The sequence below is a fragment of the Geomesophilobacter sediminis genome (assembly GCF_016458275.1).
GTDB classification, from domain to species: domain Bacteria; phylum Desulfobacterota; class Desulfuromonadia; order Geobacterales; family Geobacteraceae; genus Geomesophilobacter; species Geomesophilobacter sediminis.
On sequence record NZ_JAEMHM010000006.1, the window covers coordinates 114,368 to 229,710 of the forward strand.

Below are 115,343 nucleotides of genomic sequence, written 5' to 3' on the forward strand. Positions count from 1 at the left end.
CGGGGTGGGGCTGGGGAGCCTGATCTCGGTCCGGCGCGAAAAGGCGTCGCTCGGGGTGGGCCCGGCCCTTTTGGGGCGCGTGGTGGACGGGCTGGGGCAGCCGATCGACGACAAGGGGCCGATCCAGGTCACCGAGGAATGCCCGATCTACGCGACCCCGGTGAACCCGATGCAGCGCCGTCCGATACGAAAGCCGCTCAACCTGGGGATCCGGGCCATCAACGGCCTTTTGACCTGCGGCGAGGGGCAACGGGTCGGCATCATGGCCGGCTCCGGGGTCGGCAAGTCCACCCTCTTGGGGATGATCGCCCGCTACACCGAGGCCGACGTCAACGTCATCGCCCTGATCGGGGAGCGCGGCCGCGAGCTCAGGGAGTTCATCGAGAAGGACCTGCAGGTGGACGGGCTCAGGAAATCGGTGGTCGTCGTCGCCACCTCGGATCAGCCCCCGCTGGTCCGGATGCGCGGCGCCTACATCGCCACCACCATCGCGGAGTACTTCCAGGCCCGCGGCAAGAAGGTCCTCCTGATGATGGACTCGGCGACCCGTTTCGCGATGGCGATGCGGGAAGTGGGGCTCGCCATCGGCGAGCCGCCCACCACCAAGGGATACACCCCGTCGGTCTTCGCGGCGCTGCCCAGGCTTTTGGAGCGGACCGGGAACTTCCAGGAGGGGTCGATCACCGGGCTGTACACGGTGCTCGTGGAAGGGGACGACTTCAACGAGCCGATCTCCGACGCGATGCGCTCCATCCTGGACGGGCACATCATCTTGAACCGCGACCTGGCGGCCCGCAACATCTACCCGCCGATCGACATCCTGAACAGCGCCAGCCGCGTCATGAGCGACGTCACCACCCGCGACCACCAGCGGGCCGCCGGCTACTTCAAGGAGATCCTCGCCGCCTACCGGCAGGCCGAGGACATGATCAACATCGGCGCGTACAAGGTGGGGAGCAACCACAAGATCGACCTGGCCATCGCCAAGATGGACCAGATGATCGCCTATTTGAAGCAGCACGTGACGGACGGGGTCGGGGTCGAGGATTCGATCGCGGCCTTGAGCCGTATGTTCGAAGACGGCCAGGGACTGTAGCCTAAGGAGGCGATAGGAAATGGCAAAGCAACCTGAGTTCAGACTGGAGCAGATCCTCAAGTACCGCAAGGAGGTCGAGCGCCTGCACCAGCTGGAGCTGGCGGCCGCGAAGGTGCAGCAGGAAAACACCCGGGCGCAGCTCAAAAGCGAGAAAAACGCCCTGGACGAGCTGGCCAAGGTCTACAACCAGCGCCAGATGGAAGGGATCGACGCGGCGGAGCTGCAGCTGTACGGCAACTTCAGCATGCGGAAGAAGAAGGAGATACGGAACCTCGGCGAGACCCTGGTCGGCCTGGAGAAGGTCGTGAAGGAGAAGCACGAGGCCCTGATCACCGCGGCCAAGGAGAAAAAGGCGCTCGAGGTGTTCAAGGAGAAGAAGATGCGGGACCTCAAACATGACCAGCTCATCAAGGAGCGGGACTTCATGGACGAGATAGCGGTGCAGAGCAGGGGAGGCAAGAAGTGAACAAGCTGGTGTTGGTCCTATTTCTCATCACGGCGGGGTTCGGGATCTACGAATGGCGCAGTCCGGCCCGCGACGCCGGCGCCGCCGAGCCGGCAAAGCTTGCGGCCCGGGCGCGTACCCTGGCCGACGACGCCGCGGCGCTCGACCTCAAGCGCCAGCAGCTTTCCGAGAAGGAAGCGGCGCTTGCCGCCAAGGAGGCCGAGCTGCAGCGGCTTTCCGCCTCGCTCGACGCGCGGATCAAGGAGCTCGACCAGGCCAAGAAGAACCTGGACACCTCGCTCGCCGGCAAGAAGAAGCTCGACGAGGAGAAGTTCAAGAAGACCATGACCATCTACAAGAAGCTGAAGCCCGCCGACGCGGCGGCGCTGATGAACAAGCTCGACGAGCCTTTGGTCATCGAGATGCTGGACAAGATGGACCAGAAGACCGCGGTCAAGCTGATCCCGTTTTTGACCCAGCCGAACGTGATCCGCTGGACCAAGGAGAACCTGGCTTCCAAGTAGCCAATCTCCGAAGCGGCGCCCCTGCGCCCCCTCCCTTTCAAGGGGAGGAACAGGGTGAGGATGGGGTTTGGTGATCGCGACAGGAATGGCGCTCCTACGGGGGGGCCGCCTTACCGTTAGAACAATTCGCTTCCCTTCGGGACCGCGAATCGAAACGCTTTGCAGCACACGGGCAGCCCCCGTGCATTCTGGAACGAAAGGAGGTGAAAAACCATGATTCCAAACGTTTTACTGTTTCAACCTGAAGCCGCACCAGCAGTCCTGCCCTCGACCGGCAGGGGGGCGGCTCCTCTTTCCTCGTCCGATTCGGGAAGCTTCGCCGGTATCCTCCAGGTGAAACTCCCCGGCCAGGGGGATTCCCCCGCGCCGACAGCAAACGGGACCGACGGAGGCTCGGCAGCACCGACGCTTTCCGCTTCGCCCCAGGCCGCGCCGGACCAGAAAGAGAACTCCGCGACAAAAGCCGATCCCGCCACCGCCAACGCGGGTGGGGCGTCTGCCGCGGCAGCGGATTCCGCCACCCCTGCCACAACTCCGGCGGCTCCGCAGCCCATCCCGCAGTTTGCGACGGTGGGGATGGGGAACGTCATCCGTTTCCCGTCGCAACAGGTCGTCGTAACGAACCGGCAGGAAGCAATCAGGCAGGCCGCAACTCCCGACGCCGAGACCGCTTCCGCAGCTCAGCCGGTGGTCGATGCCGAGATCGCTGTCCCGGCGAAACCGGCGGCCAACGACGACCCGACCCCGGCAACCAAGCAAAAAAACGGGGACAAGGAGACCGCAGCCGATGCGGCTTCCAACCAGGCGGCACCGGTAATTCCGCCTGTAGCGGCGATTCCCGTCGCGCCGGCACCCCAGATGGCAGCGCTTGCTGCCGCTTTGGCGGTACCGGTTTCCGCCACCACGACGGCGCCCCAGCAGGACGGTAACGCAGCCACTGCGGCTACCGAAACCGTTGCGGCGGCATCTCCGTCGGCAATGACCCTTCCGGCATCGAAAAACGATGTCCCGGCGTCCGGCGCGGCGCTTCCGCAAGATACGTCCGCAGCCACCGCAACCGCTCCCACCGTCCCGGTGGCCGGCGCCGCGCAGCCCGTTGCCGCATCCGCTTCCGCCCCGGGCTTCATCCCGGCAAACGAGGCGCGTCCGGTCGGGCAACCGTCGCTTCAGGAAGACCGTCCGGTCCCCTTCTTCCCAAAAGCGGCGCAGTTCCAAGGCGAGCGCACCGTCAGTTCGGCAGCGACGTCCGGGAACGGCACGGGAAAGGTCCAGTCAGTACAAAACCCGGATGCCACTTCCCTTTCCCAGATGATCCGGGAGCCGCGCGCGGAGCAGGCAGCCGCACCGGCACAACCCGCAGTCCAAACCGCTACCCCCCTTGCCAACCAGGCGGTTTCCGACACCAATGCCGGCGTCGGGATGGCGGCGGGAGGTCAGGTAGCAACGGGTGAGGAGGTTTCTCACCAAAATCGGCAGGTTGCGGCCCCGGTACCGGAGAACTCCGGCACCAAGATTGCAGCCTCCGGGGCAGCGCGGGTGGAAGTAACCGCGGCATCGGCCCCGGTTGCCGATAGCAAGCCGATCGTGGCGGCACCGGTGACGGTTTCGGTGCAGCAGACGGCAGCGCCGGCGGCTTCGCAAGAAGCGGCGGCGACCACTGCGGCGGCGCAGCAGCAGGCGGCAGTGACCACAGCGGCGGTGCCCCAACCGGCGGCGCAGCAGGCCGGACCGGCACCGGATGCGGTTCGGGAAACGGCGGTGACGGCACGCGAACAGCGGTCGGCCCGCATGGTGCGGGATATCTACGGCTCCGGGTTCCGCGCCAGCAAAGCGCAGCAGGATGACAGCGCGCAGCACCAGGCGACCCAGGAACTCAGGGACACCGGGGTGCCGGCTCAAAAGGCCGACGCCACGGCCGCCGAGGTGTCAAAAAATCCTGCACCGACCGGCAACGCAGAGGCGACCGCCCCGGCGCCGGCCCAGATCCAGACCGTGAAAGCGCAACCGGTGGTTGCGGGTTCCGCGGCGCTGCCTCAGGCCGACACCGAGGTTCGGGAAAGTGCCGAAGCGGCGGCCAGCCAACCGGTGGAAACCGGGAAAGCGGCCGAGGCAACCGGCGGCGTAACCCAGGCGAAGGGAACGGTTCGCGACACCGCCACCGCGGCAGCGGTTGGGGGGGGGCGGGGCGAGCTCAAGCAGGAGGAGCGCAGCCAGGAGCAGCCGGAGGTGAAAGTCGCTCAGGCGGGGACCGCCAACACGACCGCAAAGCCGGAAAACGGCTCCAACGGCGGTTTTTCCAACCCCGAGCAGAAGGAGCAGCACGATCAGAAGCACCAGGTAAAGGAGCAGACCCAGGCCCAGCAGCCCCTGGGGATCGCGACGCCGCAGCAGCAGGTCGAGGCGCCGGCTCCCGCACCGAAGTCCGCAGCAGCCACGACCACGCTGCACGAAAGCATCCTTTCCCAGATCAAAGACGGCGTGGCGGTTCACGATGGCAAGGGGAACGGCCAGATCAGTATCCGGCTCAACCCGGGTGAACTGGGGGAACTGAAAATCCAGGTCCGGATGGACGACGGCAACAAAGTCCGGGTGGAGGTTCAGGCGGACAACAAGACGGTGAAGGATCTTCTGCTCAGCAACGTGCAGAGCCTGAAGGAGACCCTTGCCGCGAAGAATTTCACCATGGAGGGATTCGACGTATCCACCGGCTCGCGGGACAGCTTCAACAACCCCAACAACAACCCGCTGGCGGACGACCGGCAGCAACAACAGCAGCGCTCCACCACCCGAAGCGCCAGTCTGAGCTACTCCGACGGCGTGGAGCCGGTCCGTGTCAACTATCTGACAGGGGACGTCAACAACCTGCTTGACGTGAGATTTTAACCAGGAGGCAACATGATCACCAACGTAAACAGTGCAACAACAACCAATACGTCCGCCGCTGATGCTTCCATGAAGCAGACGGCGGGGCTCAACAAGGACGACTTCCTGAAACTGTTCATCACGCAGTTGCAGAACCAGGATCCGTTGAACCCGCAGGACAGCACCCAGTTCCTCTCCCAGCTCGCGCAGCTGACCCAGGTGGAGCAGGCCTACAACACCAACAGCAACCTGTCCAACCTCCTCTCCCAGGGGAACAACAGCACCACCCTCGCCGCCGTTTCCCTGGTCGGGAAATCGGTCGAGGCAAACGGCACCCAGGTGAACCTCACCGCGGGGAGCCCGACGGCGGTCAACTACTACCTCGCCTCGTCCGCTGCCAACGTCAGTGTTTCCATCACCGACAGCACCGGCGCGGTCGTCAAGACCCTCACCGGCGGGTCGACTGCGGCGGGCAAAGGGTCGGTATCCTGGGACGGTACCACCAACGGCGGCGCGACCGCTGCCGCCGGGGTCTACAACGTCGCGGTCACCGCCACGGATGCCGCCGGCAACAACATCACCGCCACCCCGTTCGTCAAGGGGTCGGTCAACAGCGTGGACATGACCGGGACCGTCCCGACCGTCTACGTGGGCCCCATCGCCGTCAGCCTCACGGACGTGACGTCGGTAGGAGGGTAAGGTGAACATCGACAACACCATCCTGTTTCCGCAGCCGATAACCCCGACCAAGAGGCCGGAGCCGGCAGCGCCCCAGGGAAGCAAGCAGGTCGGCGGGAACACCCCGTTTGCCCGTACCCTGGACCAGAAGCTCACCGGCCAGCCGGTCAAGCTTTCGCAGCACGCACAGGACCGGTTGAAGTCGCGAGGGATCACGCTCACCGATGCGGACATGCAGCAGTTGGCCGGAGCGGTGGACAGCGTGGCACAAAAAGGTGGCAAGGAATCCCTGGTCATGATGGGAGATGCCGCCCTGGTAGTAAGCGTCAAGAACCGGACCGTGGTAACCGCGATGGACCGGCAGGGAATGAAAGGCAACGTCTTCACCAACATCGACTCGGCGATCGTCCTCTAAACCGGACCGAGGCTTTTAACCTAGAACTTGGAACCTGGAACTTAGAACTGACTTTTTAGGGCTGGCCCTCCAGAAGGAAAGCCCGCGGGACACCGACCGACTGACGTGTCCCACAACCAAACACGGACTTAGGAGGCAAAATCATGTCTGTTACTTCTGCTCTTTACACTGGCGTATCCGGTCTTCTGGCTAACGGCGATGCGATGAACGTCATCGGCAACAACATTTCCAACGTCAACACCGTCGGCTACAAAGAGGCGCGGACCAACTTCTCCGACCTGCTTTCCGCCAACATCGGCAATAACTCCCAGATCGGCAAAGGCGTCCAGATCCAGAGCGTCCAGAACATCTTCACCCAGGGCTCCTCGAATACTTCGGAAAACGTCACCGACCTCTCCATTCAGGGTGACAGCTTCTTCATCGTGAAGAATCCTTCCGCTCCCGACCCGACCACCCCGGCCGAAGGCCTTCTTACCAGGGCCGGCTCCTTCCACGTCGACAAGAACCTCTTCTTGGTCAACCCGGATGGTTACCAGGTGATGGGGACCGACGGGAAGCCGATCCAGTTCCTGAACAGCAACTCCGACACGACCACCGACTTCGGTCGGGTCACCAAGATCGACAGCCAGGGGATCATCACTTACCTCGCCCAGGACGGCATCACCCAGTGCTACTACAACGGCAGCGCCGCGACCGGTCAGAAGGTGACTGCCGGCGTTCCGTCTCCTCCGATCACCATCGCGACCGCATCGGCCCTCGATCCGACTGCCCTCAAAAAGGCCGGGAACTCTCTTTGGACCCCGACCGGCGATTCCGGCGTTTCCACGGCCCTGTTCTCTGCTCAGTCCTTCACGCCCAACGGCACCAGCGAGCAGATCCTGTCCAACACGCTGGAGGCGAGCAACGTCGACATGGCGACCGAGTTCGTCAAGATGATCGTCACCCAGCGGGCCTATTCCGCCAACTCCAAGACCATTACCACCACTGACCAGATGACCCAGGAAGTTCTCGGCCTGATCAGGTAATAACTGCTGCCCTCGGATTCGGCGGGCGCGCCACAAACGCGCCCGCCGACAGGCACCGCACTCAAGGTGCATCCTGCGTCCAGAGGTTGAACGGAGATGAGTATGAGGGGAGTCCTTCGAAAATGCCTGGGAATGCGGACGGTCCTTTTCTGCATTGCCCTTCTGGTTACGTGCATCGTGTCGGCGCAAGCGGCCACCGTTCACGACCCCTTGGCGCAGTGGATCTGGAAAAATCCGCTCCCCCAGGGGAACTCGCTGAACTCGGTCGCCTACGGCGTCAACCAGTTCGTGGCGGTCGGCGCCACCGGCACCATCGTCACTTCCTCGGACGGGAGCACCTGGCTCACCCACAAGCCGACCGGGAACACCAACGACCTCTCCGCGGTGATCTACGGGAAGAAGCTCTTCGTGGCGGTCGGCGCGTCGGGTACCATCCTCACCTCGCCGGACGGGATCATCTGGACCGACGTTTCCGCCAAGATCACCTGGAAGACGACCGCCCGTCCCGACCTGACCTCCGTCGCCTTCGGTAACAACACCTTCTACGCGGTCGGGGAAGCGGGAACCATCCTCTCCTCCGCCGACGGCGCCACCTGGAAAGAGGTCACCGACACCACGGTCACCTCCCAGAACCTGAGCGGCGTCGTCTACAGCAACTACACTTTCGTCGCGGTGGGGGCCAACGGGACCATCGTCACCCTGTTGAACAACGGGTCGTGGCAGGTGGTCGCCTCCGGGACTACCAACGCATTGAACGGCATCGTCAGCAACCGCAGCGTCTTCGTCGCCGTCGGCGTCGCCGGCACGGCCCTCGTCTCCCAGGACGGGGTAACGTGGACCAAGGCGAACACCGGAACCACCGCCACCCTCTCCGCCGTCGGCTTCGGCTCGACGAGCTTCGTCGCGGTAGGTCTCACCGGCGTGACCCTCACCTCCACCGATGGGATGAACTGGATCCCGGGGGTCTCCGGCACCGCCCAGAACCTTACCGGGGTCGCCTTCGGCAACAGCACCTTCGTCGTGGTCGGCGCGGACGGGGTCATCATGACCGCGACCAACCCGACGCAGGCCTGGACCCAGATCATCACGGCACCGACGCCGGCGCTGAAAGGACTCGCCTTCGGGAACAGCGCCATGGTCGGGGTCGGCTCCGCCGGACAAATCATCTTTTCCGGCGACCTCGGGACCACCTGGACCACCAAGGTCTCCAGCACCGCGGTGGACCTCAACGCCATCGCCTACGGCAACGGCACCTTCGTCGTGGCCGGCGACAGCGGCACCGTGCTTTACTCCTTCGACGGCGCCAACTGGTTCACCCGCACCGCAGGGACCGCCAACCTCAACGGCGTGGTCTTCGACAGCAGGGGCTCCGGCCAGTTCGTCGTGGTAGGCGATGCCGGCGCCGTCTTCACCTCCACCGACGGGATCAACTGGAACCCGGTCACCCCGCCGACCGCCAAGAACCTCACCTCGATAACCCTCGGGGTCAACCTCCTGGTTGCCGTCGGGCAGGGGGGAACCGCACTGTCCTCCGTCGACGGGGTCACCTGGACCGCCAAGGCCGCCGGGAGCAAGGATCTGAACAGCGTCACCGTCGCGTATGCGCCGAGCGGCACCCCGACCTACGTGGCGGTGGGCGCCGCCGGAAGCATCTACTCCTCGGCCGACGGGGCGAAGTGGACCGCGGGCAAGGTCCCGACCACCGACAAGAACACCACCTTCTACGCGGTCAACTGCGACTTCGACTCCACCTACTCCACCTACGTTGCGGTCGGCTCGGGCGGCGTGATCGTCAGCTCCTCGGATGGGGTCACCTGGACCGATCGGACCCACCTGACCTCCAACGACCTGACCGGCGTCGCCTACATCAACAAGTCCTACTGGATCGTCAGCCGCAACGGGATCATCCTCAACTCGAGCCGGCTGGACAACTACATCGTGGTCACCGCGGTTCGGAAGGACACCGGCGCCTCGGTCTCCACCGAGCCGGTCGATTTCTCCTACGTCGACCTCGGGAAGAGCTCGTTTTCGTACCAGATCACGGTCACCAACACCGGCCAGACCTCGAATCTCGTCGTCAGCAACATCAGCGCCCTGGACAGCCTGGCGGCCCCGAGCACCGAGTTCGTGCTCTCCAACTCGTCCTGCGGCACCATTCCGACCGGCGGGGTGCCGGCTCCGCTCACCATCCGCCCGGGCGGCTTCTGCACCTTCGACGTGACCTTCCTGCCGGTCGCGCCGGCCGGCGCGAAGAGCGCCGTGCTGCACATCGACTCCAACGACTCGGCGACCCCAAACCTGACCCGGCAGATGATCGGTACCGGCGGCCTTTACGTACTGGCCCAGCCGGGGGCGAACGGCACGATCAACTTGGTGAACGGCGGCGGTTCCAATCCGGTGGTCGCGCCGCTATTGGTAAATGTCGGTGACACTCCGGCCTTCTCAATGGTCCCCGCGGGCGGCTACTACGTCCAGGAGGTGATCGTGGACGGGGTCTCCCTCGGTGCGCTCCCCAGCTACACCTTCGCGCCGATCTCGGCGACCGGGATCCCGCACCTGATCGAGGCTTCCTTCAGCAACGCGCCGCACATCATCACCCCGAGCGTCACCGTCGGTGGTACCGTCGATCCGCCGGCAGCGGTCCAGGTTGCCGACAAGGGGACCCAGTCGTTCGCGATCCGTCCCAACATCGGTTACCACCTCGACACGCTCCAGATCGACGGAAAGACGGTCCCCTCGACCATGCTGTACACCTTCCCGACGGTCACTTCGAACCACACCCTGGACGCCTCCTTCGCCATCGACACCTTCACCCTGACCACGGCGGTGGAGACCAACGGGGTCGCCGACACCACCGGGACCGGGGGGACCATCACCGCCGGTGCGGCCACCACCGGGATCTGCGTTTTCCCCTCCGGGAGTTCGGGGACCTGCCAGTACGGGAGCTCCTTCACCTACAGCATCACCAACAAGCCCGGGTACATCCTGAGGAACGTCTTCGTCGACGGCGCCTCGGTCGGGGCCAAGACCAGCTGGACCTTCACCGGGATCGCAGGCAACCACAGCATCAAGGCGGTGTTCACCAATCAGCGCCATGTGACCATCACCTTCGGCGGCGCCAACCCGCCCAACGGGACCATCTCCCCCGCTCCGGATCCGCTCACCGGCATGGTGGCGACGACTACCGGCAAGGACGTGACCTTCAAGATCACCCCGAGCGTCGGCTACCTGGTCCAGGACGTGAAACTGGATAGCGCCTCCCAGGGGGCGGTCACCAGCATCACCATCGCCAACGTGCAGGCCGACCACACCCTCGACGTCACCTTCACGCCGATCCAGTACGCGATCAACGTATCCGCCGACTCCAACGGGACCATCCAGGACGACCTCGGCAACACCATCTCCGCCCAGACCATGGTCCCCTACGGCAACACCAAGGTTTTCAACATCGTGCCGAGCGGCAACTACGAGGTGGCCGACGTCAAGGTGGACGGGACTTCGGTGGGGGCCGTCAAGCAGTACATATTCACCAACGTTGTTCAGGGACACACCATCGAGGCCCTTTTCCGCGGCAAGCCGTACACCGTCGACCTCTCGGTCGCCTTCACCAGCACCCCGGTGGCGCCGGCGATAGCGAAAATCGGCTCCCTGGAGTTCGAACTCGCCCTTCCCCCTGGCGGGGGGCTCCCCGGCGACCCGAATACCGCCCAGGCCCTTTTGGGCAAGATCGATCCCGCCGCCTTCGTGGCTCTCAACGCCGCCAAAGGAACCACCTTTACCGGAAGCCAGCTCCCGGCGTCGGCGACCCCGGCGATCGCGGTGGGAGCGGTGCGGATCGTCATGGCCAACGGGACCGGCTTCACCCCGGACCCGATCACCGCGCAATTCCTGAAGATCGCCTTCACCGATTCGCTCGTTCCGGTCTTCGGCGGCGCTCCGCTCACCCTGCTCAAGGCGACCGATACCGGCGGCAACGACATCAAGGCCAACCTGAGCGTCACGGTGGGGAGCCCGACCGCCGTCCCGGCGACCATCGCCACGCCGGGGGCGGGACTCTACACCGCGGCCCAGACGGTGGCGCTCACCTCGGTCCCGAGCGGCGCGATCATCCACTACAGTACCAACGGCACCGACCCGGCGATTTCCGACATCTCCACCATCTACAAGTCGGACAACTCCGCGCCGATCCAGATCAAGACCAACACCACGCTCAAGTACTACTCCGTCGACGCCAACGGCAACAAGGAGCCGACCCGCACCGCCGTGTACCTGATCGACAGCAGTGCGCCGACGGCAACCCTGGCCGGGGTGCCGCCGGCACTGACCAACTCCACCGCCGCGACGTTGAACGTCGTCGGCAAGGATGTCGTTGCCTACAAGTACCTTCTGGACAGCGGCTCCTACCCGGATGCCGAGACCGCGGTCGGCACCCCGATCGTCCTCACCAATCTCCCCAGCGGCTCCCACACGCTGCAGGTCATCGGCAGGGACACCGCGGGCAACTGGCAAAAGACCGCCACCAAGGCGACCTGGACCGTGGACACCACGCTCCCGGCAACCACCTTTGCGCCGCCGGCCGGGCTGTACCACGCCCCGATCTCCATGACCCTGACCAACAAGAAGTCCGGGGTCAACATCTACTACACCCTGGACGGCTCCGTCCCGACCGACGCGGCGCTCCTCTACACCGCGCCGATCCCGATCGCGCAGGGGACGACGGTCCGCTTCTTCGCCAAGGATTCGGCGGGGAACGTGGAGCCGCCGACCACGGTCCGCTACGACCTCTTGGGGATCTTCGTCTATCCGCCGCTCACCCCGACCGACGGGACCATCCCGGCGAACCTTTCCCCGACCATCACCGGGACGGTCCTCCCCGCCAACGCCACGGTCAACATCTCGGTGAAGCGCGGTGTTTCCACCAACCTGGGCAACTGGACCCCGGCGCCGCCGGCCTCCTACACCTTCGCCGCGCAGGGCGGCCCCTACAACCTCCACGGTTGGGTCCGCGACCGGGAAGGGAACGTCTCGTCCCAAAGCGTGGCGGTTAATGTCCAAAGCGACGTGAATCCTCCCAGCGTCGACACCTTCAACGTCCCGGACCCGTATGCCGCCCTGACGGTGCCGATCACGAGCTTTACCGCCTCGGATGCGGGCGGGGTGACCGGGTACCTGGTTACCGAGAGCCCGGGAACGCCGAGTGCGTATCTTTCGAGCTGGAGCGCGACCGCGCCCACCAGTTACACCTTCGCCACGGCTGGGCCGAAGACGCTGTACGCCTGGGCCAAGGATGCGACCGGCAACGTTTCGGCGGCGGGGCCTTTTGCCAATGTCACCGTCAGCGCCGACACCACGCCGCCGGTGGTTACCGCCTTCACCCTGGCGGCGCCCAACCCGTACCCCTCCTGGACGGTACCGATCACCGCGTTCACCGCGACCGACCTGAACGGCAGCGGCGTTGCCGCCTACCTGGTGACCGAAACCGCCACCCCGCCTGCGGTCGGGGATGCGCGCTGGACCAGCACGGCCTGGACCAGCTACACCTTCAGCTCCGACGGTGCCAAGAACCTTTACGCCTGGGCCAAGGACCGCGAGGGTAACATCTCGGCCGCCATAGCGCCGGTGGCGGTGACCGTGGCCGCCGACGTGACTGCGCCGGCGATCGCTCCGGGTGCCTTTACGGCGCCGGCTTCCTATTCGGCGCTGACCGTGCCGATCACCCTGGCGGCGACCGATGCCGGCGGGGTTACCGGTTACCTTTTGACCGAAAACTCGATCCAGCCGCTGATCAACGACCCGCGTTGGACCTTCCCTGCGCCGACCAGCTACACCTTCAGCTCGGGCGGAGTAGGCAAGCATCTCTACGCCTGGGCCAAGGACGCGAGCGGCAACGTTTCTGCCGCCGTTTCCATGGTGACCGACCTCACCATCGACGTAAGCTCGGACACCACGGCGCCGGTTATCACCGGGTTCACCGTCGCTGGGCCCGATCCGTATCCCTCCCTCACCGTGCCGGTCACCAGCCTGACCACCGACGGCGACCCGGGAGGCAGCGGCGTCACCGGGTACATGGTTACCGAGTCGGGTGATACCCCGGCCGCGGCGATCGTGAACGGCAACGACTGGAGCTACAACTTCGCCAAGGGGAGCCAGCTCGCCCAGGGGCTCAACACCATCACCGCCACCGTGGTTTCCGGCGGCAACAGCTTCTCCCAGACCGTCTACATCCGGGTGGGCGGTGCCACCTGTGTGGTTCCCGACGGCGACATCGACCGCGACGGCCAGATCACCATGGCCGATGTCGACCTGGCGATGCGTATCGCCACCGGTCTTATCCCGGCTTCACCGGCCGCCATCTCTTGCGGCGATGTCTATCCCTCCCCGGCGCTCCACGACGGCGCCATCGACGTCCGGGACGCGCTGTTCATCCTGCAGAAAGTCATGGGGATGAATCCCTACCTTCCCTAGCGGTTCGGGAAGGCAACCCAGCGCCGGGTTTGCCGGCGCACGAGGTTTTGCACCATGAAGAAACACCTTCGGAGCCGCCGTCCAGGTCCCCTCGGGGTCCTGGCGGCGCTTCCCCTCATACTGAATACCTGCTTAGGCAGTGCATTCGCAGCTGTCCCGGCACCTCCTTTTGAGACCGGCCAGCAAACCTGCTACGACACCTCCGGAAACCTGCTCTCCTCCTGCGTCGGGAGCGGGCAGGACGGCGAAGCCCTGGCTGGGACCGCCTGGCCTCTCCCTCGCTTTCAAAACAACAACGACGGCACCATCACCGACCTTTTGACCGGGCTGCAGTGGACGCAAGACGGCAACGCTCCGGGGCCGGTGGCGTGCCGGCCGAGCGGCTACCAGATGAACTGGCAGGCCTCGCTCAACTACGTGAAGTGCCTGAATACCAACAGCTTCCTGGGAAGGTCCGACTGGCGTCTGCCCAACGTGAAAGAACTCCGCTCCCTGTTCAACGCCAGCGGTGACGTCACCAACCAGGCGACCTGGCTGATCAACAACAACTTCGCCAACGTGCAGGCAGGCTACTACAAGACCTCTACCGCCGGAGTTGACAACAATGCCACTACACCTTGGGTGGTGAACATGCTGGATGGCAGCGTCTTGACCTACAGTCTTGACGCTGCCAGTTCCGTGTGGCCGGTGCGGACCGATGCATCGGTGGGGGGAGACCTGCTGCCCGCGACCGGTCAGACCCTGTGCTACAACTTCTCCAACGGAGTGACCAGCGCGGCTAGCTGCCCGAATTCCGGACAGGATGGCGAGAAAAAAGCGGGGATCGCCTGGCCCAGCCCCCGGTTCACCGTGCCGACCGGCGCTACCGGCACCGTCGTCGACAACCTGACCGGGCTGCAGTGGGTACGGGACGGCGTGACCGCGCCGCTTGCAACCTGCCAACGCGGCATCGATGGTTCGATGACCTGGCAGGTCGGGATCGACTTCGTGACCTGCCTGAACAGCAAGAACTACCAGGGGCACAATGACTGGCGGATGCCGAACGTCAACGAGCTCCTGACACTTTCCAACAACTCGCAGGTCGACCCGTACACCTGGCTGACCACCCTGACCCAGGGGAACTTCACCCTGGCAGCCGGGACCTCCCCGTACTGGTCCTCGACGACCCGCATCTTTACCGACAACTCTCAGGCATGGACCGTCCTTTTGAAGCAGTTCGGCTCGACCGCCTTCGGGTCCAAACTGACCAACACGAACTACGTCCTTCCGGTCCGCACCGCGCAGACCGGCAGCACCACGACCTACAAACCCGGTGACGTCAACCAGGACGGCTCCGTCGACATCGCCGACGCGCTGCTGATTTACAAGTACCTCCTGGGACAGCAAACCCTGACCGACGCGCAGAAGGCGCTCGCCGACGTGGCCCCGCTCGACAGCACGTACAAGCCGGCCGGAGACAGCGTGATCGATTACACCGACGTGATGACCATCCTGCGCAAATGCGTCGGCGTTTTGAGCTGGTGAGGAACGATATGAAAAAAAGCTTTTTCGGGTGGGTCGTGATGCTGTTCGCCCTGCTGGCCTTGGCCGGCTGCGGCGGCGGATCGAACTCGCTGTCCAACAATCAGAACAGTGGCGGCAACGGGGGCAATGGCGGTAACGGTGGGAACGGCGGCAGCGGGGGAACCGGCACGTCGGTGACCCTGAAGATCTCCTCGACCGGGACCACCCAGCCGATGTCCGGGATCATCGTGAACCTGACCCTGCCGGCCGGGGTGACGGTATCTACCAACACCGACGGGACCGTGAAAAGCGGCGTGATCACCCCGTCGGGGGTGAATACCACCAGCAACGCTACCGTCTACACCCAGATGACCAACTACAACAGCACGACCCGGACCCTCCAGTTTTTCGTGGTAAGTTCGCTGACCAATACCACCACCGGTAACCCTTCCGGTTTCAGTGCCGGCGAGTTCGTCAGCGTGGTCTGCCAGTATTCCGGCAGCACCGCTCCGGTCGCCACCGATTTCAGCGCCACCTTTACCGCGCTCGATGTTTTCAGTAACCCCATTACCGGAGTCACGCCGATCTTCCAGATCGGGACCTGATCTGGGGCGAGTCAGGATACCGACAGCGGGATACCCTGCGCTGCTGCCGGTAGCATAGGCAATAGTCCGCGCGGCATGTCAAGCTTTTGACGTGCCGCGTTTCGTTTTGGGCCGCGCAGAGCGAAGATCCGTCGCTGTGGTGGCCCCGGCAGAAAAAAAAGACCGCCGATCTGCAGGCAAACGGCCGGTATCATAGGTGATTGCTCTTGTGGATTGCGGGGTTCGGTGCGGGCTGGCGCCACTGACCCGTTTTTCCCGGTCCCGTACTGTTCTTTCTGGCATTTACGTTGCAGAAGTAGTATGTTCATACGAATCCAGTCGGCAAAAGGAGATTTGTACATGGCCGAACAGGCAAAAGAAGAGGCTCCCGCCAAGAACAACAAGAAGCTCTTCATCATCATCGGCGCCGCGCTCGCGGTGGTCGCCGTAGCCGGCATCGCCGCCATGCTCCTCATGGGCGGCGACAAATCGAAGAAAGCGGCAGGCGGCCATGGCGAAGAAGCCAAGGTCGAGAAGAAGGCCGAAGGTGGCGAAGGCGGCAAGGAGGGTGGCAAAGAGGGTGGCAAACCGGCCAGCTCGGTCTACGCCCTGGAGCCTTTCATCGTCAATATCTACGACGGGCAGGAGATCCGCTACCTGAAGCTCAAGGTGGAATTCGAGCAGGCGGACCCCGCAGTCAAAGCGGAACTCGACGCGAAGGTCGCCCCGCTGCGCGATGCGATCCTGGTTCTTCTCACCACCAAGACCATGCAGGAAATCTCGGATCTGCAGGGCAAGAACCAGCTGCGCGATCAGATCCTTTCCGCAGTCAACAAGATCATTCCCCCGGGCCGGGTGCTCAAGGTCTACTTCACGGATTTCGTCGTCCAGTAGGAGTAGGGGCTTTCCATGGAGAAATTCCTTACTAAGGAAGAAATCGACGCGCTCGTTGCGGCGGTCTTCGACGGGACCATTGTCCCCGAGAAGGAGCTCCAGCGTTCGGCGGAGCAGTTCGACCTCCTGGACATGGAGGCGCACCGCGTCGTCCCGAACCTGGACATCGTCTACGACAGCTTCATCCGGTACAACCGGGTGACCATGTCCAACCGGCTCGGGCGCATGGTGGAGATCAAGAAGGAGGAGGCGCGTCCCTACGCGTTCGGGGATTTCCTCGATACCCTCCCGTCCCCGATCTGCCTCGCCATCTACAAGATGGACCCCCTGAAGGGGGCGGCCCTGATCACCCTGGACAGCAACCTGGTCTTCACCATCGTCGATTCCATCCTCGGCGGCAGCGGCGGCTCCGGCTCCGCAGTGGGGGGAAACCGGCTCTTCACCTCGATCGAGCTCAGGCTGACCGAGAAGATCGTCCGGGACGCACTGGCCGACCTGGAAAGGGCTTGGGCGCCGTTGAGCCCGATCGTAACGAGCCTGCTCCGGATGGAGGTCAACCCGCGCCTGGTCAACATCGTTCCGCCGGAGTACCAGGTCCTCTCGATGTCGCTTCGGATCCAGATCGAAGAGACGGTCGGCAACATGTCCATCGCGATCCCGCTGATGACCATCGAGCCGATCCGCGACAAGCTCAAGCGCGGCATCCAGTCGGACATGATGGTCGTCGACCCGCTCTGGTCCTACCGCCTTTCCGAGGAACTCATCCAGGCTCCGCTGGAAATCGCGGTGGAGATGGGGAGCGCGACCATATCGATGGCGGAGCTCCTGAACCTTGCTTCCGGAGATACCATCATGCTAGAATCCTACGGGAAAAATGAATTAGCCGTCAAAGTCGGGGGGGTCACCAAGCTGATGGGGGTCGCCGGGGTCAGCGGCGGTAACAAGGCAGTCCAAATCAGCCGCGTGCTGGGTGGGGGTGGCGATTGAAAGAGATGGTTCTTGAGGATTTCAAAGATGATGCTCCCCAGATGAAGAATCTGGATTTCATCATGGATATTCCGCTGCAGCTGACCGTCGAGCTGGGGCGGACCAAGCTCCTGGTGAAAGACGTCCTTCAGCTGAACCAGGGGTCCGTCGTGGAGCTTACCAAGCTCGCCGGGGAGCCTTTGGACGTATTCGTGAACTCCAAGCTGGTGGCGCGCGGCGAGGCGGTCGTGGTGAACGAGAAATTCGGCATCCGTCTGCTCGACATCGTGAGCCCCAACGAACGGGTTGACAAGGTGTTATGAGAAAAACCCTTCTTGCCGGCGTCCTTTGCGGTCTCCCGGCAACCGCCCGCGCGGCGGGCAACGCCGGTCCCGACGTCGGGGCGAGCGTAGTGCAGGTCTTCGGTTCGCTCGTCCTGGTAGTCGGGATCATCCTCGTCCTCTACTACCTGGCGCAGCGTTACCTGAAGCTCCCCCAGAGCGGGAGCTCCCGTTACATCCGGGTGGTGGAAACCCGCTACCTGGCTCCCAAGAAATCCCTGGTGCTCGTTGAAGTTGGGGGAGAATACCTGCTTTTGAGCAATTCCGGCGAGGGGGTGAACCTGATCGCCAAGGTAGACATGCTGGAGGAGATCGAGGTCGTCGAGGAGCCGCCGCAGATCGCGGTGCAGCTCTCGCAGCGGCTCAAGTCGCTGGCCGGGGCCCGGCGCCGGTTCCTCCGCAGAAATTCCGGTGGTATATGACTAAATCCCTTAAGATGCTCGCCCCGGCGTTGCTGCTCCTCCTGGTCTTCGGAGCGGTCGCCCACGCCGAGCCCCTTGCCTTGCCCACGGTCAGCGTCGGCGTCGGCAAGGTCTCCAAGCCCGCCGACGTCACGGTAATCCTCCAGATCTTCTTCATGATGACGGTCCTGTCACTGGCTCCCAGCCTGCTGATGATGACCACATCCTTCACCCGCATCGTCGTCGTCCTCTCCTTCTTGCGCAGCGCCATCGGGACCCAGCAGGCCCCGTCGAACCAGATCGTGATCGGGCTCTCCCTGTTCCTGACCTTTTTCATCATGGCGCCGACCTGGCAGCAGATCAACACCCAGGCCCTGCAGCCGTACAAGGCGCAGACCATCAGCCAGGAAGAGGCGGTCAAGCGGGGGATGGCGCCGTTACGCAAGTTCATGCTCGCCCAGGTGCGCGAGAAGGACCTGGCGCTTTTCCTCTCCCTATCCAAGCTCCCCCGGCCGCGCAACGCCGACGACATCCCGACCATGACCCTGATTCCGGCCTACGTGGTGAGCGAGCTGAAGACCGCCTTCCAGATCGGCTTCCTCATCTACATACCGTTTCTGGTTCTCGACATGGTGGTGGCATCGGTCCTGATGTCGATGGGTATGATGATGCTCCCGCCGGTCATGATCTCGCTGCCGTTCAAGATCCTGCTGTTCGTCCTGGTCGACGGCTGGGGCCTGGTGATCGGCTCCCTGGTCAAAAGCTTCGGATAAAAGCTGGAAGCACACCGCAGAGGACGCAGAGGGGCGCAGAGGAAAACCTCCTCTCTTCCGGGTCATGTCCGACAAGTCCCCCTTTGAAAAAGGGGGATTAGGGGGATTTGCCTCTAAGGTTCCCTTCCCCCCCCTCGGTCAAAGGGGGGATCAAGGTTGACAGCGTCGGCATCTTCGCGGTGGTGCTCCAGGGGATGATTCCCCCAGATAAACAGGTTTTTCCTCGGCGCCCCTCAGCGTCCTCTGCGGTGCGCTTTTAAGTAAGGAGTTAAATTTATGACCCCCGAACTGGTCGTTCAGCTTGGCAGAAGGAGTTTCGAGGCGGTGCTCATGCTCTCGGCACCGCTGCTCATCTGCGCCCTCATCGTCGGTTTGTTGATCAGTATTTTCCAGGCGGTAACCTCCATCAACGAGGCGACCTTAGCCTTCGCACCGAAGATCGCCGCGGTCATGATCGCGATGGTCGTCTTCTTCCCCTGGATGATGAGCTACATGAGCGACTTCACCCGGGAAATCTACGGGATGATCGCCAACATGAGGCACTAGCCGGTGCAGCTTTTCGATTCCTTCCCGATCGGTGCGCTGGACCAGGTGGTACCTTTCCTCCTGGTGCTCACCCGGGTCGCCGGGCTTTTCTCCGCGATCCCGATGTTCGGAGGGCGCATCGTCCCCAACCGGGTCAAGACCCCGCTTTTCCTCACCCTGGCGATCCTCATCTACCCCATCGTCAAGCCGCTGGTCCACGTTCCGCCCGCCAACGACGTCATCTCGCTCGGGCTTTTGGTCATCAGCGAGATGCTCATCGGGATCACCTTGGGCTTTCTCGCCCAGATCATCTTCGCCGCCGTCGAGTTCTGCGGCAACCAGGTCGGCATGCAGATCGGCCTCTCCATGGCATCGCTCTTCGATCCCAACACCCAGGCTTCCGTTCCCACCATGGCCGTATTTCAGGGCGCCCTGGCGACCTTGGTCTTCCTGGCGCTCGACGTGCACCACGTCTTCATCCGCGGCATCGTGGAGAGCTACCGCCTGGTTCCGATCGGCAGCTGGCATACCAGCCCCAACCTCTACAAGATGATCGTCGAGGCGAGTTCGGGCGTGCTGGTCATCGCGGTCAAACTCGCGGCGCCGGTCGCGGTGGCGCTTTTGGCGACCAGCGTGGTGCTGGGGATCGTGGCGCGCGCCTTCCCGCAGATGAACGTCTTCATGGTCAGCATGCCGCTCAACATCGGGGTCGGCTTGCTGATTCTCGGGCTGTCCCTCCCGGTCTTCTTCCGCGTCTTGCAGGGCGCCTTCGGCACCCTTTCCCAGCAGATGATCGCGCTCTTCCGCCTGCTCGCCTGAGGTCTTCATGTCCGACGAAGATAAACATTCCAAGACAGAGAAACCTACAAGCAAGAAGATCGAGGATGCCAAGAAAGAGGGGAAGATTCCGCGCAGCCGGGAGATGACCTCGGCACTGACCCTGATCGCCGGCATGATCGCCCTGTACGCCTCCTCCACGGTCATGCTTTCCACCCTCAAGCATAACGCCCGCGACATCCTCTCCTCTCTTGCCATGCACGACCTGACTGCCGCCGACGTGCAGACCCTTTTCGTTAAAGAGGTCGGCTACCTGGGCGTGATGCTCCTTCCGTTCGTCGTGGCGGTTGCCGTGGTGGGGGTCGGGGTGGAGGTCGCCCAGGGGGGAATCCGTTTCACCACCGAAAAGCTCGGCTTCGACCTGGGCAAGCTGAACCCGATCCAGGGGATGGGCCGGCTCTTCAACAAGGATTCCATCTTTGAGGTGGCGAAGTCCTTCGTGAAGATGGGGATCGTAGGGTACATGGCGTACCGGATCCTCTCCGAGGAGATGGATTCCCTCATTTATCTCGTGGACCAGGACCTCCCCGGGATCATGGCGTTTATCGGCCATCTATCGTTCAAGATCGTGCTTCATACCTGCGGGGTGCTCATCATCCTGGCGACCATCGACCTGGCCTTCGTCAAGTGGCGCTTCCTGGACAGTTTGAAGATGACCAAGCAAGAGGTGCGCGACGAGCACAAGGACCAGGAAGGGGACCCGGCGATCAAGGGGAAGATCCGCCAGAAGCAGTTCCAGATGGCCCGGCGCCGGATGCGCCAGATCGTACCCACCGCCGACGTCGTGGTCACCAACCCGACCCACTATGCCGTGGCTCTGAAATACGACCGGTTCAAGATGGGGGCCCCGCTGGTCATCTTCAAGGCCGTGGACCAGATGGCGCAGCAGATGAAGATCATCGCCCGCGAGAACAACGTGACCCTGGTGGAGAACCGTTTCCTTGCCCGCGAACTCTACAACCAGGTCGAGGAAGGCCACGAGATCCCGGAAACTTTGTACGCCGCCGTCGCCGAGATCTTAGCCTACGTCTACGGCCTCAAGGGGAAGACCTGAGCCTGGTAATGAAATAACGAAACCAAAAGCGGCCCCGGAGCATTGTTCCGGGGCCGCTTTTGTATGATTCTTCCGGGAATACCGGGGTGCTAGGGCGGTCTCCCCGCAAAAGAGTAGGTGATACGATTACGATCCCCTCTTTGTGAAGGGCCAGGGGAATGTGCTTTTGCGTGGAAATTTATCGTTTAAGGGAACAGACATCTCATTCCCTAGCTCCCGCTTGGGAACGTCCGTGGTTCGGGAAGCTCCAGCTTCGCAAAAAGCGTACAAAGCGGGAGCTTTGAAGATAATTTGCGTTCCCAAGGTGGACCTTGGGAACGAGGTAATCAGATACCCCCTGTAGGAGCGACATTCTTGTCGCGATCACGTCCGTTCCAATAAAAAGAGCGCACCTAACTCCGGAGTACCTCTCCAGGGGCGATCATACGTACCATTGAGATGCGTGTTGAGTCTCGACATGGGTATGGTTGGTCCTAAGCTTCCCATGGTTAGTATTGTGATGGCCGTATCAGAACCAAGACGTCCCTTACTCCATACGCCGGTAACGTCATTTCTCAGCGTGCGGTTCCCAGGCAAACTCTTTTGATGCCGACCGTTGATGCCGCTGGCCCGCATCATCGGCAGAAAATACCGACGTATTTTGTCTCGAGACAAAACTATTTAGTCGCAGGCATGTGCATGGGGGGGCGAAAGATGCCCTGCCGGTGAAACAGTGCAATTCGTCTCCGGTCGCGTAATCCGCGTCTTTGGTCTCAACGGGTCGATTGATCCGTCTGAAACCAAGCATCACGAGACTGGGCATAGGCATCTCAAGACTGACCACGGCCATCCGTAGACTGACCATGGGCATCGCAGGACTGACCATGGACATCCCGAGAGTGAGGACGGGCAGCACCAGACCAAAGGACGCGCATCACAAGACAGGATGTCCCCTTGGTCGGACTGGTGATGCCGACCTGCGCCTTCAAGTACCGGTGTCGCAAGACCCCGCTCACGTTATGCATCGGCTGCGGATGAGCGTCTCAGCTCCAACCGGGCGCACCGAAGAAGTGAAGATGTCGATATTTTCGCCAGGCATCGCCACCGCAAGTTCAAACAAAACCATCCCAGCCAAAAGCAGTCGTTGGGTTCGGAATAGACAGACGGAAGGGAAGACCTGAAGGAGTTTTGCTGCGGAGAAAAACACCCTGAGCGGGTGGCCCATAGAGGGACCCCGCTCAAGGGAAAGAAGTGATGAGGAAACATTTTAGGCCGGTAAAGGTTGGGAGGAGTTCTGGCAACTGTCTGGAAGGCTCGTCACGCTGGCGCTGGAACCACTTTTTTCCGGTGACCGAACTGTCGCACGCCGAACCCCGCCTGAATGAGGGCCGGGATATCATCCTCCGTTGCCACACACTGAAGGTAGTGGAGGATTTTCTTGAACATCTCCGTGACCTGTTTGCGGAGCGTCTTGCGCAGACGTATCTGCGCGTGGTTACCGGTCTTACCCCCTTCGAATGCCAACTGCAGCCCGTCAATCGCCACCTTCAACGGGCCCGTTCCCAGCTCCGCCGGAGCATCGTGGTAGATGGCCAGGGTGGACAACCCGCTGTGGTAGCGGTAGGAATTGCTGATGAAGACGGCATCTTTTCCCGTGAGATCAAGCGTTAAGTATACAGGCATCGATACCTCCTTTCCGGGCGTTCCCGGTTCTTAATCCCTTTGCCGGCTCAGAATTGGGAAATTCTAATCGTTATTTGTACCAAGTCAACAATGGTCACCACTCCTCTCCGACCTCGTCCGGCAACACAGGGACGAGAAAGGCCACTGCAAGCGGTGTCAATTTAAGATGAACTCGATAGTTAATCAAACTCGGGAAATAATCTAATAAGCTTAAAATAATCTGGCAAAAATGTGCAAATATGGCTTTGATATTACAAGAACGTAAGACTCCTCCGTTGGTGTCAGTCATTGTTGCTACCGCTGCTGTAAAAAAATGGACATGTCCATTTTTTTACACTTTTGACTCCAACTGATTGAAGTGTAAACGAATGCTATTCAGTCAAGAGAGGTGCTGTAACAAAATGGACACCCCCTTTAACCTTATTATGTCACACCTCTTTCAGTGATATGGCTAAGTTATGAGTCCCCGTAGTAGGGCACGAATATTGATAGCCTGACGCGAAGCATTTATAGCACGAATATTCTTTTTAATGAGCTTGCAGGGCTTGATGAGAAGTATTTGTTCTTCAGAAAAACTATCTGGAATGACTAAGTCAATCAGCCAGACACAATGTTATTTTTTATGACAATAGGGGTGGGGAAGAATGGTTGTAAACAGAGTTCTGAGCTGTCGGGTCTTCTGTGTCACCGTGATGTTCTTGTTGACGTTGGTGTCCTCGGTAAGCGCTGCTGTTGGTGAGTGGAGCAGTAACGGTCCTTACGGGGGAGGGATCAGAGGTATCGCTATTGACGCGGCGACGCCCTCGACGGTTTATGCCGTGGGGGGGGCAGGAGTCTACAAGTCGACAGATGCTGGGGCAAGTTGGACCGGAATAAATACCGGTCTCACTGGTCACAACATCAATGTCGTGGTGATAGATCCAACCACTCCGTCTACTCTCTATGCTGGTTCTGGTGTAGGGGACGGGACGGTCTTCAAAAGCACCAACGGAGGGGCGAGCTGGGCTCCGGCCGGAACAACTCTTCATTATTCAAGTATCCACTCGATTTCAGTCAATCCGACGGATTCCAACTCGGTATACGCCGGCACCGACGAAGGCGTCTTTAAAAGTGAAGATGCCGGACAGCACTGGACTCACCTGACACTACAATTTTCAGTTTCATCAGTGGCAATAGATCCTGCGACACCGACCACCCTTTATGCCGGGTCCATGGGGCAAGGGATCTATAAAAGTCTTGACGGAGGCACGAGTTGGACTCTTACCGATTTCCCGGTTCTCTGGGTAAACCGGGTTGTCCTGGATCGTAGCACTCCGTCTACTCTCTACGTCGGCACGAGTGGATACGGGATTTATAAAAGCGCCGACGGCGGCGCCAGTTGGACCAAATTGTTCGACGATGGTGGCATCAATCTATCGGTAACCGACATCGCCGTCGACCCTGTTTCTCCTGCAATGTTGTATATCTCCACCCTGGCAGGACCATATCGCAGTGCAAACGGAGGTCAGACTTGGACGCACCTCAGCGCAGGAGCGACCTTTCCCTCTGCCGTGGCGACCGACGGCACCGGATCCGGCACCGTCTATTTGGGCGATTCTTACGAGGGGATGCGTAAAACGGTAAATGGCGGGGATAGCTGGGTTCCGATCAACACCGGCCTCAACAGCACCAACATTCATGTCATTGCCCTCGACCCAGCCTCTAACGGCACCGTCTATGCGGGGGGCGAAAACGGTGCTGCGTATCAAGGGAGCGTCGTGAATGGATGGAGTCGGATTGACATCGGGTCCGGGGGGGCATTTTCGGGGAACGTCACTTCAATGGTTGCCGCACCGACCACCCCGACGTCCCTTTATGCCGGGACTGCTGGGGGCGGACTTTACAAGAGGACCACGGATGGCAGCGCCTGGAGTTACGTCAGCAGTGGTTTCGCCGATCAGCATGTCTACGGGCTCGCGCTTGACCCAACCGATCCTACCAAGATATACGCCGGTTCACTTGCGGGAGTTTACAAAAGCACCAACGCAGGAGCAGGATGGACCCAGAAAACTAACGGCCTGACTAATACCTTGGTTTACTCCTTGGCCGTTAATCCGAGTAATCCGGCGGACCTGTATGCCGGAACTGGTGACGGGGTCTTCCGAAGTAGTGATGGCGGCGAAAATTGGAACCAGCTTCCCTTTCCTTCCAACGTAACTGTCCTGGCCCTTGCGCTCGACCCGGCCAATTCGACCATTTATGCAGGCACCACTGGGCTTTATAAAAGCACCGATAGCGGCGGCACGTGGACTCTGCTTCAGAGCGGCACCAGGTTCAACGCGATTTTGATAGACCCGCGCAACCGTTCGTTTCTGTACGCTGGGACTGACACGGGTGTGTTGGTCAGTACCGACGCCGGAGCCACCTGGAGTCCTTTGGGAACGGCCCTGACTGGCGTGTGGGTAAACGCACTAGCTCAGGATCCCTCTTCGCCGAATACCATTTATGCCGGAACCACGGCCGGAGTGCAGAGCATCACCCTGGTAGCCCCGACCACCACTGCGAGTCTGGTCGGCGGTACCTATGCGGCCGCTCAGAATATCACCCTTGCCGCCAGCGCACCGGCGACCATCTACTACACTACCGACGGCACCGATCCGACCACCAGCCTGACCAAACAAACCTACACGGGGCCGATCGCGATCTCGGCTTCAACTGCACTCAAATTCTATGCCTTTGATGGCCTGCGCAGCGAGGCGGTAAAAACGGTGATTTACACCATCGACATGGTGCCGCCGTCCCTTACGGCATCTCCGGCACCCGGTGCGTACTCCTCGGCACAACAGGTCATTCTTTCCTCCAACGAACCCGCAACCATCTACTACACCCTCGATGGCACTGACCCGACCACCAGTGCTACCAAGACCACCTTCGCCTCCGCCATCTCCCTCACCCGAAATAGTACCCTCAGATACTATGGCATCGACACGGTCGGGAATGCATCTGCGGTACAGTCGGCAACCTACCTGATCGATGCTTCGCTTCCTTCCGCGCTCTGGCACCCGACACAGGGGCCCGAAGGGGGCGACGTCAGCGCCATCGCCATAGATCCGCAGCATAGCCAGAACGTTTATGCCGCCACAGGTAACGGGGGACTCTTTAAATCCACCGATGGCGGCGCCACGTGGAACGTAGCGAAGAGCGGGCTTTCCGGAGCGAATATCGATTCCATCGCCATTGATCCGGCCGATAGCCAGACCATCTACCTGGGATCATGGGCTGGGGTGTTCAAGTCCACCAACGGCGGCGCCACCTGGAACTTGGTGAACCGAGGGACTCCCACGTCGACCATAATCTATACCGTTGCCATTGATCCGCAAAATAATCATACGATCTACGCCGGGACCGGTAATGGCGTGTTGAAGTCGATCGACGGAGGTGACAACTGGACCCTTGCTAACACAGGATTGACCCGACCGGTCAATGCCCTGGCTTTCGGTCCGACCAACAGTCAGACCATTTTTGCCGGGAGCTCGGGCGGTGGGGTATTCCAGTCAGTGGATGGCGGAGCCAGTTGGAACGCGGTGAAAAGCGGCCTGACCGAAAATCAGGTCAAGTCGATTGCCGTGGACCCGGTGGACGGTCAGACCATTTTTGTCGCAACCTCGGATGGTGGGGTGTTCAAATCGGTAAACGGTGGAGGGACCTGGACAGCGGCTAACAGCGGCCTCGCCGGGTCGGCGAATGCGGTGGTGATCGATCCGACGAGCCGCCAGACCGTATATGTCGGCAATCTACATGGAGCGTACAAGTCTACCAATGGTGGGGGGACTTGGAGTCGGTCCAGCACCGGATTGCCGAGCATGGCGGTCAGCTGCCTGGCCATTGATCCGCTCAACAGCCAGACTTTTTATGCGGGAATTTCGCGTGGCAGAGGCGTTTATAAATCCAGCAATGGTGCTAACACCTGGAGCCCTGCCCAGAGCGGGCTGGTTAGTTCGATCATCTACTCCGTTGCCATCGATTCCACAAACCCTTCGACCGTCTATACGGGAACCAGCAACGGCGTCTTGTTCAAGTCGACTAACAAAGGCGGATCCTGGCAGGCGATTTCTTCTATACCTACCACCACTGCCATAACCGCCGTCCTATTTGATGCACGTAACAGCCAAATTATCTACGCAGCGACAGAGAACGAAGGGGTATTGAAGTCGACTAACGGCGGCGGTTCCTGGACTCGGTTGATCAATGGGTTGACCGCTTCTAACCTCATTTCCCTTGCGTTGGACCCAAATAACAGCCAAGTCTTGTACGCTGGGACCAATGATGGAGTCTTCAAATCCAGCGACGGCGGAGGAAGTTGGGCACAGGTCGGGTTGGCCGGCTTGTTCCTCTACTCCATCGTCGTCGATCCGAACAACAGTCAGACCGTCTACTCTGTCGAACCCGGGACTGGCGTATTCAGATCGACCGACGGAGGAGGTAGTTGGAGTTTAGTGAACAATGGCTTGACCACGGTCTATGTTCAGGATTTGGCCATCGATCCGAACAGTCAGAGCCTCTACGTCGGATCGACGGTAGCGGGGGTATTCAAGTCCACCGATGGCGGTGACTCGTGGACTCAAGTCAACAGCGGGATAACGAGCCCGAAAGTCTGCTCCCTGGCAGTCGCGCCGAGCAGCAGTCAGACCATCTTCGCCGGTACTCAGGACGGTATGCTGTTCCGTTCCACCAATGGCGGAAGCACTTGGAGCAGAATGGACACAGGCGCAAACAGTGCAGCGTTGACGCTCGCCATCGACCCGACCAACAGCGACACGATCTATGCAGGGACCTATAATGGCGTCCAGAAAGGGTTATATCCCGGCATAAATGGCACGCCTGCTACCAATGTCACTACCGGCCTTCCCTACAGTTTCACCCCGACGACAGCGACTACCGCCAGCTTCAGTATCAGCAACAAACCATCCTGGGCGAGCTTCGACACCAACACTGGTGCGCTTACCGGCACTCCTATGGATGCCCAGGCCGGTGTTTACAGCAACATCGTTATCAGCGCAACCAACGGAACCGGTACCGTTTCTCTTCCAGCTTTTTCCATCACGGCCGTGCTTCCCATGCCGACCATCGGCGGCACACCGGCGACCAGCGTTAGCACCGGAAACCTCTATAGCTTCACTCCGACGGCCACCACCGCCACCAGTTTCGGCATCAGCAACAAACCGTCCTGGGCAAACTTCGACACCAGTACCGGCGCACTCACCGGCACGCCGAACAATGCCCAGGTCGGTGTCTACAGCAACATCGTCATCAGCGTAACCAACAGCACCGGCACCGTTTCGCTGCCGGCTTTCTCCATCACGGCCGCTTTGCCGATGCCGACCATCGGCGGCGCACCGGCCACCAGCATAACCACGGGAACCTCGTACAGCTTCACCCCGACGGCCACCACCGCCACCAGTTTTTCCGTCAGCAACAAACCGTCTTGGGCGAGCTTCGACACGGCTACCGGCGCACTCACCGGCACGCCGACCAATGCCCAGGTCGGTGTCTACAGCAACATCGTCATCAGCGTGACCAACAGCACCGGCACCGTTTCCCTGCCGGCATTCTCCATCACCGCCGCACTGCCGATGCCGACCATCGGCGGCACACCGGCGACCAGCGTTACCACGGGAAACCTCTATAGCTTCACCCCGACGGCCACCACCGCCACCAGTTTTTCCGTCAGCAACAAACCGTCCTGGGCGAGCTTCGACACCGCTACCGGCGCGCTCACCGGCACGCCGACCAATACCCAGGTCGGTGTCTACAGCAACATCGTCATCAGCGTGACCAACAGCACCGGTACCGTTTCGCTGCCGGCGTTCTCCATCGCGGCCGCTTTGCCGATGCCGACCATCGGCGGCGCACCGGCCACCACGGTCACCACCGGAACTCTCTACAGCTTCACCCCGACGTCAACTACCGCCACCAGTTTCGGCATCAGCAACAAACCGTCCTGGGCGAGCTTCGACACCGCTACCGGCGCGCTCGCCGGCACGCCGACCAATACCCAGGTCGGTGTCTACAGCAACATCGTCATCAGCGTGACCAACAGCACCGGCACCGTTTCCCTGCCGGCATTCTCCATCTCCGCCGCACTGCCGATGCCGACCATCGGCGGCGTACCGGCCACCAGCATAACCACGGGGAACCCGTACAGCTTCTCCCCGACGGCCACCACCGCCACCAGTTTTTCCGTCAGCAACAAACCGTCCTGGGCGAGCTTCGACACGGCTACCGGCGCACTCACCGGCACGCCGAACAATGCCCAGGTCGGTGTCTACAGCAACATCGTCATCAGCGTGACCAACAGCACCGGAACCGTTTCTCTTCCGGCATTTTCCATTACCGCCGCGTTGCCCATGCCGACCATCGGCGGCGTACCGGCCACCAGCATAACCACGGGAACCCCATACAGCTTCACCCCGACGGCCACCACCGCAACCAGTTTTTCCGTCAGCAACAAACCGTCCTGGGCGAGCTTCGATACGGCTACCGGCGCACTCACCGGCACGCCGACGAATGCCCAGGTCGGTGTCTACAGCAACATCGTCATCAGCGTAACCAACAGCACCGGCACCGTTTCTCTTCCGGCATTTTCCATTACCGCCGCGTTGCCCATGCCGACCATCGGCGGCACACCGGCGACAAGCGTTACCACCGGAACCCCGTACAGCTTCACCCCGACGGCCACCACCGCCACCAGTTTTTCCATCAGCAACAAACCTTCCTGGGCAAGCTTCGACGCCACTACCGGCGCGCTTACCGGCACGCCGAATGCCGCCAACATCGGAACCTATAGCAACATCGTCATCACCGTCTCGAACAGTACCGGCAGCCTTTTCCTGCCAGCGTTCTCAATCACGGTCCTCCCGCCGCTGCCGACGATTGTCGGAACTCCGGCAACGACTGTATTAATGGGCTCGATCTACACGTTCACTCCAACTGCCACCGATGCCATCGGTTTTACCATCAGCAACAGACCCACTTGGGCCAGTTTCAACCCCACCACGGGAGCCCTTACCGGAACTCCGGCCGCCAGCGATGCCGGCACAACGAGCAATATCGTCATCAGCGCCACCAACGCCAGCGGGTCTGCTTCTTTGGCGCCATTCTCAATTGCCGTAACTTTTCCCGCACCGTCGCTGACCGTTTCAACCCTGTCGGACAACTCGGTAACGAAAAACGCCACCCTAAATATCAGTGGCGTCGTTACCAGCGCTAACGTCATAAAAGGGCTCACGATCAATGGCTCGAACGTACCGATTGGAAGCGATGGCAGCTTTAACTATGCCCTCATCCTGGCAGAGGGGGCAAACACGGTACGTATCATCGCGACTGACGCGGACAATTCCACCACCGACAGCAGAACCATCATCCTGGATAGCTCCGCGCCTGCAATAAGCCTGGCTGCGCCGCCGGATCACGTTGTGGTGGGAATGGATTCGATTTCGATAAGCGGATCGCTGAGCGAGACAGGTACGGTCCAGGTAGTGGTGGGCGATAGTTCAGCCCAATTTGCTGCCATGGACGGCAACCAATTCAGCTTCGTCGCAAACCTCAAGCCCGGAAGCAATACCATCGTCATTTCAGCCAGCGATCTGGCCGGCAATATCAGCACCGTCAAGCGCACCGTCGTTTACGACAGGTCCAAACCGAACCTTGCCATCACCGACCCTGCCCAGGACCTCGTCGTCACCCAAGGCCAGTACCTGATCAAGGGGAGTGCCGGCGATGCCGACTCTCCGATATCGGTGAGCATCGCCGTAGATGGCCAGACTCTCACTCCCACCGTGAAGGATGGAACATTTGAACAGCAGATCGCGTTGCCGACCGAAAAACAATACGCCGTGGTGGTCACTGCGACCGATCAGGCAGGTAACAGCACCACCACTCAGCGCAATATCATCTTCTCACGGGCTCTGACCGGCGACATAAATGGCGACAGCACCGTGGATATTTCCGATGCCTTGCTCGCCATGCAGATAGCGGTGGGTGCCAAAATCCCGACCGCCGACGAGTTGGCACGTGGAGATGTCGGACCTCTTGTCAACGGTAAACCGGTGGCAGACGGCAACATAGACATATCCGACGTCGTCCTGATTCTGGAAAAATCGGTTGGCTTGCTGAACTGGTAAAAAAGACAGGTAAAACAGAGTAACTACGATGGGAGAGGTTGGCATGAAGATACTGAAGTTCATTGCTGTTTCGTTGTTGGTCGCAGGTGCCCTATCTGGCTGCGGAGGGGGGGGGGGAGGTGAAACGGCCGCGACAACGAATCCGACGGTGGTAAGCGGGATTGCCTCGAAAGGTCCCTTTGCTGAAAACAGCGTCGTGAACATTTACGCCGTCACGAACGGTGCGAAGGGCAGGCTCATTACCCAAACCCATACCACCGACAACAACGGCAGCTACCGTGCCGATCTTGGGAGCTACAGCGGCCCCATTCTCGTCGAAGTCAGCGGGGCGTATAGCGACGAAGCGACCGGCCACACCGTTTCCGTATCGGCCGCTGCTCCGATTCGCGCCGTTTTGCCCCAGGCTCAGGGGAGTGTCTCCCTGCCGGTTACGCCACTAACGGAACTTGCGGTGCAAAATGTCGGCGGAGCCCTGACGTCCGGCAATATTTCCGCCGCAAATGCCTTGGTTTCCTCAATCTTCAAAGTGGACATCATTGGCACTTTGCCGGTTGTGCCAACGGCCTCGGCAGTTGCCGATGCTACCCAGGCTCAAAAGGATTACACGCTTGCTCTGGCGGCCGTTTCGCAGATGGCCAGCACCGCCGGCGGTGCCAGCGATTCAGACAAACTGAAGAGTGTGTTGAGCACACTGAATGGGGCGATATCCTCATCCGGATTGGCTGAAAGTGCCGCAACCGCTTTTAAGACCGCTCTCACTGACTTTGTGACGACCAATGCGAACAACCAGACAGGGATCAACGACACCTCGTCAACAAGTCTTGTGAATGCGGGCACTTTGTCCAAGGGTTACACCTTGGCGTTGCACAGTAATCTTTCCACTGGCTCGATCAAAGGGATTCAACTCGAACTTGTGCTGCCGGTAGGATTAACGGTGAACCTCAATAGCTCCAATGCTACCGTGCTCGCAAGCAGCTTGGCTGCCTCGGGAAACGTACCATCCGGTGCAATTCTTTATTCGAGATACGCCTCCGGGGTGATCACCCTCACCGTTACGGCTGCCCAAGGTTTGACGGCCGGACCGTTTGCGGTCCTCAACTGCAACGTACTTCCGGGCGCAAGCGCCCCGGCGGGTTCATCGTTTGCAATCAACAATGTGAAGGTCGTCGATCTGAACGGCTCCCCATTGGCAGCTCAGGTGACCATAGAATAGCGGTCGTCTCATCCAGCTCATCTCAAAGGAAAGTAAACGGGCAGGCTCCTCTGGAGGAACCTGCCCGTTTACTTTCGCTTTCCGAGGGTACTTCCCCGGGCGCAATGTCAATAATTGCACCACACATCAGCGTTGTAATGCCGGAGCAAAAGGCGGGAGCCGTGACATTGGTGTCTATAGGTACAACGCTTCAGGAAAGGTCGCAGGTTGGTGCACCTGTACAAGTCCCGATTTTATAGGGATTTGTTTTATGGGACAAACGCGGCAGGCAAATGAAAGCAGAGAGGTAGGTCTGGTTGGGGGATCAAGCAACGGCTTGGCTTCATATGGAACGCAGTCGCGTTTCGTGCATCAACGCGACCTACGGACTCTGTTGCCGCGATCAGCGGGCTTAATCGCGACAGGAATGTCGCTCCTACACGTCAAGATGACAGCGCACTCTAGCGAACCCGCCCTCACCCCTCCATTCTGGATGCTTCGACGAGAGCACAAGCCGGCAACGCGGAGTGAGGATGGGGTTGGCAATGCGCAATAATAAAGGCAAATCCCCCCATCCCCCCTTTGTCAAAGCGGGGTATCAAGGACTGATCTTTTTTTTCTTGCCTGGGGGACTCTGTTGCCGCGATCAGCGGGCTTAATCGCGACAGGAATGTCGCTCCTACACGTCAAGATGACAGCGCACTCTAGCGAACCCGCCCTCACCCCTCCATTCTGGATGCTTCGGCGAGAGCGCAAGCCGGCAACGCAGGGTGAGGATGGGGGTGGCAGGGGGCTTGCCCGTAGGGCGGGTGTCGGTAGGTGCTCCGTGGTAAATCCCCTCACCTCGCCCCTCTTCCTCTGGGAGAGGGAGGTTTCGGCTTCTCGATATTAGATTGACGCTCATCAGATTCAGTAATGAAAAAGGCACCCGCGGTCTATACCGGGTGCCTTTTCCTGTTCCAGTGCTCTGGTCGGTTTTCTTATGGTGCTCCGTCAGATGGCCCGTCTGCCCGCTTCGCCTACCCCCACAGCACGAGTCCTGGATCGTAGACCGTCCCTAACGTCGGATGCCGCGGCATGACGCGGAGCATGAAGCCGTGGCGGCCGCAGAAGCGGCATTCCAGCTCGCCGCCGAACTGCCGGACCGGCTCTTCTTCCTTGCCGGCCGGCAAAAGCGAAAGCGGCACGATCTCGCCTCCCATGATGCTTCCGCGCGAGTCGAGCACGCCGAAGTAGACCTCCACCGCGATCTCGGTAATGGGGATTTCCCCGGTCACCAGCTTCACGTTGATCGGGACCCGGTCCCCTGCCGCCACCTCGCGGTGCACGGCGGTCTCGATGGATTCGATGCGCAGATCCCCCCACTTGCCGTGCAGCCGCTCCTTCCAGCGCGCGAGTTCGACGGCGAGCTTCTTGCCGTCCCGGTTCAACTGCTCCCAATGCTGGAAGGCGGGGGTGTAGCAGCGTTCGGTATATTCCCGCACCATCCGGCTGGTGGAGAACTCGGGGCAAAGGGTCTGCATCGACGCCTTCATCCGGGCGGTCCAGCCGCGCGGCACCCCGTCCACGGCGCGCTCATAGAATAAGGGGACGATCTCCTTCTCCAACAGGTCGTAGATGGCCCGGCTCTCCACTTCGTTCTGGTATTCCAGGTCGTCGTACACTTCCCCGTGTCCGATGGACCAGCCGTTGTTCCCCCGGTACCCCTCGCACCACCAGCCGTCCAGGATGCTCGCGTTCAGCCCGCCGTTGAAGGCGACCTTCATCCCGCTGGTGCCGCTTGCCTCCTGGGGGCGCAGCGGTGTGTTGAGCCACAGGTCGACCCCCTGGACCAGGTGGCGTGCCACCGACATGTCGTAGTCCTCAAGAAACACGATGCGGCGCCGGAAACGCTCCTCGCGGGAGAGCTGGACGATCTGCCGGATCAGCTCCTTCCCCTGGTGGTCGGCCGGGTGCGCCTTGCCGGCAAAGACGATCTGCACCGGGCGCTGGGGATGGTTGAGGATCGCGGTGAGGCGCTCCTTGTCGTGCAATAGCAGCGTCCCGCGCTTGTAGGTGGCGAAGCGGCGAGCGAAGCCGATGGTGAGGATCTCGGGATCCAGGACTTCGCCGGCCTCGATCAGTTCGCGGGCCGAGGATTCCTCGCGGCGCAGCTGTTCGCGCAGCCGGTCCCGGGCGTATTCGACGAGCTCCACCCGGCCGCGGCGGTGGGTCCGCCAGAGTTCCTCGTCCGGTATGCGGGAGATGCGGCGCCAAAGCGCGGGAGAGGTGGGGTCCTCGATCCAGCGGGTCCCCAGGTAACGGATCAAAAGGTCGGCCATCTCGTCGGAAAGCCAGCTCCGGTCGTGCACCCCGTTGGTGATCGAGGAGAGCGGCAGCTGTTCCTCGGGAAGGTCGGGCCAGACGTCCGCCCACATCTTCCGGGAAACTTCGCCGTGCAGTTGGCTCACGCCGTTGGTATGGCCGGCAAGTTTCATGGCGAGGATCGCCATGCAAAAGCTCCCACCGGCGCGCCCCTGGTGCGGAATCCCCAGCGCCATGAACGATTCCCGGGTCAGCCCCAGGCCGCGGTAGTAGCTCCCCAGGTATCTTTCCAAAAGCTCCTGCGGGAAATGGTCGATTCCGGCCTGGACCGGGGTGTGGGTGGTGAAGATGTTGCCGCCGCGCACCGCCTCCACCGCTTCGTGGAATCGGAGCTGGTCCTTTTCCATGAGCTGGCGGATCCGTTCCAGGGTGAGAAAGGCGGCATGTCCCTCGTTCATGTGGCAGATGTTCGGTTCCAGGTCGAGCGCCTGGAGGGCCCGGATGCCGCCGATGGCTAGGACGATTTCCTGGCGGATCCGCATGTCCTGGTCGCCGCCGTAGAGCCTAAGGGTGATGTCGCGGTCTTCGGGAAGGTTGTCTTCGAGGTTGGTGTCGAGAAGGTAGAGCGGTACGCGACCGACCTGCACCCGCCAGACCCGGGCCTTGACCGGCCTTCCGGCGATCTCGACGCTCACCGAGACCGGCTGGCCGGCCTGGTCGCGCTCCTGGTGCAGGGGGAGGTTGTAGAAGTCGTTTTCCGGATAGAACTCCTGCTGCCACCCCTCCCGGTTCAGGTACTGCCGGAAGTAACCCTGCCGGTAAAGAAGGCCGACCCCGCAAAGGGGCAGCCCCAGGTCCGAAGCGGATTTGAGGTGGTCGCCGGCGAGGATCCCCAGGCCGCCCGAATAGAGCGGGAGCGACTCGTGGATGCCGAATTCCATGGAGAAGTAGGCGATCCGCATCCCGGGAGCCCCCGCCTTTTCGAACCAGGTGGGGCCGCTCAGGTATTCCTTGAGCTTTATCTCGACCTGGGAGAGGTGGGAGAGCAGCCCCTCGTCCGCTTTGAGGGAGTCGAGGGAGGCCTGCTGCAGGGTGCCGAGCAGCTCCACGGGGTTGTGGCGGCTTTGTCTCCAGAGTTCGGAGTCCAGCCGCTGGAAGAGCCGGATCGCGTCCGGCTCCCAGCACCACCAGAGGTTGTAGGCGATCCGCTTGAGCGCGGAAAGCTCGGCGGGGAGAGAAGGTACCACGGTGAATTGGTGCGGCGTCTTGGTGGGATACATTGCCGGCCCCCGTGTACCGAGAACCCGTTCGACGTTCGGCGTTCGACGTTCGACGTTATAAGCCGGCGGCTGATGGCCTGTCACGTACCACGCAAAAACGTAAAACGAGAACGGCCCTTCGGTTTGTAATCGTGAACCCGTTATGCGCTGGACGTGTTACGTTCGACGTAAAAATCCGGTGGTTGATGGGCTCTCACGTCGAACGTCGCACGCCGAACGTCGAACGGTTTTACTCCGGTTTGGTGATGCCGAATTTCTCCAATCGGTACTGCAGGGTCTTGTAACTGATGCCGAGCAGCGGCGCGGCTTTGCTGATCACCCAGTCGGCGCGCTGCATTGCTTTCACGATCAGGTCTTTTTCGAGCTCCTCGATGCAGATCCCCTCGGCGGGGAACTCGAAGGGAAGCTTCCCGGCCAGGGCACCCTCCTGGTGCACCTCGGAGGGAAGGTCCTCGGGCTGGATCATGTCGCTTTCCGCCATGAGGACGCCGCGCTCGATCACCGATTCGAGCTGCCGGACGTTCCCGGGCCAGCTGTAGTCGAGGAGGATCTTCAGCGCCGCCTTGGAAATCCCTTTCACCGGGAGCCCAGTGGCCCCGCTGTACTTCTTGAGGAAGAAGCTCGCCAGCGCGGAGATGTCGTTACCCCGCTCCCTGAGCGGCGGGAGGGTGATCCGGATCACGTTGAGCCGGTAGAAGAGGTCCTCGCGGAAGTGCCCCTTCCGGGTCTCCTGCTCCAGGTCCTTGTTGGTGGCGGAGATGATCCGGACGTCGACCGGGATGTTGACCTTCCCCCCGACGCGCCGGATTTCCTTTTCCTGGATCGCACGCAGGAGCTTGGCCTGCATCGAGACGTTCATCTCCCCGATCTCGTCGAGGAACACCGTTCCCCCCTGGGCGGCCTCGAAAAGGCCGATCTCGCGGGTGCCGGCGCCGGTGAAGGATCCTTTCTCGTGCCCGAAGAGTTCGCTCTCCATGAGCGAATCGGGGATCGCGGCGCAGTTGATGGCGAAAAAGGGCTTGTCCAGCCGCGGGCTCCCGTCGTGGATCGCCCGGGCCACCAGCTCCTTGCCGGTCCCGGACTCGCCGTAGATGAGCACCGTGGTCCCGGTCGGGGCGATCTTGTTGATCATCTTGACCACCTCCATCATCTTGGGGTGGTCGCCGATCATGTTGGGAAGCGCCTTGGTTTCGGCGAGCTTGCGGTGCAGCGCGCGGTTTTCCTTGAGAAGGCTGATGTGCTCGAAGGCGCGCTGCACGGTGAGGATCAGGTCGTCGCGCTCCAGCGGCTTCTCCAGGTAGTCGAACGCGCCCATCTTGATCGCGGTCTTGACCGTGTCCAGCGTCCCGTGGGCGGTCATCATGATCATGCACTGGCCCGGCTCCTCGGCCAGGACCCGCTCCATCAGCTCCATCCCGGACATCCCCTGCATCTTAAGGTCGGTGAGGACGAGGTCGAAGCTCCCCTTGTCCAGCTCTTCCAATGCCTCGCGGGCACCGGGGACCGAGGTGACCCGGTACCCTTCCTTCTCCAGGATGGCGCAGAGGATGTCCCGCTGCCCTTTTTCGTCGTCGACTATCAGGATGCTGCCACTCATCGATTGCTCCATGTAAAAAAACGTCGGGGGAACCGTGTCCCCCCGCAAACGTTGTTAATTTACCTCCCTCTGCTTCCCGGAGAGGGGCAGGGGGAGGATGGTGAAGAGGGGGACTGGCACCTGCGGAGCCAGTCCCCGGCGACCGCCAGTCCGAAGCACTCCATCTCTTACCGCCAGCGAAGGAGGGGGACAGGCACCTGCGGAGCCAGTCCCCGGCGTCAGATCGTGGCCGCGCCGGGAAGGACGACGGTGAAGGTGGTCCCGGCACCGGGGGTGCTCGCCACCGTCAGGGTCCCGCCGTGCTCCTTGATGATCCGCTCGGTGATGGCGAGCCCGAGGCCGATCCCCGCTTCCTTGGTGGTGAAGTAGGGCTGGAATACCTTCCCCAGGTCCTCCTCGGCGATCCCTACCCCCTGGTCGCTGAAGGTGAGGGAGATGTTGCCGTTTTCCTGGTCCACGCTCGCCCCGAGGACGATCTTCCCGCCGTCCGGCATCGCCTGGGCACCGTTGGTGATGAAGTTGCACAGGCAGTTGCGCATCAGCTCCGGGTCGACGTGCAGCTCCGGGAGCTTTTCCGGCAGCTCGCGCGCCACTTCGATCCGCTGCTCGGCCAGGCGGTCCTGCATGAGCTGCATCGCCTTGTCCACCAGCTCCGGATAGCTCACCCGCTGGCGCCGAAGCTTGAGCGGCCGGCCGTAGTTCATGAAGTTGAGGACCATGTAATTCGCCTTGCGGACCTCTTCCTTGATGTTGTCGGCGATGGAGCAGAGCTCCGCCCCCTTGTCCTGGCAGGCCGGCAGGACCTCGCTTTTCAGGTGGTCGATGGCGAGGCTGATGTAGTTGAGCGGGTTGCGGATCTCGTGCGCGATGCCGGAGGCGAGTTGCCCTACCTTGGAGAGGTGCTCCGCCTCGTAGAGCCGTTTTTCCAGCGTCTCCCGCTCCTTGAGCTTTTCCACCATCTCGTTCAGGTTCTGCGCGAGCTCTCCGATCTCGTCGTCGGTCGCCGCGTGGAAGGTGACGGAGAGGTCCCCTTCGGAGACGTCCTTCACCCCGGTGGCCAGACGGTGGATCGGGCTCGTGTAGCGCCGGGCCAGGAAGATGGTGAGGAGCATCCCGATCAAAAATACGAGGCTCGTGGCGACCAGGCGGCGCACGAAGTTCGCGTGCTGGATGTCGCGGATGTTGTCAAGGAGCAGGTTCACCTGGACGTAGCCCAGCTGCTCGTCCCCGACGATGACCGGCACCACCAGGTCGTAGGGGCGCAGCGATCCGGCACCGGGGCGACGCGATGCCTTGAGCTTCTTCTCCAGCTTCTTGATCTCGCGCTTCTTCCCGACCAGCGCGGGATCGGAGGAGTTGATGATCTCCCCTTCGTTGTTGATGATGTTGATCTGGTTGATGCCCTTGTTCTTGGCCCGCTGCAGGTATTCCTTCAACCTCGACGAGGACTCCACGTCCGTTTCCGAGGTCAGGTCCTCGACGCTCAGCTGGATCGCCTTCGACAGTTCGGTGGAGCTTTCCTGGATCTCCTGGACCAGATCGTTCTGACTCAACTGGTTCAGCAGGAACAAGATGAACATGGCGATGACCAGCAGGGAGAGCATGATCATCACCAGCTTTGTATTAAGTCTCATGTTGCAAAGCCTTTATTAAAACGTTAGTGCGAATTAATTCGCGAAGTATACAACAGTGCCGGTCACGAGACAAGGGAAGGTTCCGGTCCTGCGCCAGGGAGAGAAACGGGGCGTGCGGGCTGCGGTGGAAGGGCGCGCTGCGGCGGGAAATGAAGCAGCGGCGGAAGCGGCGGTCCAACGGACCACGCTTCCGGCACGACTCAACCGACGAAGAGGGCTCGGTCTGCCTCGAACGCGGTGCTGAACTCCTCCATGAGCCGGTCGATCCGCGGCTGGTTGAGGTTCAGCAGCTGCGCCGGCGTCGAACCGGCGAGGTCGACCTCTTCCGGAGCCCGGAAACCGATGCCGAGCCGGTGGCAGAAAAGGTCGGCCAGCGCGGTCACCGCGGCGAGTTTCACCACCATGGGATCGGTGGTCTCCTCGAATTCGAGGGTGTGGTGCAAAAGCGTCGAGGCGATCAGGACCTCGGGAAAGTTCCATTTCTTGATGACGTAGGAACCGACCTCCTCGTGGCTGAACGGGTAAATGCTCCGCTCGGCCTCTTCGAAGGAGATCCCCTCGTTGTAGCAGTGTTCCATCACCTCCTGGAATTTCTTCCGGTCCAGGGTGTTCATGATGATCTTGCCGATGTCGTGGAAAAGCCCGGCGAGGAAGGCCTCCTCCTCGTTGGTGGAGCGGGTTTCGACGGCGATCATCTTCGCGGCGAGGCCGGCGGCGAAGGAGTGCTCCCAGAGCATCTTCTCGGTGAGCCCGTAGGGGCGGTACACCTGTTTCACCGAGGCCGCGACGACGAGGCTGCGCAGGGTGCTGAAGCCCAAGATGACGATGGCGCTGGAGAGGGTCTGGATCTGCCGTTGGCAGCCGTAGAATGAGGAGTTGGATATCTTCAGGACCCGCGCGGCAACGGCGGGGTCGGAAGCTACGATCTTGGCGAGCTCCTCCGCCGTGGCAGTCTCGCTTTCGATGAGCTGCATCACCTTGATCGCCACCACCGGGATGGTGGGGAGATCGGCGGCCGTCATGATCGCGGTTTCCAGTTCTTTATTCATTCACGAAAGCCCTTAATCAGAGGGGGAAATTCCAAGACAAAGATAGCTTTAAATTATATCAGAACGTTAGCTTTTATCAAGGAAGATTTAGCGATTGTACCGGGGCGGTCCGGCGGGTTATACTGGCCGAAATTTTTCCGGAAAAGAGCTCCAGTGATCGTAAAAACGACCGAATTCATCAAAAGCGCCACCCGTCCCGCCCACTACCCGGAGGGGGATCTCCCCGAGATCGCCTTCGCCGGACGTTCCAACGTCGGAAAATCCTCGCTGGTCAACGTTTTGGTTAACCGAAAGAACCTGGTACGCACCTCGTCGACCCCGGGGCGGACCCAGCTGATCAACTTCTTCCAGGTGAACGACGACTTCATGCTGGTCGACCTTCCCGGCTACGGCTACGCCAAGGTGCCGCTCGACGTCAAGCGCCAGTGGCGGCCGATGATGGAGACCTACCTCTCCAAGCGGGAGAACCTCCGCGGCGTGGTGCTGATCCTGGACATCCGGCGGGTACCTTCCGAAGAGGACCGGCAGATGCTTTCCTGGCTGCGCAGCTTCGGCATCCCCCCCATCGTGGTGCTCACCAAGTGCGACAAGCTCTCCAAGAACGAGCGGGCCCGGCAGGGGGCGCTCATCTGCAAGAACCTGGAGCTGGACAAGGGGGAGGTATGCTTTTTCTCCGCCCTCTCCAGGGAAGGGAAAGACGGGATCTGGGCCCGGATCGACGCGCTGCTCGGGGTCGGCGCCGAGCCGGAGGCCGGGGCAGTAATTGATTGACTTTGCCCGGCGCCTCTGTTAGAAAAACAGCTCCAAATCACATATTTTCGTTCGGGTGCCCCTGACGGGGTTAAAAGGGAAGAGGGTGGAAATCCCTCGCTGTCCCGCAACTGTAAACGGTTATGAAAGCCGCAACTAAGCCACTGATGCGACCATCGGGAAGGCGCGGTGAGTAAGCTTTACCCGTGAGCCAGGAAACCTGCCGGAACGAACGCTGAACAGAACCTCCGTGGCAGAGGGCTCAAGCACGTCGCCGTTCATCCGACTTCTCGAACCCGCCTTCCGCCCGGAAGGCGGGTTTTTTCATGGGAAAAATCGTGTTGGTGACCGGTGGCGCGCGCAGCGGCAAGAGCCGTTTCGCAGAGCGCCTGGCCGAGGGATATTCCGGGACGTGCGGCTACCTGGCGACCGCGGAGGCGGGCGACGCAGAGATGGCGGTGCGGATCGCGCGGCACCAGGCCCGGCGCGGCGCCGGATGGGCGACCATCGAGGAGCCGCTGGAGGTGGGGCGGGCGCTCTCCGAGCACGACGGCCGCTATTCGGTGATCCTCATGGATTGCCTCACCCTCTGGATCTCCAACCTCCTCTTCCGCCACCCCGCCGGCGCGGCTGGCGTCATCCCCGAGGTGGAGCGGCTGATTGCCGGCTTCCCCCGCCTGACCACCCCCCTGATCATGGTCACCAACGAGGTCGGGATGGGGATCGTCCCGGAGCACCCGCTGGCGCGCAGTTTCCGGGACCTGGCCGGGGAGGCGAACCAGCTGGTTGCCGCCGCAGCCGACCAGGTCTACGTCACCATCTCCGGTATGCCGCTGAAGCTGAAGGACAGCACCACTTCAGAAGATATCTTGGGCCCCTTCAGTCCTTAAGCATCCTTTAGAGCCCTTCCTTACTATTTATATTAGGAGCAGTCATGACCCTCCTGCAATCCGCCCTCGACCGCATCACCCCGGTTTCCTCCGACCTCATCGCCCAAACCCAGGCGCGGCTGGACAACAAGACCAAGCCCCTGGGCGCTCTGGGCCGCCTGGAAGAGATTGCCGCCCGCTACGCCGCCATCGCCGGGAACTTCGCCCCCGAGACCGGCCCCAAGGTGATCTACACCTTCGCCGGCGACCACGGCATCGTCGAGGAAGGGGTTTCCGCCTGCCCGAAGGAGGTGACCACCCAGATGGTCTTCAACTTCCTGCGCGGCGGCGCCGGGGTGAACGTCCTGGCGCGCCATGCCGGCGCCGAGGTGCGGGTGGTGGACATCGGGGTGGACCACGAGTTCGAGCCGGCGCCGGGGCTCCACCTGTGCAAGGTGGCGCGCGGCACCCGCAATTTCACCAAGGAGAGCGCGATGACCCGTGAGGAGGCGATCGCCGCGCTGGAAGTCGGGATCGCCCTGGCCGACCGCGCCAAGGCGGAGGGGATCGCCATGCTCGGCACCGGCGACATGGGGATCGGCAACACCACCCCCTCTTCCGCGATCATCGCCGCGCTCACCGGCTGCCCGGTTGCCGAGGTCACCCATCGCGGCACCGGCATCGACGACGCCGCCCTGCAAAAGAAGATCGGGCTGATCGAGGCCGGGCTCGCGCTGCACCGTCCGGACCCCGCCGATCCGGTCGACCTTTTGGCCAAGGTCGGCGGACTGGAGATCGGGGGCATCGCCGGGCTGGTGCTGGGCGCCGCCGCGAACCGGATCCCGGTCGTCGTGGACGGCTTCATCTCCACCGCCGGGGCGCTCATCGCCTGCGAACTCCATCCCAACGTAAAGGATTACGTCTTTGCCGCCCATGCCTCGGTGGAGATCGGCCACCGCCGGATGCTGCAGCGCATCGACGCCGAGCCGATCCTCGACCTGCAGCTGCGGCTGGGCGAGGGGACCGGAGCGGCGCTGGCCATGGGGATCATCGAGGCTGCGGTCAAGATCCTCAAAGAAATGGCGACCTTCGCCGAGGCCGGGGTTACCCCCTAAAGCATGCGGCTGATCCCCCTCGCCTGGCAGTTTCTCACCATCGTCCCGTTCCCATTCCCGTTCCCCTTCCGGGACGGCGACCTGGGACGGTCGATGCGCTGGTTTCCGCTGATCGGGCTCCTTTTGGGGGGGCTCCTCGCCGGGGTGGACTACCTCCTTGCCCTGGCGCTGCCGCGCCCGGTCACCGACCTTATCCTGATCGCCCTTTTGGCCGCGGTGACCGGGGGGATGCACCTGGACGGGCTGGCCGACGTCTGTGACGGGATCGCCGCCCGCGGCTCGCGGGAGCGGTTTCTCGACGTGATGAAGGATTCCCGGGTCGGCGCGGTCGGCGCGGTCGCCTTGGTCCTGGGGATCGCGCTCAAATACCAGGCCCTTGCCGCCATCCCCCTGGCCGGCAAACGGGAGGCGCTCCTCTTCTTCCCGGTGGCCGGACGCGCCGCGCAGGTCCTCTTTGCGGTAGGCTCCCGGCGGGCCCGGGTCGACGGACTCGGTGCGGCCATGGTCGACGGGGCCGGCAAGACGGAACTCGCCTTAGCCGGCCTCTCGGCGCTCGCCGTCGCCTGGTTCCTTTTTGGCTGGCGCGGGGTCGGCTGCCTGGCGGTCCTCGCCTGCGTCACCCTGGCGATCAAGGCATGGTCCCACGGCCGTCTGGGGGGGATCACCGGCGACGTGATCGGGTGCGTCAACGAACTGAACGAAATTCTGGCCCTTTTGCTCATCCTGGCGTTGCCCGGAAAGGGCTGAGGCGAAACGGGGGACCCATGACCAGCAAGACCCGCATCCACCTGATCCGCCACGGCGAAGTGGAGGGATCGAACCGCTACAACGGGCACCGCGACGTGAACCTCACCGAAAAGGGGGTGGAACAGTACCACCTTCTCAAGCACAAGCTCGATCCGGACTGCATCACCGCATGCTATACCAGCGACCTCATCCGGACCGTGCGCGGCGGAAAAATTCTCGGGCCGTACCTCGGGGTGGAGCCGGTCCCCTTGAAGGCGCTGCGCGAGCTCAATATCGGTGCCTGGGAAGGGATGTCGGCGGCCGAGATCCAGGCAAGCCGTCCGGAAGAGTGGCAGGCGCGTTGCGCCGATCCGGTCGGCTTCCGGGTTCCCGGCGGCGAGAGCGTCGGCGATCTCGCCGCCCGCGTGCTGCCGGCGTTTCGCGAGATCGTCGAGCGGCATCGGGGTGAAGAGGTCCTCGTGGTGGCGCACGGCGGGGTGAACCGGGTGATCCTGTCCGATGCCCTGGGGGCGCCGCTGGCCAAGCTCTTCAACATCGAGCAGAACTACTGCTGCCTCAACGTGGTCGACTGCTACGCGGACGGCAACCACGTGGTGAAGCTGGTTAACGGGTAGGGGCGCGACCGCGGTATGAAGCGTATCCTCATCGCAGCGCCGGCAAGCGGCTCCGGAAAGACCACCCTGACCCTGGGGATCATGCACGCCCTGAAGCGGCGGGGGCTCCAGGTCGCGCCGTTCAAGGTGGGGCCGGATTTCATCGATCCCGGCTACCATCGCCTGGCAACCGGAGCTGCGTCGATCAACCTCGATGCCTGGATGTGTCCGGCCCCGTTCGTGGTGGACACCTTCGCACGTCACGCCGCAGGAAGCGACGTGGCGGTCATCGAAGGGGTGATGGGGCTTTTCGACGGGATGGATGGGGCCAGCGACGCGGGGAGCAGCGCCGAGATCGCAAAGCTGGTCGGGGCGACCGTGGTCCTGGTGGTCGATGCGGCGCGGGCCGCGCGCAGCGCCGCGGCGCTGGTGCACGGCTTTGCCACCTTCGATCCGGAGTTGTCGGTGGGCGGGGTGATCTTCAACAACGTGGCGAGCGAGAACCACGAGCGGATCCTGCGCGAGGCCGCCGCCCAGTTGCCGGGGATCCGGGTCATCGGCTGTTTTCCGCGCGCTGCCGCGCTGGTGCTGCCGTCGCGCCACCTGGGGTTGGTGACCGCCGAGGACAACCCGCTGGAGCCCGCGTTCTGGGACGGGCTGGCGACTGCGGTGGAGCGGCACCTGGACCTGGAGGGGTTATTGGCCCTTGCTGCGCCGGCCGATCGGACCGATCGGACGGCGCAGACGGATCGGTCCGATCGGACGGGCGCTAAGGATGTGCGCCTCGCCGTAGCCCGCGACGCCGCCTTCTGCTTTGCCTACGACGATAACCTGCGGCTCTTGCAAGAGGCCGGGGCGGAACTGGTCCCGTTTTCGCCGCTCGCCGATGCAGCGCTGCCGCCGGGGATTTCCGGCATCTACCTCCCCGGCGGGTATCCCGAGTTGTACCGGGAACAGCTCGCGGCGAACGAGGCGCTGAAGGAAGAGATCCGGCAGGCGATCGAATCGGGGCTCCCGGTGTACGCCGAATGCGGCGGGTTCATCTACCTGACCCGCGGGGTGCGCGACGGGAAGGATCTCGCCCCCTTCGCCGGCGTCTTCCCGGTGGCGACCACCATGCTCCCGCGCCGCAAGGCCCTTGGCTACCGCGAGGTCGAGCTGACCGTCGACGGCCTGCTCGGCCCGGCCGGGCTTCGTGCCCGCGGCCATGAGTTTCATTACTCCGAGATGGAGCCGATGCCTCCGGAAGTCGCCCGCATCTACCGGGTGACCCGGAAAGGGGTCGCGCTCGATCCGGAAGGATTTTGTTATCAAAACTGCCTCGCTTCCTACGTTCACCTCCACTTCGGGAGCTCTCCCGCGGTGGCGGAGAATTTCGTCGGAAAATGCCGGGCATATCAGAAAAGGAGTGGTGCATGAAAACGCAGATCGAACACGCCCGTGAGGGAATCGTAACTCCGCAGATGGCCCAGGTGGCCGCTGATGAAGGGCTTACCCCGGAATACGTGAGGGAAAAGGTCGCCCAGGGGCGCATCGTCATCCCCTGGAACCATGTCAGAAAACCGCGGGTGGCCGGGATCGGTGAGGGGCTCAAGACCAAGGTCAACGCCTCGATCGGGACCTCGTCGGACATCATCGATTACGCCGCCGAGGTGCGCAAAGCCAAGGCTGCCATGGAGTCGGGGGCGGACACCCTGATGGAGCTTTCCGTCGGCGGCGACCTGGACCGGGTGCGTCGCGAGGTGATCGCCGCCGTCGACCTGCCGGTGGGTAACGTGCCGCTCTACCAGGCGTTTTGCGAGGCGGCCCGCAAGTACGGCGACCCGAACAAGCTCGACGAAGAGATGCTCTTCGACATCATCGAGCGCCAGTGCGCCGACGGCATGGCCTTCATGGCGGTGCACTGCGGCATAAACCTCTACACCGTGGAGCGCCTCAGGAAACAGGGGTACCGCTACGGCGGCCTGGTTTCCAAAGGGGGGGTGAGCATGGTCGCCTGGATGCTCGCCAACAACCGGGAGAACCCGCTTTACGAGAAGTTCGACCGGGTCATCGACATCCTGAAGCGCTACGACACCGTCTTGTCGCTGGGCAACGGCCTGCGCGCCGGAGCCATCCACGACTCCAGCGACCGCGCCCAGATCCAGGAACTCCTGATCAACTGCGAGCTTGCCGAGCTCGGCCGCGACATGGGGTGCCAGATGCTCGTCGAAGGTCCCGGCCACGTGCCGCTGGACGAGGTGGAAGGGAACATCAAGCTGCAGAAGCGGATGAGCGGCGGGGCGCCGTACTATATGCTCGGGCCGATCTCCACCGACGTCGCCCCCGGCTTCGACCACATCACCGCGGCGATCGGGGCCGCCCAGTCCTCGCGCTACGGGGCCGATCTCATCTGTTACATCACTCCCGCCGAGCACCTCGCCCTCCCCAATGAGGAAGACGTCCGGATGGGGGTCAAGGCGGCGAAGATCGCGGCCTACATCGGCGACATGAACAAGTACCCGGAGCGGGGCCGCGAGCGGGACAAGGAGATGAGCAAGGCCCGCCGCGACCTGAACTGGGAGCGCCAGTTCGAGCTCGCCCTCTACCCCGAGGACGCCGCGGCCATCCGCAAGAGCCGGGTTCCCGAAGACGAGAACACCTGCACCATGTGCGGGGATTTCTGCGCCTCCCGTGGCGCCGGCAAGCTCTTCGCCGCCGACCTGCGCGGGGACAAGATCTAGTGCTCCGACTTCTTGCCGTAACAGCGCTCCTGGTCATGGGCGCCACCCCGGCCTACGCCATGCACATCTCGGAGGGGATCCTTCCCTTCCCGTGGGCTCTCTTCTGGTATGTGGCGGTCGTGCCGTTTGTTGCCCTCGGGGTGAAGCGGGTGAATGCCCTCTCCCGCGACGACCTGTCGTTGAAGCCTTTGGTCGGCCTGATGGCGGCGGTGGTCTTCATCATCAGCTGCCTCCCGATCCCGGTGCCGACCGCCGGCACCTGCTCGCACCCCTGCGGCACCGGGATCGCCGCCATCCTGCTGGGGCCGCTGGTGAGCGTTCTCATCGCCGCGGTGGCGCTCTTGATCCAGGCGCTCTTTCTCGCCCACGGCGGGCTCTCCACCCTCGGTGCCAACACCTTTTCCATGGGGGTGGTCGGTTCCTTGGCCGGCTGGTTCGTGTTCCGCGCCCTGCGCCGGATCGGCGGCGGCCTGGTGGTCTCCGCGTTCGTCGCCGGCATCGCTGCCGACTGGGCCACCTATGCCGTCACCGCGCTCATCCTTGCCCTGGGAATCCGGGGCAACGCGCCGTTTCTGCCGCTCTTTGTCAAGGTGGTGGTCGCCTTCATCCCGACCCAACTCCCGCTCGGCATCCTGGAGGGGGGCATCACCGCCGGGATGGTCTCGCTGCTCTACCGGCGCCGCCCGGACCTGTTGGTGAAGATGAAGGTGATCGAGGAGATCTCCGGACATGCATAGACGCTGGGTTTATCAATTGCGGCCTGCCGTAGCGGCCGCGGCGCTGCTTCTTTCGACCGGCTCCTGCCTTGCCGAAAACGGCAAGTGGAGCGGGGTCGACGAAGCGGTGGTGGAGAAAATCGCCAAGGAGCACGGCCGGGAAGCGCACGCGCCGCTGCTCGATCCCGGTAACGGCGACCTCCTGCTGTTTGCGTTTCTCCTCGCCGGGGCGGCGGGCGGTTTTGCCGCCGGCTACTACTGGCGCACGCTTTTCAAGGGGAAAGGGGAGTAGCATGGCGGCCCATCGCCTCGCCATCGAAATGCCGCACTCCAGCCACCGGCTCACCCGGGTGGATGCCCGCCTCAAGGTCGTCTGCGGCGCCGTGCTCCTGGGGCTCGTGACCAGCTCCTCCGAGATGATGTTCCCGCTCTTGGTCGCGCTCCTTTCCCTCACGCTCTGCCTGGCCCTCGGCGTCTCCCCGAAGACCCTCCTGTTCCGCTTCTCCGAGCCGCTGCTCATTGCCACGGTGGTATTGCTGCTCAAGCTTTTTTCCGCCGCAGGCGCGCCGCTCTTTACCCTGAATCTCCTCGGGCACCAACTTGTCGCCCACCGCGACGGGCTCCTTGAGGGAGGCCGGATCGCCAGCCGCATCGCCGGCGCGGTGACCGTCATGGCCGCGGTCGGCTTCGCCACCCCCTTCACCGAACTGATGGCGGCGCTTTCCTGGTTCAAGGTCCCCCAGGTGCTGGTCGATATCTCCCTTTTCGCCTGGCGCTACCTGTTCCTGTTGTTCGAGGATGCCCAGGTGGTCTACCATGCCCAGAAGAACCGTCTCGGCTACGTCGGCTATGCCCGGGGGCTCCGCTCCATGGGAACTCTGGCCGGGGTCCTGGTGATCAAGGCGTTCGACAACAGCCAGCAGATCACCACCGCCATGGTGCAACGCGGCTACGACGGCGACCTGCCGCTGCTGCGCCACCGTCCCTTCGTTCCCCTGGAGGTATTTTTCTGTCTGCTGTTCCTCGTGGCGATGGCGGCGGTGAGGAGTCTTTGATGCCGAGGATTTCGGTAGAGCTGGAACAGTTTTCTTATCCGGACGGGACGGTGGCGCTCGCGGACATCCACCTCCAGGTGGCGCGGGGGGATTTCGTCGGCATCCTCGGCTCCAACGGCTCGGGAAAGACCACGCTGCTGCGCATCATGGATGGCCTGATCAAGGGTTACCGCGGCAAGGTGCTGCTGGACGGGGAGGACGTGACCCGGCTGCATCCGCGCGACATCTACCGGAAGGTGGGGCTCGTCTTCCAAAACCCGGACGACCAGCTCTTCGCCTCTTCGGTCTTCGAGGACACCGCCTTTGGCCCGCGCAACATGGGGTGTGCCGAGCCGGAAGTGCGGGGCCGGGTCGAAGAGGCGCTGGCCAGCGTGGATATGGCGGAGTATGCGGGGAAGGGAATCCAGCAGCTGAGCTACGGCCAGAAGAAGCGGGTCTGCATCGCGGGGCTCCTTGCCATGGGACACGAAATCCTGCTTCTGGACGAGCCGACCGCGGGACTGGACCCGATGGGGGAGTACCGGATGATGGAGCTTTTGACCCGGCTGAACCGGGACCAGGGGGTGACCGTGGTGATGGCGACCCACAGCGTCGACCTGGTGCCGATCTTCCTGCACCGGCTCCATATCTTGAGCCGCGGCCGGCTGGTGCGCGGCGGGACTCCGGAGGAGGTCTTCACCGCCCCGGAAGAGCTCGAAAACGTGAAGCTGCGCCTGCCCCACATCGCCGAGCTGATTTACCGCCTCAAGCATGAGGAGGGGGTGCCGTTTTCCCGGATCCCCCTTACCATCGGCGCAGCCCGCCGCGAAATTGTCGAGGCGATGGGACGGTGAGATTCCCTCTCCCGTCGGGAGAGGGTGCCCGAAGGGCGGCTGAAGCGTCTGCGCTGGGACGTCCCCTCACCCCGACCCTCTCCCAGAGGGAGAGGGGGATAGAGCGGCATTCCTGGCGCGAAAAAAAAGGAAAAGGTCCCCAATCGGGACCTTTTCCTTTTTCTATATGTTTGCGGTAGGTGCCCCGGCAGCATGCAACCCGGGCCTATTTCATCAATATGCCTGCTCCACGACCTTCCCCTTCAGTTTGCCGATCACCCCGGCCAGCCGCACCAGGTCGTCCTGGGTCTCTCCCTCCACCAGCTTGATGTGGGTAAGATCCGCCGGATCCTGTCCCAGCGCCGGGTCGACCGGTACCCAGCTGCCGCCGAGGTAGCTTTCCGCCCAGCTATGGAAGAGAAAGCCCTGCTTGGGGAAATAGACGATGCCGGAGACGAACCGGGTCGGAATCCCGGCGCTGCGGGCGAGCGCGGTGTAGAGACGCGCCTGGGCCGGTGCACTCCCCTTCTTGTCCTTCAACGCTTCCAGGGCGGCCAGTCCGTCGCCGTTGCTTCCCTTGATCTCCTTCGCCACCCAATCGACCAGCATGCGCGCCGCCTCGACGGGCTCTTTGGTGTCGGCGACGATCGCCTTTTGCTGCGTTACGACCTGCGGCGCATCGCTCGGGATGCCGGCGGTGGCCGCGGTGTCAGCGGGGCGGGGCGCCGGAGGTGCCGCTGCACCGGTGGGGCGCGCCATGGTGAAACGGACGGCGTCGCCGGAGCGCTCGGCGGCCTGCTGGGCCCCCTCCGGGAGGGTGAAGCCCGCCGGTATGCCGGTGAGCTCCAGCACGAGCTTCTTCAGCGTCTCGGGATGGGCGATCGGCTCGGTGCGGACCGCGCTGTAGTTGATGATCAGATCGCTCTTGGCCAGCGCGGTATTGGCAATATAGGTCTGCGCGGTCTTTTCGTCCTCGGCTACCGTCAGTACGAGGTCGTCGCGCACCGACTCCTTGATCGTATTCCCCTTAAGGTCCACCCAGATGTCGTTATCTACCACCGGGAAGAGGTTGTTCTGCAGGTGGATGGCAGGGATATCGGGGGGGAGCGTTTCGGCCCCGATCACCTCGATCTTGATCGTTTTCACCTTCAGCTCTTCGGTGTCGAGCATCTGCACGCGGTACTTCTTCCCCTTGGCGGGATCGTGTAATAACGGGAAGATGTTCAGCGCCTGGGGCGGATAGACCGCTCCCTTGGCCCTGATGGTCCGGTCCTTCTTTTTGCCCCCGCTTTCGGAGCTCGTCTTGATCCCCTTGGGGGTCCACTCCCCGGTCACCTGCATCGGGGCGCCTTCCAGGTACTGTTCCACGGCAAAGGATTTGAGTGAGAGGTCCGGACCGACCAGGTAGGACTCCTTGGAGGCCGAATCGCGGGAAACCCCCATCACCTTCATCTTCACGCTACCGTCGCTGAGGATGCGGTAGCCGTCTTTTTCGCGGGCGATGGACTGGTGGGCGAAACCGGCCCGCTCGCTGCCGACCACGATGCTGAACCACCGCTCGCCGAGGGGCGGAGCGGTGAGTTTGGGGATGGTGACGGCGCCGGCAGTCGGAATGCCGACCGCCAGCAGGGCAGCCAACGCAATAACGAGGCGCAGTGCGCGCATGGGGAGACTCCTCCCTCGGTGAAAATCGGCCACTACCTGTTCCGGTTTCCTCGAGGCTTCAAAAAAAATTTCGATGACGGTTCGCTCTACGATGGAGAGTCTCACGTCCTTCACCTTAGTAGATTCCAAGCCATATATAGCACAGCCCGAACGGGCGAGGCAATCGCCGAAGGGGCTCCGGACGCCGCCCCGAACTTTCCCGAAAAATTTAGATAGTTGCATGGAAATTTCGAGAGCGATATAATGAATGGAGAAAAGAGTTGCGGAGGATCATAGGATCCTCCTTCCCCTAGTTGACTTGCCCTCCTAGTCGCTAGGGTTTTTTTCTGCCCAAAATCCGGTGTGCCAAATGTTGCACAACTCCCCTTCTTTGGTTTATACTGCATCCTCCTGTTGAACTCGCCCCGGTCCCCGTCGCATTTTTCCCAAGCCCAGAGGTCCCATGTATCCCATCGTCACGCGGACGGAACGTTGCCGCAAATGTTACTCCTGTGTCAGAAGCTGTCCGGTCAAGGCGATCAAGGTCGAAAAGAGCTACACCGAGATCATCTTCGAGCGCTGCATCGGTTGCGGCAACTGCCTGGGGACCTGTCCGCAGCAGGCGAAAGTCATTGCCGACAACGTCGCCAACACCGAAGCGGTGCTGGCCGGGGAGGCGCCGGCGGTCGCGGTACTCGGCTGTTCCTTTCCGTCGTTTTTCCACTACGCAGCGCCGGGGCAACTGGTGGCGGGGCTGAAAAAGCTCGGCTTCACCCAGGTGCATGAGGCGGCGACCGGCGTCGAGTTGATCGCGGGGGAATATGCCCAGGCAATCCGGGAGAACAAGTCCACCTTGATTACCTCGCACTGCCCGGCGGTGGTCGACCTGATCGAACGCCATTACCCGCAGCTGGTGGACAACCTGATCGGCGTGGTGACCCACATGGTGGCGATGGGGCGGTACCTGAAACAGGTCCTGGGGGCGGAGACCAAGGTCGTCTACATCAGCTCCTGTATCGCGGGAAAGTTCGAGATGCAGGCCGAGGAAACCCGCGGCGCGGTGGACGCAGTACTCACCTACAAAGAGCTGGAGGGGATCTTCAAGTCGCGCGGGATCGATCTGACCGAATGCGAGCCGCTGCCGTTCGAGGGGAGGGAACCGCACCTGGGGCGGGTCTTTTCGCTCCCGCAGGGGCCGTTTCGCGCCTTCGGGGTGGAAGTGGACCCGCTGGACACCGAGGTCGTCACCGCCGAGGGGGAAGTCAACGTCATGGGGATCGTCAAGGATCTCGCCGCCGGCAGCATCTCCCCCAAGCTCGTCGATCTCCGCTTCTGCTACGACGGCTGCCTGGGGGGGCCGGGGAAAAAGACCGACCTCACCGTCATTTCCCGACGCAACCTCCTGATCCAGCACTTCAAGAACAAGCCGCCGTACCACACCGACCCGGTATACCGCTCCGCGCCGGTCGTCTCCTACGGACGTTCCTTTTCCAACCGCTTTTCCAAGCTCCCCAGCCCGAAGGGGGGCGAGGTGAAGAAGATCCTGCAGGCGACCAACAAGTTCACCCACAAGGACGAGCTCAACTGCCGCGCCTGCGGCTACCGGACCTGCCGGGAATACGCGGTCGCCGTCTACCAGGGGCTGGCCGACCTGGAGATGTGCCTGCCGCACAACCTGCAGCAGCTCGAAGAAGACCGCGGCCGGCTGATCCAGAAGTACGAACTCGCCAAGCGCGAGCTGGAACGCGAATACGCCGACGAGTTTATCGTCGGCAGCGACACCAAGACGCTCGAGGTCCTGGACCAGATCAAGCAGGTGGGGCCGACGCCGACGACGGTCCTGGTCCGCGGAGAGTCCGGGACCGGCAAGGAGCTCGCGGCGCGCGCCATCCACCGGTACAGCAAGCGCAACGATAAGCCGCTGGTGACGGTCAACTGCACCACCATCACCGATTCGCTTTTGGAAAGCGAGCTCTTCGGGCACAAGAAGGGGGCGTTTACCGGCGCGATCGCCGACAAGAAAGGGCTTTTCGAGGCCGCCGACGGCGGCACCATTTTCCTCGACGAGATCGGCGACATCACCCCGAAGCTGCAGGCGGAACTCTTGCGCGTCCTCGACCAGGGCGAGGTGCGGCCGGTCGGCGGGACCGCCGCCAAAAGGGTCGACGTCCGCCTGATCGCCGCGACCAACAAGTCGCTCGAAGACGGAGTGCGGGAGGGTTGGTTCCGCGAGGATCTCTACTACCGGCTCAACGTCTTTTCCATCACGATGCCGCCGCTGCGGGCGCGGGTCGAGTCGGTCCCGGAGCTCGCCCACCACTTCCTGGGCAAGGCCCGCAACAAGCTGAACAAGCACATCATCGGCATCGAAGAACGCGCGGTGAACGCGATGCTGCGCTACCCCTGGCCGGGGAACATCCGCGAGATGCAGAACGTCATCGAGCGGGCGGCCGTCCTCACCCACGACGACATCATCAAGCTCGGCAATCTGCCGCTCGCCTTCGCCGAGAGCTACGCCGAAGAAGGGGAGAACGTATTCGACCTCCGGTCCTTCAAAAAGGAGCGGGAGCCGCACGTGATGCGGGTTGAGAAAAAACTCATCCAGCGTTATCTTTCCGATGCCGGCGGCAATGTGTCAAAAGCGGCACAACTCGCCAACATCCCGAGGCGCACCTTTTACCGTCTTTTGGACAAGCATGGTCTCAAAGGAAGGGCAATTCGGGGGCAAGAGTAAAAAAATGACCCATCGGGCCACTTTTTTCATGAGGGAAATGGGCGTAATGGTACAAAATTGTAGCAAGGTGGGTCGTTTTGTGCCAAATGTGGCCCACTTGTATACAGTACAATATAACAGGCCCTAATGCTGAGGGGGGTAAACTCAGGAAAAACGGGCATTTGACCGTCCGGTTGCTCTAAAAGCATGGTTGGCACGCTAATAGCAATAGGTATGAGCAAAACGCTTATTGCCAGTAATGTCACGCATTAGCTGCAGGTACAACCAAAAAAGGAGTGAATCAGATGGGCAGAATGAGAGAGAACCCCAGGTACAATGTCATTTCCATGAGGATCAGCGACGAGGAGCGCGAGGCGCTCGAAATGATCATGGACACCACCAAGAAAAGCATCTCCGACATCATGAGGGAAGCGATGGAGCTGGTAAAAGCCCGCGCTACCGTCTCCGGAAGCATCCAGAAGGCGGCCTGATCCCCGCTCAAAACCAGAACCAAAAAAAATGGCCGCTTTGTTGAGCGGCCTTTTTTTTATCTTCGCTCCACCGGTGGGTGGATTTCCTCTTTTTTTCCTACCTTGGCTTTTCCCGCCTTATTTGATCTTCCAGCTGGTCCCCTGGGCGCTGTCGAGCAGGATGATGTTGCGCTCGGCAAGGTAGTCGCGGATTTCGTCGCCCCGCTTATAGTTCTTGGCCTTGCGCGCTTCGGCCCGCTCCTCGATGAGCTTTTCGATCTCTTCCGGAGCGATCTCCACCCCCTCGCTCTTGCGCTGCATCAGGCGGCCCAGGAACTCGGCAGGAACGGAGTCCATCACCCCGAGGATGCCGGCGATCGCGGCGACTTCCTGCTTGGTCTTTAAGAGCAGTTCCGCCGGGGCCGACGGGAGCGCCTTGTTGATGCTGCGCACCAGCTCGAAGATGTGCCCGAGCGCGAGGGCGGTGTTGAAGTCGTCGTCCATCGCCTCGCGGAAGCGGCCGGGGAGCGCCGCGACCTTTTCTTCCAGTTCGGCCGCCTCTTCCCCGGCGGCCGCCGTGGCTGACCCCAGGAGCCGTTCGTCGATCCCGGCGAGCGAGTTGTAGATCCGCTCCAGGCCGGCCTGGGACTCCTTCAGGTTCTGGTCCGAGAAGTCCAGCGGCGAGCGGTAGTGCGAGGAGAGGAGGAAGAAGCGGAGCACCTCCGCGTCGCAGTGTTCCAGCACCTGCTTGATGGTAAAGAAGTTCCCCAGCGACTTGGACATCTTCTCGGCGTTGATGTTGACGAAGCCGTTGTGGATCCAGTATTTGACGAACGGCTTGCCGGTCGCCGCCTCGGCCTGCGCGATCTCGTTCTCATGGTGGGGGAAGATGAGGTCCTTCCCGCCGCCGTGGATGTCGAAACTCTCCCCGAAGTACTTCATGCTCATCGCCGAGCACTCGATGTGCCACCCCGGCCGCCCCTGGCCCCACGGCGACTCCCAGTACGGCTCGCCCGGTTTGGCGCCCTTCCACAGGGCGAAGTCCATCGGGTTGCGTTTGCGGTCGTCGACCTCGACGCGCGCCCCCGCCTGCATGTCCTCCAGGTTCCTTTTGGAAAGCTTCAGGTAGGTGCTGAACTTCTCGACGCTGAAGTTCACGTCGGAGCCGGCCTGGTAGGCGTATCCCTTCTCGATGAGCCGCTCGATGAGCGCGATGATCTCGGGGATGTGCTCGGTTGCCTTGGGCTGGACCGTGGGGAGCTGGATGGAAAGGGACTCCATGTCGCGGTCGAACTCGGCGATGAACTTCTCGGAGATCTCCTGGTAGGGGACCCCCTCGCGGTTGGCGCGGTTGATGATCTTGTCGTCGATGTCGGTGTAGTTCCGGACGTACTCGACCTCGAGACCGGTGGCCTGGAGGTAGCGGTAGATCATGTCGAAGACGACGTAGGCGCGGGCGTGGCCGATGTGGCAGAAGTCGTAGACGGTCACCCCGCAGACGTACATCCGGGCCTTGCCCGGGGTAAGGGGCACGAACGGTTCTTTGGAGCCGGAAAGAGTGTTGTAGACGCGTAATGCCATGGAGCCCTCGTTGTAAGGTGTTCTCTGCAACGGTGCCCGCCTTCAGCGGGAACCCCATCCTCACCCCGGCCCTCCCTGTGAAGGGAAGGGAGGGGCTGGGGGTGAAGGGGAATAAAAAGAAGGTGCCCTAGCGTTTGCCTTCGGTCCAAGAGTCGCGCAGGGTGGCGGTCCGGTTGAAGACCGGGGCGCCCGGGGCGGAGTTTTTGGAGTCGAGGCAGAAGTAGCCGAGCCGCTCGAACTGGAACCGGCTCTCCAAGGAAGCTTTGGCAAGCGACGGTTCCAGCTTGCAGTCGCTCAGGATCTCCACCGATTTCGGATTCAGCGCGCTGCGGTAGTCCGCCTCGTTCTTGCCGCCCGGATTCGGGTTCACGAAGAGCCGGTCGTAAAGCCTGACCTCGGCGCTCTCGGCATGCTCGGCGCTCACCCAGTGGATGGTTCCCTTGATCTTGCGGCCGTCCGGAGCGTTCCCGCCGCGGGAGCCGGGATCGTAGCTGCAGTGCACCTCCACCACTTCGCCCGCCTCGTTTTTCACGAAGCTCTCGCACTTGACGATGTAGGCGTAGCGCAGCCGCACCTCGGCCCCCGGGGCCAGGCGGAAGAAGCCCTTGGTCGGGACTTCCATGAAGTCGTCCCGCTCGATGTAGACGGTGTTGGAGAACGGGACCTTGCGGGTCCCCAGGGACGGGTCGTTGGGGTGGTTCGCCGCGTCGAATTCCTCGGTCTGCCCGTCAGGATAGCCGTCGATCACGAGCTTCAGGGGGCGCAGCACCGCCATCGCGCGCGGGGCGCGGCGGTTCAGGTCCTCGCGGACCGCCTCCTCCAGGATGCTCATGTCGATGATGCTGTCGCTTTTGCCGACCCCGATGGTCTCGCAGAAGTTGCGGATCGACTCCGGTGTGTAGCCGCGCCGCTTCAGGCCGACCAGGGTCGGCATGCGCGGGTCGTCCCAGCCGTCCACGAGCTTTTCCTGCACCAGTTCCAGGAGCTTGCGCTTGCTCATCACGGTGTAGCTCAGGTTCAGGCGGGCGAACTCGATCTGCTGCGGGTGGCAGGGGACGGCGAGCACGTCGAGCACCCAGTCGTAGAGGGGACGGTGGTCCTCGAATTCAAGGGTGCAGATCGAGTGGGTGATCCCCTCGATGGAGTCGGAGAGGCAGTGCGCGTAGTCGTACATCGGGTAGATGCACCAGGTGGCGCCGGTGCGGTGGTGCTCCACCTTCTTGATCCGGTAGATGACCGGGTCGCGCAGGTTCAGGTTGGGCGAGGCCATGTCGATCTTGGCGCGCAGCACCAGGCTCCCGTCGGCGAACTCGCCGTCGCGCATCCTCCGGAAGAGGTCGAGGCTCTCGGCGACGGGGCGGTTGCGCGACGGGCTCTCCTGCCCCGGCTCGGTCAGGGTGCCGCGCATGGCGCGGATCTGTTCCGGAGGGAGGTCGTCGACATAGGCCTTGCCCATCTCGATCAGGCGCACCGCGTAGCCGTAGAGCTTTTCGAAGTAGTCCGAGGCGTAGTACATGTGCTCGCCCCACTCAAAGCCGAGCCAGTGCACGCTTTCCCGGATCGACTCCTCGTACTCCACCTCTTCCTTGGCCGGGTTGGTGTCGTCGAAGCGGAGGTGGCAGCGCCCCTTGAACTCGCCGGCCAGCCCGAAGTTCAGGCAGATCGACTTGGCGTGCCCGATATGGAGGTAGCCATTGGGCTCGGGCGGGAAACGGGTGACGATGCTCTCATGCTTGCCGCTGTTGAGGTCGTCGATGACGATGTTCCGAATGAAGTTGGTAGCTTTTTCCGACTGATTGTTCTCGGTACCGTTCATTGATGCCGTCCTGACGCCGCAGCACGTAGAGACTGCGGACTAAAGGGAAATAATGGTATGCGCCCCTTCCTCATAAAGAGGAGGGACAAGGTCATTTTAATGTAAAACGGTCTCGCTCGGCGAGCTAATTCGAACCAGCAGCGCCACGGCGTAGGCGGCAATCCCCTCGCCGCGGCCGGCGAAGCCGAGCTCTTCGGTAGTGGTCGCCTTCACGTTGACCTCACCTTCGTAGCACCCCAGCGCGGTAGCAATGTTGGCGCACATATGGCCGATGTGCGGGGCGAGTTTGGGCCGCTGGGCGACGATGGTCGCGTCCAGGTTGCCGATCCGGTACCCCTTCTGGCGGGCGAGGCTCATGACATGCTCCAGGAGCTTGATGCTGTCGGCCCCTTGGTACTTGGGATCGGTGTCCGGGAAGTGCTTGCCGATGTCCCCTTCGCCGATGGCGCCGAGGATGGCGTCGCTGATCGCATGCAGCAGGACGTCGGCGTCGGAGTGCCCGAGGAGCCCGAGGGTGTGGGGGATGTCGACCCCGCCGAGAATGAGTTTTCTGCCTTCGACCAGACGATGAACGTCGTAGCCGTGTCCGATACGCATGGGCATGACAATTTCCTTTCTGAACCTACCCCTTCAGGAAGGCCTGGGCGAGGACCAGGTCCTCGGGGGTGGTGATTTTGATGTTTTTGTAGTCCCCGGGCACGATGGTGAGTTTCGCCCCCTGACGCTCCAAAAGCGAGGCGTCGTCGGTGCCGAGGAATCCCTCGTTGACGGCGGCCTCGTGGGCGGCGCGGATGATGGCGTAACGGAAGGCCTGGGGGGTCTGGGCGAGCCAGAGCGTTTCCCGGGGCGGGGTCTGGGTGATGAGGCCGTCCACGGCAACCTTGACGGTGTCCTTGACCGGCACCGCGACGACGGCGCCGCTCCCTTCCCGGGCGGCTGCCGCGGCCTGCTCCAGCACGGCCTCGGAGATGAAGGGGCGTACCCCGTCATGGATGAGGACCACGTCCTCGGGGTCGAGGTCGTCCATGGCATACAGGCCGTTCCGGACGGAATGCTGCCGCTCGGCGCCCCCCTTGACGATCGCCCGGACCTTGGAGATGCCGTAACGTTCCACGACTTCGCTGCGACAGAAGGGGATTTCCGCTTCCGGGGAGACGACGTAGATCCCGGAGATGAAAGGCGCATCCTGGAAGACCTTCAGGGTGTGGGCCAGGATGGGGATCCCGTCCAGGAGCAGATACTGTTTGTTAGTGTCTGCGCCCATTCGTTTTCCCATGCCGGCGGCAGGAATCAGGGCAAACGTTCGGCTCAAGGGGGACCTCGCAGGAAGCTCAAGGCAGGTTGAAAAGCAACAAATAATACAGAGGTGCGGGCCAGAAGACCAGAAAAAACTGCCGGCCCCGGTCTACCCGGCCAGCGTGGCGAGTGCCGCGGCCAGGTCGTCCAGGTCGCGATCGAGCAGGGTGCGCGGATCGAGGAGGTAGCCACCTTTGGAAATCCGCCCCAGGACCGGTACCGCCGCGTTGCGCAGCCGGCGCTCGATCTCCTGCTCGGAAAGCCCGTCCACGGTCACCCGGATCAGGCGGGTGGGAAGCTCCAGCAGCGGCAGACTTCCGCCGCCGGCCTGGGAGACGCCGTCTTCCATCTTGAGCGTGACGGCGGGCGGCAGCCGGCGCCGCAACCGGCGTACCAGCCCCGTCCCCCGCTCGGCGATCGCCGCTACCGGTTCGGTCAGCATGCGCAGGGTCGGGATCTCCTGCAGGGCGTTTCTCTGGTCGCGGTAAAGGGCAAGGGTCGCCTCCAGCGTGGCGAGGGTGAGCTTGTCCATCCGGACCGCGCGCAAGAGTGGATGCATCTTCATCGGCTCGACGAGTGCCTTCTTCCCGACGATGATCCCCGCCTGGGGCCCGCCCAAAAGCTTGTCCCCGCTGAAGGTCACCACGTCGACGCCGGCCTCGATGTACTGCTGTACCGAAGGCTCGCGGTAGGGAAGGAAACGCCCGAGGTCGATCAGCGAGCCGCTGCCGAGATCCACCAGCACCGGGAGGTTGCATTCCGCGCCGAGCGCAACCATCTCCTCAGGTTCCACCTCCGCCGTGAAGCCGAGCACCGAGAAGTTACTCCGGTGCACCTTCATCAAAAGCGCCGTTTCCGGGGTAACCGCCTGGCGGTAATCCTTGGCATGGGTCCGGTTGGTGGTCCCGACCTCGGTGAGGGTGACCCCGGAAAGACGCATGACGTCCGGGATGCGGAAGGAGCCGCCGATTTCGACGAGTTCCCCGCGGGAGACGATCGCCTCCCGGCCCGAAGCGAGGGCCCCCAGGGCAAGGAGCACGGCCGCGGCGTTGTTGTTTACCACGAGGGCGGCTTCCGCGCCGGTCAGTTCGCACAAAAGCGGCTCCACGTGGGTGTAGCGGCTCCCCCGCCCCGAAGTTTCCAGGTCGAACTCCAGGTTGGAATAGGAAAAGGCGACTTCGAGGGCGGCGCGCGCCGCTTCGGGAAGTACGGAGCGGCCGAGGTTGGTATGGATGACGATGCCGGTGCCGTTGATGACCCGTTTCAGGCTCGGGGCCGCCAGGAGGGACAGTTCGGAAACGATCTCGGCGGCGACCGCGGCCTCGGCCAGCGCCGCCGCAGGCAATCCGCCCTGGCGGGCACGGCTACGCAATCGGTCCAGGACCGAGCGTACCGCAGCCAGTACCAGCTCCCGCGGGTGCCCGGCCAGGAGATGCTGGACCTGGGGCCAGTTGAGCACCTTGTCGACTTTGGGGATCAGTTTGAGCGTCTCCACGTCCGGCTTCCCTCCTGTTAAATCTCGTTCCCCAGGTCCCCCCTGGGGAACGCCTGTCTTCAAAGCCCCGACTTGGGAACATGCGTAGCATCGGCGAGTGGCCGCTTACCCTGTGGGAGCGCCTTTCCAGGCGCGAATATCCGATTGCCGCCTTCGGCGGATCGCGCCTGGAAAGGCAATCCCCCAGTGAAATCCGGGTCAGATACCAAAGACGGCCATCGCCAGGGTCAGGTTAAAAGGTTTTCGCGAATGTAGCTTAAAACTGAGGCCGGAGGCAAAGAAAAAACGGTCGTAGGTGCGGTAAGGGTGGCAAAGGCCGGGGGAAGAAGGGCGATTCGGCGGGCGCGCCGGCAGGATGCCGCACTGGAGCGGCCCCTGCCGGCCGCGAGCGACGTCGGGAGGACTGGGGGAAAAGCGATGATTACCAGAAAACGATGGGCGCTAGAGGTCCATCTCCGGATAGGATGCGTTGGAGGCGCTGATGCGGTCCTCCTCGATGAGCACCTTGCCGCCGTATTCGGCGTTTTTCTGCACCAGCATCTCGGCCAGGACCGCATCGCGCTTGCGGAACGCCTCGATGATCTTTTCGTGTTCCTCGACGGAAATCTGCATCCGCCCCGGTTTGCTCAGGGAGGCAAGCCGCAGCCGCTGGAACTTCTGCAGCAGGGCGGCGATCATGTCGTGGAGTTTGTCGTTGCCGGCGCCGCGGATGAAGAGGTCGTGGAAGTTGTTGTGCACCTTGAAGAAGTGGCGCACGTCCCCTTCGATGGCAATCTCGCGGAGCTTCTCGTTGATCCCCTCGAGGCGGTCGATTTCCTTGGTGCTCAGCCGGCTGCACGCCTTGCGGGCCGCGTAACCTTCGAGGATGCTCTTGATCGCGTAGAACTCCTCGACGTCCTTGGCCGAGAATGCCGCAACCAGCGCCCCTTTGCGCGGTATTACCGTCAGGTACCCTTCCGACTCGAGCTGCCGGAACGCTTCCCGGATCGGGGTACGGCTGATCCCGAACCGCGCCGCAAGTTCCGGTTCCGCCACCTTCTCGCCGGGCCTGAGGGCCCCAGACATTATGGCATCCCGGATCGTCTCAAGTATCCGTTCCCTAAGGGTAAGGTGTTTCTCGACGGCTCTTTTCATACGGTGCCCCCCGGTGATGGGGAAAGTGTATACAGTATCCAGAAGGGTTTTGTCAAGGACTTCCAATGTTTTCGACGTTTGCACCGGCAAAAGCTTGTATTTTTCTGCGCATAACGGTATGTTGTCGCGCGAAAGGGGCTCATCGACCACATGGATCCGGTTCGGCACTTCAAGATTTCAATAGGCGTTTTGCTCCTGCTCCTCTCCCTGGGGACCGTGGGGTACATGACCATCGAAGGATGGCGCGCCCTCGACGCCCTCTACATGACCGTCATCACCCTCGGCACCGTCGGTTTCAAGGAGGTGCACGAGTTAAACGATGCCGGCAAGGTCTTCACCATGATCCTGATCTTCTTCGGGGTCGGGGTGATCGGTTACATCGTGGGCAGTTTGGCCCAGATCATGTTCGAGGGGCAATTTCAACGGATCATCGGGAGGAAGAAGGTGGAAAAGGCGATCGCAGCGCTCGAGGATCACTACATCATCTGCGGCTTCGGACGGATCGGCGCCCTGATCTGCCGTGAGTTCGCCGCCAAGCCGCTCCCGTTTGTCGTCGTCGAGAAGGAGGCCTCGACCATCCAGCGGATGGAGCAGGACGGCCACACCTACCTCTTCCTGCACGGCGACGCCACCCAGGACGACACGCTGCTCAAGGCAGGCATCAAGAAGGCGAAAGGGCTCATCTCCGTGGTCACCTCCGACACCGAGAACGTCTACATCACCCTCACCGCCCGTGGGCTCAATCCCGGCCTCTTCATCCTGGCGCGCAGCGGCGAGGAGGGATCCGAAATCAAGCTCAAGCGCGCCGGGGCGAGCAAGGTCGTCTCCCCGTACCTCATCGGGGGAAGCCGTATGGCGCAGGCGATCCTCCGTCCGACGGTGGTCGACTTCATCGAGATCGCGACCGGCCGGGAGCACATGGAACTGCAGATGGAGGAGATCCTGATCCCGGACCACTCCTTCTTCATCGGCGAGACCCTCGCCAACTCCGGGTTTCGCAAGGAGACCGGGGTCATCATCGTGGGGATCAAGAAAGAAGACGGCAAGATGGGGTTCAACCCCGGATCGCATACCAAGATCGCGGCTGGCGACACCCTGATCGTCCTCGGAGAGCCGGCGGCCATCAACAAGCTCGACATCCTGATCAGTTGCAGCGACGAGGCGGAACTCGCCACCAAGGATTACCAACCGAAATGAGTAAGCGCTACTTTGTTCACGTCCCCTATCCCCAGCTCAACCAGCGTCTTCCGTACCTCCTGGAGCGGCACCTCAACCCCGAAATCTTCTTCTCCGCGCCGGCGCTGGAGGCCCTGGTGCCTGCGGAGCTTGCCGCACAGGCGGAAACCCTGCGCGAGGCCGGGCTTTCCTGTACCATCCACTCCCCGTTCATGGATCTGAATCCCGGCTCGTTCGAGGCGAAGCTCAGGGAGGCGACCCGGCTCCGGTTCGACCAGGTGCTCGACGCGGCGGATCTGCTGGATCCCGAGGTGATGGTCTTTCACCCCGGTTTCGACCGCTGGCGCTACGGCGAGACGCGCGATCTCTGGCTCAAGGAGAGTCTGCCCATCTGGGAGGGGGTGCTGGCCCGGGTGCAGGGGAGGCGGACCATCATCGCGGTGGAAAACATCTTCGAGGAGGAGCCCTCGACGCTGAAGGCGCTGCTCGGCGCGATCGACCACCCGCAGTTCCGTCACTGCTTCGATGTCGGGCACTGGAATCTCTTCAACACGGTGGGGATGGAGCAGTGGTTCGCGGAGCTTGGGGACCAGATTGCCGAGGTGCATATCCACGACAACCACGGCGACAAGGATCAGCATGCGCCGCCGGGGGAGGGGGGGATCGATTTCGAGCTCTTCTTCCGGCTCATGGAGCGCTACGCGCCGAACGCGGCGTACACCATCGAGGCGCACAGCCCGGAGAACCTGGAGCGCTCGCTCGTCGCGCTGCAGCCGTACCTGTTCTAGTCCTGCAGCCGGCGCCGGTGTCTTCCGGTCCGGGCCAGGGTGAAGGCGAGATAGCCGACGATGACGAGGTTGACGGCCAGGACGGTCACCCGGGGCCAGGTCACCTGCCGCGCCACCTCGAAGAGCTCCATCGGGATGTAGATCGCCCCGCTGAGAAAGCCGAACCACTCCGCCCACTGGTACCCTTTCCACAGACCGTACGCCTCCACCAGGCGGATCGCCGAGTAGACCACCGCGGAGAAGGCGAGCACCCACAGCTGCAGGTCGGTCACCTTGTCCGCCGCGTCGATGAGGATGCTCGGGTAGTGGTGGGCGGGGTTCATGTGCAGCACGCGGACCAGCTGCTCGGCGGCGTGGTGCAGGTCCTTGTGGATGAAGGCGAGGAGGCCGCATCCGACCAGGAGTACCAGCACTCCCTTGGCCGCTTCGAAGCAGGCGACGAGATGCAGGCCTCTCCGGCTCGCCTTGCGTCGGTCGATCTCCGGTTGGGGCATGGGCTTCTCCGATTCAGGCACGGAAGATGAAGAAAACGGCGCCGGCGAGACAGCATCCGGCCCAGAGGTAGTCGAGCTTGAGCGGCTGTCCCATGTAGAAGATGGCAAACGGGACGAAGACGGAGAGGGTGATGACCTCCTGCAGGATCTTCAGCTGGCCCAGGGTGAAGGTTCCGTAACCGGCGCGGTTCGCCGGCACCTGGAGCATGTACTCGAAGAAAGCCAGTCCCCAGCTCGCCAGGATGGCGACGTAAAGCGGCGCGGCGCGCAGGTTCTTAAGGTGCGCATACCAAGCGAAGGTCATGAAGACGTTGGACATTACCAGCAGTACGATCGTTCTCATTGCGGTTCCTGATCCCAGCGCCCGGGCGGCGTCGGAGGTTGTTAGCTCATCCGGTTCAACATAGCATGTTTGGCTGTGAGTGTGCAAAACGGATGTTGTATTCATAAAAATGCGGAAAAATTTCACGGTATTCCGAGTATTTGCCGGTTGAATGTGCGCGGCGGCGTGTTTTGTATTGATCTTGACGGTCCAAATCCGGTATATAAACACCGATTTATCCGCTCGAAGGTAGCCCCGAAACGCCCCCTCTCGCACCATCCTCAAGCGTCAAAGAGCCCCCGGCGATATCACCCCCTCTTTATTCCGGCTATTTCGCCGCTTCTCGAAGCGACGTCCTCAGCGATATCCAACTTGGAAGGGAAGCAACATGAAAACGAAACAGGAAGTCCACTTGAAGGAATGGCAGAACTACGAGGAGCTTGCCGAACAGATGCTCCCCATCATCGGCCACCTGTACCGCGACAACAACGTCGTGACTACCGTGTACGGCCGCACCCTGGTCAACAGCACGACCATTGACCTCCTCAAGGCGCATCGTTTCGCCCGCCTCCTCCTCGACGGCGAGCTCACGGTGCGGGAAACCTACCCCGTTCTCTGCGCCATCGGCAAGCTCGACCTCGCTCCGGGCCGTATCGACATCGGCAAGCTGACGGTCCGTTACCAGGCACAGGCGGGCAAGCTCTCGGTCGATGACTTCGTGGCCCAGGAGCTCGCTTCCATCAATACCGGCCGGGCTCCCCTTCTGAGTGAGCCGCAGGACGTCGTTCTCTACGGGTTCGGCCGTATCGGCCGTCTCCTGGCCCGCCTGCTCATCGAAAAGCAGGGGAGCGGCGGCAAGCTCCGCCTCCGCGCCGCCGTGGTACGCAAGGCCGGTCCGGACGACCTCGTGAAGCGCGCGAGCCTGCTGCGCCGCGACTCGGTCCACGGTCCCTTCAACGGCATCATCACCGTGGATGAGGAAGAAAACGCCATCATCGCCAACGGCACCATGATCCGGATCATCTACGCCGACAGCCCGGAGAACGTGGACTACAGCCAGTTCGGCATCACCAACGCCATCCTGATCGACAACACCGGCAAGTGGCGCGACCGCGAAGGGCTCAGCCGTCACCTGAAGCCGGGGATCGCCCAGGTTCTCCTCACCGCCCCGGGCAAAGGTGACATCCCCAACGTCGTCGCCGGCATCAACAACGAGCTGATCGTCCCCAACGAGACCGTCTTCTCCGCCGCGAGCTGCACCACCAACGCCATCGTTCCGGTGCTGAAAGCGGTCCACGACAAGTTCGGCATCGTGAGCGGCCACGTCGAGACCTGCCACTCCTACACCAACGACCAGAACCTCATCGACAACTACCACAAGGCGGACCGTCGCGGGCGGAGCGCCCCCCTGAACATGGTCATCACCGAGACCGGCGCCGCCAAGGCGGTTGCCAAGGTCCTGCCGGAGCTGACCGGGAAACTTACCGGCAACGCCATCCGCGTCCCGACCCCGAACGTCTCGATGGCGATCCTCAACCTGCAGCTGGGCCAGGATACCAGCAAGGACGAGCTGAACGGCTACCTGCGCGACATCTCCCTGGAGTCGCCGCTGCAGAACCAGATCGACTACACCAACTCCCCGGACGTCGTCTCCAGCGACTTCGTCGGTTCCCGTCACGCCGGGGTGGTCGATTCCCTCGCGACCATCGTCCAGGGCAACCGTTGCGTCCTCTACGTCTGGTACGACAACGAGTTCGGCTACAGCTGCCAAGTCATCAGGATGGTGCAGAAGATGGCCGGCGTCGAGCTCCCGAGCCTCCCGGCGTAACCTGAATAGTGCTATCTCGTTCCCAAGCTTCAGCTTGGGAACGAGTAGGTCTGCCTTATCTGAAAGGGGCATCGAAGTCTCGGCACCTGCCGCAACTTCGGTGCCCCTTTTGCTTTCCCGTAAAAACCGGGAGGCGCATAATATTGACATTGGTTTGCCAAGTGAAGGATCTTTGGGCGGTTCTTTCTCTAGAAGAAGACGCGGTCATCACATTGAGAGTCAGTTGATATCGGTTAAAGTTTCCCACCTGAGGAGCGGGGAATGAGCGAACGGGAATACAAGAAAGGGTGGAGAGCACGGAAACCTCTGCTGATAGCGGCAGGGGCCTTTCTGTTGTTGATCCTTTTCTTCGTCGCCGGCATTTCCCTATTCCTCTCCACCTCTCTGGCACGCGACCAGGTAGCGCGGCGCCTCTCCGATTACCTGCAGGAAAAGGTTTCCATCTCCGATCTTTCCGCGTCGCCTTCCGGCATACGTGCGCGAGGCGTTTCGATTGCCAACCCGGCCGGTTTCCCTGGCGAACTCGCTACGGTCCGTTTCCTGGAGATTGCCCCCAACTGGGGAGACCTCATCCGTGGGAAACGGACCTTCCGAGTGATCGCGGTTGACGGGGTGACTCTCGACTTGGCGAAAAACCGGGAAGGGACCTGGAACTACGCCCACCTCCAACGCGTGCTGGCCGCGAAGAAGCCCTCACCGAAGGAGACCTATATCGACCGCCTGTCCGTGGATAACGGCGCGATTCGCTTGCAGGGGAAGGAGTGGCACGGCATTTCGGTAAAGATTCGGAATTTCGCCGCGAAAGGGAGCCTGGAATCGCAGTTGGCAGTGGTGGGGGAGGATGCCGGCGGCAACCGCTACTCGATCGCAGGAAAGCTGAGACCGGGGAAGGAGCCGGTGGTGGACGTGCGGGTCACCGCAGCGGACCTGGCACTGAAGGCCTTTGTAGCACAAGGGGCCAAGAAAGAAGACCGGCTCCTGCATGATGCCCGGGGCAACCTCGATGTCCGCTGCACCTTTCAGGAGGGGGCCGCCGGGGTGGACGGCACCCTGTATTTCAGCGGGATAAGAGGGGCGCGCCGCGAGATCGCCGGGAAACTGACCGCCAACCTTTCCTATGCCACCAAGGGGGACGAGGTCCGTATCGTCCGGTCCGCGCTCACCATCAACAAGGTCGGTGACATTAAAGCCGCCGGGGCGCTTAACGGCCTGAGAAAAGAGCGCAGCTACGACCTTGTCCTGACCACCGGCAACATTGCGCTCGCCCCGCTTTTGGAACTGATCCCCCAGTGGGAGCGGATGAAATTGACGGTAGCGGGTTCGGGACAGCTCTCCTCCCTGCACCTCAAAGGGCGGTTCGGGCAAGGGATGCCGGCGATCGCGGGCCGCCTCAACCTTGCCGAGGTATCGCTGCAGCGGGAAGGAAAACTGTTTTTCGCCGAGGCCGATGCGGCGATCGATCTCACCGGCTCCGCCCATGGCTTCGAGGGAAAAGGTTTGCTGACCCAGAAGGAGAGCCGATCGGCCGGGATGGTGCAAAACGCCCGGCTCCCGGTCCGCTTCGTGCTCTCGGAGAAATTCAAGCCGGTGCGTGCCGAGGCATCCGAGCTCCGGGCGACCGTGCTGGGAATTCCGCTCACCGGGAACATCAGCTTCGATACCCGCCGCTCCGGACCGCTCGCGGCAAAGCTGCAGTCGGCGTCGGTGCCGGGTCCGGCCCTCAACCCCTGGCTCGCCAGGGTGGGCACCCGCCTTGAAGCCGGTACGGTGGCCGCGGCCGCCGACCTTTCCGGTCCTTCCCTCAAGGAGTTGCATCTGAGCGGTTCGGCGCGCCTCTCGGCGATCACCGGAGCCCGGCAGGGAACGCGGTTCGAGCTTCGGCAGGGGAGCCTGACCGCACACCTGGACCGGATCACCCGGACGACGGTGGTCCGCGGTACGGCTGAGCTGCACGATGCCGGTTATGCCGGGAAGAAAGGATCTGCCGCTTTTGCCTTCAATTACCGTGACCGTCGGCTTACCATGGATAAGTTGCGCGGAGACTGGGCGGGGACCTCGGTTGCGGCGGCCCGCCTGGAGATGGACCTGGCCCCGCGCAGTGGCACTCGGCTTCCGCTGCAACTGCGGGTCAGCCAGTGCGACGTGAGCCGGGGCAACCTGGCGGTGAGCGGACTTTCCGGGACCTTGCGGGGGGGCTACAACTCGGCACCGCGCCGGAAATGGCTCGACGGGAACCTCGCCTTGACCGCCGGGGCGGTGTCGTGGCAGGGAACGCGGATCGACAACGTCCACGCCGACGTCGCCTTTTCCCAGGACGGTGCCCGGGGCAACATCAATGCGGTCGGATACGGGGGGGCTGCTACGGCGACAGTCTCCTATGATCCCTTCCGTCCCGACTCCGATTGCGGCTTCGATCTTGCGCTCCGGGGGGGCTCGCTACCCCAGCTCTATGCATTGGCCGGCAAGGGGAAAGGGAAGGGGGCAGTCCCCACGGCCGGCAGCGTCGATGCGGCGCTCACCGGAACCTATCGGCGCGGCACCGGACTATCCTGCATGTTCCGAGGCGCCGGCAAGGACGTCGCCCTGGCCGCCAAGGGAAAGACCATCGTGAGCCACACAGCGCTGACGATACAAGGGGGACTGGACCCGAAACGCCTGACCCTGGAACAGGCGACGGCGCAGTTGGAAAGCGGTGCGCGACTCGAAGTGAAGGGTACGCTTGAGGACCCGCTGACGCCGGGGCGAAAAGGGGTGATCTCGCTGCAGATCCCCCAAACCGCGGTGAACGCCATCTTCGACCCCCTGGCAAACGCGCTGCCCCGTTTTCTGCAGGAAGGAACCGTCACCGGTTCCGTGGGGGGCTCCGGTACGGTTACCATAGCTGACGGGCGACAGATGCTTGCCGCAAGGCTTTCGCTCAAGAACGTGGGCCTTGAGTTTCCCTCCCAGAAGTTGGTCGTGACGGGGGTGGATGGCGAGGTGCCGATCTCTCTCGACCTTTCCGGGAAAACCGCTATCCAGCTGAGCGGGGGACTGAGTTACTCACGCGCCAATTTCAAGAAGCTCCTTGCCGATCTCAAGGCTAAGGCGGGAGGGGGGGCCCCGTCCCTGGTCGTGGAAAAAATCGCGCTGGGTTCCCTGGAAACCGGAAAGATCGCGCTGCGCCTCGTGGCGCGGGAAGGGACAACCGAAATTTCCTCCCTCGCCACGACGTTTTACGGCGGCCCGCTGGTAGGCACCGGATCGTTCTCCATTCAAAACGGCATCAAGTTCCGCAACGACCTTTTGGTCGACGACCTGAGCCTCAAGCAGCTGTGCGGCGCTTTGCCGGCGATCCAGGGATACATCTCCGGAAGGGTGAACGGCATCCTGAGCGTGGCGGAGACCGGGCGGGGCGCCGAAGGGATGATGGGCTTCATCGATCTGTGGGCTCACAAAGGGGGCGGGGAAAAGATGCTGGTGAGCCGGGAGTTTCTGCAGCGCCTGTCGAAAAGGAAAATAAGCGGCCTGTTCCTCACTCGCGACCGTCCCTATGATCAGGCCGAGATCAAGGCGACCCTGGAGGAAGGCTTCCTGACCTTCGATGCGCTGACGATCAAGCACACGAATCTGCTGGGGGTGCGCGACATCCAGGTTTCCATCGCGCCCACCCAGAACCGGATCGAGCTCCAGCATCTGTTCAGCACCATCAAGGAGGCCGCCTCGCGCAGCAAGGCCAAGGCGGGCAAGACGCAGCAAACGCCGAGCGAGACGCCATCAGAGGCGCCGGCGACGGAGTTCAAGTGGGCCGAATAGATCGCCCGTCACGGCACAGGGATGAGGAAAGCCACGAAGAAACGTAGCAGGTTAAGACGGGCCAAAGGGCAAAAGCAAAAGGCAAATCCCCCCCGGCCCCCCTTCGCAAAGGGGGGAGATCAAGGAGCGAGGGATAAACTGGCTCGAAACCGTAGACCGTAGGATGGGCAGCCTCTGCCCACCGCTTAACTTTGAATGTTTTCGCGTGGGCACGGGGTGCCCTACAACGTTCAAGGAGCGGGACAGGGCGAGGATGGGGTTGTACTATTGGCAACTGAATCCAGATCAGACACCAGGGAGGAAAAGATGAAAAGGATAATGACGCAGTGGGCTGCGGTGGTGGGATGTCTCCTGCTGACCGCCTGTGCGGTGATCACGGTGAACGTGTATTTCCCGGAAAAGGCGGCGAAAGAGGCCTACAAGTCGCTGGACGAGATGCTCCTCAAACGCGGTGACGGCAAGAGCACGCCGGCCGGCCCGCCCGCCCCTCCACCAGAGCAGACTCCCCCGCCGGTAGGGCCGCAGAGCAGCCTGATCCGGAACCTCCAGGCCAGCCTTTCCTTCGTCGGGACCGCGTACGCCGAGGAGAACGAGGCGGATACCCTTGCCGTCGAGCTCTCGTCGATGCCCGAGGTGATCAAGGCGTACGACGAGATGAACAGCCGCCTGCCGCAGATAACCGCCCTTTACAACAGCGGTGCCGTCGGCCTTACCAACCAGGGGCTGGTGGCGGTGCGGGACAAGTCGAAGGTCAGTCCCCAGGATGAGGAGACCCTCGCCGCGGAAAACAAGAGCCGGAAGGTCGTCGTTACCAGCATGGCGAAGGCGATTCTCAAGTTGAACAAGCAGAAGGTGACCGATGCGGCGATGAAACAGGTAATGGGCAAAGCCGCGGCGACTTTTGCCGAGGCGCGGCGTGAAGACGCCAAGCCGGGGTGGTGGGTGCAACTGGAAAACGGGCGCTGGACGCAGAAATAAAAAGATCTCAAGTCGGAAGCGCCCCGGGACGAAGAGTTAAATACAAAACAGTTGCGCCGTGAAGGAGTTCTCCTCTCCTCACGGCGCTTTTTTTATTTCGGAGCCGGCGGCGACGATACGGTGGGAGCACCCTTCCTGGTGCGAATTATCCTGAAACCCGCTGTCACCGCCTTCGGCGGATCGCGCCTGGAAAGGCGCTCCCACAGGGTAGGCGGCTATCTTGCTATTGAACGAGACCCGATCGCAACAGGAAGGTCGTTCCTGCAGGGTAAGCGGATTACGCTAGTCTCAGCTGTTCCAGCGAGGCTAGGTGCCGGCGTTGCTGGTCCGGGATGATGATCAGTTCCACGCAGGAGACGTCGCGCATTTCCACCCGATACTCTTCGATCTCTTCCGTCGTCGCGGGAGGGCTGAAATTGAACTGCTGCCGCAGCGCTTCGCGAAACACCACCCCGTCCGAGGACCAGCGGATTACGAACTCCTGGGTGCGGTCGACTTCGGTTTCCCGAAAGAACACCCGGATGTTCCGGATGGTGCGGGGGTGATCGAACAGCACGGAAATGTACTGCTCCCCCGGCTCGGTGGCCCGCCACCCGCCTTCCCCTCCCTCCACCAGCGCCTGCTCGATCGGGTGTTCGGGGTCCTCGGTGCTGACCTCCACCTTGGCGAGATCCTCCAGGTCGAGCCATTCCCCCTGATGGACATGGCTGCGTCGCACCTTGTTCCCCACGATCCGTTTCCGCATGTTTTCCTCCCCGATGGTTTTGATGTGACGACGTCGCCCCGTCAGCGCCCAGCGCCGGGACCGCTCAAGGGTGCCAAAGATCCAGGGATAGTCAATGCAAGGACGCCGTGCGGAGTCGGCAAAGAAAAAGCGCCTTCCGGTAACGGTCCGGAAGGCGCTTTTGTATCCATGTGGAACCAATGCGAGGGGGACAGGCACCTGCGGAGCCCGTCCCCTGCTGTTACAGGCTGAATCCGGCCATCTTCTGCTGCAGCAGTTTGACCTGCTTGCTGAGGCCGGCGACGGCGCCGTCCATGACCCGGGTCGCCTCGACGTTGCTGTGGGCGGAATGCTGGATGTTCTCCATCGCCTGGACGATGAGCTTGCTGCTTTCGGCTTCCTCTTCGCAGGCTTTGCGGACGTTGCCGATCATGGTGGTGATGTCGGAGGTCGCCTGGACGATGTGGTTGCTGACCTCGCTCTGCGCCATGGTGGTGATCCGGACCTGGACGGTGAATTCCTTCATCCGTTCCACCGCCGAGATGATCTGTTCGCTGCCCCGGCCCTGCTCGCGGGTCGCCTTGCCGATCTGGCGCACCATCTCGGCCACCTGCTCCATCGCCTGGCGCATGTTCTCGGAGGCCTTGGACTGCGCCTCGGTGGTGCCGGCGATGTCCTTGACCCGGGTGGTCGCCTGCTGGACACCGGCAACGATCTTCTGCAGGGCCTCGCCGGAGCGCTGGGAGAGGAGCTCTCCTTCCGCGATCCGCTGCTCGGAAAGCTTGATCGCCGAGACCACCCGCGCGGTCTCTTCCTGGACCCCTTTGGTGATGCCGGCGATCTCGCGGGTGGAGCTGCTGGTCCGGCGGGCGAGTTCCTTGATTTCGTTGGCGACGACGGCAAACCCCTTGCCGTGTTCCCCGGCCTGGGCCGCGATAATGGAGGCGTTCAGCGCGAGGAGATTGGTCTGCTCGGCAACTTCGTCGATGACCGAGAGGATCTTGCCGATGTCGACGGCGCGCAGGGAGAGGTTTTCGATCGCCTCAACGGTCGAGCGCGAGGAGCGGCGGATTTCGCTGATACCGGAGATGGTCGCGTCGACCGCCTGGCGGCCCTGTTCGGCGTCCTGGCGGACCGTCTCCGAAATGGAAGCCGTTTGCAGTGCGTTTTCGCCGACCTGCTTGATGGATACGTCCAGCTCCGCCACCAGCGCCGAGGCGGTGGTCGAGTTTTCCATCAGGCTCTGCACGCTTTCCCCGATCGCTTTCTCGGCGGCGGTCATCTCGAAGATCGAGGCACTGACCTCCTCGACGGCACGGGAAAGCGCCTCGACGTGCTGGTTGATCTCCTCGATCCCCGCGGAGAGTTCCAGGATGGACGAGGCGTTTTCGGTAGCGGAACCGGAAAGGATGTCCACCCATTCCGAGACCTGGGTCACGGAGCGGTTGATTTCCACGACGGCCTGCGACGCCCCGGAAACTCCGTCCGATTGCAATTCCGCGGCGTGTACCCCCTGCTTGGCAACTTCGTCGATGTCGCTGGCGATCTGGCGCAGTTCGGCGATTGCCTCCACCACGCGCCCGGTTACTCCCGCCAAGCGCTCCATCATCACGTTGAAGTTCTTGTTGAGCATGCCGAATTCGTCTTCGGTCGCATCGTCCAGGCGCGTCGCGAGGTCCCCCTCGGCGCCCCGGTTCAACGCGGTGGCGAGGACATTGACCCTTTTGGTGAGGTTTCGGGCGGCGATCATGGTGAGGACCGAGAGCAGGGCCAGCCCGTCCAGAAACAGCGCCAGGACGGTGCCGTAGGCATAGACACGCTGCGCTTCCGACAATCCCCCGGAGAGGAGATGGAAGGCGCAGTAGACGCCGATGACGGTGATGACGATGCCGCTTACCAGGGAGATACGGATAAAGTTGTAGCCGTGACGCAGGTTCTTGGACATGACTCTTCCTTCACCGGGGGGTATAGGCAAAAACGGCGTCAGGATAACACGAATTATCGCGAGAATATAGAGTAATCTGGGGGGATTAGGGCGAAGACGGCGGCCTGGTCAGATGACGCCGTGCTCGGTGAAGCTGTAGTAACTGCCGTCGCCGAGAACGATGTGGTCCAGGACCCGGATCCCCATCAGCTCTCCGGCGTCGCAAAGTCGCCTGGTTACGTCGAAATCTTCGGGGCTTGGGGTGGGATCGCCGCTTGGGTGGTTGTGCAGCAGGATGATGGCCGCGGCCGAGTCGCGGACCGCGAGATTGAAGACCTCGCGGGGGTGGACGATGCTTTGGTTGAGCGAACCTTCCGAGATCTGCACCGGCTTGATGATCCGGTTCTTCCCGTCCAGAAGCAGCGCCATGAAGTATTCCTTGCGGCGGTCCCTAAACTCGTAGTGGAAATGCTCGAAGACCTGCTGCGCCGAGGTGAAACGGGTCTCGTCGGCCAGGCCCCGGCCCAGTCCCAGGGACTTGGTGGACAGATAGAGCGCAGCCTTGATGCAGGCCGCTTTGGCGGGGCCGATCCCTTTCACCCGCTGCAGCTCCGCACAGGAGGCGTCGGACAGGGTCCTGAGGCTTTTGAATTCCGCCAGGAGTTGTCGCCCCAGGTCGATCGCGCTCCGGCTGCTCGCGGCGTCGCCGCTGCCGATGATCAGCGCCAGAAGTTCCGCCTCGGTAAGTGCTCCCGGACCGTGCAAAAGGAGCTTCTCCCGCGGACGTTCTCCTTCCGGCCAACTCTTGATCCCGCTCATGGCGCACCTCCTTCCCTTGCTTGAAAGAACACGGCGGTAGGGCATCATACCCTCTCCCCTTGCGAGAGGGTGCCCGGAGGGGGGGTGAGGGAACGTGTGGCGAGCCAGGCGGTTGCTCTTCCGGCACGGCCCTCACCCCGACCCGCTCCCGGAGGGAGAGGGAGGATCACGGTACAACCTGGAAAATTGGAAGCTGAGATGATACCGCAGGGCGAGGAGGTTGCCAGGATGGGGGAGACGGTTCCTGGGGTAAGACGCAGCATGCTGCGCCCTTGGCGCTGGATGGGGAAATGGCCGGTTTTCGTGAGGGATGAGCCAAAAGGGGGGCAGGCACCGTTGGTGCCTCTCTCCTCCTAATACCCCATGAAGATGAAGGCGAAGGCGCCGATGCCGGCGAAGAGCCGGTACCAGACGAACGGATAGAGCGATTCGCGCTGCACCAGCTTGAGCAGGAAGGCCACGCTGAGGAAGCCGAAAATCGCCGAGGTCGCGATTCCGATCACCAGAGGGACCGTTTCTCCGGGAGGTATGCCGACTTTAACCAGGTGGCCGACCTTGAGCAGAGCGGCTCCCGCGACGATGGGGAGGGAGAGGAGAAACGAGAAGCGGGCCGCCGCTTCACGGCGAAAGCCGAGCAGCAGCGCGGCGGTGATCGTTATTCCGGAACGGGATACCCCGGGGACGAGGGCGAGACACTGGGCAATGCCGATGATCATGGCCGCCTTCAGGTCGATCCGGTCAATCTTGAAGCGCTTGGCGCCGGTCGTGTCGGCAAAAGCGAGCAACAGGCCGAACGCGATCAGCAGTGCCGCGATGGTCAGCGGGCTCTTCCGGAAGATCTCTTCCACCGGACCTTCGAGGGTCTTGCCGACGATCGCAGCCGGTATGGTCGCCGCAACGATATAGAAGGGGAGCCTAATTTCGGGAGTGTGCAGGCCGCCGCGCAATCCCATGAGGAAGTTGGCGAAAAGGGAGAGGATATCGCGGCAGAAGTAGATGGACAGGGCGAGGAAGGTGCCGATATGCAGCGCGACGTCGAAGGTGATGCCGGACTCGGGCCACTTGAGGAACCTCGGGATCAGGATCAGATGGGCGGAGCTGCTGATGGGGAGTACTTCGGTGAGCCCCTGGACGATCCCCAGGACCACGGCATGGAGCGGATTCATGTAACGGGTACCTCTGCCTGAAAAAGTGGCGCTAGAGTATGCGAATTGCAGACATAAAGCAAGGCTTTAAGGAGACTTTTTTCACATAGCGGCGAGCGCAGGGCTCATTTCTCCCTATGAAGTTGGTTACGGTTGTGTTATATCTTCACAGTTTTGTAACGGGCCCGTCGGGGCTCTCTCAACGTGGAGGACGTAATGTTCGGTCTTATTCCCAAGGATGAAAAATTTTTCGCGCTTTTCCGGGAGATGTCCCACAACATCATCGAGGGAGCGGAACTCCTGAAACAGATGCTGGACGATTTCTCCGATCCCATGGCAAGCCAGCGCCGGATCAAGGAGATCGAGCACAAAGGTGACACCATCACCCACGACATCGTGAAGAAGCTGAACAAGAGTTTCATCACCCCCTTCGACCGTGAAGACATTTACGCCCTCGCCTCCGCCCTCGACGACATCCTGGACCTGATCGACGCCTCGGCCAGCCGCATCGTCATGTACAACGTGGACAAGCCGACCCCCGAATCGAAGGAGCTTGCCTTCCTGATCCTCAAGGCCTGCCAGACCATCGACAAGACCGTCGCGGTCCTGGGCGGCAAGCTGGAGCCGATCAGCGCCTACTGCATCGAGGTCAACGCGCTGGAGAACGAGGCGGATCGGGTGTGCCGCGAAGCGATCAGCCGGCTCTTCGACGAGGAGAAAGACCCGATCCAGCTCATCAAGTGGAAGGAAATCTACGAGACGCTGGAGACGGCCACCGACAAGTGCGAGGACGCCGCGAACATCCTGGAAAGCGTGGTGGTAAAAAATGCCTGAGGCGACTCTCGTTCTCCTGGTCCTGGTCGTCGGAGCCGCACTGATCTTCGACTACATCAACGGTTTCCACGACACGGCCAATGCGATAGCGACCTGCGTCTCCACTCGAGCCATCTCCGTACGCGGGGCGATTTTCATGGCCGCCGGCCTCAACTTCCTCGGGGCGATGATCTCCACCAAGGTCGCCGCCACCATCGGCAAGGGGATCGTCGACGCCAGCAGCATCACCCAGATGGTGGTCCTGGCCGGCATTCTCGGTGCGATCATCTGGAATCTCATCACCTGGTACTACGGACTTCCGTCGTCCTCTTCCCATGCCATCATCGGCGGTCTGGTCGGATCGGTAATCGCCCATGCCGGGGTGGGAGCGCTGCACTGGGCCGGCCTGAAAAAGATCATCACCGTGCTCATCGTGTCGCCGATCGTCGGGGCCTTTTTCGGGTTCGTGTTCATGGTCGCCATGTTCTGGATCTTCCGGAATACCGCACCCTATGGGTTGAACAAGAATTTCCGCAAGCTCCAGATCGTTTCCGCTGCGGTCATGGCCTTTTCCCACGGAACCGCCGACGCACAGAAATCGATGGGGGTCATCACCATGGCCCTGGTCAGTTACGGAACCCTCGCCACCTTCGAGGTCCCCACCTGGGTCAAGATCGGCTGTGCCGTCGCGATGGCGCTGGGTACCGCCGCCGGCGGGTGGCGCATCATCAAGACCGTCGGCCACGACTTCGTGAAGCTGCAGCCGATCCACGGTTTCTGCGTCGAAACCGCCTCCGCCGGCGTCATTCTGGGCGCTTCCGCGATGGGGCTTCCAACCAGTACCACCCACGTCATCACCTCCGCGATCCTGGGGGTCGGGCTTTCCAAGCGCATCTCCGCGGTCAACTGGATGGTCGCCTACCGCATCGTCACCGCCTGGATCATCACCATCCCTGCGGCGGCCACCGTCGGCTACCTCGGCTACATCATCCTCAACCCGTTCCTCGGGAGATAAAGCGGGGGCAGACCCCGCGCAGGAAACGGCGGGTCCGAGCCGCCGGGGCAGCCAACCCGTGATGGGAGCCCCCTTCCGGGCGCGATCCGCGCAAGCGGTAAGGGCATGAGACAAAGGGAAAATGAAAAGCGCCGGAGCGGTCAACCGCATCCGGCGCTTTTTCGTTTATTCAGATGACAACCCATCCTCACCCCGATCGTTGCGAGCTTGCGCTACCGCGCGCGACCCTTGAAGGAGAGGGGGGGGATGGTCCTGCTGCTGATTGTGCTAACGGGCTGGTTCAGTGCTCATTGCTCCAAGTCTTCTCCCGTTTCCTCCATCTCCTCGGCCAGCGATGCCTGGGTGGCGTCCTTGGCCCGGAAACGCAGGACCAGGTAGTAGCAGACGAAATAGGCAACGATGGCGGCGAGGAACCCGAGAATGGAGGAGCCGAGAATCAAGGACTTGGCGTATTTTTCCAGGTTGTGCCATTCCAGCCCCGTGGGGAGCGGCAACTCGCTCACGGTCTTGCCCCGCAGAAACCGTCCCAGCTTGAAACTCAGGCCAAGGATGGGAACCACGGTGAGGGGGGTGTTCACCCAGGCGCCGGTGACGCAAGTCAGTTTGTTGAGGCGGAAGATGAAGGCGGCCGCGATGGCCAGGGGGGTGTGCAGTCCGAAGAAGGGGGTGAAGCTGATGAAGACGCCGACGGCAAAGCCAGCAGAAATGTGGCCGGGATGGCTGTCCAGGGAGAGGATGCGATAGAGTCTTTTTTTCCACAGTTCCTTGTTGAGCAAATATCACCTCGAAGTCGGCACAGTCTAAAGACACCCCCCGTTTTTGTCAATCCATTTAAAGCGGCTTAAGAATCAATAGTTTGCTATGCATTTGGAAACGTGCTAGTATTCCTTCTTTTAAAAAACTATCATAATGAGTACAATGAGCTCATGCGGAAGGGTCTTCTTAAAAAAGTACGGCGTATCGTCGTCAAAATAGGGTCCGGCGTCCTCACCAGTGAGGACAACGGCATCGATCCACTGTTTCTGTCCCGGCTCGCCGGGGAACTGGCACAGTTGCGTGCCGATGGAATAGAAACCGTAGTAGTATCCTCCGGGGCGGTTGCCGCGGGAAGACCAGCACTGGGCCTGACTGATCGGCCCAAGACACTGCCCCAGAAACAGGCAGCCGCTGCGGTTGGCCAGTCCCGACTGATGCGGGCCTACGAGGAAGCATTTTCTCAGCAGGATCTGACGGTAGCCCAGGTGCTTTTGACCCGCGACGACCTGGTCAACCGGCGCCGCTTCCAGAACGCCCGGAGCACCCTGGACACCCTGCTCGCCTACGGGATCGTGCCGGTCATCAACGAGAACGACACGGTCGTGGTCGACGAGCTGAAGTTTGGCGACAACGACAACCTCTCCGCGCTGGTGACCAACCTCGTCGAAGCGCAGCTCCTGATCATCCTTACCGACATCGACGGGCTCTATACCGCAGATCCGCGCACCGATGCCACCGCGACCATCATCCCGATGGTGCGGGGGATCACCAAGGATCTGGAGCGGGCGGCCGGCGGAAGCGGGACCTCGGTCGGCACCGGCGGCATGGCGACCAAGCTCGCCGCGGCGAAGAAGGTGATGCGTTACGGGGTGGCGGCGATCATCTGCGCCGGCAAGACACCCGGGACCCTTACCCGCGCCATGGCCGGAGAAGAGGTCGGCACCATGTTCGCACCGGCGGAGCGGAGCCTGAACCGGCGCAAGCACTGGATCGCGTTTACCCTGCGGCCCGCCGGGTCGATACGGGTCGATGCCGGAGCACGGGAAGTCCTGGCACGGCACGGCAGAAGCCTGCTGCCGTCGGGAATCGAAAAAGTGGAAGGTCGTTTCGAGCGGGGAGCTTGCGTCCGGGTCCTCGCTCCGGACGGTGCGGAGTTCGCTCGCGGGATCGTGGATTACTCCAGCCAGGAAATCGAGCGTATCTGCCGGCACAAGAGCAGTGAAATCGAGGAGATCCTCGGTTTCCGTTACGGGGACGACGTCATTCACCGGGACAATCTGGTCCTCTTATAGCCATGTACTACCTACTGGTAAGCCTGAGTGACGACATAATCAGCCTGATCCGGGACCTGATCAACGTCTTCAAGTAGGAAGGTTGTTGAAGACACCCAAATGGCGGCTGACTCGACCCCCTCGCTGGGGGCACACTCCAACTGCGGCCTGTTGTCGCCTGGCTGTGGAGCGAAGCTGGTGGGAGCGCCTTTCCGGACGCGAATAATCCCAGCCCTTGTCACCGCCTTCGGCGGATCGCGCCTGGAAAGGCGCTCCCACAGGGTAAGCATTGCCCTGTGGGCACACCCTCCTCACCGCGACCCTCCCCCTGAAGGGGAAAGAGACTGACGCAACTGCACCGACTCCTGGTGCTTTTTGTTTTTATCGGAGGAATGCACATGACGACCGTAGCAGAAAAGATCCGCGCCATCGCCGCCAAGGCCAGGGAAGCCTCCTTCGCCATGGCAAAGCTTTCGACCGCTGCCAAAAACGAGCTCCTGATCGACATGGCCCTGGCGCTCGTCAACAACGCCGAGCACATCATCGCCGAGAACCGCAAGGATCTCGAAGCCGGCGAGAAACGCGGACTCTCCTCCGCGATGCTGGACCGCCTCATGCTGGACCACTCCCGGATCAACGGAATGGCGGAGGCCATCCGCGAGGTGGCGGCGCTCCCGGACCCGGTCGGCGAGGTGACCGGCATGTGGAAGCGCCCCAACGACCTCATGGTCGGCCGGATGCGGATCCCGCTCGGCGTCATCGGGATCATCTACGAGTCGCGCCCCAACGTCACCTCCGACGCGGCCGCCCTTTGCCTTAAAAGCGGCAACGCGGTCGTTTTGCGCGGCGGCAGCGAGGCGATCCATTCCAACGTGGCCATCGCCGAGATCTGCGCCCAGGAGCTCAAGAAGCGGAACATCCCCGAGGGGGCGCTTTCGCTGGTGCCGTTCCCGGAGCGGGAAGGGGTCACCGAGATGCTCAAGCAGGAGGAGTACATCGACGTGATCATCCCGCGCGGCGGCGAGAACCTGATCCGCTTCGTCGTCGAGCATTCCAAGATCCCGGTCATCAAGCATTACAAAGGGGTCTGCCACATCTTCGTCGACGCGAGCGCCGACTTCGAGATGGCGCGCAACATCATCGTCAATGCCAAGGTGCAGCGCCCCGGCGTCTGCAACGCGCTGGAAACCCTGCTGGTCCACCGGGAGATCGCGCCGACCTTCATCCCGTTCATCTACGATGCGCTTTCCGGGCTCAAGGTTGAGGTCCGCGGCGACGAGGCGTTCCGGCAGTTCGCTCCCCAGGCGACCGCGGCGGTCGAGGAGGATTGGGAGGCGGAATACCTCGATCTCATCCTGGCGGCCAAGGTGGTGGACGGCCTTGACGGCGCCATCGACCACATCAACCGTTACTGCTCGCTGCACACCGAGTCGATCATCACCGGCAACTACGCCAACGCGCAGCGCTTCATCCGCGAGGTGAATTCGGGGGTGGTGATGGTGAACGCCTCCACCCGCTTTTCCGACGGGAACCAGCTCGGGCTCGGCGCGGAAATCGGGATCTCGACCACCAAGCTCCACTCCTTCGGGCCGATGGGACTCGAGGACCTGACCACCAGGAAATTCATCGTGTACGGCGACGGGCAGATTCGCCCCTAGTCCGGAGGCGCCGTTCCATGAAGATTGGCATCCTGGGGGGGACCTTCAACCCCGTTCACAACGCGCACCTGCGGATCGCCGAGGAGGCGCGGGACAACTTCGGCCTGGACCGGGTGGTGTTCATCCCGGCCGCCACCCCGCCGCACAAGCCGACGATCGGCGAGCTCTCCTTTGCCGACCGTCTCGCGATGGTACAGCTGGCGGTGGCGGACAACCCCCACTTCACGGTGTCGGACATGGAAGGGGTGCGGGGGGGCCGCTCCTACTCCATCGACACCATTCGTGAGCTGCGCCGGCTGCACCCGGACGACGATTTCTATTTCATCATCGGCGGCGACTCGTTTCGGGACATCTCGAGCTGGCGGGAATACGCCGAGATTTTCGCTACCTGCAACGTGATCGCCGTGCAGCGGCCGGGCGCCACCTTCGAGAGCCTGGCCCAATCCCTCCCTGTTGCTATAGCAAATCAGTTCTGCTATGATGAGCCCGCTAAAATGTTAAGCCACAGCTCCGGCTGTGGCGTTTTTGCTCTTCACGGGGTACTTTTGGACATTTCGTCCAGCGAGATCCGCGCTCTGGCGCGGCAAGGCCGCTCGATCCGGTATTTGGTACCCGGACCGGTCGAGCAGTACATCAAGGAACATAGGTTATACATCGATGGAAGGTAATGAAGTACTTACGGCGGAAGAGCGCGCGGTGAAGTGCGCCGCGTTCGCCCTCGACAAGAAGGCGCTCGACGTCAAGATTTTCTCGATCGGCAAGATCTCCAGCATCGCCGATTACCTCGTGCTGGCCAGCGGCCGGTCCGACAAGCAGGTTCAGGCGATTGCCGAGTCGGTCAAGGTAGGGCTCAAGCCGTGGGACCGCCCGATCGACACCGAAGGGGTGGACGAGGGGCGCTGGATCGTCATGGACTACGGCGACATCATCGTGCACGTCTTCCAGGAAGAAGTGCGCGCGATATACAACCTGGATGAACTCTGGGGGCGTGCCGGGCAGGTAGCGATTCCGGAGGAACTTCTCTGGGACAAGCCGGCCCGTGAAGCTTAAGGTCCTTTGGGTCGGTAAGACCCAGGAACCGTGGGTGCGAGCCGGGATCGACGAATACAGCGGGAGGATCAAGCGCTATCTCCCGCTGGAGATCCAGGAGGCGCGCGAGGAAAAAGGAGGAGTGCCGCAGGTCATGCGGGAACGCGAGTGCGAGCGGCTTGCGAAGATTCTTCCCAAGGGGGGGAGACTGGTGCTGCTCGACGAGCGGGGGGATGCGCTGACCTCGCCGGAATTCGCGAACTTCATCGGCAAAAACCGCGACCAGGGGACCTCGGATCTGGTTTTCGCCATCGGCGGGGCCTACGGGTTCACCGACGAGTTCCGTAGCCGGGCCCACAAGACGATCTCCCTTTCCAAGATGACGCTCACCCACCAGATGGTGCGGGTATTTCTGCTGGAGCAGATCTACCGCGGCTTCACCATCTTAAACGGCGAGCCGTACCACCACGAGTAGTTGGCAGTTACAAAAAGGTGAAGTTTTCTCTTCACCTTTTTTTGTCTAAAAATTCCGTCCGGCATCTCCTTTGTGGCAGCTTTTACTGTGGGAGCGCCATTCCTGGCGCGAATAACCAGTGCCTTCGCGCCAGGAATGGCGCTCCCACCGGAGAAGGACCAGCCCCGCCGGGGATGGAGATTTTGCTTCACCTGTGTCGATGACCATTTCACTGTGATCTGTTCCCCAACGAGGGAACAACAAGGGGGGGAAGCCATGGCAAACAAGAAACCGCTGCTTTTGATGATCCTCGACGGCTGGGGAATCAATCCCGACACCAAGAACAACGCCGTCGCCCAGGCGAAGACGCCCAACATGACCCGGCTCACCGCCGAGTACCCGTTCGTCGCGATCGACGGCTCCGGGATGTCGGTCGGCCTCCCCGAAGGCCAGATGGGTAACTCGGAAGTCGGCCACATGAACATCGGCGCCGGCCGCGTCGTCTATCAGGACCTGACCCGGATCAGCAAGTCGATCAAAGACGGCGACTTCTTCGAAAACCCGGTCCTTTTGGACTGCCTGCACAAGGTAAAGGCGGGGAGCGGGCGGCTGCACCTGTCGGGACTTCTGTCCGACGGCGGCGTGCATTCCCATGAGACTCACCTCTTCGCCCTCATCGAGCTCGCCAAGCGCCGGGGCATCAAGGAGATCTACGTCCATGCCCTGATGGACGGGCGGGACACCCCGCCGCAGAGCGGTGCCGATTACCTGCAGCGCCTGGAAAACGCCATCGCCCGGATCGGCGCCGGGAAGGTCGCCACGGTCATGGGCCGCTACTATGCCATGGACCGCGACAACCGCTGGGAGCGCGTCGAAAAGGCCTACCGCGCCATGGTGCTGGGGGAGGGCAACGCGGTGGCTTCCTCCGCCGAGGCGATCCAGAACAGCTACCAGGAAGGCGTCGTGGACGAATTCGTGCTGCCGAGCGTGATCGTTTCCGGCGGCGCGCCGGTTGGCAAGATCGGCGACGGCGACGGCTTCATCTTCTTCAACTTCCGCTCCGACCGCGCCCGCGAGATCACCCGCGCCTTCACCCGCGCCGACTTCGACGGTTTCAAGCGGGAGGTCTGGCCCAAGCTCGCCTCGTATGTCTGCCTGACCACCTACGACGAGACGTTCGGGCTTCCGGTCGCGTTCGGGCCGGACGCGCTCACCAACATCTTCCCGGAAGTGATCGGGCGGGCGGGGCTGACCCAGCTCCGTATCGCCGAAACCGAGAAGTATGCTCACGTGACCTTCTTCCTGAACGGCGGTCGCGAGACGCCGTTTCCCGGCGAGGACCGCGCGTTGATCCCGTCTCCCAAGGAGGTCGCCACTTACGACCTTAAGCCGGAGATGAGCGCTTACCTGGTGACCGAGGAACTTTTGAAGCGGCTCAGCGAGGACAAGTACGACGTGATCATCCTGAACTTCGCTAACGCCGACATGGTCGGCCACACCGGCATCCTGGAGGCGGCGGTCCGCGCCGTCGAGGCGGTCGATTCCTGCGTCGGGAAGATCGTCGACCGGGTGCGCGAGCTGGGTGGGGCGGTTCTGATCACCGCCGACCACGGCAACGCCGAGATGATGGTCGACGAAAACACCGGCGGCCCCCACACCGCCCATACCACCGATCTCGCTCCGTTCGTCCTGGTGGACGACAGCCGCAAGAACGTGAAGCTGCGAAACGGCGGCGTCCTGGCCGACATCGCGCCGACCATGCTGCAGATGCTCGGCATCCCGCAGCCCGCGGAGATGACCGGCAAAAGCCTGATCGCGGAGTAGGGGGAACCTCCCACGAGGTTATGCCTGAACCCCATCCGCACCCGATCCCTCCCCTTGAAGGGGAGGGGACCTGATGTCGGCGGCAAAGGCAGAATAACTGAACACGATTATCCAGTGCATCCAGAGTACATAGGGGCGCAGCATGCTGTGCCTAAGAATCAGATTAAAAATCCATGAGTGGGCGAGGTAGGAAGGTATTTGCCCCAGCGTCCCCACTCCTTCAAGGAGAGGGACAGGGTGAGGATGGGGGACTCTTACCGTCAGCCGAAGCATCAGGAGGCCGTAATGAAAATCATCGTCATCAACGGAAGTCCCCGGGGCATGAAAGGCATGACCGGCCGCCTTTTGGAAGAAGTTGTCGCCGGGGTGTCCCAGGCGGGCGCCGAGGTGGAAACCGTTCTTTTGAACGACATCACCATCAAGCCCTGCACCGCATGCGATGCCTGCCACAAGATCGGCCATTGCCCGGTGCAGGACGATTTCGAACCGCTCAAGAAAAAGCTCCTGGAGGCGGATGGTTTCGTCCTCGCCAGCCCCAATTACATCTTCAGCGTGACCGCGCAGATGAAGGCGTTTTTCGACCGCTGCTGCGGCATCATCCATTGCCACGAGCTGGAAGGGAAATACGCTGCCTTGGTGGAAACTTCCGGTGGCGGCGGGGATGACGAGGTCCTCGGGTACATGAGCCGGTTCGTCACCTCGCTCGGTGCCGTCACGGTCGGCGGAGTCGGTTCGGTCGGCGCCGGTTGGCGGACCTTCCCGGAGCAGGATACCCTGTTTGCCAAGGCGCAGGGTCTGGGCCAGGATCTCTGCGCGGCGATCAAAGAAAAGCGGGTATTCCCGGAGCAGGAGGAAGCCAGGCTGGCGTTCAAGGCCCGGATGGAGCAGCTGATCGGCTACATGGGCGAGGTCTGGACCTACGAGAAAGAGTTCTGGGTAAGCAGGAACCGCTAAGGGAACTGAACCCCATCCTCACCACGTCCCTCCCCTTGAAGGGGAGGTACGTGGGAGGAACCTTTCTCAGAAGAATCCCCTTTCGGGAAGAGAGGGCGTTATCAAGGGAGGAAATAGATGAGTCGAACCGATGAACTTAACGACTGGGCCTTCGCCCAGAAGTGCGAGAAGGCCGTTCAGGGATTGAAGAAGAACGGGTTTGACGCCGTCTACTGTCACAGCGGCGAAGAGGCCTTCCATTACATCATCAATGAGGCGGAGACCGCCAAAACGGTCGGCTTCGGCGGTTCCCTCTCGGTGGCCGACCTGAAGCTGACTGAGAAGCTGAAGGCAATGGGGAAGGAGATCATCGATCACGGGCTCCCCGGACTGACTCCGGAGCAGAAACTGGAAGCCTGCCGCCGCGAACTCACCTGTGACCTCTTCCTCACCAGCAGCAACGCGGTAACCCTCTCCGGGACGCTGGTCAACATCGACGGCAACGGCAACCGCGTGGCGGCGATGTTCTTCGGCCCCAAGAAATGCATCGTGGTCGTCGGCCGGAACAAGCTGGTCGATGGCGGCACCGATGAGGCGGTCAGGCGGATCAAGCAGTACGCGGCCCCGGCAAATTCCCGGCGCCTCAACCTCGCCAACCCCTGCGCCACCACCGGTTTCTGCCACGACTGCGACTCACCGACGCGCATCTGCCGGGTGACCACCGTGGTCGACAAGAAGCCCCGCAACGCCGACATCCGCGTCCTGCTGGTCAACGAGGACATGGGGCTGTAATCCCACCTCATCGGACCGATTGGTTAAATCCGGCTGATCGGTCCGATGAACCACGAAGGCCGGGAGTCGCTCATGATTCGCGCCTTGCTGGATCTCCTGTTCCCGCCGCTGTGCCACGCCTGCAAGGGCTTCATTCCCGATCGCCGCAGCATTAACATCTGCGACGCCTGCCTGGCTGACGTCTCCTTTGTCGTTTCCCCCTACTGTCCCGTCTGCGGCATTCCCTATCCGATGGACGGCGGCCTGGACCATCTCTGCGGCGCCTGCTCCAACGATCCCCCCTTCGATGCCTGCCGCTCGGCGGCCCTTCTGGACGGTCCGGTCCAGGAACTCATCCACCGCTTCAAATACTCCGGGCAGGTCCACCTGGCAGTGCCGCTGGGGCGGCTGGTCGCCGAATGCCTGAAGTCTTTCTACGTGCAGGCTCAGCCTGAGGTCATCTTACCGGTGCCGCTGCATCGCAAACGTTTGCGCCAGCGCGGTTACAACCAGTCGCAGATGTTGGGGAAGGTGATCGGAAAGGTGTGGGGGATACCGGTGCTGCCGACGAACCTGCGTCGGGTCCGTTGGACCGACCCGCAGACCGGCATGTCGGCCGGGGAGAGGAGAACGAATGTGGCGGGGGCGTTTGAGGTCCGGAACCCGGCGCAGCTGAAGGGAAAGCGCGTTTTGCTGGTGGACGACGTCCTCACCACCGGCAGCACCGTCCGCGCCTGCGCGGCGGCGCTTTACTCAGCCGAGGTCGAGGCGGTATTCGTGGCGACCGTCGCCAGGGGGATTCCGCCGTGAGTTGATCTCAGGGGACCGATGAAAAGGGTTAACCGTTGCCGAAGAACCCTTCCAGCGCCTGGCAGATCACCTCTTCGTCCCCCTTCACCGGCTTTACGCCGTGCAGCGCGCTCAGGAAAACCTTCCCGTAGTTCTTGGTCAATACCCGGGAGTCGAGGATCAGGACCGCGCCGCGGTCCTCCTTGCTTCGGATCAGTCGCCCGAAGCCTTGCTTGAACTTGATCACCGCCTGGGGAACCGTGTAGCTCATGAACGGGTCGCCCCCCAGCGCGGAGATGTGCTCGGAACGTGCCTCCAATATCGGCTCGGTGGGGACCCGGAATGGTAGACGGGTGATAACCACGAGTTCCAGCCCCTTCCCCTGGACGTCCACTCCCTCCCAGAAAGAGTCGGTCCCGAAGAGCACCGGGTTCGGTGCAGAACGGAATTTTGACAGCAACAGGTGCCGGTTGGTTTCCCCCTGGCGCATCGGCGTCAATCCCGCCGCCTTCAGCGGCTCGTTCAGTCGGTTGGCGATGCGGGTCAAGAGATCGTAGGAGGTGAAGAGGACAAAGGCCCGTCCCTGAGAGATCTTCAGCGCCTTGAGCAGGTGCTGCGCCGCCCGCATCTCGAACTGCGGCGAGTTCGGCTCGGGCATGTCGGACGGCACCCCCACCAGCGCCTGCCGCTCGTAATCGAAGGGGGACGGCAGGAGCAGCTCGGTCACCTTTTCCTTCGGCAAGAGATCGATCCCGGTCCGCTTCTTCAAAAAGTCGAACTTCTCCCCCACCGCGAGGGTCGCGGAGGTCACCGCCACCGTCTTGAACTTGTCCAGGACCGCGCTCTTGATGGTCTCCGCCACCTCCAGCGGCGAACAGCAGAGCTTTACCGCCGGCCCCTTCTTCAGCTCGAACCAGCGGCAATGGTCGGTGTCGCGGTTGGTAAAGAAGAGCAGCGCCTCGACGGCGCTCTCCATCCTCGCCTTGATCCCCTTGAAATCGGTGAGCGGGCCGGCGAGTTTCTCCAGCACCTTGTCGGAGAGCCGCTCGCATGCCTTCAGGAAGGCCTGCATGGAGGCGACGTAGTCGGAGAGCTCCTTGCACATCTTCTGGATTTGCCCGCCCACCTCCGGCCACACCGACGACCCGTACAAAACCGGAGTCAGGCGCAGCTTCTGGTCCGCCCCCACCTTGTTCAGGTATTTGAGCAGCGCCTCGGCGATCGCATCCATCCCCTTGGTCAGCGTATCCGTCAACGCCACGCGCCGGGGGATGAGTTTTCCTTCCAGGATGTCCGCTATCTGCAGGTAGAGGTCGTCCTGGTCTTCCGGGACCAGCGCGGAGAGTTGGGTGGAGAGCTGCGGCAGGGCGCCGCGGTGCGCCTTGCGCGGGTGCTGCAGCTTGCCCATCAGTTTCACGAGCATGAGCCGGGAAACCTGGCTGGAGAGGAAGTTGGTCGCCACGTCCTCCATGTGATGCCCTTCGTCGAAGATGAGCCGGGTGAAGGGAGGGAGGATGGCGGTCGAATCGTAGCCGGTTTCCTGGCGCACGGCCAGGTCGGCGAAGAGAAGGGCGTGGTTCACCACCAGCACGTCGGCGCCGGCAGCCTCGCGGCGCGCCTTGTAAAAGAAGCAGCGCGGGTAGTCGATGCACTTCACCCGCCCGCACTGGTCGGCCTCGCAGCAGATCTCTTCCCAGATCTCTTCCTTGGGAACGAAGGAGAGATCGGATCGGCAGCCGTTTTCGGTCTGCTTGCTCCAGGCGACGATCGCGTCGAGCTCTTCTGCGGTCTCGTCTTTGAAAAGAGAGGGATCGGCGGCGTTGACCTTGAGCTTGCGGAGGCAGAGGTAGTTGCCGCGCCCCTTGACCAGCACGGCACGAAACTGCACCCCGGCGTGCTCCTGGAGAAACGGAATGTCCTTGAGGATGAGCTGTTCCTGGAGGTTGATCGTGTTGGTCGAAACGACGACCCGTTCCTTGTTCCGCACCGACCAGAGGGCGGCGGGGTACAGGTAGGCGAGCGACTTCCCGGTGCCGGTGCCGGCTTCGATCACGGCAACCCGTCCTTCGTTGAACGCCTCGGCCAGCGCCACCGCCATCCGGGTCTGTTCCGGGCGCGGCTCATATCCTTCCAGCGATCGGGAGAGTTCGCCCTCCGCGCTGTAGAAATCTTCTACTTCGGAATAGGAAAGGGACTGGACCGTCTTTCGTTTGAAGGGGGGAACCGACTGGTAGCACTTGTCGGCGGTGTTGTCGATGATGTAGAAGCCGACCCCCTGGTTCCCCATGAGCGATGCGATTTCGATATCGGCGCCGGAGGGGGTGAGGTGGCCCGAGGGGTGGTTGTGGACCACCACGTCGCCGAAGGAGGTCGCGATCATGATCGCGGCGACCGAGTCCTGGTTGCCGCGGGCGAGGACTTCGACTTCGACGACCATCAGTGCTTCGTCGGTACGTCCGAGGAAGAAGACCTCGTTCCCCCCCGCGTCCGCGATCGCGGCCCGCATCTGGGCAATGGCCTGTTGGGTAAAGTGTCGTTGAGTAGATTGCATGGATCGTTGAAGATACAGGCATTTGCCGGTTCCCGTCAACGAGGAAAGGGTGAGAGGAGGACAATGAAGCCGGGGCTAGGGACTGGAGGGAGAAAACCGGGGCTAGGGACTGGGGGGTCTGCGGACTTCGGACTTGCTGTGTCGATGATCCGTGCGTCCCCTCTCCTTCAAGGAGAGGGACAGGGTGAGGATGGGGTAGCAGTTAATCCTTTACTTTGCTGCGACGCCCTATTTATATATAGGGCGTTCGTTGTCCCCCATCTCCGCGAGGTTCCATGCATCGTTACAACTCCTTTTCCGACGAGCTCAAGCGGGTGTTCGGCTGCCGGGTGCAGCGGCTCTCGGTCGACGCCGGCTTTACCTGCCCCAACCGGGACGGCTCGCTCGGCACCGGTGGGTGCATCTTCTGCGGCGGCAAGGGCTCGGGCTCCTTCGGGATTCTCCACGGCGCCTCGGTCACCGATCAGCTGGAACATTCCAAAGAGGTCATGACCCGCAAATACAAGGCGGTCCGCTTTCTCGCCTATTTCCAGTCCTATTCCAATACCTATGCGCCGGTCGAACGGCTGCAAGCCCTCTATGACGAGGCCCTTGCCGTCAAGGACGTGGTCGGGCTCATCGTCGGCACCCGGCCCGACTGCCTCTCGGAGCCGACCCTGGACCTCTTGGCCGAATACGCCAGACGGACCTATTTCTGGCTGGAGCTCGGCCTGCAGTCCCCGCTGGACCGGACGCTGGAGGTGATCCGGCGCGGACACGACGTCGCGAGCTTCACCCGGGCGGTTGCCGCTTGCCAGTCGCGCGGCATCCGGGTCTGTGCCCACCTCATCCTCGGTCTCCCCGGCGAAAGCCGGGAGGAGATGCTGCGCGGGGCGGATTTCTGCAACGAGCTCGGGGTGGACGGCGTGAAACTCCACCTCCTGCATGTGATGCGGGGAACGCCGTTGGAGGCGATGTACCGCGCCGGGGAGGTCCGGGTGATGGACCGAGACGAGTACGTGGGGCTGGTCTGCGATTTCCTGGAGCGGCTCGACCCGCGGATCGTGGTGCAGCGACTGACCGGCGACGGCAACCGCCGGGAACTGGTCGCCCCGCTCTGGTCCCTGGCGAAGTTCGAGGTCCTCAACTGCATCGATGGGGAACTGGAGCGGCGCCAGCGGGGGCAGGGGGGGCGATGGTAGGGGGGGCAGCCCCCTCCCCACCGGAACGCTCGGCTGGCAACTGTCGCGTTTCGTTCCTCAACGCGACCTACGCGGGCGAACGCACCCAGCGCTCCCCGTGGTGCCGAGTTCACGTCATATTCTTGACTGTCGAATGATTTCAGGTGGTTGTCCGAGAGGTCTCAAGGGTCGCCTCAGGGATCCGGCATCGATGCAACGGCTTCCCCTCCCGGGGGTAGGGGCATTTCCTGTCCAGGTTAAAAAGTATCAACGTTTTTTTTAATGTTTTGGGAAAAAACCCCTAAACTTCCCGTCGATTCTGCCGAAATGTATTAGGTCAAAAACTTGACCGTCTTCGGCAAAAATGACGGCTCCTTCCACCTTTCCCACCGCAGCTCTCGCAGCATCCCCCGGAAAATAAGCAATAACCGCGGCTTTCCAGCACTTTGTCGGGAAATGTTTATCCTCTGGCATAACGGTTGCAAATAGCCCGTTGCCGGCTGGCATTATCAACACCGACAAGGAACGAGCTGCATGTCCAATTCCGCGACGGGGTCCCTCGCGATCCTCGCACCGAACAAGAAAAATTCGGACATTTACATGGCGGTGGCCCTCATCGGGATTCTCTCCCTGATGATCATCCCCCTGCCTGCGTTCCTGCTCGACGTTTTCCTGGCCACCAACATCACCACGGCCCTGGTAATCCTGCTGGTCTGCCTCTACACGGTGCAGCCCCTCGATTTCTCGGTCTTCCCTTCCATCCTGCTGGTGACCACGCTGTTCCGGCTGGCGCTCAACATCGCATCCACCCGCCTCATCCTGCTGCACGGCTCCGAAGGGACCGAGGCGGCGGGGGCGGTCATCAAGGCCTTCGGCCAGTTCGTGGTCGGCGGCAACTACGTGGTCGGCGCGGTAATCTTCCTGATCCTGGTCATCATCAACTTCGTGGTCATCACCAAGGGTGCCGGCCGCGTCGCCGAGGTCGCCGCCCGCTTCACCCTGGACGCGATGCCCGGCAAGCAGATGGCCATCGACGCCGACCTCTCCAGCGGCCTGCTCACTGACAAGGAAGCCAAGGCACGCCGCCGCAAGATCGCCCGCGAGGCCGACTTCTACGGCTCCATGGACGGTGCCAGCAAGTTCGTCCGCGGCGACGCGGTCGCCGGCATCATGATCGTCCTGGTGAACATCGTCGGCGGCTTCGTGATCGGGGTCTGGCAGAAAGGGATGCCGCTGGACCAGGCGCTCGCCAACTACACCCTCCTCACCATCGGGGAAGGGCTGGTGGCGCAGATCCCGGCCCTGATCATCTCCACCGCGGCCGGCATCATCGTCACCCGCTCCGCCGACGAGAACAACTTCGGCACCGAGATGGCGGGGCAGCTGCTCAACTACCCCAAGGCGTTCAAGGTCGCCTCCGGCGTCCTCTTCGCCTTTGCCATGATCCCGGGGCTGCCGCACTTCGCCTTCCTCCTCCTCTCCGGCGTCGCCTACATGGTGAGCAAGATGGCGGTGGAGAAGGCGGTCGAGGCGGATGAATCCGCGATCACCGCGGTGGCCGAGGAAGAGACCGACCAGATCAACACGATTCGCCCCCTCGACATGCTGGAACTCGAGGTCGGCTACGGGCTGGTCCCGATGGTCGACGCGAACCAGCAGGGGGAGCTTTTGGACCGGATCCGCTCGATCCGCAAGCAGACCGCGGAGCGGATGGGCTTCATCGTCCCGCCGATCCACATTCACGACAACCTGCAGCTGCGCCCCTACGAGTACAACATCCTGATCAACGGCGCCAAGGTCGGCGGCGGGGAACTCTCCGGCCAGTACCTGGCGATGGACTCCGGCGGCGCGATGGGGCAGCTCGAAGGGGTGAAGACCACCGAGCCGGTGTTCGGGCTCCCGGCGGTCTGGATCAAGGGGAAAGAGCGCGAGCAGGCGCAGATCAACGGCTACACGGTCGTCGACAACACCACGATCCTCGCGACCCACATCTCCGAGATCATCAAGAAGCACGCCCACGAGCTGGTCGGGCGCCAGGAACTGCAGCAGCTTCTGGACGGTGTGGCGGCGACGCTGCCGAAGGTGGTCGAGGAACTCGTTCCGTCGCTTTTGAGCCTGGGCACCGTGCTGCGGGTGGTCAAGAACCTGCTCAAGGAAAACGTCTCCATCCGCGACTTCCGCTCCATCCTCGAGACCCTCGCCGACTACGGCGGGATCACCAAGGACCCGGAGATGCTCACCGAGTTCGTGCGCCAGAGCCTGGGCCGTTACATCGTGGAGCAGTACAAGCGCGAAGACGACACCCTCTGCGTGATCTCGATGGACCGGGAGGTCGAGGAAACCATCGCCGACGCGGTGCAGATCTCGGAGCAGGGGAGCTACCTGGCCATCGAGCCGATGACGGCGCAGCGGATTCTCGCTGCGGTCCGGGAGCACGTCGAGCGTTTCGACAGCTCCGGCGCGCTGCCGGTGCTCATGGCTTCGCCGACCATCCGGCGCCATGTCAAGAAACTTACCGAACGATTCATGCCGAACCTCGCGGTTATCTCGCACAACGAGATTCCGCCCAACATTAAAATCCAATCTTTAGGTGTGGTGGGGCTCAATGCTAGTTAAAACTTTTCAGGCAAGTGAAATGTCGGAAGCGTTGCGCATGGTGAAGGCCGAAATGGGGCTGGACGCGATGATCCTGTCTTCCAAGAAGGAGCGCCGCAAAGGGATCCTCGGCTGGTTCACCAAACCGTACTTCGAGGTGACCGCGGCGCTGGAACCGCGCCCGCAAAGGCAGAACCCCTACCGGGAGACCCAGCCGGAGCCGGAGCCGGAGCGCGAGATGACCACCAAGGAGGCGTTTCAGAACTCCATGCTGGTCCCGCTGGTGCGCGAGGTGAAGGAACTCAGGGAGCGGGTCGAGGCGATGTCCAAGAAGGATGCCGCCGCCGCTGCCGCCGCCCGGGAAGAGGGCCGCACCTTCGGCAAGGAGGATCTCGAGGAGATCAAGAAGCTCCTCTACTCCGCGGTGAACAAGGAGAAGCAGGAGCCGGCAGCTGCCGCGGCCCCGGAGAAATTCGGACCCCGGCCGGTGAGCTTCCCGCTGGCAAACCCGGAACCGGTCGTCCCGGCCGCCCCGACCCAGCTCCCCCCGGCCCTGGCCAAGCGGGTGGTCCGCGAAGAGGCCCGCGAACTCTCCAGCGACAAGAATTCCCACCTGGAAATCCTGACCCGCGAGCTTCAGGCCGAGGAGCTCGGCCCCGACGCGATCGAGCGGCTCATGGAGAACCTCCGCCCCGCGGCCGAGGAAGGCGCCGGGATGGACGAGCTGCGTGAAATGCTCTCCGAGGCGCTGATCGGGATGGTCCGCTGCGCCGGCCCGGTGCGGATGAAGAAGAACGGCCCCCGGATCATGGCCATCGTCGGCCCCACCGGGGTCGGCAAGACCACGACCATCGCCAAGCTCGCCGCGATGTACGCCCTGACCAAGGGGTCCTCGGTCGCCATGGTCACCACCGACAACTTCAGGGTCGGCGCCATCGAGCAGCTGAAAACCTACGCCAAGATCATGGACCTCCCGCTGGAGGTGGTGGCCACCTCCCAGGAACTGGCCCGCGCCATCTCCAAGCACGAGGACAAGGACCTGATCCTCATCGACACCGCCGGCCGCTCCCAGAAGGATTCCGAAAGGCTCGAGGAACTCCGGGGTTACCTGGAGTCGCAGCAGGGGATCGAGGTGTATCTCTGCATGGCGGCAACCACCCGGGCCCGCGAGATGGATGAGATCGTCGCCAAGTTCGGCGTCCTCCCCATCAACCGGCTCCTCTTCACCAAGGTCGACGAAAGCGAGAGCTTCGGCTGCCTCGTGGACGCGCACCTGCGCCACAAACTCCCCCTTTCCTACTTCACCACGGGACAGAAGGTCCCTGAAGACATCGAAGTCGCGACTCCCCGCAAGATTGCGAACCTCGTCCTCAAGGAGTCGGCACGATGAGCTTTTCCGGCACCATGCAGGACCAGGCCGATACCCTCCGCCAGCTCGCCTTCTCGGCGAAGCGGCGCAACATGGAGGGGCAGCTGGAACTCCGCGAGGGGGTCCGGGTGATCTCGGTCGCCAGCGGCAAGGGGGGCGTCGGCAAGAGTTCCGTCGTCATCAACCTCGCCGTCACCCTCTCCCGCCTGGGGCAGCGCGTCCTGGTCGTGGACGCCGACCTCGGGGTGGGGGACATCTGCCTCCTTTTGGGGGAGTCCCCCCGCTACACCCTGGACCATGTCCTCACCGGGGAGCGCGGGCTGGAGGAGATCGTCATCGGCACCGAAAGCGGCATCCACGTCCTCTCCATGGGAATGACGCCGCAGCAGTACGGCTCGCTCACCCCGCACAAGCGCAATCTCCTTTTGGAGGGGATCGAGCGGCTCTCCGACGAGTTCGACTACATCCTGATCGACACCGGCGCCGGGATCTCCGGGAACGTGAGCTCCTTTGCCGTCGCCGCCAAGGAGATCCTCCTGGTGGTGACCCCCGAGCCGACCTCGATCATGGACGCCTACGCCCTGGTGAAGACCCTTTCGGCGCGCCACGGCGCGCTCCCCTTCAAACTCCTGGTCAACATGTGCCGGGACACCGAGGAGGGGAAGGGGCTTTACCAGAAGCTCTCGGCGATCACCGGACGTTTCCTCGAGGTTTCCCTGCAGTACATGGGGTGCATTGTCAAAGACGATATGCTGGTGGATTCGGTGCGGCGGCGCCAGCCGCTGTGCCGGCTTTACCCGGACGCCAAGGCCACCCTTGGATTCCGGGCCCTGGCCCAAAAAGTGGCGTCAGAAGGTGCGCCGACCGACGACGGTATCAACGTCGAAGCGGCCGGCCGGCGCAAGGAGTGGAGAAACCATGAACTGTCTTCTTAAGGCGTACGAGCAGGAGGCGCACCGCAGCGTGCCTCTGTCCCGGGATGAGCTGGTGGTATCGCATCTCCCTTTGGTTAAGTTCATCGTGGACCGGATCGCCTCGTCACTCCCTCCACATCTGGATCGCGACGATCTCCGCAGCGCTGCGGTCATCGGGCTGATCTCGGCGGCCGAGCGCTTCGATCCCGCCCGCGGGGTGCAGTTCAAGACCTTCGCCGAGCAGCGGATCCGCGGCACCATCATGGACGAACTGCGCGCCCAGGACTGGCTGACCCGGTCCCTGCGGGACAAGTTCAAGAAGCTGGAGAAGGAGTTCGCCCTCCTGGAACAGCGTCTTGGCCGCAATCCCTCCTCGGAGGAGGTGGCCCAGGCGATGGGGCTGGAGTTGAAGGAATATTTCCGGCTCCTGGAGGAGATTCACCTCCTCTCCTTCGTCAGTCTCGACGACGCCTGGCACGACGAAGACGGCGCCCCGTTCGGCCTTCTGGACGTTCTGGAGGACAAGGGGACCGAGAGCCCGCAAAACCAGATGATCGCGCGGCAGACCGTGGAGCGGCTTGCCGAGGCGATCGACACCCTCCCCGAGAAGGAGCGGATCGTCATCACCCTTTACTACTACGAGGAGCTCAACCTCAAGGAGATCGGCGCGGTCCTCGACCTCACCGAGTCGCGCATCTCGCAGCTGCACAGCCAGGCCATCGTCCGGCTGCGCGGCAAGATGAAAAAGGTCGCCTAGAGGCGGGAGGAACCAGATGAACAGCGGCATGTACGCGGCCCTTTCCGGCAGCATCTCGGCGCAGAAGCGGTTGGAGGTCCTCACCAACAACCTGGCCAACGCCAACACCACCGGCTTCAAGGCGGACCGGATCGAATTCCAGAGCCTTCTGGCCCAGAAAACCGGCGCCACGCCCAACAGCGAGACTCCGGTCTTCTCCACCGAGACCTTCTCCACCGACTTCACCTCCGGGACGCTGCAGCACACCGAAAACCTGCTCGACGTCGCCCTCCAGGGGGACGGCTTCTTCGTGGTCAACACCCCCAACGGCCCGGCCTATACCCGGCAGGGGAACTTCCACCGCGCCGCGTCCGGGCGCATCGTCAATGCGGACGGCTACGAGGTCCAGGGGACCGGGAACCTGAGCGTGAACGCCTCGCGCATCGAGATTACCGGCAAAGGCGAGATCATGGCGGACGGGGTACAGCAGGGGACCCTCACGGTAGTCGACTTTCCGAAGCCGTACCAGATGAACAAGGTCGGCAACGGCCTCTTCGCTCCGGCCAACGCCCAGGCGGCGCCGACCGCGGTGACCACAACCGAGGTGAAGCAGGGGTACCTGGAAGGTTCCAACGTCCAGGTGGTCCGGGAGATGGCGCGGATGATCGAGGCCTCGCGCTACTTCGACATCTGCACCAGGGCGGTGCGCAACTACGACGACATCTCCTCCAAGGCCGCCAACGACCTCGGCAAGATCTAACGAACAAGCATGCGTCACTTCAAGTTCTGAATACCGCGTTGGTTTTGGAATGGAGTTTGAATAGATAGACAGGGCGGGGTGATAACCGCGCTGCAGTTCAAACTTTTGACACCCGGCGCGGGACCTCGGAACTTTTTTTTTGATCTCATCGCCGTTCAACGTTGAACGTTGAACCTTGAACGTTGAACCCCAACAAGGAGCGAAAACATGATTAGGGCCCTCTGGACGGCAGCCTCAGGGATGCAGGCGCAGCAGTTGAACATGGACGTGATCTCCAACAACCTCGCCAACTCGAACACGACGGGATTCAAGAAAAGCCGCGCCGATTTCCAGGACCTGATGTACCAGAACCTGAAGACCACCGGGGCTCCGGCCACCAACTCCACCACCACCCCGACCGGGATCCAGGTGGGTCTCGGGGTGAAGCCGGCATCGGTCTCCAAGGTCTTCACCGCGGGGTCCATCACCCAGACCGGCAACGAGCTCGACATCGCCATCGAGGGGGACGGGTTCTTCCAGGTCCAGCAGGCTGACGGCACCACCGCCTACACCCGCGCCGGCACCTTCAAGAAGGACGGGACCGGCCGCATGGTGACTCCGGACGGCCAGCCGCTGCTCCCGGAGATCATCATCCCGAGCAACGCCACCAAGATCAACATCGGGACCGACGGCACCGTGTCGGTGCAGCAGGCGGGGCAGAGCGCCCCGACCACGGTCGGCACCATCCAGCTCGCTTCGTTCCAGAATCCTTCCGGCCTCTCCGCGATCGGCCGCAACCTCTTCCAGCAGAGCGACTCATCCGGGACCGCCACCACCGGCACCGCCGGGTTGAACGGCCTGGGGACCCTGGACCAGGGGTACCTTGAGCAGAGTAACGTGAGCGTCGTCGAGGAGATGGTGAACATGATCGTCGGGCAGCGCGCCTACGAGATCAACTCCAAGGCGGTGCAGGCCGCCGACGAGATGCTGCAGCAGGCGGGCAACCTGAAAAGGTAAGTAAAGCTATGCGTATCGTAACGTTGATTGTCCTTTGGTGCTGCCTCGCCCTCCCCGCCTTCGGGGAGCCCCTCCAGACCATTCCGGAGGCGAAGCTGCGCGGCGTGGTGCAGGATTTCCTGCTCAAAAAGAGCCAGGGCATCAACGCCGAAGTGAAGGTCAAGAAGGCCGTGGTCCCCGCGGAGCTGAAGCTCCCTGCGGGGACCGTCACCTACGAGGTGATCGCGCCGGAGCGCTGGGAAGGGTGGGGGAACACCAGCCTTGCCGTCGTGATCCGGGTCGACGACCAGGTGAAGAGAAACCTCACCGTTCCGGTGGAGGTGGAGGCGCTGACCGACATGGTCATCGCCAACCGCACCCTGGAGCGGGGCGAAGTGGTGCAGTCCTCCGACGTCTCGGTCGCCAAGCGCGACCTGGCCAAGGTCGGCGGGCGCTTTTGCCGCGACGTCTCGGAAGTGGTCGGGCTCCAGGTGAAAAGCGCCATCGGTGGGAACTCCCCGATGCGCCGGGATTACTTGGAGCGGGTGCCGCTGATCAAGAGCGGCCAGATGGTGACCATCGTGGCGGAAAACGCGGTGGTCCGGATCACCGCGAGCGGCAGGGCCAAGACCTCGGGCGCGGCCGGCGATCTCATCGCCGTTTTGAACCTGAGTTCGCAAAAAGAGATCGCTGCGCGGGTCGTGGACTCGTCGACGGTCCAGGTGGATTTCTGACATGCAGACGACAAAGATCAAAGTTTTGACGCTGGCGGGGTGCCTGGCGGTGCTGGCCCTTTGCGGGTGCTCGCATACCGAGACCGAGGTGCGGACCCCAAGCTTCGACCAGCAGATAGCCGCGCCGCCGGTGAACTACAACACGGGCTCCATCTGGCAGGCGAGCTCCACCGGGATCGCCGAGGACGTGAAGGCACGCCGCCGCGGCGACATCATCACCGTGGTGATCTCGGAAAACGCCACCGCGAGCAAGCAGGCCTCGACCGGGACCGCGCGCTCCTCCTCGCTCGGTGGCGGGATCAACAACCTGTTCGGGCTGGAGAAGACCGGGATCAAGAACTGGCTCGACCTCGCCAACCTGATCAACGCGACCTACGACTCGAAGTTCGCCGGCAGCGGCTCCACTTCGCGTCAGGAGACCCTGAACGCGACCATCTCCGCCAAGGTGGTGGAGGTGATCCCCAACGGGAACTTCATGATCGAGGGGCGGCGCAGCGTGAAGGTGAACAACGAGGACCAGATCATCGTGCTGACCGGGACGATCCGGCCGCGCGACATCAGCGCCGACAACAGCGTGAGCTCCGCGCTGATCGCCGACGCGAGGATTGCCTACTCCGGCAAGGGGGTGATCAGCGACCGGCAGAACCCGGGCTGGCTGCTGAACCTCTTCGACAAGATCTGGCCGTTCTAACCAAGGCTTAAGAGTCCTCCCTGCGGCGGGTCGGATCGGTCCCGCCGCAGGGGAGAAAGATGACAGGATGTTGCCATGAAAGCTAAAACCCTACTCGCCATCGTTGCCCTTTTGCTGGCCTTGCCGCTGGCGGCGCAGGCCGCCCGCATCAAGGACATCGCCTCCTTTGACGGGGTGCGCGACAACCAGATCATTGGCTACGGCCTCGTGGTCGGGCTCAACGGCACCGGCGACTCGCAGCAGACCTTCTTCCCGGTCCAGTCTCTGGCGAATGCCCTGGAGCGGATGGGGGTCACCATCAACAAGGGGAGCATCACGGTCAAAAACGTGGCCGCGGTCATGGTGACGGCAAACCTCCCTCCGTTTGCCAAGCAGGGGAACAAGCTCGACGTCCTGGTCAGCTCCCTGGGCGATGCGACGAGCCTTGCCGGCGGGACGCTGCTCATGGCGCCTTTGAAGGGTGGCGACTCCCAGATCTACGCGGTGGCGCAGGGAGCGGTCCTGACGAACTCCTTCTCCTATTCGGGGCAGGCGGCTTCCGCCCAGAAGAACCATCCCACCGCGGGCACCATCCCGGGGGGCGGTCTCGTGGAGCGCGAACTTCCCAACGTCCTCGCCGACAAGCAGAACCTCCGTCTCAACCTGCACCAGGCTGACTTCACCACCGCGGAGCGGATCGCCCAGGCGGTCAACACCGCCTTCGGCGCGCAGACCGCGGCGCTAACCGATCCCGGCTCGGTCCAACTCGCCGTCCCGGCCGCCTACCGCGGCAGGGTGGTCCAGTTCGTCGCCGACCTGGAGCGGCTCGACGTGAACCCGGACGTCCCCGCCCGGGTGGTCATGAACGAGCGGACCGGCACCATCGTCATGGGAGAAAACGTCCGCATCTCTACCGTGGCGGTCTCCCACGGCAACCTCACCGTCGTGGTCAAGGAGACCCCGCAGGTCTCCCAGCCCGGCCCGCTTTCCAGCGGGACCACCACCACGGTCCCGAGGACCAGTATCAAGGTCAAGGAGGACCGGGTGAACCTCTCCCTGCTTCGGGAAGGGGCGAACCTGGGCGACGTGGTCCGGGGGCTCAACCTCCTCGGGGTCACCCCGCGCGACCTGATCGGGATCATGCAGGCGATCAAGGCGGCCGGCGCGCTCAACGCCGAGCTGACCGTCCTCTAAGGAGCAGCGATGGATCTCAAGGCAGTCCCCAACGCGGCGCTTCCCCAGCAGGAGCTGCCGGTTACGAATTCTCTCAAGGTTTCCCCCCAGTCCGCCGAAAAGGAACGTGTCGCCATAAAAAAGGCGGCGCACGAGTTCGAGGCCATGTTCGTCGAGATGATGATGAAGTCGATGCGGGGCACCGTCGGCAACGACCCCCTGACCGGCGGCGGGCACGGCGAGGAGACCTTCCGCTCCATGCTCGACCAGGAGTACGCCCAGTCGGCAACCCGGGGGCAGGGGCTCGGCATCGCGACGGCGATCGAGCGGGAGCTGATGCGGCGCAACGTAGCCGCCAAAGGGGGTAACGGTGCGGATTGACTCAAACCAGCCCTACGTGGTGAACATTTCGGGGCCCAAAGCCCCCAGCGCGGTAACCGGCGCGGCGGCCGCCAGCAAGAGCGCCTCCGCCCAGCAGGCCACCGCCACCCGCGGTGGCGACCGCGTGGTTCTTTCGGCGCAGAGCCGGGAAATCAGCCGCCTGACCCAGGCCCTGGACCAGTTGCCCGAGGTCCGGGCGGACCAGGTGGCCCTGGCCAAGCAAAGGATGCAAAACGGCAGCGACCGGGTCGATGCGACCGCGGTGGCGCAGAAATTCGTGGACAGCTTCAAACGGGGCTAACCCCGTCGACACCTGGTACCCGCCACCGTTCCCCTCCAAGGAGGGAGGGCGCGGCAAAGGGAGATGACTCATGGCACACGTGCTGGACCTATTGACCACCCTCTCCGAAAAGGAGCGCCTGCTGGAAGAAATGCTGGCGGTGCTCGAAGCGGAAAGAAACTGCATCCTCACCCGCGATCTGGACGGCCTGGACGAGCAGGTGGAGAAGAAGATCGCCCTGTTCGCCTCGCTCGAAGAGCTCGGTGAGCAGGCCCGCGGACTGGTTTTCGAGATGGCGGCGGATCTTCAGATTCCCGACGCCAAATCCCTTTCCCCGGTCATCGCCCGGCTCGACGAGCCGCAGCGCGAGTCCCTGCAGGGGGTGCAGCGGGTCCTTCTGGACCGCGGCGCCGTGGTTCAGAAGATGCTGACCGCCAATGCGGACCTATTAAACGGGGCGCTGCAGACGGTCACCCAGTCGCTCAACTTCTTCGCCAACATCTTCAACCCGGGCAATACCTACGGCAATGCCGGGAAGATCGTCGGCAGCGGCGCCCGTCCCGCCATGATCTCCAGGGGGGCGTAAGATGTCGATCAACAGCCTGCTCAATACCGCCCTCTCCAGCCTCAACGCGCAGAACATCGCCATCGAGGTCTCCGGCGAGAACATCACCAACGTCAACACCGACGGCTACTCGCGTCAGACCGCGGTCATCGAAACCGCGCCGACCTCCCTGGAGAGCGGCTTTCCGCTGGGGAGCGGGGTGAAGGTTTCCACCATCCAGCGATCCTACGACAGTTTCCTGCAGGCCCAGCTGATGGCGGCCAACTCGACCAGCGGCCAGGGCCAGACCATCAGCGATGCGCTGCAGACGGTCCAGCCGCTGTTCAACGACCTGACCACCGACGGTCTGGGTAAGTCGCTGCAGTCCTTCTTCAACTCCTACCAGGATCTTGCCGCCAACGCCCAGGGGGTGCCGGAGCGCGAGGCGGTCTTGTCAAACGCCCAGCAGTTGGTCGATGACTTCCACCGGATCAACACCAACCTGACCGACCTGAAGAACAACATGAACCAGTCGTTGATCCAGATCACCTCAAACGTCAACGACGACCTGAACCAGATCGCGTCGCTCAACTCGACCATCATGCAGACCGAGGCCAACGGCGGCACCGCCAACGAGATGCGGGACCAGCGCGAGCTGATCATGCGCCAGCTCTCCGAGCAGGTGGGGGTGAAGTTTTCTGACAACTCCGACGGGACGGTGAGTGTGAGCCTCCCCACCGGCCAGGCGCTGGTCACCGGGAAGCAGGCGGCGCAGCTTTCGCTGCAGACCAACGCGACGACCGGCTATTACAACGTCATGCTCACCCCTCCGGGGGGGGGCGGGGCGACCGATGTGACCGCCACCATCGGCGGGACCAACAACAGCCAGGGCAACATTGGCGGGACGCTGCAGGTCCGCGACGTCGTGGTGAACAAGTACCTCTCCCAGCTCGACGAGCTCGCCTCGACCGTCGCCAACCAGGTGAACGCGGTCCAGTCCACCGGCTATGGTCTCACCAGCGCCTCCACCGGGATCAACATGTTCACTCCTCCCGCCGCGGTATCCGGATACAGCGCCTCGATCGCGGTGAACATCACCAACACCGACGACATCGCGGCGGCCAATGCGGACCCGGCCACCGGCGGCACCGGCAACAACAACAACGCCCAGTCGCTGGCCGCACTCTACACCAAGAGCCTCTCGATGAGCACCGGGACCACTACGCTGGGCGATTTCTACAACAGCGTGGTCGGCGGTATCGGGGTCGACGTCCAGAGCGCCCAGCGTTCACAGACCCAGGCGGGCCAGATCGTCACCCAGCTCAACAACCAGCGGGAGTCCCAGTCCGGCGTTTCGCTCGACGAGGAGCTGGTCAACCTGACCAAGTACCAGAAGGCCTACCAAGGCGCGGCCAAGGTCATCAACGTCGGCGCCGAGATGTTCGATACGGTGCTCAGCCTGATCCAGTAACAACGCGAAAGGGGAAAAAGCCATGCGCGTGACGCAAAATACCGCCGCCAACCAAGTGCTCAACAGCCTGCAGATCATCCTGCAGCGCCAGACCGACCTGCAGGAGCAGGCGTCTTCCGGGTACAAGATCAGCAACCCCGGCGACGATCCGATCGCCGCCCAGCAGATCCTGCACTTGAAGTCGCTCAGCAGCGCCAACGACCAGTACTCGAAGAACATCACCAATGCGAACTCGGCCCTCACCATGGCTGATTCCACAATGTCCTCCATCGGCGACGTCCTGGTCCGGGCCAAGGAGATCGGCCTCTCCATGTCCAGCGACACCAACAGCTCCGATTCCCGGGCCGCCGCGATCAACGAGTTGCAGCAGCTCCGCTCCCAGGTAATCACCCTCGGGAACACCCAGTTCAACGGGAAGTACATCTTCGGCGGGTTCAAAAACGACACCGCCCCGTTCGACCCGACCACCGGCGCCTTCTCCGGCGACAACAACCAGATCAACATCCAGATCGACCAGACCTCGTCGGTTGGGATCAACTATTCCGGCGAGAAGCTGATCTCCGGCGGGAACCCTCCGGGAAGTACGGGGACCGACATCATCGGCACCTTCGATGCCATGATCGCCGGGCTGCAGGCTGGGAGTACCACCGCGGTCCAGGGACAGTTGGACAACCTGGACAACGCCCGCAGCCAGGTCCTCAACGCCCGGGCCGACATCGGGGCCCGGATCAACCGGCTCACCAGCGCAAGTTCCGTGAACGACAACATGAACCTCGGCGTGACCAAGGTCCTTTCCAGCGTTCAGAACGTCGATTTCGTCCAGGTGGTCAGTGATCTGGCCAAGCAGCAGACCGCATTCCAGGCCGCCGAGGCCGCCTCGGCCAAGGTGTTGCAGGTTTCGCTACTCGACTACCTGAAGTAGGTCCACCGGGACCAAAGGTTCTTTTATGCTGGTTCTCTCCAGAAAAGTAGGTGAAGTCATCGCCATCGGCGACCAGATCTCGGTGACCGTCGTCGAGGTCAAGGGGGGGACGGTCCGCCTTGGCATCACGGCCCCCCAGGACATGACCATCTACCGTCAGGAGATCTATCTTAAGGTGCAACAGGAAAACAAGCAGGCCGCGGACTGGAACCTCGATGATCTGGAACGGATCGCGGCCCTGGCCGGCACCGGAGAAAAAGAATGAGCTTGATCAAGGTACCGTCGACCCGTTTCGGGGAGCAGGAGATAGAAGAAGAAAAAGTCATCCGGATGCCGGAGGGGATGCTCGGCTTTCCGGACAAGCGCTTCGTGCTGCTGACTCCCCCAAAGCCGGGGCCTTTCCTGTGGTTCCAGTCGGCGGAGGATCCGAACCTCGCCTTCGTCGTGGTCGATGCCAAAGAGTGCGTGCCGGAATTGACCTTTCCACTGACATCGGACGAGTTCCAAAAACTGGAGCTGGACCCGGAGCGACCGGACCTGATCTTTCTCCTGGTCGTCACGATGGCTCCCGACCCGTTGGATATCACCGTCAACCTGCAGGGCCCGATCGCTCTCAATGCCGAAAAGCTGATCGCCAAGCAGATCGTCCTGGACGGTGTCAATTACACGACGCGGCACCCCTTTTTCGCCCCTGCGGCCCGCCAGGCGGCGGGACGCGACACCGCGTAATCAAGGTTTCAGGCCGTGGTTTGAAGTCCCCCTTTGCGAAGGGGGATTTGCCTTTAAGGTTTCATGAACCTCAGAACCAAATCCGCCCGCCCTCCTTTGCCAAAGGGGGGATCAAGGCCCGACGTTTTCTCAGGGGACAATTCTGAAGACCAACGAAAGAGGGCTCCCGCCGCAGCAGGAGCCTCTTTTCATTTGGTAACGAAAAAATATCTGCCCCGTGAATTTTTTTTCTAAAGTTCTGCGCAGCCAGGGCGATAAGTGCAGTAAATGCGTTTCCGAGCAAACAAAGACGACCGGTGATCCGGAAAGGAGGTCGGTGAATCTAGCAGTAAAGACGTCTTTAGTAGTTTCGGCAACAACCAACCAACCAAAGGGGTAAGGAAACCCCGAAGACACTCAGGGAGGAAATCACCATGTTAACCGTCAACACTAACATCCAGTCGCTCAACGCTCAACGTAACCTCGTAGGTTCCCAGAACGCTCTCAACACCGCCATGCAGCGTCTCTCTTCCGGTCTGCGCATCAACAGCGCCGCGGACGACGCAGCAGGTCTCGCCATTTCGGAAGGCATGAAGGCCCAGGTTCGTTCCATGAACCAGGACGTTCGTAACGCCAACGACGGCGTTTCCATGTCGCAGGTCGCTGAGGGCGCCCTCAACGAGGTCAGCAACATCCTGAGCCGTATGCGCGAACTGGCAACCCAGTCGGCTACCGGTACCGTCGCCCAATCGCAGCGCTCCTACATCAACAGCGAATTCGGCCGACTGGCATCTGAGATCACCCGTATCGCTTCCGCTACCACCTTCAACGGGATTCACCTGCTGCGTTCCTCCAAGACCGTCACCATCCAGGTCGGGACCGGCAACAACGCCTACGACCGCATCAACATCAACCTGTCTCAGATGGATGCCGGTACGCTGGGCGTCGGCGGCAACATCGATACTTCCGGTGCTGCTCAGACCATGTTGGACAGCATCGACACCGCGATTTCCAAGGTCTCCTCTTCCCGTGCGAACCTTGGTGCGGTGCAGAATCGCTTCCAGTCGGTCATCAACAACCTGCAGGTTGCGGCACAGAACACCACCGCTGCCCAGTCCCGTATCGCGGATGCCGACGTGGCTTCCGAGACCGCAAACCTGACCCGGGCCCAGATCCTGAACCAGTCCGGTATCGCGATCCTGGCGCAGGCCAACCAGCTGCCGCAGTCCGCGCTCAAACTCTTGGGCTAGGATTGACAGTAGGTAACTGAACGGAGGGGGAGGGCGCAAGCTCTCCCCCTTTTTCTTTACAAAAAATGACTCAAGGGAGTTCTCGGCGCCGCCGATAAGTAGAGTGAGTCCAGAGACGGGACTGTCGGTTATTTGACCCCGACGAAAGGCACGCGCCTTGCAGCAGGAAGTAGATGGGAGGATCACATGTCATCAATAACCTTTAGCGGTCTGGCAACCGGCATCGACACCGCATCGATCATCTCCAAGCTGATGGACGTGGAGCGTGCGCCGGAAAAGGTGATGCAGCAACAGCAGTCAACCTACCAGTCCCAGTCGGATGCCTACTCCAAGCTGGAGACTGCGCTCAACAGTCTGCAGACCACCATGCAGGGTATGAACAGCCTCTCCGGTCTGAAGGCGATGACAACATCGGTCGGCGACAGTACGGTCGCCTCGGTCACCGCATCGAGCACCGCGGCGGCGGGGAGCCACACCCTGACTGTCAACACTTTGGCGCGTTCCCAGCGTCAGGTCTCCGTGGGGTACGCTGACGGCGCCACGTTCGGTACCGGAGCTTTTACCATCGACGACGGCTCGGGAAACGTCAAATCGGTAAACATCGACTCAAGCAACAACACCCTGCAAGGCATCGTATCGGCCATCAACAGCTCTGGGGCCAACGTCACCGCCTCCATTATCAATGACGGGTCTTCGACACCGAACCGGTTGGTGATTACCGGCAACGACACCAAGAACTACACTGTCGACTTCTCCGGCCTCGGCACCGGTCCCACGCTCCTCGACTCGAGTGACCCCAGCTACCAGGCCGGGGTTAACGCCTCCTTCACCCTGGACGGTGTCAGCATGACTAAAACCTCCAACACGGTGACCGATGCGCTGTCCGGCGTCACGCTGAACCTTCTCAAGGAGGGAACGACTACGAGCTTCAGCGTGGCGAACGACACCACCAGCGTGACCAATAAGATCAACGCCTTCGTAACCGCCTACAACACTGCCATTACCCAGATCAACGCACAGTCCACGTACAACAGTGACACGAAGACCGCTGGCGTACTCTCCGGCGACTCCACTTTGCGTACCATCCAAAACACGTTGCAAAACTTGCTTACTTCGACGGTCTCCGGCGTGAGCGGTCCTTACACTAACCTGGCGCAACTCGGCATCACCTCCGATAAGTCAGACGGCACCCTCTCCGTGGATTCCACCAAGCTTTCCGCCGCCCTGTCCAACAACTTTAACGGCGTAATGGACCTCTTTACCCACAACGTCGGCACCTTCGCCAACCATGCCACCAACGAATACGGCATTGCGGAGCAGTTCAACAAGGCCATCCAAGGTATGGTGGACACAGCGACTAACAATGGGCTACTGGAAACCAGAATTCAAGGGCTACAGAAGAGCATTTCGGGCATCGACGATCAGATCAGTTCTATGGAAGTCCGCATCTCCGCAATGCAACTCAACCTTCAGACTCAGTACAGCAACATGGAGAGCATCGTCAGCAGCCTGAAGAGTCAGGGGAGCTACCTCACCTCCGCGCTCAGTAGTTCCAGCAGTACCAGCGCTTAACCAATCACCGTGCCCTAAGGGCACTGGAGGATAGCAATGCCGGCCAACTTCAACCCCTACAAGCAGACCCAGATCACTACCGCCTCTCCGGAGAAACTCCTCCTCATGCTGTACGATGGCGCAATCAGCAACTGTCGCCAAGCTCAGGACCGGCTTTCCCGAAAGGACCTGGCTGGCAAAGGAGTCTACATCGGAAAGGCTCTTGCCATCGTCGGAGAGCTGCTGAGTACCCTCAATCATGAGGTTGGCGGGGACATTGCTGTAAACCTGGAGCGTCTCTACATGTACGTGATGGATGAACTGACGCGGGCGAACGTCGAGGGCCGGGCGAAATCGTTGGACGACGCAATGCAGGTGATGTCCACCCTCCGCGAGGCGTGGACTCAGGCGATCGAGCAACAGCGGAATGAGCGGTGCCTGGCGTCGGCGCCGGCACCGGTGGGCAGGATGGCTGCTGCGGGGTGATTGTGGACGAGACGAATCTTCCCTATCTCGTTGGACGCTGTAAGGAGGAGTACCTCCGGCTGCTGAATGCCGCCTCGGAACTCCTTCGCGACTTCGATGTCTACACCGAAGGAGGCCCAGGCGATTTGCTGGCTCGACGTCAGGAGATCGTCGCGTCTCTGCAGCGGATCGATGGCGCTCTGAAACGGCGCCAGACGCAAGCCGGAGATCAGCGGCTGTTAGAAGAGTTGACCGAGTTTCGCAAGGCGACCACGGAGCGGATCCTGGAACTTGACGCGATGGTAATGGCGCTGGCAAGGGAGCGACAGGCGACGATCCGGACCAAGCTTTCACGGGTTTCCAACAGTAAGAGTGCGGTATCCGCGTACACGGACCACGCTGGAGGGCGTCGGCACGCTCGGTAAGGAGAGCCTCGGCACGGAAGGCTGGTGAGAAGGAAGCAACAGAGACGGGCGGGATCGAAAGATCCCGCCCGTTTTTTTTATTGATAGAAAATGACGAATCGCTCTGGTGATTAAATTGTGGTTATTAACTGTTAAAAATTGACGTATCCCACTGCTGTCCAATGGTTGATTCATAAAAGAAGAGGCTCGAAGAGCTACTTGTGTCATATTGACTTCGCCAAAAGAGCAATTCAGGCAACCAACAATCACTACTGCACAAAAACTAGCACAGTGCATAATGTAAATTATTTCTATCGCGAAGTAACCTACTTCGAGCATAGAGTCACTAATTCAGAGCATGGAGTAACTTACATCATGCATGAAGTAAGTTATTCCATGCATGATGTAATATTTACCGAGTACGAAATGAGTGTTTTTATAATGAGCTGAAATGCATTGAACGTTGTGTTTGTTGGTTTTTAACTCTAAGCAAATTACTTACAGTACGAAGCGAATTATTTTTCGAGAAAGGTAAATTACTTCGAGCATGACATAACTTACTTAAAACGAACAAGGCATGTTATTTGCGAGAGGAAGCTTCAGCCTATCGAAGCCATGACAGCAGTGGGGCTGGAGGCATAAGTACGGACACCGGGAAAGATGGCGCTGTCTCGGTAAGTTGGTAAATCGGTCGATACGAATCGGCTAGTTTATTTCTCCTGATGAAACTGGAAAGGCGGCTCTCGAATACGAGGGCCGCCTTTTTTTGTAGACACGGTGAAGTTAAAAGCAGGGCTTACCAAGCACAAGCATCACGTGTTGATTGGAGCTGAAAGATTCAGTTCGTCAAGGAACCGCTGGGCGGCGCTGTTTTGCGGGTCCTTCGCCAGGATGCGCTGGAACAATTCGCGGGCCCCGTCGGTAATGCCGGCTTCCTGGCAGAACATCGCGAGCCTCATCATGGCGCTTGGGTCGTCCGGGACCATACCCAGATAGCGGTTATAGCAGTTGAACGCATCCTCGAAACGTCCGATGGCTTTAAGGAGGTCGCCATACGGCGGGAGATAGGCCGGCGAGATCCCGGAGAGGCAGTCCAGGGCAAGGATGGCGTTGTCAACGTCGCCGGCATTGAGGGAGAGCGACGCGATCTGCAGCAGCGCGTCTTCGGTTAGGGGGCTTCCTTCCTCGAGCAGGGGTTGGTAGTTATCCATCGCTTCGGTCGGATTTTCCCGGAGCTCGGCGATCAGCCCTCTGATGAAGTTTAGATAGGGACGTGCCTTTTCTGGGTCCGGATGTTTTGCCAACCCCTCCGCCATGTTTTGCAGGTCATCGAGCTTCTTTCGGCCGAAGAGAAGCTGGGCCTTCGAGCGGGTGTGCCGCACGTCGTGAATCTGCTCGAGTGTAATAACCTGCTCGGTCCGCTCTTCGGTCATCATCATTTCGAAGGCGTTTTCCAATTCCCGGGCGCGGTCTCGCTCCTCGCCCGACATGACGGCGTCTACCTCCGGATGCTTCTGGCGCAGGATGCGTAGCCGTCCGGGTTGCTCATCTTTCTCCCACTGGGTGAAAACAAGATCGAATTTAGGATGGCTCTTATCCTCTTCAATCCTTGCCGCGACCCGATCCAAGGTCTCGTCCATGAGTTTGATAAGAGTCTCGGTTCCCTCGATGTAGCTTTCGTAGTAGTCCCGCGTCGCTGTTTCGATTTGTTCGTCCGTCCAGTCGGCAGGCTCAGTCGGGGCTTTCAGGATGCGGAGAAATTTCTTCAGACCGAACTGCTTCACCAACAGAGTGAATTCAGCGTATCGCTGGTCCAGACGGCGTTCGATCTTGTCCATCCGGATCTTGTGCCGGAAGTCGCGCTCGCGGCCGTTGGTGCCGAAAAGTCCGTCCGCGCATTGGAGCGCCTCGCGGGAGAGGTTGAGGATCTCCTGAAAGGAACGGCGGGCCCGCGAGAGTTCCTTTTGCACCAGGCGGTAGTGGCTCAACCGGTTTTGAGAAGTTGGCTCGGGAACCATGCGGTTGATCAGCGCTGCGGGAGTTTCTTCGGCTGGAGCGACGACAAAATCGTCAATGGCGACGAAATCGATGAGGGGCACTTTGGCAGCGCTCTTGGCGCAGTTGTAGAGTTTATGGCCATGTGCCTGGGCGAGGCGCGCTTGGACGGTGAGTGCGCGGAGTGCTTCGGCGTATCCGGGGTTGGTATCAGCATGCCAGCCGCCATATGTTTCGATCCGCTTCGAAACCCGGCTCAGGTCGGGTCCCACCTTGTCTTCGTTGCTCCCGGCGGCGTGGGTCTGCCCTTGGGGGGTGAAGCAGAGATCGATGCCGGCGAGAATGATTTCGGAACAGCCGAGGTTCATCGCAATCGAGAGCGCAAAGTTACCGACGGTAGGGCCGGTATAGAGGAGGGTGTCAGCATTGAGCGGCGTTTTCCAAGGGAAAAGCGATGAGGTATACACGCTCCGACCATGCCACTGGCTCACTAGGAGCTGCGAAGCGTGGTGACTGTTGACGAGGAGCGGGCCGTCGCTTCCCCCGGGGAACCGGAGCAATTCGCGGCTGACTTCAAAGCTGATTCGCTGGGGGTCAACGGTTGCCACGATGTGGGGGACGATGCCGTGGGCAAGGAGGATCTTGCTGATGCGCGAGACGGCGATGATCACGACCCGGTCCCGATTTTCCCGCACCCACGGGAGGGCTTCGAGCAGCGAGGGCCCCCCCGCCAGCACAATGGCGGTTCTCCCGGCAAAAGCGCCGGCGAGGGTCTGGGCGAAGCCGATCTTATTGTCGGCCACGTTTTGAACTTGCCGGATGATAAACAGCTTGCAGTTGATCGAAGCCTGGATCATGTGCAGGCGCTTGTTGAGCTCCAGACCGAGATCCCAAGATATAACCTGGTAGTCGGGAAGGTAGGCGTCGCTCGAGGCGACCGAATTCTGAAGCCGGACCGCGTCCAGGAGGACGTATTCCTCGAACTGGAGCTGTGCCGCTTCCTCCTCCCATCGATCCACGGTGGTCACGACGATCTCTTCCGGCAGTCCAACGAGGGCTCCCCCCGCAGTGATAGTGGCCAGTACCTCGGGGAGTTCGACGAAGAGGTAGCGGGTCCCTATCGGGATCCCTTTTTTAGCCAGGTACTGCGGGAAGACGCCGGAATCGGTGCCGACGACCACGTAGAGCTGGTATTCGAGAAATAGGGAATCCCCGAACAGGGATTGGTAGAGCGACTCAGATCCCACTGAGTTGAAAGCCGAACGGTTAACCGCATAGAGGTAGCGGTCACCGAATCGGTTGACCATGAAGACTCCCAAGGGATTTTCGACGTTTTCCATGACACTCCTTTTGTACAACTCACTGCCCAGCTATTCGCTCAGCAACAGATCCCAATCAAGTGGTGTTCCTTTCTTGACGTCCCGTACTACCTTCTTGCCCAGAAACAGTTCCAGAAATTTCGGGGCAAGCCCTAGTCCAGGTCTGATCGCCCGGAGATTGTCAGCGCAGAAGGTATCCCCCTCGCACATATCCTGTATCACGTAGAGGGAGCGGCGGTACCTCAGCGAGGGAAGCTCCTTTTCGGTGGGGCCGTAGGCGACTTTTCCCAGCGACTGCCAGGCACGCAACGATTCCTCGACCAGGGACCTGGTCTCCTCCGGTTCCAGCGAGAAGGTGGAGTCGACCCCGCCGTCGGCGCGACGCAGGGTGAAATGCTTCTCGATAACCGTGGCCCCAAGGGCTACCGCCGCCACCGCAACCCCTACCCCCATCGAGTGGTCGGAAATGCCGACCTCGCAGTCGAACAGCTCACGCAGGTGGGGTATGGTCCGGATGTTGGTGTTCTCTGGCGTAGCGGGATAGGTGCTGGTGCACTTGAGGAGGATGATGTCGCGGCACCCGCCGGCTCGGGCGGTGCGGACGGTCTCGTCAAGTTCGGCTAGGGAGGCCATGCCGGTCGAGATAATCATCGGTTTTCCGGTGGCAGCTACCTTGCGGATGAGCGGCAGGTCCGTGTTCTCGTACGAGGCAATCTTGTAGCAGGGGACCTCCAGGGCCTCGAGAAACTCGACGGCGCTCTCGTCGAAGGGGGTGCTGAAGCAGATTAAGCCAAGTTCCCGGCAGCGCTCGAAGATCGGTCGGTGCCATTCCCAGGGGGTGTGGGCCTGCTGGTAAAGATCGTAGAGCGAGTTCCCCTTCCAGAGGTTATTGGGGTCGCTGATGAAGAACTCCCCCTCTTTCAGGTCAAGAGTCATGGTGTCGGCGGTATAGGTCTGCAGCTTCAGGGCGTGCGCCCCCGTTTTTGCCGCTGCCTCGACGATGTCCAGCGCCCGTTCCAGCGACTGGTTGTGATTGCCCGACATTTCGGCGATGACGAAGGGGGGATGGCTTGCGCCGATCTCGCGGTTGCCGATCTTCATAGTAGCTGCTCCTTTATGCGGAGAGGGCATCGGCGGCGCCTCGCACCAGCTTTCCCGCCGGACCAAAACCCAGATTTGCGACGACGTCTACGATCGAGAGGTAGGGTACGAACTCGGCGGCACCCCTTTGCGGGTAGGGGGACGGGTGGTAGTCGTGGTATGCCACGTCCACGGTAGTTCCGCTGAAAACCTGTTCCTCTTCGATATATTCCCTCGAGCCCCGCGCGCTCAGGTAGGTGGTGGCGCCGACTTCACGGCATAGCGCGAGAAGGTGCTCAGATTTCTTCCCATGTACTGCGAGGTCGCTGCTTCGCCTGAACGGAGTGGTGATTCCGAAACGACTGCAGAAAGCGCTGATGATGGTGATGTTGAGCTCGGCGAGCCCCGCCCCACAGCCGGCAAGTGCGTCGGTCACTGGGGCGATTGCCTCGGCACCGAAAGGATGCTTGCGGTAGGCGTGGGCCAACGTGTTAACGTGCTTTTCCCGCCACTGCTGTGAGTCATCCACCAGCACCTCCCAGATCAGCTGCTCCCTTTTTCCCTTGCACTGAACCGGGACCGAAAGAAAGTGTTCACTTCCCGAGAGCATGATCCGGTTTCGTTGCTGCCACGATCTTTTCGCGAACTGGACGTCGTCCAGAAAGATGAATAGATCAGCTTGGTGAATCATGTTGAAGTAGCCGGACCAGGGGAGATAGGTCGGCTGCATTATAGCAACCTTCATGGATTTCCTTTCGGGCAGAGGGCGCGCCAGCGGTCCGCCGGCAGCTCCATGTGCAGGATTTTGATGCTGCGGTCCCCCCATTCGAGGCAGCCGTCGCAGGGGGTGACCTGGAAACCCGACCTCTGGTAGAGCGCAACTGCCTTTTCGTTGAATTCCGCGACGTGCAGATAGATCAGCTCCAGGGAGAGCTCCCCGAACCCTTTCTCGATCAAGAGAGAGGTCGCGCTGTTGCCGATCCCCTTTCCGTGATGCTGATAGCTACCCAGGTAGATCCAGAGCTCCGCGCGCCGCCGGATCGGGTCGAGGTGCTTGAACCCGCAGTTCCCCACGTGGGTCCCCGCGAAGGTAATGGCGTAGAGGGCCTGGGTCTGGTCGGTCAACAGCTTGGCAAAATATTGCCGGTGCCCCTCTGGGGTGATCTCCCCCCTGAGGAGAAAATCGTGCCGCAACTGCGGGTTGGTCACCCAGTCATAGGTGGCATCGATGTGGCGTGGCTCGAAGGGAATCAGTTCAGTCCCTGCTCGCGTCGGCGTTTGCGGGGCCTCGATCATGGCGCATCCTCGTTACTGGTTCGAAACTATCTTAGGGGTAAACCTCTTGTTGTAGCCGGTCATGATCTTCCATTCGCTGCAAGGTCCGCACAGCGGATGCTTTAGCAGCTTCTCGCCACACTCCTTGTGCATGGCGACGAACTCCGCCCACTGCGGAGAGTCGAAAATCTCCTTGATGGAGCTCTGCGTGACGTTCCCCATTTTGGTGTAGCTCGCGTTGATGTCACAGATGCAGGGGACGACGTCGCCGTTTACGTAGATCATGGCGCGCCGCCACACTCCGCGCGGGCATACCAAACGGTCTCCCCCGTCGCCGTCGCCCAAAATGTGCTTCTCCACGTAGGCCGAGTTCTGTTTCAGCTGGCCCCCAAAATCCTCAAGTGACGAGGAGATGACGATATCGCAGGAGTCGATGTACTCCTTGACGAATTCCTCGAGCTTGTCGTGGGTTCCTTCCTGCTCGACGAACTGCAGCATGATGAACGGGGTCCTCTTAGTCCGGAACCGTTTGAGATTCTGCAGCGCCTTGATCGTCTGGGAAAGTTCGGCCCCCCCGGTTACGTTGCGATAGGTCTCGGCGTCCTGGGCATTGAAGGAAAGGACGAGATAGGTGAGGCTGGAATCCATGATCTTGCGGATCATCTTCTCGTCGAGCCGGCTCCCGTTGGTGGCGAGCTGAGTTGGGAACGGCGTGTCTAGCTTCCCGATGTAGTCGAGCATGAACCCGAAGTCGGGGTGCAGCGTTGACTCTCCGAGGCGGTACAGGTCGACCTTGTTCACCGCCGTTACCTTGGAGAACTCATGGATCTCATCGACGATCTTGCAAAAAAGCTCCCGGCTCATGAACTCCTTCTTCCGGGTCATCACCGACCGAGGACACATCTTGCACGAGAAGTTGCAGTGGTTAGTGAGCTCCAGCGAGAAGCGGTCCGGGAAA

At 62.0% G+C, this 115,343-nt stretch carries 94 protein-coding genes, 1 pseudogene and 1 riboswitch (2 of these 96 running past the window's edge); of the genes and pseudogenes, 70 read left to right on the plus strand and 25 right to left on the minus strand.

Annotated features, from left to right (window positions below):
- From JFN93_RS08525 to flhB, 18 genes are all read left to right on the plus strand, one after another.
- Positions 1 to 1,096 carry the 3' portion of a FliI/YscN family ATPase gene (locus tag JFN93_RS08525; protein WP_199383636.1) on the plus strand. 224 nt of this gene lie to the left of the window's left edge, so 1,096 of the gene's 1,320 nt are visible here — the last part of the coding sequence; its start codon lies beyond the left edge, outside the window; the stop codon is at positions 1,094 to 1,096.
- 19 nt (positions 1,097 to 1,115) lie between these two features.
- A complete protein-coding gene (gene fliJ / locus JFN93_RS08530; RefSeq protein ID WP_199383637.1) occupies positions 1,116 to 1,562 on the plus strand; it encodes a flagellar export protein FliJ in 447 nt (148 codons plus the stop codon).
- Entirely contained in the window at positions 1,559 to 2,065 is a 507-nt protein-coding gene (locus tag JFN93_RS08535) for a MotE family protein (RefSeq protein WP_199383638.1), read from the plus strand. The genes fliJ and JFN93_RS08535 overlap by 4 nt, the downstream gene beginning before the upstream one ends.
- A 213-nt stretch (positions 2,066 to 2,278) precedes the next feature.
- Positions 2,279 to 4,948, plus strand: coding sequence for a flagellar hook-length control protein FliK (locus JFN93_RS25770; protein ID WP_199383639.1), 2,670 nt, complete (start codon positions 2,279 to 2,281; stop codon positions 4,946 to 4,948).
- A gap of 12 nt (positions 4,949 to 4,960) precedes the next feature.
- Positions 4,961 to 5,626, plus strand: a complete 666-nt coding sequence (locus JFN93_RS08545) for a flagellar hook assembly protein FlgD (protein WP_199383640.1) — start codon at positions 4,961 to 4,963, stop codon at positions 5,624 to 5,626.
- 7 nt (positions 5,627 to 5,633) lie between these two features.
- Entirely contained in the window at positions 5,634 to 6,020 is a 387-nt protein-coding gene (locus JFN93_RS08550; RefSeq protein WP_199383799.1) for a TIGR02530 family flagellar biosynthesis protein, read from the plus strand.
- A 143-nt stretch (positions 6,021 to 6,163) separates the two neighbouring features.
- Positions 6,164 to 7,045: a flagellar hook-basal body protein gene (locus JFN93_RS08555; RefSeq protein ID WP_199383641.1), complete on the plus strand. Its 882-nt coding sequence runs from the start codon at positions 6,164 to 6,166 to the stop codon at positions 7,043 to 7,045.
- A gap of 102 nt (positions 7,046 to 7,147) precedes the next feature.
- Positions 7,148 to 13,510, plus strand: coding sequence for a chitobiase/beta-hexosaminidase C-terminal domain-containing protein (locus tag JFN93_RS08560; RefSeq protein ID WP_199383642.1), 6,363 nt, complete (start codon positions 7,148 to 7,150; stop codon positions 13,508 to 13,510).
- 54 nt (positions 13,511 to 13,564) lie between these two features.
- Positions 13,565 to 15,034, plus strand: a complete 1,470-nt coding sequence (locus JFN93_RS08565) for an Lcl domain-containing protein (RefSeq protein ID WP_199383643.1) — start codon at positions 13,565 to 13,567, stop codon at positions 15,032 to 15,034.
- Positions 15,035 to 15,042: 8 nt separating this feature from the next.
- Positions 15,043 to 15,618 carry a hypothetical protein gene (locus JFN93_RS08570; RefSeq protein WP_199383644.1) on the plus strand — a complete coding sequence of 192 codons (576 nt, stop codon included), beginning with the start codon at positions 15,043 to 15,045 and terminating at the stop codon, positions 15,616 to 15,618.
- A 339-nt stretch (positions 15,619 to 15,957) separates the two neighbouring features.
- The gene (locus JFN93_RS08575; protein WP_199383645.1) at positions 15,958 to 16,491 is read left to right on the plus strand and encodes a flagellar basal body-associated FliL family protein; all 534 of its coding nucleotides are present in this window, start codon (positions 15,958 to 15,960) and stop codon (positions 16,489 to 16,491) included.
- Between the two features lie 15 nt (positions 16,492 to 16,506).
- A complete protein-coding gene (gene fliM, locus JFN93_RS08580) occupies positions 16,507 to 17,478 on the plus strand; it encodes a flagellar motor switch protein FliM (RefSeq protein ID WP_199383646.1) in 972 nt (323 codons plus the stop codon).
- Positions 17,479 to 17,519: 41 nt separating this feature from the next.
- Positions 17,520 to 17,780: a flagellar motor switch protein FliN gene (fliN, locus tag JFN93_RS08585; protein ID WP_236021599.1), complete on the plus strand. Its 261-nt coding sequence runs from the start codon at positions 17,520 to 17,522 to the stop codon at positions 17,778 to 17,780.
- Positions 17,777 to 18,220, plus strand: coding sequence for a flagellar biosynthetic protein FliO (gene fliO, locus JFN93_RS08590; protein WP_199383647.1), 444 nt, complete (start codon positions 17,777 to 17,779; stop codon positions 18,218 to 18,220). Before fliN ends, fliO begins: the two co-directional genes overlap by 4 nt.
- Positions 18,217 to 18,972: a flagellar type III secretion system pore protein FliP gene (fliP, locus tag JFN93_RS08595; RefSeq protein ID WP_199383648.1), complete on the plus strand. Its 756-nt coding sequence runs from the start codon at positions 18,217 to 18,219 to the stop codon at positions 18,970 to 18,972. Before fliO ends, fliP begins: the two co-directional genes overlap by 4 nt.
- A gap of 276 nt (positions 18,973 to 19,248) precedes the next feature.
- Positions 19,249 to 19,518: a flagellar biosynthesis protein FliQ gene (gene fliQ / locus JFN93_RS08600; protein WP_199383649.1), complete on the plus strand. Its 270-nt coding sequence runs from the start codon at positions 19,249 to 19,251 to the stop codon at positions 19,516 to 19,518.
- Positions 19,519 to 19,521: 3 nt separating this feature from the next.
- Complete coding sequence (fliR, locus tag JFN93_RS08605; RefSeq protein ID WP_199383650.1) at positions 19,522 to 20,316, plus strand: flagellar biosynthetic protein FliR; 795 nt, start codon at positions 19,522 to 19,524, stop codon at positions 20,314 to 20,316.
- 7 nt (positions 20,317 to 20,323) lie between these two features.
- On the plus strand, positions 20,324 to 21,388 hold the full coding sequence (gene flhB, locus JFN93_RS08610) for a flagellar biosynthesis protein FlhB (protein WP_199383651.1): 1,065 nt from the start codon (positions 20,324 to 20,326) through the stop codon (positions 21,386 to 21,388).
- 1,296 nt (positions 21,389 to 22,684) lie between these two features.
- Here the strand turns inward: flhB and JFN93_RS08615 are convergent.
- Positions 22,685 to 23,050, minus strand: a complete 366-nt coding sequence (locus JFN93_RS08615) for a hypothetical protein (protein WP_199383652.1) — start codon at positions 23,048 to 23,050, stop codon at positions 22,685 to 22,687.
- A gap of 644 nt (positions 23,051 to 23,694) precedes the next feature.
- Here JFN93_RS08615 and JFN93_RS08620 point away from each other — a divergent pair.
- Together JFN93_RS08620 and JFN93_RS08625 are read left to right on the plus strand one after the other, a co-directional pair.
- On the plus strand, positions 23,695 to 31,212 hold the full coding sequence (locus JFN93_RS08620) for a putative Ig domain-containing protein (RefSeq protein ID WP_199383653.1): 7,518 nt from the start codon (positions 23,695 to 23,697) through the stop codon (positions 31,210 to 31,212).
- Between the two features lie 43 nt (positions 31,213 to 31,255).
- Positions 31,256 to 32,425 (plus strand): hypothetical protein, encoded by a 1,170-nt coding sequence (locus JFN93_RS08625; protein WP_199383654.1) that lies wholly within the window; start codon positions 31,256 to 31,258, stop codon positions 32,423 to 32,425.
- 998 nt (positions 32,426 to 33,423) lie between these two features.
- On the opposite strand, the gene glgP is transcribed toward JFN93_RS08625, so the two are convergent.
- The 4 genes from glgP to JFN93_RS08645 form a co-directional block, all read right to left on the minus strand.
- Positions 33,424 to 35,988, minus strand: coding sequence for an alpha-glucan family phosphorylase (glgP, locus tag JFN93_RS08630; protein WP_199383655.1), 2,565 nt, complete (start codon positions 35,986 to 35,988; stop codon positions 33,424 to 33,426).
- Between the two features lie 229 nt (positions 35,989 to 36,217).
- Positions 36,218 to 37,585 (minus strand): sigma-54-dependent transcriptional regulator, encoded by a 1,368-nt coding sequence (locus JFN93_RS08635; RefSeq protein ID WP_199383656.1) that lies wholly within the window; start codon positions 37,583 to 37,585, stop codon positions 36,218 to 36,220.
- Between the two features lie 218 nt (positions 37,586 to 37,803).
- Positions 37,804 to 39,219 carry a sensor histidine kinase gene (locus tag JFN93_RS08640; RefSeq protein WP_199383657.1) on the minus strand — a complete coding sequence of 472 codons (1,416 nt, stop codon included), beginning with the start codon at positions 39,217 to 39,219 and terminating at the stop codon, positions 37,804 to 37,806.
- 200 nt (positions 39,220 to 39,419) lie between these two features.
- Entirely contained in the window at positions 39,420 to 40,268 is an 849-nt protein-coding gene (locus JFN93_RS08645) for an HDOD domain-containing protein (RefSeq protein ID WP_199383658.1), read from the minus strand.
- 153 nt (positions 40,269 to 40,421) lie between these two features.
- Between JFN93_RS08645 and yihA the strand changes: the two genes are divergently transcribed.
- From yihA to JFN93_RS08695, 11 genes and pseudogenes are all read left to right on the plus strand, one after another.
- Entirely contained in the window at positions 40,422 to 41,039 is a 618-nt protein-coding gene (gene yihA / locus JFN93_RS08650) for a ribosome biogenesis GTP-binding protein YihA/YsxC (protein ID WP_199383659.1), read from the plus strand.
- Positions 41,040 to 41,075: 36 nt separating this feature from the next.
- Positions 41,076 to 41,260, plus strand: a riboswitch (cobalamin riboswitch).
- Positions 41,261 to 41,344: 84 nt separating this feature from the next.
- On the plus strand, positions 41,345 to 41,908 hold the full coding sequence (gene cobU / locus JFN93_RS08655) for a bifunctional adenosylcobinamide kinase/adenosylcobinamide-phosphate guanylyltransferase (RefSeq protein ID WP_199383660.1): 564 nt from the start codon (positions 41,345 to 41,347) through the stop codon (positions 41,906 to 41,908).
- A gap of 44 nt (positions 41,909 to 41,952) precedes the next feature.
- Positions 41,953 to 43,002 (plus strand): nicotinate-nucleotide--dimethylbenzimidazole phosphoribosyltransferase, encoded by a 1,050-nt coding sequence (cobT, locus tag JFN93_RS08660; protein WP_199383661.1) that lies wholly within the window; start codon positions 41,953 to 41,955, stop codon positions 43,000 to 43,002.
- 3 nt (positions 43,003 to 43,005) lie between these two features.
- Positions 43,006 to 43,749, plus strand: a complete 744-nt coding sequence (gene cobS / locus JFN93_RS08665; protein ID WP_199383662.1) for an adenosylcobinamide-GDP ribazoletransferase — start codon at positions 43,006 to 43,008, stop codon at positions 43,747 to 43,749.
- Between the two features lie 17 nt (positions 43,750 to 43,766).
- Positions 43,767 to 44,363: a histidine phosphatase family protein gene (locus JFN93_RS08670; protein WP_199383663.1), complete on the plus strand. Its 597-nt coding sequence runs from the start codon at positions 43,767 to 43,769 to the stop codon at positions 44,361 to 44,363.
- A gap of 15 nt (positions 44,364 to 44,378) precedes the next feature.
- Complete coding sequence (locus JFN93_RS08675) at positions 44,379 to 45,761, plus strand: cobyrinate a,c-diamide synthase (protein WP_199383664.1); 1,383 nt, start codon at positions 44,379 to 44,381, stop codon at positions 45,759 to 45,761.
- A complete protein-coding gene (gene thiC, locus JFN93_RS08680) occupies positions 45,758 to 47,065 on the plus strand; it encodes a phosphomethylpyrimidine synthase ThiC (RefSeq protein WP_199383665.1) in 1,308 nt (435 codons plus the stop codon). Before JFN93_RS08675 ends, thiC begins: the two co-directional genes overlap by 4 nt.
- A gap of 35 nt (positions 47,066 to 47,100) precedes the next feature.
- Complete coding sequence (locus JFN93_RS08685) at positions 47,101 to 47,802, plus strand: energy-coupling factor ABC transporter permease (RefSeq protein WP_236021615.1); 702 nt, start codon at positions 47,101 to 47,103, stop codon at positions 47,800 to 47,802.
- Between the two features lie 82 nt (positions 47,803 to 47,884).
- Positions 47,885 to 48,073, plus strand: a pseudogene (locus JFN93_RS25515) (cobalt ABC transporter permease); the annotation flags it as partial.
- A 1-nt stretch (position 48,074) separates the two neighbouring features.
- Complete coding sequence (gene cbiQ / locus JFN93_RS08690) at positions 48,075 to 48,836, plus strand: cobalt ECF transporter T component CbiQ (protein WP_199383666.1); 762 nt, start codon at positions 48,075 to 48,077, stop codon at positions 48,834 to 48,836.
- A complete protein-coding gene (locus tag JFN93_RS08695) occupies positions 48,836 to 49,669 on the plus strand; it encodes an energy-coupling factor ABC transporter ATP-binding protein (RefSeq protein ID WP_199383667.1) in 834 nt (277 codons plus the stop codon). Before cbiQ ends, JFN93_RS08695 begins: the two co-directional genes overlap by 1 nt.
- A 213-nt stretch (positions 49,670 to 49,882) precedes the next feature.
- On the opposite strand, the gene JFN93_RS08700 is transcribed toward JFN93_RS08695, so the two are convergent.
- Entirely contained in the window at positions 49,883 to 51,313 is a 1,431-nt protein-coding gene (locus tag JFN93_RS08700; RefSeq protein ID WP_199383668.1) for a transglutaminase-like domain-containing protein, read from the minus strand.
- Positions 51,314 to 51,755: 442 nt separating this feature from the next.
- Here JFN93_RS08700 and JFN93_RS08705 point away from each other — a divergent pair, with 442 nt between their 5' ends.
- Both JFN93_RS08705 and JFN93_RS08710 read left to right on the plus strand, forming a co-directional pair.
- A complete protein-coding gene (locus JFN93_RS08705; RefSeq protein WP_199383669.1) occupies positions 51,756 to 54,026 on the plus strand; it encodes a sigma 54-interacting transcriptional regulator in 2,271 nt (756 codons plus the stop codon).
- 284 nt (positions 54,027 to 54,310) lie between these two features.
- Positions 54,311 to 54,496 carry a ribbon-helix-helix protein, CopG family gene (locus tag JFN93_RS08710; RefSeq protein WP_199383670.1) on the plus strand — a complete coding sequence of 62 codons (186 nt, stop codon included), beginning with the start codon at positions 54,311 to 54,313 and terminating at the stop codon, positions 54,494 to 54,496.
- Between the two features lie 117 nt (positions 54,497 to 54,613).
- Here JFN93_RS08710 and cysS read toward each other — a convergent pair whose 3' ends face one another.
- From cysS to JFN93_RS08740, 6 genes are all read right to left on the minus strand, one after another.
- The gene (gene cysS / locus JFN93_RS08715; RefSeq protein ID WP_199383671.1) at positions 54,614 to 56,056 is read right to left on the minus strand and encodes a cysteine--tRNA ligase; all 1,443 of its coding nucleotides are present in this window, start codon (positions 56,054 to 56,056) and stop codon (positions 54,614 to 54,616) included.
- 127 nt (positions 56,057 to 56,183) lie between these two features.
- A complete protein-coding gene (locus JFN93_RS08720) occupies positions 56,184 to 57,872 on the minus strand; it encodes a glutamine--tRNA ligase/YqeY domain fusion protein (RefSeq protein WP_199383672.1) in 1,689 nt (562 codons plus the stop codon).
- A 96-nt stretch (positions 57,873 to 57,968) separates the two neighbouring features.
- On the minus strand, positions 57,969 to 58,469 hold the full coding sequence (ispF, locus tag JFN93_RS08725; protein ID WP_199383801.1) for a 2-C-methyl-D-erythritol 2,4-cyclodiphosphate synthase: 501 nt from the start codon (positions 58,467 to 58,469) through the stop codon (positions 57,969 to 57,971).
- Between the two features lie 25 nt (positions 58,470 to 58,494).
- A complete protein-coding gene (gene ispD / locus JFN93_RS08730) occupies positions 58,495 to 59,184 on the minus strand; it encodes a 2-C-methyl-D-erythritol 4-phosphate cytidylyltransferase (RefSeq protein ID WP_199383673.1) in 690 nt (229 codons plus the stop codon).
- 93 nt (positions 59,185 to 59,277) lie between these two features.
- Complete coding sequence (selA, locus tag JFN93_RS08735) at positions 59,278 to 60,663, minus strand: L-seryl-tRNA(Sec) selenium transferase (RefSeq protein WP_199383674.1); 1,386 nt, start codon at positions 60,661 to 60,663, stop codon at positions 59,278 to 59,280.
- A gap of 441 nt (positions 60,664 to 61,104) precedes the next feature.
- Positions 61,105 to 61,797 (minus strand): GntR family transcriptional regulator, encoded by a 693-nt coding sequence (locus tag JFN93_RS08740; RefSeq protein WP_199383675.1) that lies wholly within the window; start codon positions 61,795 to 61,797, stop codon positions 61,105 to 61,107.
- Positions 61,798 to 61,947: 150 nt separating this feature from the next.
- On the opposite strand from JFN93_RS08740, the gene JFN93_RS08745 reads away from it, so the two are divergent.
- Together JFN93_RS08745 and JFN93_RS08750 are read left to right on the plus strand one after the other, a co-directional pair.
- Entirely contained in the window at positions 61,948 to 62,994 is a 1,047-nt protein-coding gene (locus tag JFN93_RS08745) for a potassium channel family protein (protein ID WP_199383676.1), read from the plus strand.
- Entirely contained in the window at positions 62,991 to 63,761 is a 771-nt protein-coding gene (locus JFN93_RS08750) for a sugar phosphate isomerase/epimerase family protein (RefSeq protein WP_199383677.1), read from the plus strand. Before JFN93_RS08745 ends, JFN93_RS08750 begins: the two co-directional genes overlap by 4 nt.
- On the opposite strand, the gene JFN93_RS08755 is transcribed toward JFN93_RS08750, so the two are convergent.
- A complete protein-coding gene (locus tag JFN93_RS08755; RefSeq protein WP_199383678.1) occupies positions 63,758 to 64,255 on the minus strand; it encodes a DUF2127 domain-containing protein in 498 nt (165 codons plus the stop codon). The genes JFN93_RS08750 and JFN93_RS08755 overlap by 4 nt on opposite strands.
- 13 nt (positions 64,256 to 64,268) lie before the next feature.
- Positions 64,269 to 64,598 (minus strand): DMT family protein, encoded by a 330-nt coding sequence (locus JFN93_RS08760; protein ID WP_199383679.1) that lies wholly within the window; start codon positions 64,596 to 64,598, stop codon positions 64,269 to 64,271.
- Positions 64,599 to 64,965: 367 nt separating this feature from the next.
- Here JFN93_RS08760 and JFN93_RS08765 point away from each other — a divergent pair, with 367 nt between their 5' ends.
- The 3 genes from JFN93_RS08765 to JFN93_RS08775 all read left to right on the plus strand — a co-directional run bounded on the left by JFN93_RS08765 (position 64,966) and on the right by JFN93_RS08775 (position 71,178).
- Complete coding sequence (locus JFN93_RS08765) at positions 64,966 to 66,405, plus strand: glyceraldehyde-3-phosphate dehydrogenase (protein ID WP_199383680.1); 1,440 nt, start codon at positions 64,966 to 64,968, stop codon at positions 66,403 to 66,405.
- A 261-nt stretch (positions 66,406 to 66,666) separates the two neighbouring features.
- Positions 66,667 to 70,200 carry a DUF748 domain-containing protein gene (locus JFN93_RS08770; RefSeq protein WP_199383681.1) on the plus strand — a complete coding sequence of 1,178 codons (3,534 nt, stop codon included), beginning with the start codon at positions 66,667 to 66,669 and terminating at the stop codon, positions 70,198 to 70,200.
- 306 nt (positions 70,201 to 70,506) lie between these two features.
- Complete coding sequence (locus JFN93_RS08775) at positions 70,507 to 71,178, plus strand: DUF1318 domain-containing protein (protein WP_199383682.1); 672 nt, start codon at positions 70,507 to 70,509, stop codon at positions 71,176 to 71,178.
- A 277-nt stretch (positions 71,179 to 71,455) separates the two neighbouring features.
- Here JFN93_RS08775 and JFN93_RS08780 read toward each other — a convergent pair whose 3' ends face one another.
- The 4 genes from JFN93_RS08780 to uppP form a co-directional block, all read right to left on the minus strand.
- Positions 71,456 to 71,923 carry a hypothetical protein gene (locus JFN93_RS08780; RefSeq protein ID WP_199383683.1) on the minus strand — a complete coding sequence of 156 codons (468 nt, stop codon included), beginning with the start codon at positions 71,921 to 71,923 and terminating at the stop codon, positions 71,456 to 71,458.
- 220 nt (positions 71,924 to 72,143) lie between these two features.
- The gene (locus JFN93_RS08785) at positions 72,144 to 73,847 is read right to left on the minus strand and encodes a methyl-accepting chemotaxis protein (protein WP_199383684.1); all 1,704 of its coding nucleotides are present in this window, start codon (positions 73,845 to 73,847) and stop codon (positions 72,144 to 72,146) included.
- 108 nt (positions 73,848 to 73,955) lie between these two features.
- Positions 73,956 to 74,645, minus strand: coding sequence for a RadC family protein (radC, locus tag JFN93_RS08790; RefSeq protein ID WP_199383685.1), 690 nt, complete (start codon positions 74,643 to 74,645; stop codon positions 73,956 to 73,958).
- Positions 74,646 to 74,998: 353 nt separating this feature from the next.
- Positions 74,999 to 75,811, minus strand: coding sequence for an undecaprenyl-diphosphatase UppP (uppP, locus tag JFN93_RS08795; protein ID WP_199383686.1), 813 nt, complete (start codon positions 75,809 to 75,811; stop codon positions 74,999 to 75,001).
- 195 nt (positions 75,812 to 76,006) lie between these two features.
- On the opposite strand from uppP, the gene JFN93_RS08800 reads away from it, so the two are divergent.
- Together JFN93_RS08800 and JFN93_RS08805 are read left to right on the plus strand one after the other, a co-directional pair.
- Positions 76,007 to 76,624 (plus strand): DUF47 domain-containing protein, encoded by a 618-nt coding sequence (locus tag JFN93_RS08800; RefSeq protein ID WP_199383687.1) that lies wholly within the window; start codon positions 76,007 to 76,009, stop codon positions 76,622 to 76,624.
- The gene (locus JFN93_RS08805; RefSeq protein WP_199383688.1) at positions 76,617 to 77,618 is read left to right on the plus strand and encodes an inorganic phosphate transporter; all 1,002 of its coding nucleotides are present in this window, start codon (positions 76,617 to 76,619) and stop codon (positions 77,616 to 77,618) included. Before JFN93_RS08800 ends, JFN93_RS08805 begins: the two co-directional genes overlap by 8 nt.
- A 287-nt stretch (positions 77,619 to 77,905) precedes the next feature.
- On the opposite strand, the gene JFN93_RS08810 is transcribed toward JFN93_RS08805, so the two are convergent.
- Positions 77,906 to 78,394 carry a DUF2062 domain-containing protein gene (locus tag JFN93_RS08810; protein ID WP_199383689.1) on the minus strand — a complete coding sequence of 163 codons (489 nt, stop codon included), beginning with the start codon at positions 78,392 to 78,394 and terminating at the stop codon, positions 77,906 to 77,908.
- A 150-nt stretch (positions 78,395 to 78,544) separates the two neighbouring features.
- On the opposite strand from JFN93_RS08810, the gene proB reads away from it, so the two are divergent.
- The 9 genes from proB (at position 78,545) to JFN93_RS08855 (ending at position 87,124) form a co-directional block, all read left to right on the plus strand.
- Complete coding sequence (gene proB, locus JFN93_RS08815) at positions 78,545 to 79,666, plus strand: glutamate 5-kinase (protein WP_199383690.1); 1,122 nt, start codon at positions 78,545 to 78,547, stop codon at positions 79,664 to 79,666.
- Between the two features lie 377 nt (positions 79,667 to 80,043).
- Positions 80,044 to 81,303 carry a glutamate-5-semialdehyde dehydrogenase gene (locus JFN93_RS08820; protein ID WP_199383691.1) on the plus strand — a complete coding sequence of 420 codons (1,260 nt, stop codon included), beginning with the start codon at positions 80,044 to 80,046 and terminating at the stop codon, positions 81,301 to 81,303.
- A gap of 17 nt (positions 81,304 to 81,320) precedes the next feature.
- The gene (gene nadD, locus JFN93_RS08825; protein WP_199383692.1) at positions 81,321 to 81,971 is read left to right on the plus strand and encodes a nicotinate-nucleotide adenylyltransferase; all 651 of its coding nucleotides are present in this window, start codon (positions 81,321 to 81,323) and stop codon (positions 81,969 to 81,971) included.
- Positions 81,961 to 82,353 (plus strand): ribosome silencing factor, encoded by a 393-nt coding sequence (rsfS, locus tag JFN93_RS08830; protein WP_199383693.1) that lies wholly within the window; start codon positions 81,961 to 81,963, stop codon positions 82,351 to 82,353. The genes nadD and rsfS overlap by 11 nt, the downstream gene beginning before the upstream one ends.
- Positions 82,343 to 82,807 (plus strand): 23S rRNA (pseudouridine(1915)-N(3))-methyltransferase RlmH, encoded by a 465-nt coding sequence (locus JFN93_RS08835; RefSeq protein ID WP_199383694.1) that lies wholly within the window; start codon positions 82,343 to 82,345, stop codon positions 82,805 to 82,807. The genes rsfS and JFN93_RS08835 overlap by 11 nt, the downstream gene beginning before the upstream one ends.
- Positions 82,808 to 83,062: 255 nt before the next feature.
- Positions 83,063 to 84,610 (plus strand): 2,3-bisphosphoglycerate-independent phosphoglycerate mutase, encoded by a 1,548-nt coding sequence (gpmI, locus tag JFN93_RS08840; RefSeq protein WP_199383695.1) that lies wholly within the window; start codon positions 83,063 to 83,065, stop codon positions 84,608 to 84,610.
- A gap of 285 nt (positions 84,611 to 84,895) precedes the next feature.
- Positions 84,896 to 85,564, plus strand: a complete 669-nt coding sequence (locus JFN93_RS08845; RefSeq protein ID WP_199383696.1) for a flavodoxin family protein — start codon at positions 84,896 to 84,898, stop codon at positions 85,562 to 85,564.
- A 117-nt stretch (positions 85,565 to 85,681) separates the two neighbouring features.
- Positions 85,682 to 86,335: a lactate utilization protein gene (locus JFN93_RS08850; protein WP_199383697.1), complete on the plus strand. Its 654-nt coding sequence runs from the start codon at positions 85,682 to 85,684 to the stop codon at positions 86,333 to 86,335.
- 72 nt (positions 86,336 to 86,407) lie between these two features.
- The gene (locus JFN93_RS08855; protein WP_236021601.1) at positions 86,408 to 87,124 is read left to right on the plus strand and encodes a ComF family protein; all 717 of its coding nucleotides are present in this window, start codon (positions 86,408 to 86,410) and stop codon (positions 87,122 to 87,124) included.
- Positions 87,125 to 87,152: 28 nt separating this feature from the next.
- Here the strand turns inward: JFN93_RS08855 and JFN93_RS08860 are convergent, their stop codons facing one another.
- The gene (locus JFN93_RS08860) at positions 87,153 to 89,609 is read right to left on the minus strand and encodes a helicase C-terminal domain-containing protein (protein WP_236021602.1); all 2,457 of its coding nucleotides are present in this window, start codon (positions 89,607 to 89,609) and stop codon (positions 87,153 to 87,155) included.
- A gap of 320 nt (positions 89,610 to 89,929) precedes the next feature.
- Between JFN93_RS08860 and JFN93_RS08865 the strand changes: the two genes are divergently transcribed.
- The 21 genes from JFN93_RS08865 (at position 89,930) to JFN93_RS08965 (ending at position 108,737) form a co-directional block, all read left to right on the plus strand.
- On the plus strand, positions 89,930 to 90,835 hold the full coding sequence (locus JFN93_RS08865) for a TIGR01212 family radical SAM protein (RefSeq protein ID WP_199383700.1): 906 nt from the start codon (positions 89,930 to 89,932) through the stop codon (positions 90,833 to 90,835).
- Positions 90,836 to 91,348: 513 nt separating this feature from the next.
- The gene (gene flhA, locus JFN93_RS08870; protein WP_199383701.1) at positions 91,349 to 93,430 is read left to right on the plus strand and encodes a flagellar biosynthesis protein FlhA; all 2,082 of its coding nucleotides are present in this window, start codon (positions 91,349 to 91,351) and stop codon (positions 93,428 to 93,430) included.
- Positions 93,420 to 94,799, plus strand: coding sequence for a flagellar biosynthesis protein FlhF (gene flhF / locus JFN93_RS08875; protein ID WP_199383702.1), 1,380 nt, complete (start codon positions 93,420 to 93,422; stop codon positions 94,797 to 94,799). Before flhA ends, flhF begins: the two co-directional genes overlap by 11 nt.
- A complete protein-coding gene (locus JFN93_RS08880) occupies positions 94,796 to 95,713 on the plus strand; it encodes a MinD/ParA family protein (protein ID WP_199383703.1) in 918 nt (305 codons plus the stop codon). Before flhF ends, JFN93_RS08880 begins: the two co-directional genes overlap by 4 nt.
- Entirely contained in the window at positions 95,697 to 96,449 is a 753-nt protein-coding gene (locus JFN93_RS08885; protein WP_199383704.1) for a FliA/WhiG family RNA polymerase sigma factor, read from the plus strand. Before JFN93_RS08880 ends, JFN93_RS08885 begins: the two co-directional genes overlap by 17 nt.
- 16 nt (positions 96,450 to 96,465) lie before the next feature.
- Positions 96,466 to 97,188, plus strand: coding sequence for a flagellar basal-body rod protein FlgF (flgF, locus tag JFN93_RS08890; RefSeq protein WP_199383705.1), 723 nt, complete (start codon positions 96,466 to 96,468; stop codon positions 97,186 to 97,188).
- Positions 97,189 to 97,395: 207 nt separating this feature from the next.
- On the plus strand, positions 97,396 to 98,184 hold the full coding sequence (gene flgG, locus JFN93_RS08895) for a flagellar basal-body rod protein FlgG (RefSeq protein WP_199383706.1): 789 nt from the start codon (positions 97,396 to 97,398) through the stop codon (positions 98,182 to 98,184).
- Between the two features lie 8 nt (positions 98,185 to 98,192).
- Positions 98,193 to 98,897: a flagellar basal body P-ring formation chaperone FlgA gene (flgA, locus tag JFN93_RS08900; protein WP_199383707.1), complete on the plus strand. Its 705-nt coding sequence runs from the start codon at positions 98,193 to 98,195 to the stop codon at positions 98,895 to 98,897.
- A gap of 1 nt (position 98,898) precedes the next feature.
- Positions 98,899 to 99,588 (plus strand): flagellar basal body L-ring protein FlgH, encoded by a 690-nt coding sequence (locus tag JFN93_RS08905; RefSeq protein WP_199383708.1) that lies wholly within the window; start codon positions 98,899 to 98,901, stop codon positions 99,586 to 99,588.
- A gap of 75 nt (positions 99,589 to 99,663) precedes the next feature.
- On the plus strand, positions 99,664 to 100,761 hold the full coding sequence (locus JFN93_RS08910; RefSeq protein WP_199383709.1) for a flagellar basal body P-ring protein FlgI: 1,098 nt from the start codon (positions 99,664 to 99,666) through the stop codon (positions 100,759 to 100,761).
- Between the two features lie 9 nt (positions 100,762 to 100,770).
- The gene (locus tag JFN93_RS08915; protein ID WP_199383710.1) at positions 100,771 to 101,121 is read left to right on the plus strand and encodes a rod-binding protein; all 351 of its coding nucleotides are present in this window, start codon (positions 100,771 to 100,773) and stop codon (positions 101,119 to 101,121) included.
- Entirely contained in the window at positions 101,111 to 101,422 is a 312-nt protein-coding gene (flgM, locus tag JFN93_RS25520) for a flagellar biosynthesis anti-sigma factor FlgM (protein ID WP_199383711.1), read from the plus strand. The genes JFN93_RS08915 and flgM overlap by 11 nt, the downstream gene beginning before the upstream one ends.
- Before the next feature lie 70 nt (positions 101,423 to 101,492).
- Entirely contained in the window at positions 101,493 to 101,987 is a 495-nt protein-coding gene (locus tag JFN93_RS08925) for a flagellar protein FlgN (protein ID WP_199383712.1), read from the plus strand.
- A gap of 1 nt (position 101,988) precedes the next feature.
- On the plus strand, positions 101,989 to 103,416 hold the full coding sequence (gene flgK / locus JFN93_RS08930; RefSeq protein WP_199383713.1) for a flagellar hook-associated protein FlgK: 1,428 nt from the start codon (positions 101,989 to 101,991) through the stop codon (positions 103,414 to 103,416).
- A gap of 22 nt (positions 103,417 to 103,438) precedes the next feature.
- Positions 103,439 to 104,338, plus strand: a complete 900-nt coding sequence (flgL, locus tag JFN93_RS08935) for a flagellar hook-associated protein FlgL (protein ID WP_199383714.1) — start codon at positions 103,439 to 103,441, stop codon at positions 104,336 to 104,338.
- Positions 104,339 to 104,363: 25 nt separating this feature from the next.
- Complete coding sequence (csrA, locus tag JFN93_RS08940; protein WP_199383715.1) at positions 104,364 to 104,603, plus strand: carbon storage regulator CsrA; 240 nt, start codon at positions 104,364 to 104,366, stop codon at positions 104,601 to 104,603.
- A gap of 5 nt (positions 104,604 to 104,608) precedes the next feature.
- Positions 104,609 to 105,067 (plus strand): flagellar assembly protein FliW, encoded by a 459-nt coding sequence (locus JFN93_RS08945; RefSeq protein ID WP_199383802.1) that lies wholly within the window; start codon positions 104,609 to 104,611, stop codon positions 105,065 to 105,067.
- A 413-nt stretch (positions 105,068 to 105,480) separates the two neighbouring features.
- Positions 105,481 to 106,296 (plus strand): flagellin N-terminal helical domain-containing protein, encoded by an 816-nt coding sequence (locus tag JFN93_RS08950; protein ID WP_199383716.1) that lies wholly within the window; start codon positions 105,481 to 105,483, stop codon positions 106,294 to 106,296.
- A 186-nt stretch (positions 106,297 to 106,482) separates the two neighbouring features.
- Entirely contained in the window at positions 106,483 to 107,868 is a 1,386-nt protein-coding gene (gene fliD / locus JFN93_RS08955; protein WP_199383717.1) for a flagellar filament capping protein FliD, read from the plus strand.
- A 36-nt stretch (positions 107,869 to 107,904) separates the two neighbouring features.
- Entirely contained in the window at positions 107,905 to 108,333 is a 429-nt protein-coding gene (gene fliS, locus JFN93_RS08960; protein ID WP_199383718.1) for a flagellar export chaperone FliS, read from the plus strand.
- 125 nt (positions 108,334 to 108,458) lie between these two features.
- Complete coding sequence (locus JFN93_RS08965) at positions 108,459 to 108,737, plus strand: flagellar protein FliT (protein WP_199383719.1); 279 nt, start codon at positions 108,459 to 108,461, stop codon at positions 108,735 to 108,737.
- 791 nt (positions 108,738 to 109,528) lie between these two features.
- On the opposite strand, the gene JFN93_RS08970 is transcribed toward JFN93_RS08965, so the two are convergent.
- The 5 genes in view from JFN93_RS08970 to JFN93_RS08990 are tightly spaced (at most 30 nt apart) and all read right to left on the minus strand, a layout consistent with a single transcriptional unit that may run on beyond the window.
- Positions 109,529 to 112,051, minus strand: a complete 2,523-nt coding sequence (locus JFN93_RS08970; protein WP_199383720.1) for a 6-hydroxymethylpterin diphosphokinase MptE-like protein — start codon at positions 112,049 to 112,051, stop codon at positions 109,529 to 109,531.
- Between the two features lie 30 nt (positions 112,052 to 112,081).
- Positions 112,082 to 113,131, minus strand: coding sequence for a pseudaminic acid synthase (gene pseI / locus JFN93_RS08975; protein ID WP_199383721.1), 1,050 nt, complete (start codon positions 113,129 to 113,131; stop codon positions 112,082 to 112,084).
- A 13-nt stretch (positions 113,132 to 113,144) separates the two neighbouring features.
- Positions 113,145 to 113,855, minus strand: coding sequence for a WbqC family protein (locus JFN93_RS08980; RefSeq protein ID WP_199383722.1), 711 nt, complete (start codon positions 113,853 to 113,855; stop codon positions 113,145 to 113,147).
- Positions 113,852 to 114,406 carry a GNAT family N-acetyltransferase gene (locus JFN93_RS08985; protein ID WP_199383723.1) on the minus strand — a complete coding sequence of 185 codons (555 nt, stop codon included), beginning with the start codon at positions 114,404 to 114,406 and terminating at the stop codon, positions 113,852 to 113,854. The genes JFN93_RS08980 and JFN93_RS08985 overlap by 4 nt, the downstream gene beginning before the upstream one ends.
- 12 nt (positions 114,407 to 114,418) lie before the next feature.
- On the minus strand, positions 114,419 to 115,343 hold the 3' portion of the coding sequence (locus tag JFN93_RS08990) for a radical SAM protein (protein WP_199383724.1). It continues 230 nt past the right edge of the window; 925 of the gene's 1,155 nt are visible here — the last part of the coding sequence; its start codon lies off the right edge, out of view; its stop codon occupies positions 114,419 to 114,421.

Bases quoted from the DNA above. Each gene is read 5' to 3' on its own strand.
- JFN93_RS08800 (WP_199383687.1), top strand. From the start codon at position 76,007: ATGTTCGGTCTTATTCCCAAGGATGAAAAATTTTTCGCGCTTTTCCGG.
- pseI (WP_199383721.1), bottom strand. From the start codon at position 113,131: ATGAAGATCGGCAACCGCGAGATCGGCGCAAGCCATCCCCCCTTCGTC.
- flgG (WP_199383706.1), top strand. From the start codon at position 97,396: ATGATTAGGGCCCTCTGGACGGCAGCCTCAGGGATGCAGGCGCAGCAG.
- flgK (WP_199383713.1), top strand. From the start codon at position 101,989: ATGTCGATCAACAGCCTGCTCAATACCGCCCTCTCCAGCCTCAACGCG.
- glgP (WP_199383655.1), bottom strand. From the start codon at position 35,988: ATGTATCCCACCAAGACGCCGCACCAATTCACCGTGGTACCTTCTCTC.
- JFN93_RS08745 (WP_199383676.1), top strand. From the start codon at position 61,948: ATGGATCCGGTTCGGCACTTCAAGATTTCAATAGGCGTTTTGCTCCTG.
- JFN93_RS08740 (WP_199383675.1), bottom strand. From the start codon at position 61,797: ATGAAAAGAGCCGTCGAGAAACACCTTACCCTTAGGGAACGGATACTT.
- fliN (WP_236021599.1), top strand. From the start codon at position 17,520: ATGAAGAATCTGGATTTCATCATGGATATTCCGCTGCAGCTGACCGTC.
- proB (WP_199383690.1), top strand. From the start codon at position 78,545: ATGCGGAAGGGTCTTCTTAAAAAAGTACGGCGTATCGTCGTCAAAATA.
- flhB (WP_199383651.1), top strand. From the start codon at position 20,324: ATGTCCGACGAAGATAAACATTCCAAGACAGAGAAACCTACAAGCAAG.
- JFN93_RS08865 (WP_199383700.1), top strand. From the start codon at position 89,930: ATGCATCGTTACAACTCCTTTTCCGACGAGCTCAAGCGGGTGTTCGGC.
- JFN93_RS08885 (WP_199383704.1), top strand. From the start codon at position 95,697: ATGAACTGTCTTCTTAAGGCGTACGAGCAGGAGGCGCACCGCAGCGTG.
- JFN93_RS08905 (WP_199383708.1), top strand. From the start codon at position 98,899: ATGCAGACGACAAAGATCAAAGTTTTGACGCTGGCGGGGTGCCTGGCG.
- JFN93_RS08685 (WP_236021615.1), top strand. From the start codon at position 47,101: ATGGGCGCCACCCCGGCCTACGCCATGCACATCTCGGAGGGGATCCTT.
- flgA (WP_199383707.1), top strand. From the start codon at position 98,193: ATGCGTATCGTAACGTTGATTGTCCTTTGGTGCTGCCTCGCCCTCCCC.
- flgF (WP_199383705.1), top strand. From the start codon at position 96,466: ATGAACAGCGGCATGTACGCGGCCCTTTCCGGCAGCATCTCGGCGCAG.
- JFN93_RS08850 (WP_199383697.1), top strand. From the start codon at position 85,682: ATGAGTCGAACCGATGAACTTAACGACTGGGCCTTCGCCCAGAAGTGC.
- JFN93_RS08645 (WP_199383658.1), bottom strand. From the start codon at position 40,268: ATGAATAAAGAACTGGAAACCGCGATCATGACGGCCGCCGATCTCCCC.
- JFN93_RS08670 (WP_199383663.1), top strand. From the start codon at position 43,767: ATGACCAGCAAGACCCGCATCCACCTGATCCGCCACGGCGAAGTGGAG.
- JFN93_RS08775 (WP_199383682.1), top strand. From the start codon at position 70,507: ATGAAAAGGATAATGACGCAGTGGGCTGCGGTGGTGGGATGTCTCCTG.
- JFN93_RS08635 (WP_199383656.1), bottom strand. From the start codon at position 37,585: ATGAGTGGCAGCATCCTGATAGTCGACGACGAAAAAGGGCAGCGGGAC.
- JFN93_RS08720 (WP_199383672.1), bottom strand. From the start codon at position 57,872: ATGAACGGTACCGAGAACAATCAGTCGGAAAAAGCTACCAACTTCATT.
- fliD (WP_199383717.1), top strand. From the start codon at position 106,483: ATGTCATCAATAACCTTTAGCGGTCTGGCAACCGGCATCGACACCGCA.
- JFN93_RS08855 (WP_236021601.1), top strand. From the start codon at position 86,408: ATGATTCGCGCCTTGCTGGATCTCCTGTTCCCGCCGCTGTGCCACGCC.
- fliP (WP_199383648.1), top strand. From the start codon at position 18,217: ATGACTAAATCCCTTAAGATGCTCGCCCCGGCGTTGCTGCTCCTCCTG.
- cysS (WP_199383671.1), bottom strand. From the start codon at position 56,056: ATGGCATTACGCGTCTACAACACTCTTTCCGGCTCCAAAGAACCGTTC.
- cobS (WP_199383662.1), top strand. From the start codon at position 43,006: ATGCGGCTGATCCCCCTCGCCTGGCAGTTTCTCACCATCGTCCCGTTC.
- JFN93_RS08985 (WP_199383723.1), bottom strand. From the start codon at position 114,406: ATGATCGAGGCCCCGCAAACGCCGACGCGAGCAGGGACTGAACTGATT.
- cobU (WP_199383660.1), top strand. From the start codon at position 41,345: ATGGGAAAAATCGTGTTGGTGACCGGTGGCGCGCGCAGCGGCAAGAGC.
- fliQ (WP_199383649.1), top strand. From the start codon at position 19,249: ATGACCCCCGAACTGGTCGTTCAGCTTGGCAGAAGGAGTTTCGAGGCG.
- cobT (WP_199383661.1), top strand. From the start codon at position 41,953: ATGACCCTCCTGCAATCCGCCCTCGACCGCATCACCCCGGTTTCCTCC.
- JFN93_RS08780 (WP_199383683.1), bottom strand. From the start codon at position 71,923: ATGCGGAAACGGATCGTGGGGAACAAGGTGCGACGCAGCCATGTCCAT.
- fliO (WP_199383647.1), top strand. From the start codon at position 17,777: ATGAGAAAAACCCTTCTTGCCGGCGTCCTTTGCGGTCTCCCGGCAACC.
- csrA (WP_199383715.1), top strand. From the start codon at position 104,364: ATGCTGGTTCTCTCCAGAAAAGTAGGTGAAGTCATCGCCATCGGCGAC.
- JFN93_RS08760 (WP_199383679.1), bottom strand. From the start codon at position 64,598: ATGAGAACGATCGTACTGCTGGTAATGTCCAACGTCTTCATGACCTTC.
- fliM (WP_199383646.1), top strand. From the start codon at position 16,507: ATGGAGAAATTCCTTACTAAGGAAGAAATCGACGCGCTCGTTGCGGCG.
- JFN93_RS08770 (WP_199383681.1), top strand. From the start codon at position 66,667: ATGAGCGAACGGGAATACAAGAAAGGGTGGAGAGCACGGAAACCTCTG.
- JFN93_RS25770 (WP_199383639.1), top strand. From the start codon at position 2,279: ATGATTCCAAACGTTTTACTGTTTCAACCTGAAGCCGCACCAGCAGTC.
- JFN93_RS08910 (WP_199383709.1), top strand. From the start codon at position 99,664: ATGAAAGCTAAAACCCTACTCGCCATCGTTGCCCTTTTGCTGGCCTTG.
- JFN93_RS08860 (WP_236021602.1), bottom strand. From the start codon at position 89,609: ATGCGGGCCGCGATCGCGGACGCGGGGGGGAACGAGGTCTTCTTCCTC.
- JFN93_RS08565 (WP_199383643.1), top strand. From the start codon at position 13,565: ATGAAGAAACACCTTCGGAGCCGCCGTCCAGGTCCCCTCGGGGTCCTG.
- JFN93_RS08970 (WP_199383720.1), bottom strand. From the start codon at position 112,051: ATGGAAAACGTCGAAAATCCCTTGGGAGTCTTCATGGTCAACCGATTC.
- JFN93_RS08570 (WP_199383644.1), top strand. From the start codon at position 15,043: ATGAAAAAAAGCTTTTTCGGGTGGGTCGTGATGCTGTTCGCCCTGCTG.
- JFN93_RS08575 (WP_199383645.1), top strand. From the start codon at position 15,958: ATGGCCGAACAGGCAAAAGAAGAGGCTCCCGCCAAGAACAACAAGAAG.
- JFN93_RS08765 (WP_199383680.1), top strand. From the start codon at position 64,966: ATGAAAACGAAACAGGAAGTCCACTTGAAGGAATGGCAGAACTACGAG.
- JFN93_RS08705 (WP_199383669.1), top strand. From the start codon at position 51,756: ATGTATCCCATCGTCACGCGGACGGAACGTTGCCGCAAATGTTACTCC.
- JFN93_RS08640 (WP_199383657.1), bottom strand. From the start codon at position 39,219: ATGAGACTTAATACAAAGCTGGTGATGATCATGCTCTCCCTGCTGGTC.
- flhA (WP_199383701.1), top strand. From the start codon at position 91,349: ATGTCCAATTCCGCGACGGGGTCCCTCGCGATCCTCGCACCGAACAAG.
- JFN93_RS08820 (WP_199383691.1), top strand. From the start codon at position 80,044: ATGACGACCGTAGCAGAAAAGATCCGCGCCATCGCCGCCAAGGCCAGG.
- JFN93_RS08845 (WP_199383696.1), top strand. From the start codon at position 84,896: ATGAAAATCATCGTCATCAACGGAAGTCCCCGGGGCATGAAAGGCATG.
- JFN93_RS08925 (WP_199383712.1), top strand. From the start codon at position 101,493: ATGGCACACGTGCTGGACCTATTGACCACCCTCTCCGAAAAGGAGCGC.
- JFN93_RS08750 (WP_199383677.1), top strand. From the start codon at position 62,991: ATGAGTAAGCGCTACTTTGTTCACGTCCCCTATCCCCAGCTCAACCAG.
- fliS (WP_199383718.1), top strand. From the start codon at position 107,905: ATGCCGGCCAACTTCAACCCCTACAAGCAGACCCAGATCACTACCGCC.
- ispF (WP_199383801.1), bottom strand. From the start codon at position 58,469: ATGCGTATCGGACACGGCTACGACGTTCATCGTCTGGTCGAAGGCAGA.
- JFN93_RS08545 (WP_199383640.1), top strand. From the start codon at position 4,961: ATGATCACCAACGTAAACAGTGCAACAACAACCAATACGTCCGCCGCT.
- JFN93_RS08710 (WP_199383670.1), top strand. From the start codon at position 54,311: ATGGGCAGAATGAGAGAGAACCCCAGGTACAATGTCATTTCCATGAGG.
- rsfS (WP_199383693.1), top strand. From the start codon at position 81,961: ATGGAAGGTAATGAAGTACTTACGGCGGAAGAGCGCGCGGTGAAGTGC.
- gpmI (WP_199383695.1), top strand. From the start codon at position 83,063: ATGGCAAACAAGAAACCGCTGCTTTTGATGATCCTCGACGGCTGGGGA.
- JFN93_RS08615 (WP_199383652.1), bottom strand. From the start codon at position 23,050: ATGCCTGTATACTTAACGCTTGATCTCACGGGAAAAGATGCCGTCTTC.
- radC (WP_199383685.1), bottom strand. From the start codon at position 74,645: ATGAGCGGGATCAAGAGTTGGCCGGAAGGAGAACGTCCGCGGGAGAAG.
- JFN93_RS08755 (WP_199383678.1), bottom strand. From the start codon at position 64,255: ATGCCCCAACCGGAGATCGACCGACGCAAGGCGAGCCGGAGAGGCCTG.
- JFN93_RS08555 (WP_199383641.1), top strand. From the start codon at position 6,164: ATGTCTGTTACTTCTGCTCTTTACACTGGCGTATCCGGTCTTCTGGCT.
- JFN93_RS08695 (WP_199383667.1), top strand. From the start codon at position 48,836: ATGCCGAGGATTTCGGTAGAGCTGGAACAGTTTTCTTATCCGGACGGG.
- cbiQ (WP_199383666.1), top strand. From the start codon at position 48,075: ATGGCGGCCCATCGCCTCGCCATCGAAATGCCGCACTCCAGCCACCGG.
- JFN93_RS08700 (WP_199383668.1), bottom strand. From the start codon at position 51,313: ATGCGCGCACTGCGCCTCGTTATTGCGTTGGCTGCCCTGCTGGCGGTC.
- JFN93_RS08625 (WP_199383654.1), top strand. From the start codon at position 31,256: ATGAAGATACTGAAGTTCATTGCTGTTTCGTTGTTGGTCGCAGGTGCC.
- JFN93_RS08950 (WP_199383716.1), top strand. From the start codon at position 105,481: ATGTTAACCGTCAACACTAACATCCAGTCGCTCAACGCTCAACGTAAC.
- JFN93_RS08675 (WP_199383664.1), top strand. From the start codon at position 44,379: ATGAAGCGTATCCTCATCGCAGCGCCGGCAAGCGGCTCCGGAAAGACC.
- nadD (WP_199383692.1), top strand. From the start codon at position 81,321: ATGAAGATTGGCATCCTGGGGGGGACCTTCAACCCCGTTCACAACGCG.
- JFN93_RS08560 (WP_199383642.1), top strand. From the start codon at position 7,148: ATGAGGGGAGTCCTTCGAAAATGCCTGGGAATGCGGACGGTCCTTTTC.
- thiC (WP_199383665.1), top strand. From the start codon at position 45,758: ATGAAAACGCAGATCGAACACGCCCGTGAGGGAATCGTAACTCCGCAG.
- fliJ (WP_199383637.1), top strand. From the start codon at position 1,116: ATGGCAAAGCAACCTGAGTTCAGACTGGAGCAGATCCTCAAGTACCGC.
- JFN93_RS08805 (WP_199383688.1), top strand. From the start codon at position 76,617: ATGCCTGAGGCGACTCTCGTTCTCCTGGTCCTGGTCGTCGGAGCCGCA.
- JFN93_RS08620 (WP_199383653.1), top strand. From the start codon at position 23,695: ATGGTTGTAAACAGAGTTCTGAGCTGTCGGGTCTTCTGTGTCACCGTG.
- JFN93_RS08785 (WP_199383684.1), bottom strand. From the start codon at position 73,847: ATGTCCAAGAACCTGCGTCACGGCTACAACTTTATCCGTATCTCCCTG.
- JFN93_RS08980 (WP_199383722.1), bottom strand. From the start codon at position 113,855: ATGAAGGTTGCTATAATGCAGCCGACCTATCTCCCCTGGTCCGGCTAC.
- JFN93_RS08915 (WP_199383710.1), top strand. From the start codon at position 100,771: ATGGATCTCAAGGCAGTCCCCAACGCGGCGCTTCCCCAGCAGGAGCTG.
- flgL (WP_199383714.1), top strand. From the start codon at position 103,439: ATGCGCGTGACGCAAAATACCGCCGCCAACCAAGTGCTCAACAGCCTG.
- flhF (WP_199383702.1), top strand. From the start codon at position 93,420: ATGCTAGTTAAAACTTTTCAGGCAAGTGAAATGTCGGAAGCGTTGCGC.
- JFN93_RS08880 (WP_199383703.1), top strand. From the start codon at position 94,796: ATGAGCTTTTCCGGCACCATGCAGGACCAGGCCGATACCCTCCGCCAG.
- uppP (WP_199383686.1), bottom strand. From the start codon at position 75,811: ATGAATCCGCTCCATGCCGTGGTCCTGGGGATCGTCCAGGGGCTCACC.